The 114877-nt window shown below is 68.0% G+C and carries 116 protein-coding genes and 2 pseudogenes; 87 read left to right on the forward strand and 31 right to left on the reverse strand.

Annotation, left to right across the window (positions count from 1 at the left end; genetic code table 11):
- Positions 1–107 precede the first annotated feature (107 nt).
- The 8 genes from ACMXN5_RS48805 to ACMXN5_RS48840 all read left to right on the forward strand — a co-directional run bounded on the left by ACMXN5_RS48805 (position 108) and on the right by ACMXN5_RS48840 (position 10884).
- A complete protein-coding gene (locus ACMXN5_RS48805) occupies positions 108–860 on the forward strand; it encodes a replication-relaxation family protein (protein WP_439681727.1) in 753 nt (250 codons plus the stop codon).
- 85 nt (positions 861–945) lie between these two features.
- Positions 946–2244, forward strand: coding sequence for a ParB/RepB/Spo0J family partition protein (locus tag ACMXN5_RS48810; protein WP_439681457.1), 1299 nt, complete (start codon positions 946–948; stop codon positions 2242–2244).
- Positions 2241–3392 carry a DUF4417 domain-containing protein gene (locus ACMXN5_RS48815; protein ID WP_439681458.1) on the forward strand — a complete coding sequence of 384 codons (1152 nt, stop codon included), beginning with the start codon at positions 2241–2243 and terminating at the stop codon, positions 3390–3392. Before ACMXN5_RS48810 ends, ACMXN5_RS48815 begins: the two co-directional genes overlap by 4 nt.
- Before the next feature lie 118 nt (positions 3393–3510).
- Positions 3511–4983: an amidoligase family protein gene (locus tag ACMXN5_RS48820; RefSeq protein WP_439681459.1), complete on the forward strand. Its 1473-nt coding sequence runs from the start codon at positions 3511–3513 to the stop codon at positions 4981–4983.
- A 308-nt stretch (positions 4984–5291) separates the two neighbouring features.
- Positions 5292–6785: an amidoligase family protein gene (locus ACMXN5_RS48825; RefSeq protein ID WP_439681460.1), complete on the forward strand. Its 1494-nt coding sequence runs from the start codon at positions 5292–5294 to the stop codon at positions 6783–6785.
- Between the two features lie 217 nt (positions 6786–7002).
- Positions 7003–8631 (forward strand): amidoligase family protein, encoded by a 1629-nt coding sequence (locus ACMXN5_RS48830; RefSeq protein ID WP_439681461.1) that lies wholly within the window; start codon positions 7003–7005, stop codon positions 8629–8631.
- 88 nt (positions 8632–8719) lie between these two features.
- Complete coding sequence (locus ACMXN5_RS48835) at positions 8720–9268, forward strand: hypothetical protein (protein ID WP_439681462.1); 549 nt, start codon at positions 8720–8722, stop codon at positions 9266–9268.
- A gap of 167 nt (positions 9269–9435) precedes the next feature.
- Positions 9436–10884, forward strand: a complete 1449-nt coding sequence (locus ACMXN5_RS48840; RefSeq protein WP_439681463.1) for an amidoligase family protein — start codon at positions 9436–9438, stop codon at positions 10882–10884.
- A gap of 185 nt (positions 10885–11069) precedes the next feature.
- Here the strand turns inward: ACMXN5_RS48840 and ACMXN5_RS48845 are convergent, their stop codons facing one another.
- The 5 genes from ACMXN5_RS48845 to ACMXN5_RS48865 all read right to left on the reverse strand — a co-directional run bounded on the left by ACMXN5_RS48845 (position 11070) and on the right by ACMXN5_RS48865 (position 13822).
- Positions 11070–12005 carry a class II glutamine amidotransferase gene (locus ACMXN5_RS48845; RefSeq protein ID WP_439681464.1) on the reverse strand — a complete coding sequence of 312 codons (936 nt, stop codon included), beginning with the start codon at positions 12003–12005 and terminating at the stop codon, positions 11070–11072.
- Positions 12006–12314: a hypothetical protein gene (locus ACMXN5_RS48850; protein ID WP_439681465.1), complete on the reverse strand. Its 309-nt coding sequence runs from the start codon at positions 12312–12314 to the stop codon at positions 12006–12008.
- Entirely contained in the window at positions 12304–12735 is a 432-nt protein-coding gene (locus ACMXN5_RS48855) for a gamma-glutamylcyclotransferase family protein (RefSeq protein WP_439681466.1), read from the reverse strand. The genes ACMXN5_RS48850 and ACMXN5_RS48855 overlap by 11 nt, the downstream gene beginning before the upstream one ends.
- A gap of 98 nt (positions 12736–12833) precedes the next feature.
- A complete protein-coding gene (locus ACMXN5_RS48860; protein ID WP_439681467.1) occupies positions 12834–13283 on the reverse strand; it encodes a gamma-glutamylcyclotransferase family protein in 450 nt (149 codons plus the stop codon).
- Positions 13284–13363: 80 nt separating this feature from the next.
- Positions 13364–13822: a gamma-glutamylcyclotransferase family protein gene (locus ACMXN5_RS48865; protein ID WP_439681468.1), complete on the reverse strand. Its 459-nt coding sequence runs from the start codon at positions 13820–13822 to the stop codon at positions 13364–13366.
- 1235 nt (positions 13823–15057) lie between these two features.
- Here ACMXN5_RS48865 and ACMXN5_RS48870 point away from each other — a divergent pair.
- The 18 genes from ACMXN5_RS48870 to ACMXN5_RS48955 all read left to right on the forward strand — a co-directional run bounded on the left by ACMXN5_RS48870 (position 15058) and on the right by ACMXN5_RS48955 (position 35642).
- Complete coding sequence (locus ACMXN5_RS48870) at positions 15058–16365, forward strand: transcriptional regulator (RefSeq protein WP_439681469.1); 1308 nt, start codon at positions 15058–15060, stop codon at positions 16363–16365.
- Positions 16362–17114 carry a DciA family protein gene (locus ACMXN5_RS48875; protein ID WP_439681470.1) on the forward strand — a complete coding sequence of 251 codons (753 nt, stop codon included), beginning with the start codon at positions 16362–16364 and terminating at the stop codon, positions 17112–17114. Before ACMXN5_RS48870 ends, ACMXN5_RS48875 begins: the two co-directional genes overlap by 4 nt.
- A 1819-nt stretch (positions 17115–18933) precedes the next feature.
- Entirely contained in the window at positions 18934–19782 is an 849-nt protein-coding gene (locus ACMXN5_RS48880; RefSeq protein WP_439681471.1) for a hypothetical protein, read from the forward strand.
- Between the two features lie 105 nt (positions 19783–19887).
- Positions 19888–20172, forward strand: a complete 285-nt coding sequence (locus ACMXN5_RS48885) for a hypothetical protein (protein WP_439681472.1) — start codon at positions 19888–19890, stop codon at positions 20170–20172.
- Positions 20169–21353: a conjugal transfer protein gene (locus ACMXN5_RS48890; protein ID WP_439681473.1), complete on the forward strand. Its 1185-nt coding sequence runs from the start codon at positions 20169–20171 to the stop codon at positions 21351–21353. The genes ACMXN5_RS48885 and ACMXN5_RS48890 overlap by 4 nt, the downstream gene beginning before the upstream one ends.
- A gap of 16 nt (positions 21354–21369) precedes the next feature.
- Positions 21370–21705 carry a hypothetical protein gene (locus ACMXN5_RS48895; protein ID WP_439681474.1) on the forward strand — a complete coding sequence of 112 codons (336 nt, stop codon included), beginning with the start codon at positions 21370–21372 and terminating at the stop codon, positions 21703–21705.
- On the forward strand, positions 21702–22301 hold the full coding sequence (locus tag ACMXN5_RS48900) for a TcpE family conjugal transfer membrane protein (protein WP_439681475.1): 600 nt from the start codon (positions 21702–21704) through the stop codon (positions 22299–22301). Before ACMXN5_RS48895 ends, ACMXN5_RS48900 begins: the two co-directional genes overlap by 4 nt.
- Before the next feature lie 45 nt (positions 22302–22346).
- Positions 22347–24947, forward strand: coding sequence for an ATP-binding protein (locus ACMXN5_RS48905; RefSeq protein WP_439681476.1), 2601 nt, complete (start codon positions 22347–22349; stop codon positions 24945–24947).
- Between the two features lie 344 nt (positions 24948–25291).
- Positions 25292–27676 carry a hypothetical protein gene (locus tag ACMXN5_RS48910; protein WP_439681477.1) on the forward strand — a complete coding sequence of 795 codons (2385 nt, stop codon included), beginning with the start codon at positions 25292–25294 and terminating at the stop codon, positions 27674–27676.
- A 77-nt stretch (positions 27677–27753) separates the two neighbouring features.
- The gene (locus ACMXN5_RS48915) at positions 27754–28443 is read left to right on the forward strand and encodes a hypothetical protein (protein ID WP_439681478.1); all 690 of its coding nucleotides are present in this window, start codon (positions 27754–27756) and stop codon (positions 28441–28443) included.
- Positions 28444–28452: 9 nt separating this feature from the next.
- Positions 28453–29490 (forward strand): C40 family peptidase, encoded by a 1038-nt coding sequence (locus tag ACMXN5_RS48920; RefSeq protein ID WP_439681479.1) that lies wholly within the window; start codon positions 28453–28455, stop codon positions 29488–29490.
- Positions 29491–30584: 1094 nt separating this feature from the next.
- On the forward strand, positions 30585–31268 hold the full coding sequence (locus ACMXN5_RS48925; RefSeq protein ID WP_439681480.1) for a GGDEF domain-containing protein: 684 nt from the start codon (positions 30585–30587) through the stop codon (positions 31266–31268).
- Between the two features lie 44 nt (positions 31269–31312).
- Positions 31313–31582 carry a hypothetical protein gene (locus tag ACMXN5_RS48930; RefSeq protein WP_439681481.1) on the forward strand — a complete coding sequence of 90 codons (270 nt, stop codon included), beginning with the start codon at positions 31313–31315 and terminating at the stop codon, positions 31580–31582.
- Positions 31583–31732: 150 nt separating this feature from the next.
- Positions 31733–32353, forward strand: coding sequence for a hypothetical protein (locus ACMXN5_RS48935; protein WP_439681482.1), 621 nt, complete (start codon positions 31733–31735; stop codon positions 32351–32353).
- Between the two features lie 185 nt (positions 32354–32538).
- Complete coding sequence (locus ACMXN5_RS48940) at positions 32539–32931, forward strand: hypothetical protein (RefSeq protein ID WP_439681483.1); 393 nt, start codon at positions 32539–32541, stop codon at positions 32929–32931.
- Positions 32928–33725 (forward strand): GP88 family protein, encoded by a 798-nt coding sequence (locus tag ACMXN5_RS48945; RefSeq protein ID WP_439681484.1) that lies wholly within the window; start codon positions 32928–32930, stop codon positions 33723–33725. Before ACMXN5_RS48940 ends, ACMXN5_RS48945 begins: the two co-directional genes overlap by 4 nt.
- 230 nt (positions 33726–33955) lie before the next feature.
- A complete protein-coding gene (locus ACMXN5_RS48950) occupies positions 33956–34783 on the forward strand; it encodes a helix-turn-helix transcriptional regulator (RefSeq protein ID WP_439681485.1) in 828 nt (275 codons plus the stop codon).
- A gap of 76 nt (positions 34784–34859) precedes the next feature.
- Entirely contained in the window at positions 34860–35642 is a 783-nt protein-coding gene (locus ACMXN5_RS48955) for a hypothetical protein (protein WP_439681486.1), read from the forward strand.
- A 50-nt stretch (positions 35643–35692) separates the two neighbouring features.
- Here ACMXN5_RS48955 and ACMXN5_RS48960 read toward each other — a convergent pair.
- Positions 35693–36060: pseudogene (locus tag ACMXN5_RS48960) on the reverse strand (transposase); the annotation flags it as partial.
- 825 nt (positions 36061–36885) lie between these two features.
- Here ACMXN5_RS48960 and ACMXN5_RS48965 point away from each other — a divergent pair.
- The 13 genes from ACMXN5_RS48965 (at position 36886) to ACMXN5_RS49025 (ending at position 48521) form a co-directional block, all read left to right on the forward strand.
- Positions 36886–38142, forward strand: a complete 1257-nt coding sequence (locus tag ACMXN5_RS48965; protein WP_439681487.1) for an Eco57I restriction-modification methylase domain-containing protein — start codon at positions 36886–36888, stop codon at positions 38140–38142.
- 143 nt (positions 38143–38285) lie between these two features.
- A complete protein-coding gene (locus ACMXN5_RS48970) occupies positions 38286–38594 on the forward strand; it encodes a DUF3263 domain-containing protein (protein WP_439681488.1) in 309 nt (102 codons plus the stop codon).
- A gap of 1044 nt (positions 38595–39638) precedes the next feature.
- Positions 39639–40871, forward strand: a complete 1233-nt coding sequence (locus ACMXN5_RS48975) for a DUF4007 family protein (protein ID WP_439681489.1) — start codon at positions 39639–39641, stop codon at positions 40869–40871.
- A 206-nt stretch (positions 40872–41077) separates the two neighbouring features.
- Positions 41078–41272, forward strand: a complete 195-nt coding sequence (locus ACMXN5_RS48980) for a hypothetical protein (RefSeq protein ID WP_439681490.1) — start codon at positions 41078–41080, stop codon at positions 41270–41272.
- Positions 41273–41349: 77 nt separating this feature from the next.
- On the forward strand, positions 41350–41838 hold the full coding sequence (locus ACMXN5_RS48985) for a hypothetical protein (RefSeq protein ID WP_439681491.1): 489 nt from the start codon (positions 41350–41352) through the stop codon (positions 41836–41838).
- Positions 41839–42216: 378 nt separating this feature from the next.
- Positions 42217–42783 carry a hypothetical protein gene (locus ACMXN5_RS48990; RefSeq protein ID WP_439681492.1) on the forward strand — a complete coding sequence of 189 codons (567 nt, stop codon included), beginning with the start codon at positions 42217–42219 and terminating at the stop codon, positions 42781–42783.
- An 86-nt stretch (positions 42784–42869) separates the two neighbouring features.
- Positions 42870–43418, forward strand: coding sequence for an HAD domain-containing protein (locus ACMXN5_RS48995; protein ID WP_439681493.1), 549 nt, complete (start codon positions 42870–42872; stop codon positions 43416–43418).
- Between the two features lie 273 nt (positions 43419–43691).
- The gene (locus ACMXN5_RS49000) at positions 43692–44843 is read left to right on the forward strand and encodes a hypothetical protein (RefSeq protein WP_439681494.1); all 1152 of its coding nucleotides are present in this window, start codon (positions 43692–43694) and stop codon (positions 44841–44843) included.
- Between the two features lie 251 nt (positions 44844–45094).
- Positions 45095–45661 carry a hypothetical protein gene (locus tag ACMXN5_RS49005; protein ID WP_439681495.1) on the forward strand — a complete coding sequence of 189 codons (567 nt, stop codon included), beginning with the start codon at positions 45095–45097 and terminating at the stop codon, positions 45659–45661.
- 348 nt (positions 45662–46009) lie between these two features.
- Entirely contained in the window at positions 46010–46384 is a 375-nt protein-coding gene (locus ACMXN5_RS49010; protein ID WP_439681496.1) for a hypothetical protein, read from the forward strand.
- A gap of 527 nt (positions 46385–46911) precedes the next feature.
- Positions 46912–47403, forward strand: a complete 492-nt coding sequence (locus ACMXN5_RS49015; RefSeq protein WP_439681497.1) for a hypothetical protein — start codon at positions 46912–46914, stop codon at positions 47401–47403.
- Positions 47404–47860: 457 nt separating this feature from the next.
- Positions 47861–48184, forward strand: a complete 324-nt coding sequence (locus tag ACMXN5_RS49020; RefSeq protein ID WP_439681498.1) for a hypothetical protein — start codon at positions 47861–47863, stop codon at positions 48182–48184.
- Positions 48174–48521, forward strand: a complete 348-nt coding sequence (locus tag ACMXN5_RS49025; RefSeq protein ID WP_439681499.1) for a hypothetical protein — start codon at positions 48174–48176, stop codon at positions 48519–48521. Before ACMXN5_RS49020 ends, ACMXN5_RS49025 begins: the two co-directional genes overlap by 11 nt.
- A 143-nt stretch (positions 48522–48664) precedes the next feature.
- Here ACMXN5_RS49025 and ACMXN5_RS49030 read toward each other — a convergent pair whose 3' ends face one another.
- Both ACMXN5_RS49030 and ACMXN5_RS49035 read right to left on the reverse strand, forming a co-directional pair.
- Complete coding sequence (locus tag ACMXN5_RS49030) at positions 48665–49573, reverse strand: hypothetical protein (protein ID WP_439681501.1); 909 nt, start codon at positions 49571–49573, stop codon at positions 48665–48667.
- Complete coding sequence (locus tag ACMXN5_RS49035) at positions 49567–50127, reverse strand: hypothetical protein (RefSeq protein WP_439681502.1); 561 nt, start codon at positions 50125–50127, stop codon at positions 49567–49569. Before ACMXN5_RS49035 ends, ACMXN5_RS49030 begins: the two co-directional genes overlap by 7 nt.
- Positions 50128–50466: 339 nt before the next feature.
- Between ACMXN5_RS49035 and ACMXN5_RS49040 the strand changes: the two genes are divergently transcribed.
- From ACMXN5_RS49040 to ACMXN5_RS49085, 10 genes are all read left to right on the forward strand, one after another.
- Complete coding sequence (locus ACMXN5_RS49040; RefSeq protein WP_439681503.1) at positions 50467–51039, forward strand: SAF domain-containing protein; 573 nt, start codon at positions 50467–50469, stop codon at positions 51037–51039.
- Entirely contained in the window at positions 51036–51881 is an 846-nt protein-coding gene (locus ACMXN5_RS49045) for a hypothetical protein (protein WP_439681504.1), read from the forward strand. The genes ACMXN5_RS49040 and ACMXN5_RS49045 overlap by 4 nt, the downstream gene beginning before the upstream one ends.
- Positions 51882–52032: 151 nt before the next feature.
- Complete coding sequence (locus ACMXN5_RS49050; RefSeq protein WP_439681505.1) at positions 52033–53400, forward strand: CpaF family protein; 1368 nt, start codon at positions 52033–52035, stop codon at positions 53398–53400.
- Between the two features lie 2 nt (positions 53401–53402).
- The gene (locus ACMXN5_RS49055; protein ID WP_439681506.1) at positions 53403–54311 is read left to right on the forward strand and encodes a type II secretion system F family protein; all 909 of its coding nucleotides are present in this window, start codon (positions 53403–53405) and stop codon (positions 54309–54311) included.
- Positions 54312–54328: 17 nt separating this feature from the next.
- Positions 54329–55198, forward strand: coding sequence for a type II secretion system F family protein (locus tag ACMXN5_RS49060; RefSeq protein ID WP_439681507.1), 870 nt, complete (start codon positions 54329–54331; stop codon positions 55196–55198).
- A gap of 38 nt (positions 55199–55236) precedes the next feature.
- Entirely contained in the window at positions 55237–55485 is a 249-nt protein-coding gene (locus tag ACMXN5_RS49065) for a hypothetical protein (RefSeq protein WP_439681508.1), read from the forward strand.
- A gap of 20 nt (positions 55486–55505) precedes the next feature.
- Positions 55506–55892, forward strand: a complete 387-nt coding sequence (locus tag ACMXN5_RS49070) for a TadE family protein (RefSeq protein ID WP_439681509.1) — start codon at positions 55506–55508, stop codon at positions 55890–55892.
- A gap of 27 nt (positions 55893–55919) precedes the next feature.
- Positions 55920–56402 carry a TadE/TadG family type IV pilus assembly protein gene (locus ACMXN5_RS49075; protein WP_439681510.1) on the forward strand — a complete coding sequence of 161 codons (483 nt, stop codon included), beginning with the start codon at positions 55920–55922 and terminating at the stop codon, positions 56400–56402.
- Positions 56399–56845: a TadE/TadG family type IV pilus assembly protein gene (locus tag ACMXN5_RS49080; protein ID WP_439681511.1), complete on the forward strand. Its 447-nt coding sequence runs from the start codon at positions 56399–56401 to the stop codon at positions 56843–56845. Before ACMXN5_RS49075 ends, ACMXN5_RS49080 begins: the two co-directional genes overlap by 4 nt.
- Positions 56846–56901: 56 nt before the next feature.
- Entirely contained in the window at positions 56902–60375 is a 3474-nt protein-coding gene (locus tag ACMXN5_RS49085) for a BTAD domain-containing putative transcriptional regulator (RefSeq protein ID WP_439681512.1), read from the forward strand.
- Between the two features lie 281 nt (positions 60376–60656).
- Here ACMXN5_RS49085 and ACMXN5_RS49090 read toward each other — a convergent pair whose 3' ends face one another.
- From ACMXN5_RS49090 to ACMXN5_RS49100, 3 genes are all read right to left on the reverse strand, one after another.
- Positions 60657–60800, reverse strand: a complete 144-nt coding sequence (locus tag ACMXN5_RS49090; RefSeq protein WP_439681513.1) for a hypothetical protein — start codon at positions 60798–60800, stop codon at positions 60657–60659.
- 239 nt (positions 60801–61039) lie between these two features.
- A complete protein-coding gene (locus ACMXN5_RS49095) occupies positions 61040–61285 on the reverse strand; it encodes a hypothetical protein (protein WP_439681515.1) in 246 nt (81 codons plus the stop codon).
- A gap of 248 nt (positions 61286–61533) precedes the next feature.
- Positions 61534–62907, reverse strand: coding sequence for a DUF2637 domain-containing protein (locus tag ACMXN5_RS49100; protein WP_439681516.1), 1374 nt, complete (start codon positions 62905–62907; stop codon positions 61534–61536).
- A 526-nt stretch (positions 62908–63433) separates the two neighbouring features.
- On the opposite strand from ACMXN5_RS49100, the gene ACMXN5_RS49105 reads away from it, so the two are divergent.
- The 30 genes from ACMXN5_RS49105 to ACMXN5_RS49250 all read left to right on the forward strand — a co-directional run bounded on the left by ACMXN5_RS49105 (position 63434) and on the right by ACMXN5_RS49250 (position 89709).
- Positions 63434–63889, forward strand: coding sequence for a prepilin peptidase (locus ACMXN5_RS49105; RefSeq protein WP_439681517.1), 456 nt, complete (start codon positions 63434–63436; stop codon positions 63887–63889).
- 162 nt (positions 63890–64051) lie between these two features.
- Positions 64052–64597 carry a hypothetical protein gene (locus ACMXN5_RS49110; RefSeq protein WP_439681518.1) on the forward strand — a complete coding sequence of 182 codons (546 nt, stop codon included), beginning with the start codon at positions 64052–64054 and terminating at the stop codon, positions 64595–64597.
- A gap of 275 nt (positions 64598–64872) precedes the next feature.
- The gene (locus ACMXN5_RS49115) at positions 64873–65469 is read left to right on the forward strand and encodes a DUF262 domain-containing protein (RefSeq protein WP_439681519.1); all 597 of its coding nucleotides are present in this window, start codon (positions 64873–64875) and stop codon (positions 65467–65469) included.
- Entirely contained in the window at positions 65466–66323 is an 858-nt protein-coding gene (locus ACMXN5_RS49120; RefSeq protein WP_439681520.1) for a GNAT family N-acetyltransferase, read from the forward strand. The genes ACMXN5_RS49115 and ACMXN5_RS49120 overlap by 4 nt, the downstream gene beginning before the upstream one ends.
- Positions 66324–66469: 146 nt before the next feature.
- Positions 66470–66817, forward strand: coding sequence for a hypothetical protein (locus ACMXN5_RS49125; protein ID WP_439681521.1), 348 nt, complete (start codon positions 66470–66472; stop codon positions 66815–66817).
- 454 nt (positions 66818–67271) lie between these two features.
- Positions 67272–67505, forward strand: a complete 234-nt coding sequence (locus ACMXN5_RS49130) for a hypothetical protein (RefSeq protein WP_439681522.1) — start codon at positions 67272–67274, stop codon at positions 67503–67505.
- A gap of 246 nt (positions 67506–67751) precedes the next feature.
- Positions 67752–68282, forward strand: coding sequence for an HU family DNA-binding protein (locus tag ACMXN5_RS49135; RefSeq protein ID WP_439681523.1), 531 nt, complete (start codon positions 67752–67754; stop codon positions 68280–68282).
- Between the two features lie 406 nt (positions 68283–68688).
- Positions 68689–69294 (forward strand): hypothetical protein, encoded by a 606-nt coding sequence (locus ACMXN5_RS49140; protein ID WP_439681524.1) that lies wholly within the window; start codon positions 68689–68691, stop codon positions 69292–69294.
- Between the two features lie 90 nt (positions 69295–69384).
- Entirely contained in the window at positions 69385–69807 is a 423-nt protein-coding gene (locus ACMXN5_RS49145) for a hypothetical protein (protein ID WP_439681525.1), read from the forward strand.
- A gap of 255 nt (positions 69808–70062) precedes the next feature.
- A complete protein-coding gene (locus ACMXN5_RS49150) occupies positions 70063–70404 on the forward strand; it encodes a hypothetical protein (RefSeq protein WP_439681526.1) in 342 nt (113 codons plus the stop codon).
- 182 nt (positions 70405–70586) lie between these two features.
- The gene (locus ACMXN5_RS49155; RefSeq protein WP_439681527.1) at positions 70587–71066 is read left to right on the forward strand and encodes a hypothetical protein; all 480 of its coding nucleotides are present in this window, start codon (positions 70587–70589) and stop codon (positions 71064–71066) included.
- Between the two features lie 381 nt (positions 71067–71447).
- Complete coding sequence (locus tag ACMXN5_RS49160) at positions 71448–72029, forward strand: hypothetical protein (protein ID WP_439681528.1); 582 nt, start codon at positions 71448–71450, stop codon at positions 72027–72029.
- A 313-nt stretch (positions 72030–72342) separates the two neighbouring features.
- The gene (locus tag ACMXN5_RS49165) at positions 72343–74397 is read left to right on the forward strand and encodes an N-6 DNA methylase (RefSeq protein ID WP_439681529.1); all 2055 of its coding nucleotides are present in this window, start codon (positions 72343–72345) and stop codon (positions 74395–74397) included.
- A gap of 259 nt (positions 74398–74656) precedes the next feature.
- Positions 74657–74887, forward strand: coding sequence for a hypothetical protein (locus ACMXN5_RS49170; protein ID WP_439681530.1), 231 nt, complete (start codon positions 74657–74659; stop codon positions 74885–74887).
- A gap of 380 nt (positions 74888–75267) precedes the next feature.
- Positions 75268–75606, forward strand: a complete 339-nt coding sequence (locus ACMXN5_RS49175) for a hypothetical protein (protein WP_439681531.1) — start codon at positions 75268–75270, stop codon at positions 75604–75606.
- A gap of 71 nt (positions 75607–75677) precedes the next feature.
- On the forward strand, positions 75678–76106 hold the full coding sequence (locus ACMXN5_RS49180) for a hypothetical protein (protein ID WP_439681532.1): 429 nt from the start codon (positions 75678–75680) through the stop codon (positions 76104–76106).
- Between the two features lie 283 nt (positions 76107–76389).
- Entirely contained in the window at positions 76390–76743 is a 354-nt protein-coding gene (locus ACMXN5_RS49185; protein ID WP_439681533.1) for a hypothetical protein, read from the forward strand.
- Between the two features lie 100 nt (positions 76744–76843).
- On the forward strand, positions 76844–77053 hold the full coding sequence (locus ACMXN5_RS49190; RefSeq protein WP_439681534.1) for a hypothetical protein: 210 nt from the start codon (positions 76844–76846) through the stop codon (positions 77051–77053).
- 158 nt (positions 77054–77211) lie between these two features.
- Entirely contained in the window at positions 77212–77598 is a 387-nt protein-coding gene (locus ACMXN5_RS49195) for a hypothetical protein (protein WP_439681535.1), read from the forward strand.
- 99 nt (positions 77599–77697) lie between these two features.
- Positions 77698–78255, forward strand: coding sequence for a hypothetical protein (locus ACMXN5_RS49200; protein ID WP_439681536.1), 558 nt, complete (start codon positions 77698–77700; stop codon positions 78253–78255).
- 464 nt (positions 78256–78719) lie between these two features.
- The gene (locus tag ACMXN5_RS49205) at positions 78720–79349 is read left to right on the forward strand and encodes a vWA domain-containing protein (RefSeq protein ID WP_439681537.1); all 630 of its coding nucleotides are present in this window, start codon (positions 78720–78722) and stop codon (positions 79347–79349) included.
- 862 nt (positions 79350–80211) lie between these two features.
- Positions 80212–80970 carry a DUF7221 family queuine tRNA-ribosyltransferase-like protein gene (locus ACMXN5_RS49210; RefSeq protein WP_439681538.1) on the forward strand — a complete coding sequence of 253 codons (759 nt, stop codon included), beginning with the start codon at positions 80212–80214 and terminating at the stop codon, positions 80968–80970.
- A 116-nt stretch (positions 80971–81086) separates the two neighbouring features.
- On the forward strand, positions 81087–81482 hold the full coding sequence (locus ACMXN5_RS49215) for a hypothetical protein (RefSeq protein ID WP_439681539.1): 396 nt from the start codon (positions 81087–81089) through the stop codon (positions 81480–81482).
- A 247-nt stretch (positions 81483–81729) separates the two neighbouring features.
- Positions 81730–82056: a hypothetical protein gene (locus tag ACMXN5_RS49220; protein WP_439681540.1), complete on the forward strand. Its 327-nt coding sequence runs from the start codon at positions 81730–81732 to the stop codon at positions 82054–82056.
- A gap of 77 nt (positions 82057–82133) precedes the next feature.
- A complete protein-coding gene (locus ACMXN5_RS49225; RefSeq protein ID WP_439681541.1) occupies positions 82134–82604 on the forward strand; it encodes a hypothetical protein in 471 nt (156 codons plus the stop codon).
- A 139-nt stretch (positions 82605–82743) separates the two neighbouring features.
- The gene (locus ACMXN5_RS49230) at positions 82744–83292 is read left to right on the forward strand and encodes a hypothetical protein (protein ID WP_439681542.1); all 549 of its coding nucleotides are present in this window, start codon (positions 82744–82746) and stop codon (positions 83290–83292) included.
- Positions 83293–83649: 357 nt separating this feature from the next.
- Positions 83650–84177, forward strand: a complete 528-nt coding sequence (locus ACMXN5_RS49235; protein WP_439681543.1) for a hypothetical protein — start codon at positions 83650–83652, stop codon at positions 84175–84177.
- Between the two features lie 569 nt (positions 84178–84746).
- Positions 84747–85004 carry a hypothetical protein gene (locus tag ACMXN5_RS49240; protein WP_439681544.1) on the forward strand — a complete coding sequence of 86 codons (258 nt, stop codon included), beginning with the start codon at positions 84747–84749 and terminating at the stop codon, positions 85002–85004.
- A gap of 563 nt (positions 85005–85567) precedes the next feature.
- On the forward strand, positions 85568–87391 hold the full coding sequence (locus ACMXN5_RS49245; protein ID WP_439681728.1) for an RNB domain-containing ribonuclease: 1824 nt from the start codon (positions 85568–85570) through the stop codon (positions 87389–87391).
- Positions 87392–87834: 443 nt separating this feature from the next.
- On the forward strand, positions 87835–89709 hold the full coding sequence (locus tag ACMXN5_RS49250) for a hypothetical protein (RefSeq protein ID WP_439681545.1): 1875 nt from the start codon (positions 87835–87837) through the stop codon (positions 89707–89709).
- Between the two features lie 110 nt (positions 89710–89819).
- Here ACMXN5_RS49250 and ACMXN5_RS49255 read toward each other — a convergent pair whose 3' ends face one another.
- The 14 genes and pseudogenes from ACMXN5_RS49255 to folP all read right to left on the reverse strand — a co-directional run bounded on the left by ACMXN5_RS49255 (position 89820) and on the right by folP (position 102485).
- Positions 89820–90641, reverse strand: coding sequence for a hypothetical protein (locus ACMXN5_RS49255; RefSeq protein ID WP_439681730.1), 822 nt, complete (start codon positions 90639–90641; stop codon positions 89820–89822).
- 249 nt (positions 90642–90890) lie between these two features.
- A pseudogene (locus ACMXN5_RS49260) lies at positions 90891–91268 on the reverse strand (AAA family ATPase); the annotation flags it as partial.
- 82 nt (positions 91269–91350) lie between these two features.
- The gene (locus ACMXN5_RS49265; RefSeq protein WP_439681546.1) at positions 91351–92457 is read right to left on the reverse strand and encodes a zinc finger domain-containing protein; all 1107 of its coding nucleotides are present in this window, start codon (positions 92455–92457) and stop codon (positions 91351–91353) included.
- A gap of 147 nt (positions 92458–92604) precedes the next feature.
- Complete coding sequence (gene folE, locus ACMXN5_RS49270) at positions 92605–93210, reverse strand: GTP cyclohydrolase I (protein WP_439681547.1); 606 nt, start codon at positions 93208–93210, stop codon at positions 92605–92607.
- The gene (locus ACMXN5_RS49275) at positions 93207–94292 is read right to left on the reverse strand and encodes a hypothetical protein (protein WP_439681548.1); all 1086 of its coding nucleotides are present in this window, start codon (positions 94290–94292) and stop codon (positions 93207–93209) included. Before ACMXN5_RS49275 ends, folE begins: the two co-directional genes overlap by 4 nt.
- Positions 94293–94384: 92 nt before the next feature.
- On the reverse strand, positions 94385–94960 hold the full coding sequence (locus ACMXN5_RS49280; protein ID WP_439681549.1) for a thioredoxin family protein: 576 nt from the start codon (positions 94958–94960) through the stop codon (positions 94385–94387).
- The gene (locus ACMXN5_RS49285) at positions 94957–95823 is read right to left on the reverse strand and encodes a class II fructose-bisphosphate aldolase (protein WP_439681550.1); all 867 of its coding nucleotides are present in this window, start codon (positions 95821–95823) and stop codon (positions 94957–94959) included. The genes ACMXN5_RS49280 and ACMXN5_RS49285 overlap by 4 nt, the downstream gene beginning before the upstream one ends.
- A complete protein-coding gene (locus tag ACMXN5_RS49290; RefSeq protein ID WP_439681551.1) occupies positions 95820–97001 on the reverse strand; it encodes a hypothetical protein in 1182 nt (393 codons plus the stop codon). Before ACMXN5_RS49290 ends, ACMXN5_RS49285 begins: the two co-directional genes overlap by 4 nt.
- Positions 96998–98155 carry a hypothetical protein gene (locus ACMXN5_RS49295; RefSeq protein ID WP_439681552.1) on the reverse strand — a complete coding sequence of 386 codons (1158 nt, stop codon included), beginning with the start codon at positions 98153–98155 and terminating at the stop codon, positions 96998–97000. Before ACMXN5_RS49295 ends, ACMXN5_RS49290 begins: the two co-directional genes overlap by 4 nt.
- A complete protein-coding gene (gene hisG, locus ACMXN5_RS49300; RefSeq protein WP_439681553.1) occupies positions 98155–98826 on the reverse strand; it encodes an ATP phosphoribosyltransferase in 672 nt (223 codons plus the stop codon). The genes ACMXN5_RS49295 and hisG overlap by 1 nt, the downstream gene beginning before the upstream one ends.
- Positions 98823–99917 (reverse strand): MazG nucleotide pyrophosphohydrolase domain-containing protein, encoded by a 1095-nt coding sequence (locus ACMXN5_RS49305; protein WP_439681554.1) that lies wholly within the window; start codon positions 99915–99917, stop codon positions 98823–98825. The genes hisG and ACMXN5_RS49305 overlap by 4 nt, the downstream gene beginning before the upstream one ends.
- Positions 99914–100630: a hypothetical protein gene (locus ACMXN5_RS49310; RefSeq protein WP_439681555.1), complete on the reverse strand. Its 717-nt coding sequence runs from the start codon at positions 100628–100630 to the stop codon at positions 99914–99916. The genes ACMXN5_RS49305 and ACMXN5_RS49310 overlap by 4 nt, the downstream gene beginning before the upstream one ends.
- Positions 100627–101595 (reverse strand): NAD-dependent epimerase/dehydratase family protein, encoded by a 969-nt coding sequence (locus ACMXN5_RS49315; protein ID WP_439681556.1) that lies wholly within the window; start codon positions 101593–101595, stop codon positions 100627–100629. Before ACMXN5_RS49315 ends, ACMXN5_RS49310 begins: the two co-directional genes overlap by 4 nt.
- Positions 101592–102485 (reverse strand): dihydropteroate synthase, encoded by an 894-nt coding sequence (gene folP, locus ACMXN5_RS49320; RefSeq protein ID WP_439681557.1) that lies wholly within the window; start codon positions 102483–102485, stop codon positions 101592–101594. The genes ACMXN5_RS49315 and folP overlap by 4 nt, the downstream gene beginning before the upstream one ends.
- A 272-nt stretch (positions 102486–102757) precedes the next feature.
- Between folP and ACMXN5_RS49325 the strand changes: the two genes are divergently transcribed.
- Together ACMXN5_RS49325 and purN are read left to right on the forward strand one after the other, a co-directional pair.
- Positions 102758–104152, forward strand: coding sequence for a hypothetical protein (locus ACMXN5_RS49325; RefSeq protein ID WP_439681558.1), 1395 nt, complete (start codon positions 102758–102760; stop codon positions 104150–104152).
- Between the two features lie 67 nt (positions 104153–104219).
- Entirely contained in the window at positions 104220–104819 is a 600-nt protein-coding gene (gene purN / locus ACMXN5_RS49330; RefSeq protein WP_439681559.1) for a phosphoribosylglycinamide formyltransferase, read from the forward strand.
- A gap of 155 nt (positions 104820–104974) precedes the next feature.
- Here purN and ACMXN5_RS49335 read toward each other — a convergent pair whose 3' ends face one another.
- From ACMXN5_RS49335 to ACMXN5_RS49345, 3 genes are all read right to left on the reverse strand, one after another.
- Complete coding sequence (locus ACMXN5_RS49335) at positions 104975–105847, reverse strand: hypothetical protein (protein ID WP_439681560.1); 873 nt, start codon at positions 105845–105847, stop codon at positions 104975–104977.
- Between the two features lie 273 nt (positions 105848–106120).
- A complete protein-coding gene (locus ACMXN5_RS49340) occupies positions 106121–107221 on the reverse strand; it encodes a hypothetical protein (RefSeq protein ID WP_439681561.1) in 1101 nt (366 codons plus the stop codon).
- A 155-nt stretch (positions 107222–107376) separates the two neighbouring features.
- Positions 107377–108204, reverse strand: a complete 828-nt coding sequence (locus ACMXN5_RS49345; protein ID WP_439681562.1) for a hypothetical protein — start codon at positions 108202–108204, stop codon at positions 107377–107379.
- A gap of 725 nt (positions 108205–108929) precedes the next feature.
- On the opposite strand from ACMXN5_RS49345, the gene ACMXN5_RS49350 reads away from it, so the two are divergent.
- The 6 genes from ACMXN5_RS49350 to ACMXN5_RS49375 all read left to right on the forward strand — a co-directional run bounded on the left by ACMXN5_RS49350 (position 108930) and on the right by ACMXN5_RS49375 (position 112471).
- Entirely contained in the window at positions 108930–109598 is a 669-nt protein-coding gene (locus ACMXN5_RS49350) for a 2'-5' RNA ligase family protein (RefSeq protein WP_439681563.1), read from the forward strand.
- Between the two features lie 35 nt (positions 109599–109633).
- On the forward strand, positions 109634–110050 hold the full coding sequence (locus ACMXN5_RS49355; RefSeq protein ID WP_439681564.1) for a 2'-5' RNA ligase family protein: 417 nt from the start codon (positions 109634–109636) through the stop codon (positions 110048–110050).
- 277 nt (positions 110051–110327) lie between these two features.
- Positions 110328–110927 carry an HNH endonuclease gene (locus tag ACMXN5_RS49360; RefSeq protein ID WP_439681565.1) on the forward strand — a complete coding sequence of 200 codons (600 nt, stop codon included), beginning with the start codon at positions 110328–110330 and terminating at the stop codon, positions 110925–110927.
- 76 nt (positions 110928–111003) lie between these two features.
- On the forward strand, positions 111004–111357 hold the full coding sequence (locus tag ACMXN5_RS49365) for a hypothetical protein (RefSeq protein ID WP_439681566.1): 354 nt from the start codon (positions 111004–111006) through the stop codon (positions 111355–111357).
- The gene (locus ACMXN5_RS49370; RefSeq protein ID WP_439681567.1) at positions 111357–111824 is read left to right on the forward strand and encodes a hypothetical protein; all 468 of its coding nucleotides are present in this window, start codon (positions 111357–111359) and stop codon (positions 111822–111824) included. Before ACMXN5_RS49365 ends, ACMXN5_RS49370 begins: the two co-directional genes overlap by 1 nt.
- 38 nt (positions 111825–111862) lie before the next feature.
- On the forward strand, positions 111863–112471 hold the full coding sequence (locus ACMXN5_RS49375; protein WP_439681568.1) for a 2'-5' RNA ligase family protein: 609 nt from the start codon (positions 111863–111865) through the stop codon (positions 112469–112471).
- 71 nt (positions 112472–112542) lie between these two features.
- Here ACMXN5_RS49375 and ACMXN5_RS49380 read toward each other — a convergent pair whose 3' ends face one another.
- From ACMXN5_RS49380 to ACMXN5_RS49390, 3 genes are all read right to left on the reverse strand, one after another.
- A complete protein-coding gene (locus tag ACMXN5_RS49380; protein ID WP_439681569.1) occupies positions 112543–113439 on the reverse strand; it encodes an endonuclease/exonuclease/phosphatase family protein in 897 nt (298 codons plus the stop codon).
- An 86-nt stretch (positions 113440–113525) separates the two neighbouring features.
- Positions 113526–113723: a DUF397 domain-containing protein gene (locus tag ACMXN5_RS49385; RefSeq protein WP_439681570.1), complete on the reverse strand. Its 198-nt coding sequence runs from the start codon at positions 113721–113723 to the stop codon at positions 113526–113528.
- Positions 113723–114604 (reverse strand): helix-turn-helix domain-containing protein, encoded by an 882-nt coding sequence (locus ACMXN5_RS49390; protein ID WP_439681571.1) that lies wholly within the window; start codon positions 114602–114604, stop codon positions 113723–113725. Before ACMXN5_RS49390 ends, ACMXN5_RS49385 begins: the two co-directional genes overlap by 1 nt.
- Between the last annotated feature and the right edge of the window lie 273 nt (positions 114605–114877).

Consider the following 114877-nt stretch of genomic DNA (forward strand, 5'->3'; position numbering starts at 1 on the left):
GGCGCAGAAGTGGTTGAGGAGGGTCGCGAATTGGTGACGCGGCCGTATCGGGTCTCCCGGAGTCTGTGGCCAGCACTCGGCAGGCCCACACGCTGGCGGTGAACGAGATGGGTATCGCCTTTGTCGAACACGCGCGCGCGCTGGGGCATGAGTGTGGTCCTTTGGATTGGACCCCGGAAGTGGCTCATCGTATTCGGGACGGCCAGCGGCGATTCGAGGATGATCACGTGATCTCGGATGCTGTCGTCAATTACGTTCATGTCCATCGTGGTCTGCGAACGATGGTGAACGTGTTCGTGGAGCTGGACCGCGCCACTATGACAGCCACACGGTTGGCTGCGAAGCTGGCTGCGTATGGGCGGCTGTACGAGTACGTGCCGCAACATCCGAATCGGGCGAGGCGTTCCGCCGCGGCGTCGCGGCCTGCATGGCGGTACACGTATCCGGTGTTTCCGCGGTTGTTGGTCGTGCTCGACGCGGAGGAGGACCCGTCCAGCCGTCGCACGGTCGCGGCACGGCTGGCGGCGCGGACTGAGGATCTCTATGCCCTGACGCGCGAGGATCCGCGGCTCGCTCGTCTGTCCGCGACGCTCAACGTTGGGGTGACCACGTTGGCAGAGTTGCGTGAGCGCGGGCCTTTCGCGCCGATCTTCACCCCGCTGTTGCGCGGCTCGCCGGATGATCGACCTGCGGCCACCGATGTCTTCCTCAGGGCGGACCGTCGTGCAGCGGTCCGTGCGCCCGGGTCGGCGTCGCATGCCCAGGGTCAGGAGTCGGGTGGGCCCGGTTCCGGGGGTCGTGCCGCAGGCGCGTCCAGGCCGCGGCGGTCACTGCGCCCCGATTCCCCGGGGGGTTCGTGATGGCTGGGCGCGACTGTGCTCTTCGGCGTGGCCGATCGCTGTTCGAAGCCTGGCTCACCACTCATTGCTCGAAAGGGGTGGCATCGTGACGAATGCTGTACTTGAGCACGGGGCGCAGCCGCCGGTTGTCGGTGTTGTCGAACTGAACGAGGCTCTCCAGCGTTCGGAGCGGCTGCGGCAACGCAGGTTCGAGATGCTGCCGATGCGCGGTTCGGTGTACACGGATATTCAGGGGCGCGGTCCGGGGCAGAGCACCAGCGCGGAGGGGCTGGCGGATCTGATTTCCTCGATCTCGACGGTCGGTGTGCTGCAGGCTGTCTTGGTCGAGGAGATCGATGGTCCGGGGGATGTGCCGGAACGACGTCTGGTAGTCGGCGAGCGGCGATATCGCGCCTGCCGGTGGGGGGCAGTCAACCAACCGGACAACCCGCGTTTCGAGATGCTGCCCGCGGTGATCTGCCCGGGGCCCATCAGTGCGGAAGAGCGGCGAACATGGCAGCTCGTGGAGAACCTCGCGCGCGAGGATCTTCAGCCCGGAGAGTTGGCTGCGGCCTTGCTGTTGGAGCGCAGCGCGATCCTGCACTCTCAGTTGGTGGCGGCGCGCATCGAGGTTGTCGCGGACGTCCTGCGCCTTGAGGATCCGGCTGCTCGATTCCAGGCGTTGGAGAAGCTCCGGGGATCCGACGCGGACCTGGCCGCCCCGTGGACGTTGGTCCTGCGCCGCTTGGGGTTGCAAATCAGTTCCCGGCGTGCGCGCGAGCTGGTGGCGGCGTTTCGAACGTTGCCTCGAGAGATTTCCAGCGAGATGGATGAGCACCAAGTCTCGTTGGCGGCCCGGACGAACCTTGCGCGTCTGACTCGAGGTCGCCGCGAGGCGGCAAGTGAGTTGTGGCAGGCCGTGCAGCGGCTGGGACGGCCCGACCTGCTGTCTGCGGTCACCCGGGCCAAGGGCCAAGATCCGGCGTTGACGCCGGACGAGGCAGTGGATGTCGCGCTGTCGGTCCGCCAGGACGCGAACGCCGAGCGAGCGGCCAAGTTGACGCGCGATCGCACCGCGTTCGGTGAGATCGAGAACTCCGGTTCCGGGGTGGGGTCGGAGGTAGAGGAGGAGGGCGACCTTGAGCGTGTCGTTGTCGCGCCCGACGCCGCCGCGGCCTTGGTGTCCAACGCACGTGAGGGTATCGACGTTTCGCCGATCGAGGAGAGCACGCCCGTGGACCCGGACGTGGCCGAAGCCGCGCTCGCCGGCGTTCGTGCGCTCAACGGGCAGCTCGCCGAGGGTCGGGTCCTGCATCGCTTCGATTCGGGCTCGCTGCGCATGTTGCTCGCCGAACTCACAGGCCATCTGGATGCAGCCGCTAGTTCCACAGGAGGAACTCGATGAACGTCTCCCTGCCGATGCCGCGCCTAGGGCCGCCGTCGCCTGTTCCGGCTGCCGGATGCGACTGTTCGGTGTGTCCGTTCTTCATCGATAACCCGGCGGCCGTCGAACCGGTGTGTTCGGGGAGCACGTCCACCTGTGAGTACTGCACCTGCGCGCGAGGAGAAGATCCGCGGAAGGGTCATCTCTCCGCCGACGCGTGCAGTCGCTGCCCGATCCGGTGCGGGTCGCGGCCCGACATCGGCGCGTGGATGGACGACATCGGTGGCACGGTTCGTTTCACCGATTTGAAGGTGCCCGGCACACTGCCTACGTTGCCGCGGTACATCCCGCAGGTCGATGGTCACGACGTGGCCGGGATGGACGCTCAGCTGCAGTGGCCGGCCTACGCAATCGGCCTGCGTCGCGTCGTCAGCCCCAGCACGCACAAGGTCTACCCGCGGTTTCACGGGAAGACTGCACGCCAAGCGCTGGGACTGCGACCGGAGCAGAAGGCCATCCTCGTCGGGTACGCGGAGGACCCGCTCGTCGAGGGCTTTTGGACGCGCCGCAAGGCGGATCGCCTGGGCGAGACACTGGCTGCGCAGGAGTGGGACCTGGTCCTTACGCCGAACACCAGCATGTACTTCAACCAACCGCGCGCCGAGCACCTGATCAACATGCGCCGCAATCTGATGTTCGCTGCGGAGTTGGCCGCAGCGGGCGTCACGGCGGCCCCCTGCGTCTACTGGTTGCGCCTGGAGGATCTGGACCGCTACATCGACTGGATCTATGCCGCTACGGTGGCGCCACCCGCGCTCGCGGTGAACCTGCAGACGTTTCGCACGGACGACGACTGGCAGGAGATGGCGCTCCCTGGCTTGGCCTACCTGGCGGCAACGTTGCCCGAAGATGTGCCGATGGTCTTGACGGGGTCGAGTCGAGCGGACCGAATTGTGACGCTGCAGGCGCTGTTCCCGGGTCGCCTGTACCTGGTCAGTCAAAACGCGCTCCAATATGCGCGCCACGGCGCGGTCATGACGGAGAACGGTCGCGTCGACACCCAGGCCCGGACCGAAGACCTCTTCACCGCCAACGTCCGCTACTACGCGCGGCTGGCCGAGGGCTCGGCCGCACCCACCGACGTCGGCGGTCACTGTGGGCTCGGGTAGCCGCATCGCCCATCAGACCCACAGTGTCCACACCACTCTGGAGGACCCGTCCGCCGGTGGTGTTCCTCTGGATCCGGACGCAGCACGGAATGCCGCTGTCCTACGCATTCGGGAGATCATGGATGAGTCGGCGCACCGGGGCATGAGCCCCGAGGAGGCGGCCGAATATTTCCGACTGAACGAGTGGTTGGGACGCGACCTGCAATCTGGGGGGGATTCTGCCGCGGGACTTGAGAATGGTCCCGGGCTGGAAGGGGCTCCGCGAACAGCCCGTGCCGTGCAGGAGGAGCTGTTCGCGCGAATACTCCTTACCGGGACACGGGTGCGCGACGGCGAGGCGGCCGACAGCGACGTCGAAACACTTCAGCGACTCCGTGACGAGCTGAGCGCGAGTTTCGGCACGGAGCATCCGGCCGAAGACCCGAACGTCCAACGCGCCGCTGTGCGGGATGTACTTGACGAAACTCTCGCCGAACACAACACGGCGCGAACGCTCCAGATCCAGGCAAGTGATCGATGGCCCGGCGCCACAGCTAACCCCAGCTACGAAAACGACCCCCGCCTGTTCGAGCAGGCCTTCCAAGCAGCCCGGGAACGGGCCGAGTCTGGCGAGCCCATGGTTCCCTACATGTTGGAAAACGCGACTGGCGGTCTTGGTGCACGTAACGGTGGTCGCGGGTTCGGTTTGGAGCTCGAGTTCGACGTCAAACGCGGCAGGCATACGGGAGGCTATGAAGCCTGCAGGGCCATCGCCCGAGATCTCTACGAGGCTGGCTTGTCGAGCGACGAATACGTGCACGAGTATCACGCGTCGGCGGAAGAAGGTTACAGCGATACTCCGAATGGCTGGCGTCTGGAAGAGGACTGCACGGTGGATGGTGAGCTCGTCTCGCCAATCCTCTACGACGAGCCCAGCACCTGGCGCAACCTGGCAACGGTCTGCGAAATCATCAGGTCGCACGGCGGAACCGCGAGCGTCAGAACGGGCGGCCACGTTCACGTCGGAATGCACGACTACGACCACGACACCGAGAACCACCACCGGCTGATGTCCATGTATTCCGCCTACGAGGATGTGCTGTTCAGGCTCGCGCAGAACCCTGCGGCGTTCGGGCGCATGCATCGAGGAATCGATTGGTGCAGGCCAAACTACGTACCTGACATCGCATACAACGATTTTTGGGACATGCACCAGGGTGCGTCACACGGGAACGCCGTCAATCTCAGCGGCGCGACCGGGTGGTCCGGTGACCATGCGGAATTCCGCTTGTGGGACGGATCGTTGGAGCCCGGTGTCATCCAGACTCAAATCAACCTTTCACTCGGCCTCACGGCGGCCTCCGTACGCGACTCCGGCAGTGCAGGTCTGATTGCTGGCGGCGACCGCATGGCTCTCGGTGAACGTCGACGTCACCTGCTCGGCCGGGGTCTGTCCGAACAGCGGCTGACCGGATCCGCATGGAACGAGAACACGCGAATGTTTCGGCGGCTCATGGACGACGTGTTTCCCGGGTTGCAATACAAAGACCAAGCCACGGCACTGTTCGCCGCTACGAGCTGGCAGGACACGAGATGGAGCGATGATGAATAGGCGAGAGGGTTGGCCATACGCGGCCGGGATCGCGGATTGCAGAATACGACGCATCGCGATGTTCGTCGCTGCATGCACCGGCAACGGCGGTGAGGGGGAGCCATGGCGGGTTTCCGCCCGCAGTCTCTCAGTGGAGCCGATACCTGCGCCGCACGGCGAGCGCGGTTTCGGGCCGCACTCGCCGGCTTCAGATCCGCCACTCGAGCAGCAAGCACCAAGACAGGGCGCCCGGAGGGCCGGCAAGCCCATCGACGAGTTTCGTCTCGATCGCGCCTCCTGCCCTGGATACGTCTACCTCGGGAGTGACCGTGGGATCCGGTAGCCGTATCGCTCATCAGACTCATGGCATCCAAATCAGCCACGACGTTTCGTCGGACCTCGGTGACGATCACCACGAACCGATCACGGATGTCCTGATCACGCCGCCGACTGTCCTGAACTCCCTCGCAGGGAACAGTGAGGCTGTTCCGGGGACGGACGCGGACCAGGGGAGCCGGTCGAGCGTGCCCGGCGGAGTGCAGGAGGAACTCCTCGGGCGTGTGCTTCGCGCCGGACAGCGCGTGCATGCCGGCGAGGCCACAGACGACGAAGTCGCAACGTTCCATCGACTGCGGGAGGAACTGAGCACGAGCTTCGGCGACGAACACCGTGCCGAAGACCCGACCGTCCAACGCGTCGCCGCGCAGGCAGTGCTCGACGAGACGCTCGCCGAACACAACTCCGCACAAACGCTGCAGGTCCAAGCTCGTGACCGCTGGCCCGGCACCGCCAACCCCAGCTACGAGGAGGATTTCGACGCGTTCCAGCGGGCATTCCGTGCAGCGCGAGATCGGGCCACCCGCGGTGAAGAGATGATTCCGTACCTGTTGGAGGACGCTACGGGCGGGCTCGGAGCTCGTGAGGGCGGCCGCGGATTCGGCCTGGAGCTCGAATTCGATGCAGGGCCCTTCAGCACCCTGGGATCTTCCGGCGTCCGCCAGGCAATCGCCCGGGACCTGTACGCAGCAGGGTTGACAAGGGACAACCGAGTGTACGGCTACCACGCTTCGCAGGACCGCGGATACACCGACGCGCGAAACGGTTGGCGTCTGGAGACGGACTGCACCGTCGACGGCGAATTGGTCTCCCCGATCCTGTACGACGAACCGGAGACTTGGCGAAGCCTCGCGACAGTGTGCGAGATCATCAAGTCTCATGGAGGTGTCGCAAGCATGCGCACCGGTGGGCACATTCATGTGGGCATGCACGACTATGACCACGACACCGCGAACCATCACCGGCTCATGTCGACTTTCGCGGCCCATGAGGACCTGCTCTACCGCTTGGCACAGAATCCTGACTCACCGGATAGTCGCCATCGAGGACGGCAGTGGTGCCTTCCCAACAGAGTGCCTTCCGACGGGTACGGTATCGGCAACGATTTGTGGCCCGTGCGCACTTCAGCTCGTCATGGGCACGCGATCAACCTCAGCTCCGCGCAGGGGACGGAAAGCGATCACGCCGAGTTTCGCCTCTGGGATGGCTCACTGAATCCGGGCGTGATCCAGGCTCAGGTCAATCTCTCTCTGGGTATAACCGCGGCCGCCGTACGCGGCGCGCAAGCTGCGTCTGGGGAGCGGTGGCCGTTGGGAAGCAACCGGCGGATTCTGGAGGACAACAACTTGCTGGGGCGGCGGCTGCGCGGCGAGTGGTGGCGGGACACCACACTCAACTTCAGGCAGCTCGTTGACGGCGTGTTCGACCGCGCACAGCACAAGGAGCAGGCTACGGCGTTGTTCGCGGCGACGCGTTGGCAGCGGTGATGCGCCGATGGAGGGTGAGCGTGTCGTTCGCTGCTGACCCTGCCGCCCGGATGGATGACCAAGCGACTCGCCGCTTCAGTTCGCTCCACCCGGGGCGCTCGTCCGTAGTCCTGGCCCATCCACCAGGCGGGCTTGGTCGAGGCCGATTTCCCCGTGACTTCGCTGCTGGCGTCGTCGCAAGGGGCGCCCTATCCGTCACCACCACACAGGAGGTCCGATGGGATCGGGCACACGCATCGCCCACCAGCACCACGCGGTAGCGCCGAGCAACCCTGGAGAGGCTGACGCTTCGGCAGAGAGCAATACGCCAGCCTCCGAACTGCCGGAACGCGGGTGGATTCGCCTCGGTTTCCCCGAGGCCAACAACGCGGGCTTCTACTACCGGGTCGTGGAGGATGACCATGCGTCCATAACGCTTCCCCGACCCTTGCGTTTCGTGGCGGACACCGTTACCGACGAGCAGGACGCGCTCTGCGAAATCAGGGCTGAAGTACCGGATGAAACCCTTGACTGGGTCAGCGTGGGGGGCGAGGTACGAATCTCAAGCGGACCCCACGGAGCGCTGCTCGTGGACGCCGGAGGCCTTCGCTGCGAGGAGGGGTCGGGTCACGACGAAGAACCTCTGGTCAACGGCCGGTGCCGCCACGAGACCGCAGTCGAAAGCGCGCTTCAAGACCAGCTGGACGCCATGATGCCGACCACCGCCCAACGGCTGGCGAGCCAGACTGTCCTGGACGAGGTCACGGTCGAGCACGCCGCGTCGGTCGCTACCCAGGAACGAGCGCGCGTCGAACACGCCGGTCGACTGGCCGTCGCTGTTTCGTACACCAACGATTTCGACGCCTTCCAAACGGCATACGACCAGGCGAGGCAACGACAGGCCACCGGGTTGACGCCGGTGCCGTTTCTCACGGAGAACGCGACAGGGGGCCTCGGGGCGCGGGAAGGAGGCCGGGCGTTCGGCGTGGAGATCGAATTCGACTTCCCCACCGCCATGAGTGGAACCGCGCAGGCTGAGGCGAGGTTGGCCATCGCCCGGGATCTTCACACGGCGGGGATTGCGGCCGACGCTCGCCTTTACGGGTGGCACGCGTCGGCGAGGAGCGGCTACACGGATGCCGCGAACGCGTGGCGGTTGGAGTCCGACGCCACAGTCGCCGGAGAGATCGTCTCTCCGATTCTGTACGACGAGCCTCAGACCTGGGCCAACCTTGCGGCCGTCTGCGCAATCGTACGGTCGCACGGGGCCGTGGCCAGTGCCCGGACCGGGGGCCATGTACACGTCGCGGTCCCTGACTTCGACCACACCGTCGGCAACCACAACCGACTGATCGAGACCGTCGGAGCCTATGAGGACGTCATCTACCGCTTGGCCCAGAATCCGGCTAGTAGCAGACATCGCGGGCTCGAATGGTGCCACCCCAACCGGATTCCAAGTTCGCCGTATACATCGGTCGGGTCAGTGCGCGAAAACAACAACAGTCACCACGTCGGACTGAACTTCCAATCCGTCACCGGCCGCGGCAGCGACCACGCCGAGTTCCGCATGTGGGACGGATCTCTGGACCCCGGCGTCATCCAGGCCCAGGTCAACCTCTCCCTCGGCCTCGCCAACACCGCCCTGCGCGAAGCCGGAACCTCGGCACCTCTCGTGCGCGCACCCGTCGGTAGCCAGCGCGCCGCGCTGGCGCGGGAAGGACTTCTGGGCCGACGTCTCAGCGGCGACCGTTGGCGGGAGTCGACTGCGTCCTTTCGCAGCCTGGCCGATCGCATCTTTTCCCGCGGGGAGAACAGGGCGCAGGCAGCGGCCTTGTTCGCCGCGACGCGATGGCACGCAGGGCGCTAGAGACGTTGGCAGCGCCTCGTCGTGCCCCAGGGACCATCCGGTGTCCGTCGCAGTGTGACAGCAATAACCCATCCATCAAGGAGTACTCGTGACAGCCATCCGTGTTCGTAATGTCTCGTCCGCCGTTGAGCCGGCCGCACCGCCTGTGAAGGACGACGGGACGCCGTATCGGTTCGAGTTGATTCACGACGGAGGACGTGAACGCGCCTACGCCGACACCGTGTCCGACCTGCTCGATGTGATCATCCCGAACTACTCGACTCTCACCAGCCCAAAGGAGCGGGCCGCAGCCCGTATCCGCCTGGCCCTTCGGCTGCAGGTCCACCTCCAGGCCGGCCTAGCCGCGGTCCCCGAACTCGACCAGTGCACCGAGCAGCAGCGTTCAATCCTGCTGGCGAGTCGCGAGACGCCCCCCACCGTCACACATTGGGACGCACCCGTGCCGCTCGTCCTCGTCACGTCCTTCTACCGGCCCGCAGGCCGTCTTCCCCGGCCTCAAGGCCCCGACCGGGGACTGATCTGGATCGACCCGGGCGACGACTGGAATCTCCTCCTGTCCTTGCACTCCGCCGGCGTCATCGTTCTCAGTGCCCGGGCCGGCGCCTTCCCCACGCCGAACGCCACCGAGGAGAGTTGATGGGATCGGGAACACGCATAACGCACCAGCACCACGTGGTCGCGCCGACGAACTCGGGCGCGTCGCCGGAGGTGACGCCCCATCCGCCGGGCTTCGCAACCAGCGGACGCCCGGTAACCCGCGTGGAACTCCCGGAGCCCGGTGGTACAAACTTCCACAACACTCGCTTGGCCTCGGATGTGGATGTCACGATGGGCCAACCGCTGGATGCCGTTCGCGCAATGGTCACCGACGAACAGGACGTTGTCTGTGCCGTCCGCGGACACGTCATGGGGTCGGGCATCCTGGATGGGGGCGTTGACGGGGAAGTCCGTGTTTCGCGGGGATCCGACGGACTGCTGGTCGTGGCGACCGACGACCTGCGTTGCTTGCACGAACTTCCTCACGATGAGTCGTATATCGCTGGCCGTTGCGCACACGAGGTCGCCGTCGGGCGGGCACTTCAGGATCGACTGAACGCCATGGAGCCGACTGCGGCAGACCGGCTCGCGGCGCAGACGGTCCTCGACGAAGTCGCCGTCCAGCACGCGGCATCGGAAGCGGCGCAGGAGCAGGCGCGCACCGCTCACGCCGGCCAGGTACACGCTGTTTCCTACAGTGAGGACTTCGAAGCGTTCCAGGCCGTTTATCGGCAGGCGAGGGAGCGGCAACGCGCCGGGGAGCCGCCGGTGCCGTTTATCACGGCCGACGCCACGGGAGGTCTTGGGGCGCGAGAGGGAGGTCGGGCGTTCGGCGTGGAGATCGAATTCGACTTCCCGACGGAGATGAGCGCGGCCGATCGAGCCGCCGCGACCACCGCAATGGCCTCGGACTTGCACAATGCCGGGATCGCGAGCGACCCCCACCTGCACGGCTATCACGCGTCCCGGCGCAACGGCTACACCGAGGCCGCAAACGCGTGGCGGATGGAGTACGACAGTACGGTCGCCGGCGAGATCGTCTCCCCGATCCTGTACGACGACATGGCGACGTGGACGAACCTTCGGGACGTCTGTGCGATCGTGCGGCGTCACGGGGGTCTGGCGAATGCGCGCACGGGCGGTCACGTGCACGTCGGAGTCGCCGATTTCGACCACACCGTCGAGGTGCACAACCGTCTGATCGAGACTGTCAATGCGTACGAGGACGTCATCTATCGGTTGGCACAGAACCCCGCGAGCGCTCGACATCGAGGTTTGGAATGGTGCTATCCCAATAGGATTCCGACTTCGCCGTATACCTCCGTCGGTGCCGTGCGCGAGTACAACCGTAGTCACCACTATGCGTTGAACTTCGAGTCCGTCACCGGCCGCGGCAGCGACCACGCGGAGTTCCGCATGTGGGACGGATCTCTGGACCCCGGTGTCATCCAGGCCCAGGTCAACCTCTCCCTCGGCCTCGCCAACACCGCCCTGCGCGAAGCCGGGGTGTCGTCGAGACAGATGGCGCAGGCTGTCGGATCCCACCGCGGGGCTTTGGTTCGACAAGGGCTTTGGGGTCGGCGTCTAACCGGCGAACCGTGGCGCCAGGCGACTGCGTCGTTCCGGGGCCTGGTCGATCGTGTCTTCACACGCGAGGAGAACCGGGCGCAGGCGGTGGCGTTGTTCGCCGCCACGCGATGGCAAGAGCGTTTGTAATGCGGGGCGAGGCTTCGCTGGGCACACGGGGTTTCCCACAGCCGTGAACACTGACTTTCGTTGCGTCGGCGTGGAGATGCCGGATGCGATGGACCTCCGCTGACGGCATGGGGCTTGCCTCTCTCCCGAGCGGGAGAGAGGCAAGCGCGGTCCTAAGTGATCGTCTGGTGTAGACGAGGTGGGTTTCATGCCCACAAGGGCACGCGGGCGCGATAAGCGGGAGTCCGTTCCGGCTTGGTGCGGTGGCCGCAAACCTTCTGGTCGGCCTTGCGGTCCGCGCTGCTGAATCCCCGGTAGGCGACCAAGGATGCGAGTCGATCGTCTTTGGCCCGGGCCGTCGCCGGAAACGTGTAGTGCCCGGCCCTGCGCGGGCGGCCCGAGGCGAAGTCCACCAGGAGCAAGGTGCCCTCCGGCATCAGCCAGATGCGATCGCGGGCGATGTGTACTCCGCACGCGTCGGCCGCGTCGCGGAACCATCCCGGATTGGAGGCCCAGTAGAGGTTCCCGTCGTCGTCCACTGCGATGGCCAAAGGGCTCACGGCGGTTCGGGCGAGGAACATCAACTGTGGCCAACGCCGGTCGGTCCAGGCGAGGGCCGCGCGGCCGAGGGTGGCCTGCAGCACGTCCAGGGTCGGGTGGATCACTCCGGCCGCCTGGTCGAGTGCCTGATAGAGGACCTCGGTGTCGGTCTGTCCGGTGGGGGTGGGCAGTTCGTAGGTGGTCCGCAGTCCGAGGGTTTCCACGTCCCCGTTGTGGGTGCCGATCAGTTGGCCGACCTGGAGAGGGCTGGCGTTCGCCAGGCGGGTGACATCTCCCTGGGTCGCCCATCGGGTGTGTCCGAGCGCCGCCGGGGCCGCATCGAGGTGAGGCAGAAGGCTGGGGTTCCAGACGTCGCCGAACGGAAGGGCGTCCTTGACGATTCGCCATCCACCGGACTTGACATTGCGGCGGGAGACGTTGGGACGACCGGTGAGTCGCTTGCTGGGGGTGGTGGTGGCCATTGCCAATCCGGCGGCGTCGATTCCGCGCTCTTCGGCGAGGTGGCCCAGGGCCACACACATGGCCGAGGCCTGCGACGTGTCGCAGGCCTCGTTACGAATGACTCCGAACAATCCGCACATCTACGTTCCTTTGGTGCTCCTCGGTGTCTTGTTCGACTTCGAGGGGTTTTTGTCCTGCCCGGAGAGGACACGCATGACGGCGGCGTGCTCTTCCTCGGTCAGCAGTTGGTGCTTGAGCATCAGGGCGGCGAGGTGTTCACGAGGCAGGGCCGCCGCCTCGCGAATCATCGTGTCGGCGATCGACCCCATGCTCACGTGCATTTCGGACGCGGTGTCCTTCAGGTTCGTCATCGCGTCGTCCGAGACCGCGATTTTGCGTGGTTCCAGGGGGTGCACGTTGTTGCGGTTGATGACGGGGTTACGCGGCACGGTGCATCACCCAGTCCCCGCCGGGAACCTCGGTCATGGTCGGACGCCACTGCAAGGCTCCGGGGCCGGCGAGGTAGGCGTATGCCTGCACGTTCTCTCCTTCGTCGATGGTTCGGACAGTGACGATCACCCTGGTGTAGTGGTCGTCTTTCTCGCCGGCGTAATCCTCCAAGGCATCGAGCCATGCGAGAACTTCCGGCCATGCTTCGGGGTCGACGTCCAGGACGTCACCGACGACGTGGTGCCTGCCGTCGGGGTCGGGGATCGTGTAGGGCAGTCCGGCTTCCAGGAGAAGGTGGTCGTCGAGAACGGCCGAGCGCGCCCGGATGGTGCTTCCCCGAAGGGAGTTGCCGTAGTTGTCCTGCTTGGGACGGAGCGTCCCGTACACAAACACGGGGAGTTGAGCCGAGGCGGGTGTCATGAATTCACCTCCTGTTTTCCGTCTGATGTCGATCGCAAGGACCGGACTACTATAGACCTATTATAAGGGGTCGTTATTACTTGAGTCAAGGACCTTCGTCAGACCGCCCCATAGGAGCGATGCCGCACGGCCGAGTTGGCCACCCAGTCCCCGCCCGGCACTACCGGCGCGTCGTCGTCCCATCCGAAGAATTTCCCCGCGATGTACACATAGGCGCTCATGACGTCGCCGTCCGAGGTACGAACCTCACAGGTCTTGCGAACGTAGAGATCCGCGTCGGTCCCCCGGTACCCCTCCAGGCGATCGAGGCTGCGCAGAACCTTCGTCCACACGTCGGGGTCGACCTCCATGAGGTCCCCGACGACCATGTGATCGCCCTCGACGCTCGGGACGGCAAACGGCACTCCCCCATCCAGGAGCTTGTAGCCGGCCAGGGTCGCCGCACGCTCGCGGGCGGTGTTGCCGGCGAGGATGCGGCGATAGTTGCCCTGTCCGGTGCGGAGCGTTCCGTACACGAACACGGGGAGCTGAACGGTCGTCGGCTTCATGTCTTCACCTCCTGCAACCCACCAAGAGGTCGCTATATAGACCTATTGTAAGGGGTCGTTATGATCCCTGTCAACAGCGCTTACCAGGCGTCTTCTTCGTACGCACTGCCCCGCATCGCGGAGTTCGCCAGCCAGTCCCCGCCGCGAACGACCAGCCCCCTGTTCACACAGCTGACATCCAGGCGGGAGACGTATACATACGCCTCCACGATGTACCCGTCTGCGGTGCGAACCGTACAGGTCTCGCGGACGTAGTAGTCGTTGGGCGCTCCCCGGTATCCCGCCGTGCGGTCGAGTGTCGACAGAATCGGCAGCCACTTGTCGGGGTCGATCTCCACGAGATCGCCGACGACCCGGTGCTCACCATCGGTGCACGGAACGGCGTACGGCTCATTCGCCGAGTCGAGAAGCTTGTGGCCGGCCAGAGTCGCAGAGCACTCACTGACGATGCTTCCCGCGAGAAGGGCGTCGTACGTGGCCTGTCCGATGCGAGCCGCCCCGTATACGAAAACGGGCAACTGAGCCGTGGTCCGCTCCATGTCGTTCGCCCCCTGCTAGTTCTTCAATGGGTCGCTGTATATACCCATTGTAAGGGGTCGTTAGAAGGTTCGTCAAGCAGCTTTCGGCCGAGGGTGCCGAATCCAAACAGCCGCTTCGCCACTCGGGGCTTCCTCGCTGCGGCCGCAGCTTCACTTGCGCCAGAATCACGTGCGAACGGCGCGGCCTTCTCCCGGCTCGCAGTGGTGGAACACGGTCGGGAACATTCAGGGCCCGCAGTCGAGATCGGCGAGATCGGCACACGCCCCCTTCCTCGTCCCGATCGCAACGGGAGCGCTGGGTGGGGCCGGCCTGCGGCTGCGCATAAAGTCGTACATATGAATCGATCTTTATGAAGCAGCGTGAGAGTTCCAGACCACGGACCCCCGAATCGGAGCCTCGTGCGCCCTCAGCAGCCGCGCGTCCCTCGACCGCAACGCGCACACCCTGAGGTCCTGCGTGATCGCCCCCGCACGGGAACCTGCTTAGTGGGACCTGCCATCTCCGGACCGGCCTCGAGCCGCTGCTGGGTCGACGAACTCGCCCGCCGCCGAGACCTGTCCGCTGACCGACCGCACTGCCGTCCACTCAACCGCGATGCCACGTCAACACCGCTGCGTGCGACGCATCCAGCCGACGCGCCACCTCCACCTGCGACACCCCCCAGCGAACCAAGCCGCCGCAAGTGCCCGACTCACCACTCGTGGAACTCGGATCGCGACACTCGTCGGCGTCACCACCGGATCCGATTCGGGCGCCCTCGTCGCCGACGGCCGGACCCACAGGGCGTCGGGCACGGGCAGGCACTGTGACTCCGGCCCGGGACGGAATAATCGCTGCCGCCACTGGCGGCGCCTATCGGTGCAATCCGGAACGGACTGGCACGCCCGTCCCTGATCGAATGAAGTTTCCGCGCCCTCGCTGTCACACGGATGCGATCGATCACACCTCTATGGGCTGACGCCTCGCTACGCGGGGCGCCACGACCGGCACACACGAATGCGGTCCCACCGGAGCAACCGGTGGGACCGCAGACCCAACGCAACGACCCATGGCAGCCACCTCACGTCGTTGTGCCAGGAGAACCATGCCCAGCGTAGCCCCGAGTTGTGACACGAAGGTCCCAAGTCCCCGTTCCGTCGCCACCCACATGGACGCGAGCCACCGGCCCTCGCCGCAAGCCGACTCTCTCAGCCTTCCGCAACCGCGAACAACAGAGGTGGAACCCGGCTCCGCCATGCTTCCGAAAGGCGTCCGTGTTCCTGCGGCGCAGCAATGGATCTCGAACACAGAGGGTCGCATCGCCACTGATCCGTTCAGTTGGCTACAGGCCGTGCACTGGGTGGCCGGAGCGGGCCTGTATACGCCGCGGCGCTCACATGGACCGGCATTCGGGACGACGACCCTCCTCATCGCGCAGTTGCTCGCCGACGTCACTCCGTGTCGACCCGGTGTCGACTACCTGATGCGACGCACGGGCCTGTCGGAACGCACGGTGCAGTACCACCTAGAGATGCTGCGCGAAGCTGGCCTGCTCGCGTACCTCATGAAGGGGACGCGCGTGCGCGGACGACGTGCACTGGCATCCGAGTTCGTTCGTGTCATCCCGGTCTGCTTCGACGAGGCACTGGGGTTGCGCATCCGCGGCACCGGACCCGAGCGCCGGGTCGTGGGTATTGCGGGGTTCGGACGCGCGCGAATCGCCGCCCTCGGGAAAAAGGCCGCGCGCAAGGTGCGCCGACCCCGTTCGAAGACCCTTCGGCGCAGCGCCCGCACGAGCAGTCGTTGCACCCCAATGGGGGGTGGCACCTCAGGTTCTCCTCGTACGGAATCTATTGGGTTTCCCTCCGAGAGAAAGCTCGCAGGCGGGACCGGAAGTTCGTCGCGCACCAAGAAGGTGATCACGCCTCGGGTGTTGAACGCGGTGGGTCGGCGGCACCAGTTGGCGCGCGAACTCGTGGCGCAGGTGCCGTGGCTGAGCCGGGCCTCGGCGCCGCGGGTGGCGTGGGTCGTCCGCCACGTGGCGGACGCAGGCTGGACCGCGACCGAAGTGATCGCCGTCGCCGAGTTCGAAGCCCCGACCAGGTCCGTGCGGCGCCCGTCGGGATTCCTCGCTCACCGACTTCAAGGCGCGCACCTGCTGCACCCGACTCCCGAGGGGCGAGCTGCTCTCGTCGCCCGCTGGCGCGACTCACGCCAAGCCGAGCGAACGCGGCACTCCGAATGGGGAGGCGTGTGGCGGGCCCCGGTCAACGGCACGGTCGCCGCGATGGTCGACGAGGCTCTTCGCGCGCTGGGCAACCAAGACGATCCGGAGGAAATGCCCCTCCTCGATGGCATCTGCGATCTCACCGCTGACGAGATCAGCAATCTTCGGACAACAGCGCACAGCGAGTACCTGGCCGGACGCACGACCCTGATCGAGGCCGCCCTCTCGAGCCTGGGCAAGGACGACGCCATCCGCCTGTACGGACCCGCACTTGTCGGTCGTGCCCTGTGCCTGGCGAACAGCCGCCCTCGACTCCGCCCGGTGGTGAACGCATGAATACTCTCGAACCTACCGGAATCGACCTTGCCCGGGCTGCGCTCAAGGCGGCACGAAAGGCAGCGGGCCAACGGGCCGAAGACCCGCCCGCCTACGCTGGCGGTCCGCGCAGGGCCGCCCGGCGATCCGCAGTTGACGGTCGCGATCCGATCGACCTGCACACGGCACTCGAGGACCTGATGTCCGCTCGGGCCTGGGAAATTGCCGCAGAGGCAGCCAACGTCCGCGCACTGTGGCCAGCGATCGAACCCGATCTCGCCGTCCACGTCTCCGCCGTCGGCTTCGACCCCGAGACAGGGCAACTGGACCTGCTCCCGGACTCGTCCGCCTACGAGACCCATCTCCGATTGACGGCACCCACCCTCGTGCGACGACTCAACGAAGCTCTCCGAGTCGATGGGCTCGACGCTCGGGCGTCTGATCGCGAGACCGGTGCCGAGGTCATTCGTACGATTCGCGTACTCGCCCACGCCGGGGTCACGAGCAAGCGGAGGCCCACCTCGGAAGCGCTCGACACCCCGCATGCCAAAGCGAGCCCTCCGCGAGAACCGTCGATCCCCGCCGAGCGCAGGGCCACGGACACATCGACAACCGAGGGTTTTGGTGGGCGCACTCGACCCGATTCACCCGCCACAGACACGTTGCCGATCCTCGAGCCCATCGGCACCGGCGACTCGCCCGTCCCTAGCAGCTACACTCGCGCCGTTCGCCGAGCCCGCGCCGAGAAGGCGATGCGCAAGGTGGGTTAGGGACCCGCGTGCGGCAAGCGTCGAGCCCGTGGCCCGGGCCCGGCGGCCCCAGCCGTGCTCACGAGGTGGGTGCCACGCCGGTCTCGCCCTGCCCCGTGTCGTCCCAACACCCGCCATGACCGACACGAATGACCATCCCGGCCGCCGCAGCCGACATCTTTTCTCGGCGACGGCACGGTGCCGTCATCTCCAGGCGTCCGGCGACAGTCACGCCCAGCCGGACATGCGACACGACGCGGCCGCCGTGCCGGGCGACAGGACACCCGCTGCCCGACACAAGGCAAGGCCGCCCGACACCATCGCCGACGTGACCCGACACCGCTTCTCCGGAGGATGTGCGAGCACCACGGTGTTCCGGCACGTGTCCAGCCCCGATGGCGGGTTGCGGCCCGCAGCAGGTGCGACCCGGGCCGCCCGGCGTCCGCGCCGCCGCCAGTACCAAATTGGGCTGCCGCTTCCCGAATGACGCGTCCCGCTGAAGCAGCCAGCCAGCTTCACAACGCCACCACCCGTCACGTCTGCGTCGTGCCACGAACCCGCCATCTGTTCGGATGGCGGCTGGCCCTGTGGCAATCCGCCAACCCGAAAGATGGCGGGTCCGTCGGACCCGCCGGCCCGCAGTGCCAGACATGACGGCCGCTGATTCGGAGGGCCCACACCGTGCGTTGCGACACGGAGGCTACCGATGCCTGTCCGACCTCGACGGCGCCGTGCGCACCGCACGCCACGATCAGACGGGTGCCACGCCGGGACCTCCACAGTGCGCGGTGCGATGCGATGTCCACGCGATGCGGTGCGCACGCGATGCGGTGCGGTGCGCACGCGGTGCGGTGCGCACGCGGTGCGGTGCGCACGCGGTGCGGTGCGCAATCGCACAACGAAATCGTGTCCACCGGATAGGCAGGTACAAATCAAGTGCGCTCGAAACCGTGGGGACCGGCGCTGCCGGATGCGCTGCGCGGCCGAGGCCGCACCTCCCAAATGCAGATCGTCACGCACACCGAATCGGGCGGTCGATCCGCAGTCGAAGGCGCCCTCGTGCCGCCCCTTGTCCACGTCAACCGGCCTCAGTGCACCCCTTGTCCAGGCCGGGGCTGTGGCTGGCACACCCCTTGTCCAGTCACTTGCCCAGCCCCTTGTCCAGGCCCGGCCACCCCTTGTCCAGCCTCTTGTCCAGCCTCTTGTTCAGCCCTTGTCCAAGCCCGGCCTGGCTAGCTCACCCTTGTCCAGCCTCTCGTCCAGGCGGCAGCCATTCCCAAAGCGGCAGTTGTCTGCGGCCGCGCACCGCCGAAGTGGTCCCCATCCGCGCACCGCAGCCTCACGCCCAGCGGGTGCGCATGTGCGTGTCCGCCCACGCATTCCCGACGTGCGCTCTTCGCGAGAGTCCCCGGTGCCCAACGGGGCCTTCCGCCGTGAACTCGGTCAGGTGCGCGCATCGGCTGCTGCGGGAATCGAGTGCCGAAGCCCGCGCGCATTCCATCCGCCGAGGCCTCAGGTGCGCGCACGTCTTGGCGCGCCTGCAGGCGGACGTCGGGCTGATCCGTGCCACGTGCATCCACCCCTTGTCCACGCACAGCAGGTGCCCTTGTCCGGTGCGCGCACCCCTTGTCCGCGCACCCCTTGTCCGGTGCGCGCACTGCGATGAATCCCCTGGACCGACACCTTCGGCGAGGGCAAACAGACGGCGGACAAGGGGGGTCAGAGCAACGTCGGTGTCACGTTCCCCGATGCGAAAAGGACGGACACGGCCGTGGTCAAGCTCCTCTCCTCCCCCGCTGGACCCTCCGAACCCCGTTACGGCACGAACACGTTGCAGAGCATGAACCGCGACTGGGAGACCCTCGACAGCGACTTGCGGGCTGCCGACCGCGTCGCGGCATGGGGTGAGCAGCACCCCGAGTTCCGCGGCGTCCGGAGTCCGCAAGGCGTGGTGGATCGGTTCTCGGAACTGCACAGTCTCGGGGACTGGCACACACACGACCTGTCCCTCGCCGTGTTGCTCCGTCGAGTGGCCGGATCGGGCTACGACGGTGAACTCGCCTGGCGAGTCGCCGTTCGGGTCTTGATGCCCAAGGCGATACGGATGGCCCAGTCCCAACTGCGCCCGGGACGGGCATGGGACGACGTCTTCTCGACCGTCCTGAGCGCACTCTTCGAAGTCGTGCGGACCTACCCCCTGCAGCGTCGGCCCCGCAGAATCTTCGTGAACCTGGCCATGGACACGCTCGCACTTGCGCAGCGCACACTGGCTGCGGACTTCGACAATCGCAGCGAATTGCGTCGTCTCGCCGCGAGTGTTGCCCCAGTGTCCGGGTTTCGTGACCGCGCGCTGGTGCGCGCCGACACCTCGTCGGCCCCCCACACACAGCTGGCGTTGGCGGAGTTGCTCGCCCGGGCAGCGGAGCTCGAGCTCGTCGGCGCCGACGAGGGCGAGCTGATCGAGGGCAGCGCACGGACGGAACTCTTGTCGCTGATGACCTGGGCCATCGAGGTGGGGGCGTTGACGGTCTCCGATGCCCGGCGCATCAGCGCCTACTACCTGGCTTGCCCGGACACGCGAACGACCCGTGCCATGGGCGCGGACGGCGCGCGCCTGCGGCAACGGGCCAGTCGAGCCGTACGACCTCTGCGCCGAGTCGACTTGGACGCCTACCGCGACGCTGCCTGAGGTTCGTGGCGCTCCGGATGTCACACGGCGGCCCGGATCGACACCTCTAGAGGTGATCCGTACGCACCACCCACGTCCATGTGGCCTTCACCCGGGAGTACATACGTGTCCAAGCCCTCTGTTCCTGCCGTTCAGCCCTCAGGCGGGCTCCTCGACGACGACGAGTCCCGCGTCGCCGCGGCGCGTCGACAGGTCACCCGACTGGCCGCCGCCTTGGTCCTGGAGCCACTCGACCGGGACTTGCACGAGGCGCTGCGCGCGTTCCTGGACAACGACTCCGAACCCGCCCTTCAGTCCTGGGACGCTCTCTTGAGCCGCACCCCCGAGGAACTGCGCGCACGCATCCACGCTCTCCTCACCGCACGAGGCGACCGTCGGAGCGCGTCGTGAAGTTGCGGCGTCGCGATCGGGAGAAGACGAAGTCCTCCCGGCAAGGCGACGTCCTGGTCGAAACGGACGAAGACGCAACGCCGTACGAGGCCAGCAGCGCCGGATGGCGCACGAACACGACGACGCTCTCGGGCGTGGCCCGCCTGGCGCGGCTCGGCGCGTGGGCTCTGGTCGCGTCGGGCCCGTTGCTCGGAATCGCCGCGCTCTCGGGCTCTTCCGGTCAGGCCCACCCCGCCCCCAGGGCGGCGGCTGCGCCGCCTGCGGCATCCGACACGGGCCCCTCCGGCTTCGCCCTGCTCTATGTGGCCGCCTACGTGGAAGCCGGCAACGGCACCGAGGCCAGCCTCGCCCCGTACTACGCCGGCTCGGTTGTTCTGGGCCACAACGCCAGCGCGCGAACGGCCACGCGCACGGTCATCGTCTCGAGTCGAGAAGTGCAGCCGGGCTACTGGTCGGTCACGGTGGCCGTACGAATCGGGTTGCGGAACAAGGCCGGCGAGGTCGTCGACGCGGGCGTGCAGTTCTATCGGGTCGGGGTTCAGGCCGTTGGACCGGCTGCCGCCGGGGGCACCGCTGCCCCGGGCGATGCGCAAGTGGGATACGCAGCCACCTCGCTGCCGGCACAAGTGGCCGCGCCTGCCGCGTTCAAGCCCAGCGGATTGGGCTACGTCACCTCGCGAGGCAGCGGTGCCTCCGATCCCGCCACCGGCACCGCCCGCTCTTTCTTGCAGGCATACCTGGCCGGACGTGGGGAGCTCGATCGCTACACCTCGCCCGGCGTAAGGCTGCGGCCGATCAGCCCCAGTCCCTACACCGATGTCGAGGTCACAAGTGTCGACGACGACTCCACCGGTGTGGCGGACCAAAAGGTCCCGGCCGACGGGGCGTTGCGGCGGCTCTTGGTTCGCGTCGACGCCCTGGACGCCTTCGGCGCGCGGTACCCGCTGACGTACGCCCTGGAGCTGCGGTCTCGCGGCGGCCGTTGGGAGGTGGCTCTCCTCGACGACGCCCCCATCCTGCGACCGGACGCCAAGCCCGCTCCCGCACCCGTCCCCACAGCCCCGGCGTCGGCCGCGCCCTCCCTGGGCGCGTCGGCTTCCTCGCCCCCTGCTCCGCGCGAATCTGCGGCGCCTCCGACCAGCGGCACCGGCGGTTCCCCGTCGGCGCCTCAGAGTTCCTAGTGCAAGGGAATCCACGATGAACACTGTCAACGACCCCAACACCATCGTCCTGGCCGGCGACGTACTGACCTGGGCGACCCAGAAGACCAGTGCGATCGACGTCCTCGTCAAGATGGTGGCCGGCGTCATGGTCGTCATCGCCGTCCTCAGCGCGTACTGGCGTACCAAGAGTTGGGTCGCCACCTTGGTGGCCTTCGTCCTGGGAGCGTTGGTGCTCTGGGGGATCATGAACATGCCGAGCCTGCGCGACAAGGTGGGCTCGGAGATCGACGAGAAGCAGTCCGCGGGCGTGTCGATAAGTGTGATGCACGTCCGGGTGCAGGGGCCTGCCGATCTCGGGACGCTGCTGTGACCGCCTCCGAGGAGGAGCTCGTGGGGCGGTCCTACACACGCGCGCGCAAACACCCGCTCGTCATCGGCAAGCTTCCGGGGGCCGGGCGGCTCCCGGGCGGTCCCTACACGATCACCCAGATCGTGACCATGGTCGTGGTCTTCGTCGTGCTCGTGATCACCCGGCAACTATGGGCCCGCTTCGGCCTGTTGAACGTTCTGGTCATGGTCGTTGTCCCGTGGGGCCTGGCATGGGTGCTGCGTTATGCCCGCCTGGACGGAAGGGATCCGGCACGGGCTCTGCGGAGCCTGATGACCTACGCGTCGACTCCCGCCGACGGTCGACTGGCGGGCCGACCTCAGCGAAGGGCGCGACAACAAGTACTCGGCGCCGCGTGCTCTGTTCGGATACGCCAGGACGAGCGGCCTGCCGGTGATCCGAGCCGGGAGCCGGCCGGCGCCACCTCCGGTCGGGGTACACACGCCTCTTCCCGCCCGGCACGACCGACCACTGCCTCGCCGCCGCGTCGGGACGCCGACGTGGGCGACGCGAGCGTGCAGGTACCTGCGGCACGCACAGGGCTGCAAGGCCTGCTCGCCTCGCTCGACGAGCGCTGACCCCCGCCGCGTATACCCGTTCCGTCGCTTTCCAGAGGACTTTCCATGCGTCTGCCCATCCGGCACATCAGCGGCCACCTGATCTGGACCACCAACGCCGCGGTATGGGGCGTGTGGAAGGTCGACACGGAGAACTACACCCACGCATCACGCGCCACCAAGAGGGAACGCCTCGACGCGTTGGAGGCTCTCTTCAAGGCTTTGCGCGGCGAGGTGCTCCTGCTGTCCTTGTGCCCCCAGGTCGACGCCGCGTCTGTCGTCACCCGCATGACGGCCGGCGTCGACCTGGATAAATCCCCCGAGTACATCGACCTGTCCTTGAAAGTCCTGGACCAGCTCGAGGATCTCGAGCTCACCGGTCGCGTGGACTTCCTGGCAGTGCCACTGGCGCATACCGACGTCAAGGAGACCGCCCGCGCCGTCGCTTCCGCGGCGCAGACGGGTGTGATGGCTGCCCTGGGCCTGCCGATCACGCCGGTGAGTGCCAAGGAAGAGGACAGTCGGATCAAGCAGGCCGCCCGGGTATCCGCCTCGTGGCCCTCGGGGATCAGGCTCCGCCCGGCCACCGAGGCGGAGATCCTGTGGATCTACGGACACAGCGCCCGCCGGGGCGTCGAGGAACCCCTGTTGCCCGAGGAGGGCTCTCCGAGGTCCCTGCTCGGACGCGGCCACACGATCGCCGCCCACACCCAGGTCGTCCTCGACGAGGGCGGCCGCAGAGACCGCACGTCGCGGTCTCCCACGAACCCGTTCCGTCACCGCTATCTCAAGGCCGTCACCGAGCATGGCGAGGGCTATCAGGCGTTCTCCGTGCTCAGCGAAATGCCCGAGGCCTTCCTCTTCCCGGGGAGCGAGTACTTGGCGGCGCTCGACGATTTCGGCTTCCCGATCGACTGGGCCGCGCGCCTGCACATCGAGACGGGGGCCAAGGCCGAGCCCAAATCCCGCCGTCAGCAGCGCGAACTCGCCCACCAGTACCAGGAGTACGACGGTGAGACTGCGGGGGCACCCGCATCGCTGGGCAAGGCCAGTCAGGCGCTGGACGAGTACCGCGATCGACTGACCGCGTCGCAGACCGAGGTCGAGATCCGCGCGTCGGTGATCACGTGTGTGTGGGGCGCGGATCCCGACGAGGCGAACGAGAAGGCGGCCAGCCTGGCCAACCATTTCGGCGGAAACGAGTACACCCTGGTCCGACCGGTCGGCGACCAGGTCGCGCTCTTCCACGCCATGCTGCCGGGCATCAAGACCCCGAGGCCGGTCCTGGACTACACCCAGTACATGCTCGCCCGCGATTTCGCGATGGCCATGCCGTTCTGCGGCTCGTCCCTCGGCGACGACACCGGTTCCCTGTTCGGCCTGCAACTGTCCGGTGGCGGAGTCCGGCCCGTCCTGGTCGACTTCAGCCACGGCCCGCGTGTCAACGCGTCCGCCTCGGCCGCTTTCGTCGGAGAGCTGGGAAGCGGCAAGTCCGTCGCGATGAAGACCGCGATGCACTCGATCCTGTCCACCGGCCATCGCGAGGGCACCGCGAACTCCCGCGGCCGCGCCCTGGTGATCGACCGCACCCCCCAGCAGGAGTGGAGCCGATTCACCGCCGCCTGTCCCGGCACCACCCAGATCATCCAGCTCGACGAGAACGCCGGCATCTCCCTCGACCCCTTGCGGGTCTTCCGCGGACCTCGAGCAGCGCGCTACACCGAGTCGTTCTTGACGCCGCTGTTGGACATCGGCTCGATGAGCATCGAGGGCGTCACCCTGGCCGAGGCCATCGAGGCCACCCGACGCGGCCCCGACCCCAGCATGAGCGCCCTGGTCGAGACCTTGAACACCCGGGCCAAGACTCCCGACCCGGAGGAGCCCAACGACAGCGCGGTGCGGGCCGCCGCGTCCGAATTGGTGCGCACGATGCGAGCCCTGGCCAAGAAGGACCTGGGGAGGGTGATCTTCGACCGCGCCCTGCCCGTCGTCCAGGTCAGCGACGCCGACTCCATCGTGTTCGCGGTCGACCGAATCGGGTTGCCCACCAAAGAAGAACTCTCCGAGCATCGGCTGCCCAGCCTCGAGGTGGAAAAGAGGTTCGGGTGGCGGCTGATGTACCTGATCACCGCGCTGTGCCGGGAGATCGCGTTCTCCAATCCGCAGGAGTTTTGCGGAGTATTTCTCGACGAATGCTGGTGGCTCACCAGTTCCGCCGAAGGCTCCAACCTCCTGCTGGAGCTCATCGCGGACGGACGCAAGCATTTCGCCGGTGCCTTCGCGGGTTCGCACGACCCCTACGACATCGGACCCCGGTCCGAGATCGGCGACAAGATCCGCTCCCTGCTGTCGCACGTCTTCGTCTTCCGCCACCGCGGCAAGGCTCTCGCCGGGCGGTGCCTGGAGTTCCTCGACCTGGACCCCGAGGACCCCGGCATGCTCAAGCTCCTGACCGAGAACCTCTCGCCGATCAACGTCTCGGACACCGAACGTCTCCTGCGCTCCGGCGAGTGCCTGTACCGCGACCTGCGCAAGCGCATTGCCGGGATGAAGGTCCTGATTCCGGCGGACGAGGCAGCCGCCGACGCCATCCACACCACTCCCGGTGGCACGGACGCCGATGACGCGCCCACCGCCATCCCTCCCCTCGAAAAGAGCACGACGTGAAGGGGCCCTACCGGACGGATAAGGCTTCGTCCTCGAAGCGACGACGGTTTCGTCTCCTCCTGATCGTGGTGCCCGTCGCCGTCTTCCTGGCACTCTTCACGGCCATCGCCTTCGCCGACCCGAGCCAACCCCCGCCCTCACCGGCCCAGCCCACGCCCGGCGCACCAGAGCCACAAGGCACTCCCGGGCCCGGCAACGCTCCGACGGGCAAACCCGAGTGCGACCTGCTTACCGACCAGGCGAAAGACATCTGCAACCGCGGTACGTCCCCCGGGCCGGCCGACACCTCCGTGCCACGCCCACCCGACGGATCCACGCCCACCGCAGTGCCCACACCGCCCCAGATGCCCACCGCCAGCGCGCCGCCGGGAAGCCCAAGTGGAAAGCCGCCGATCGACCTCACGCGGCCGCCCGAGGACGGATCAGACGGCCTTCTCCAGCCCTTCAACGTGAAGGACGAGTACGGCGTCCCGATCTCCGCCTACACCGTCAAGGCGGACACGGGAGGCTGGAAGGACATCGATCTGAAGATCTGGAACATCGTGGCGCAGGTGTTCTTCTCGATCGCCAAGTGGTCCATAGGCTTCGCCTGCTGGCTCATCGACTGGGCCCTCGGCTTCGGCCTCGCGAAGATCATGGTGGTGCCCGCCGAGCAGATCGCCAACACCGTTCGAGAAGTCCTGTTCCACCGTCTCGGCCTCCCGGCCACCTTCATGACGATCGCCGGCGTCTACGCGGGCTATCTGATCATGTTCAAGGAACGCAGCCGCGGCTACGCGGAGGCGGGCATGTCCCTGGTCGTCGCCGCACTCGCCGTGACGGTCTTCGCCTCCCCCGCCCAGGTCCTGATGGGGAACCCACCCAAGAGGGAGGGGAGTACCGAGAAGGTACTGCCGGACCCCACCGTCGACGGACGCCCAACGTCGACACTGCTGATGTCGGACGACGGTGTGCTGGGCAAGGCCCGAGACCTGTCTCTCCAACTCGCGGACCTGATGCTGTCCAACGACCCGAGCCACAGCGAAGCAAGGCCCGAAGCGGTGAGCAAGCGGATCACCGACCCCATCGTGCGGGCCTTCATCGTCCAACCGAATCAACTGATGCTCTACGGGAGGGTGTTCGAGGGAGAGTGCGCCGAGGCCTTCGGCAAGGCGAAGCTCGTCTTCTACAACTACGAGCACACGGGGCTCTCGTTTTGGGAGGGCATGCTCAGCGGAAATCCGAGCGAGGACCGGACCTACTACGAACAACTGGTCGCCGCTACGGACAAATTCCGCAAGATCTGCGGCACCAAGGGCGACCCCAAGGCCAAGCGGGCCTCCGCCGACCTGGCGTTCAGCGCCCTGTTCGTAGCCGTGGCCGCGGTGATCGTGGCCATCCTGATGGTCCTTGTCACGGGTGGGTTCCTGAGCGCCCAGGGGTGGATCGCGTTCGAGTCCATCCGCGGCCACTGGGCGCTGTGCGCGGGGATCCTGCCCGGCGGCGGCCGCGGTGTGCTCTGGCGCTGGGTCTCCGCAATCGTCAAGGCCATCCTGTCGGTCTTCTTCGCGATCATCTTCCTCGCGATCTTCATCCTCATCGTCCTCGCCCTCCTCAAGGCCGAGACCGGTCCCGTCCTCGCCAAGAAGTTCATGGCCGTCGACATCGCGGCCATCGCGGCCCTGGCCGGCCACAAGAAGATCAAGGAGAACGCGCAGCGCGTCGCCACGAACCTGAACCGCAAGTTGGCCAACGCCCGGGTCGGGGGCTCTCGCAGCTCCGTTTTCAACAACTACAGATACGGCGAGACGGCCCCCGGCCTCAAGCAACTCTGGGGCGAGGCCCGCGACGAGGCAGGCAAGGTGTCCCGGCCCCTCGGCAGGGCGGGCCGCACCGCGCGGCAGCTGTGGGTGGGCAGTCCGCAGGGCGGCAGCAAGGGCGGGCGTATGCGCTCCGCGGCGAAGCGCGTCGCGGGCGCCGCGGCGGTCGTCGGCACCGGCGGTGCCGCTGCAGCGGCCAGAGTCGCCGCCCAAGGCGCCGCACGGCAGACGCTCAAGAACCGCCTTTCGAACCGTATGTCCCGGACCAGAGGCGGCCGCGTCACTATGGCAACCGGCAAGGCGGTCGGCGTCGCGGGCAAATACGGGTGGAAGGCCTCCAAGTTCGCCGGCCTAGCCCTGGGGGCGCCCCTGGGTATGCCCAACGGGGTCGCGGCGACCAGGCGAGGAGCCAGGGCGGCGACCGCACGGGCCCAGCAGGTGAAATCCACGCTGATCGCGGCCGGGGGCCGCGCCAGCCAGACGTGGGACGGGGCCAAGACGTTCGGCTCCGAATGGGCGCACAACGTCGGCGTCGCCGGTCGGTTCGCCGCCCGGCAGGCAGTCAACGTCGGGCGGGGAGCGATTGCGGTCGGGAATGGCGCCAACATCCAAGCCCGCTTGGCACAGCCGCTTACTCCGCCATCGCCCGGACCCACCACCGCGGCCGTCGCGCGTCTCGCGCAGGCCCAACCACCTGCCGCAGCGCCCCCCGGCTCACCCCCGGCTCCAGGAGGATCGCCTCCCACGCCCCCGCCGAGTTCACCTCCCCCGCCCCCGGCAGTGAGTCCGGCGAGCCCCGCCAATATTCACGGCGCGCAGCCTCCACGCGGACCACAGGCTCCCGGCACCGGGGCGACTCGCAGGGTTCGGCGCGCGACACGTCCCCAAGGTCCTCCCAACTCTCCCGGGACCAGGCCGCCGGGACCCTGACACGCCGCGGTCGCGAGCGGGCGTCCGGAACCCGCTCGCGACTGCGTACCTGCAAAGGCCACACGGAAGGTCATCTCGTGCCACGCACCAGAACCCACCGCTCACGTTTGTCCGGCACCGCCGCGTTGTTCACCGGCGCCGCCATGCTCGGCGCCGTCGGGGCGTGGGCCCTCTACGAATCCCAGCCGACCCACAACGTGCCGGAACCGGTAGTCCTCGAAAGGACCGCGTCTGCGACTCCACCGTCGAGCGACTCCGCGCCGACCAGCGTGACACCCGGCGCGCTCACGAGCGTGACGGTCGATTCCACCCGGCCACCTGCGCCTGGACGCGACGACGAACAACTCACGTCGGGACCACGGTTCCTCCCCGACGAGGTCACTGCGGTCGCCGAGCGATTCGTCGTCGCCTGGGTCGCCGCGGACACCCGACCCGGAGGAGACGCACCCGGGGATTCTGGACGCCGCGCAGCCGCGTTCGCGGCGCCCGCACTGGCCGCCGACCTGCGCCAAGCGGGCGATGCCGCGTCCAGGCAGTGGCAGCGGTGGGCCGAGAAGCGGGCCCGTATCAGCGCCCAGGTCTTCCGTGTCACCATCCCCGACGGCGCACCCGACACAACCGACGACACCGCGTTCGCGAGGGTGCTCTACCGGATGACCGTCGCCCCGCAGGCCGGCCCTTCGGTCACGACCGAGGAACAGGTCGCCCTCGAACTGCGGCGCGACACGAGCGGCGTGTGGCATGTGGCCGCGCTGCCCAACGGCTAGGCGCAGCCGATGATGAAGAAGATCATGGCCACGCTCGGCTGTCTGGGGACCCTCCTGGTCGGGATCCTCCTGGCCGCCATCATCGCCCTCCTGTCCGCCATCGGAAACGACAACACGAGCGGGCCCATGGAGAAGGCGGGCTTCGGCGGAGGCATCTCCAACGACTCCGGTGTCCCCGCCTGGCTTCGTCCCCTGATCACCGACGCGGTCACGCGATTCGGTTGCCCCGAGGTCACACCCTCGCTGATCGCCGCCCAGATCGAGGCGGAAAGCAGCTTCGACCCCCAATCCATCTCGCACGACCCCGAAACCGGTGCGGAGATTGCCTACGGCCTCACCCAGTTCATCCCCGAGACCTGGGCAACGCAGGCCGTCGATGGAGACGGCGACGGCGACAAGGACATCTGGGACCCCAAGGACAACGTCCCCTCGCAGGTGGCCTACGACTGCTCCCTGGCTGGCCAGGTAGCAAAGGTGGCCGGCGACGCGACCGACAACATGCTCGCCGCGTACAACGCCGGCCCCGGAGCGGTCATCAAACACGGTGGCGTCCCGCCGTACCAACAGACACGCGACTACGTCAAGAAGATCCGTGAGCTCACCACCAAATGGACCGCCCAAGGAGAACAGGGCGCGATGCCCATACCCCCCGGCTCCGAGGGCGCGGACCGAGCGATCGCCACCGCCAAGACGGCGCTGAACACGCCCTACCAGTACGGAGGCGACTGCCGGCCGCCCTTCGACCACGCGTCGAACGGCGGCTGCGACTGCTCCAGCCTGATGAAATACGCATGGGCCAGCGCAGGCGTCAATCTCCCGAGAGTGACGTACGACCAAGTCCACTCGGGCACCCCGGTGGCGTCCATCGACCAACTCGTTCCCGGCGACCTGCTGTTCTCCGTCGGCAGTGCGGCACGACCGGAACACGTCGGCATGTACATCGGCAACGGTGAAGTGATCGAGGCTCCACGCACCGGTCTCGACGTGCGGATCAAGCCCATCTCGTGGTGGGCAAACCAGGTTGTTGCAATGCGACATATCGCATGAACGGGCATGTTGTAGGTTCTCATGCCATTTTGCGCTTTCTCACCGGCTTTGCGCCGTCGTTGCGCGCGGCGCAAGGGAGGCGAGAAAGCCGCAGGTCGCGCCGCGCTGCTCTGATCGGTCCGCACGTCAGTACCGCGACCGCTGAGGAATGCGCAATGTCCGTGAGACACATCGCGCGCAACTTCCGTGAGACGGACCGCGTTTCCGCTGGTCGACGGGCCGCCGGACGCAAGATGCGAAGGGAACCTACACATGCTGTAGGTTCCCACCTCATTTTGCGCTTTCCCATTGATCTTGCGCTCGTTCTGCGCGTGCGCAAGATCAACGGGAAGCCCGCAGGTCGTACAACGACCGCCTCGCCCGATCCGCGCGCCAGCGCTGCCGTCGCCGAGGGAAGCGCAAGATCGGTGGAACGCAGCGCGCGCAACTTCGATGAGACGGGACGCGTTTCCGCTGGTCGTTATCCAAGTGATTCGTCATCAACTTGTCGGCAGCCCGTGGAACTTGCAGGTCACGCGTCGCGGTGGTCTGTCGGACGGCCTCCGAGGACCTGTGAACCAAGGAAACGACAGATCATCGGCGCGAACGCGCCGACAAGACACCCGGACAGTCCTCTGAATCCCGCCCCAGGGCCCGGGCCGCCTTGATCGACAAATCAGAGAGGAACCTACAGCACGTAGTCCCACTGGAAGCGGTCGCCGATGCTGCGGGCGGGGGCAAATCTGTGGGGTCCTGCGGTCGGGCCTTCCTTCAGGCACTCGACTCCGACTCCGCAGGGCCCGCCCCGGAGCTTCAATGGACGAATCCCCCGGGCTCCTCCGGGCAGTCGCTCGACGACGTCCGATCATTCGATGTCCGACGCGGCCGGGCATACCCCGCCGTCGCAGCCTCCGCGCGGGGCTGGCAGGCATCCCGCCGCATCCTGGGTCCGATGGGGGTTCGCGCAGGCAGTTCGATTAGTCATTGTATAAAGATGTCTTTTCATGTACGCTTAGCTATGTCGAGGTCGGAGCGTCGACCACGAGCCCGCCACAGCGGCCATGCAACCAGCGCACGCCTGCTCGGCCCCATGCCCGAATCAGGAGGGACGAGACTTGTACCCCAACCTCTTGGCTGCCGTGGCCATCGTCTCCACCACTGGATCAGCGGCGTACGTGCAAGTACTGCGCCATCGGCTCAGGCGAACCCGTGCGGAACTCGACCGAGTGCGCGTCGAGGCACGCACATGTCCGCTCACCGGTCTGTTCACCCGCGCGGCTTGGACCCGTGCGGCCGACGTCCCCTCGACCCGCACGCTGCTTCTCATCGACCTCGATGGTTTCAAATCCGTCAACGACGCGTTTGGCCACGCCGCCGGGGACGCGGTCCTGGAGGAGATCGCCAGGCGTCTCACCGCGTGGATCGGATCGGCCGGCACCGCCGGACGTCTCGGAGGCGATGAATTCGTCGTCGCCGCCTCGCGCGACGTCTCCCACGAACTCGACATGCTCAACGCTGCATTGACCGCGCCCATCCCTTGGAAGAACGGTGTACTGCGCGTAGGTGCCTCCATAGGAGTCGCCCATAGGAAGGCCGGCCAACCCTTCTCCGCCACATTGCACGAGGCGGACGCCGCTATGTACAGCGCCAAGCACCCGGTCTATCGGGGCTCATCCCGGACATCGACCGGCCCCGTCGCGCCACCTCGCGAGCGCCCCGCCCGGGGTCGCCGACGCGACAGCACGGCGGGTCCGTGCCAGCTTTCCCCGGAACCCGTCCAGTCCCGCGACACGCGCTGAGCCCATGGGCGCTCGGCCGCAAGCGACCTTCAAAGGAGTTCGATATGTCTCTCGTTCGTGTGTTGTGTGTCTTTACCTGGCGATCGAGCGACCTCAAGCCCGGACTCGTCGTACACGCCACGGGAATCACGGATTCCTATGCCGTGGGCGCAGCGGAGCGGGCCGCGCGCCGGTTCGCCGACGAACAGTGCGCTTGCTGCCAGCACGACTTGTCGTTGACCGCCTCGTTCCGCATCCCGAACGATTTCCCCGCCCAGACGGCCGGCGAATCCGAATGCCCCGTCCTGACCGCACACGGTTCCCTGAACCCCTGAACCCCTGAACGCCGCACCGAGCGCGATCGCCCCGCATCGATGGCCAGACGACAGGCCCCTCGACCGCCCGGTGCCGGGTGGGCACTTCCCCGGCACCGGGCACTCCACGCGAGCCTCGGAACGACGGGGCCACAACCTCGAAGGACTCCGGTGACCTCGACTGAATCGCTGACCCCATCGGTTCCCGAGCGGCTCTGCTCCCTCATGTACCAAGTCCGTAGCCTGGACGGTTTCAGTGCCGTCCCCTATCCGGACAGGCCCGAGGTCCCGATGCGGGGCGTCGAGATCTCCCATCGGGACCGGCTGTGGGGGTGGCGCGCCCTCATGGAGGAGTACGGCTCGGGAGTGCGTCTCTCCGTCGCCGCGCCCTTCCGAGCGGCCGCATCTCTGACGTTGCCCGATTGGGCTGCGGACCCGGTGGTCATGGCATTCGCGCTGCGAGGCGTGGCGGTGGGCATGCCGTACTCGCCTACCTTCGCTACGCCGGACCTCCCTCCGAAGCAGGCCCGCCCCGGACTGATCGCACGTCACGTCAATGTCGGCTATCCGACCAAGCGTCACCCGACCCGGCGTAAGCCCGCACTCGCGTGGATCGAGGCCGACGATCGCGGCGTGTGGGTTCATGCACCCGCTGGCGGAGACGGTGCCGCGGCACCGCCAGCGCTGATTCGCGCCCTGGGCGCCGAGTGGACGCACGAGCGGATCGCGATCGTCGTGCGTGAATTGCTCATGGGGCGGGCTCGGGCCGACCTGGCGCCCGTCCGCGCCTGAACAACGCGGTCGTTGCCGGAGTGTCCCCCCGTCCCACTCGACGATGCCGTCGCTCGGCAGCAGGCCGCTCGCGGCCCTAATGCGGGCACCTCCGTGGTCGTCGGCGACCGAACAAGCACGGCGCTGCCTCCACCGTGCCGCCTCATCACGAGGTTGCCGGTTCCGTACTACCGAAAGAGTCTGTGATGAAATCCGGAACATTCGGCCCCTTCGGCCGAGTCGTCCGTGTCCCTCTGGATCCCAAGTTGACCGGCGAGCGTGCGGTCAACTTCGCTCACGGCCTGGCCGACTTCCTGCTTACGTTCGTTCCGATGCGCATCGCGCAGGGCTTCACCGATGCGGAGTTCGCGGCCCAGCGGACGCGCGTCACCGACCTGATCACCAGCCAGGGCGACGTTCTTCAGTACGGGGGAACGGGTCAAAAGGAAGCTCGTGCCGCCCTGATCACTGCGTTTGCCCTTGGCGCTCATGCGGAGGGCGGAATCACGGCGCTGGGCATCCATGCCTGTATCCGTCCCCACGACGGCTGTCCTGACCCCTGGGGGCAGGAGCCGCGCGGCGAACGAGGGCGCCTGTGAGCGCGTCTCGGTTGCCACGTGTGCCGTCTCGGTGGTTGCTCACGCAGGGAAACGCGGAGCTTCGCCGGGAAGGCACGTTCAAATGGTCTCTTCCGGCGTGGGCCGGTCGACTGGATGACGGTCGCGTCTACAATACCTGTCCCACGGCAGGCATCTGCGCCAAGCTTTGCTACGCGCGTACGGGCACGTACAGGTTTTCTGGGGTTCTCGCCGCTCACGAGCGGAACCTCAAAATGATCCTTGATACGCCCGAGTTGTGGGAAGCGCGAATGTCCGACGAGTTGCAGCACGACCGTTACCAGGGAAAGTGGGTGCGAATTCACGACTCGGGTGACTTTTTCTCGGATTCCTATCTTCGCGCTTGGCTTCGCCTGGCCCGGGGTGCTCCGACTGTGACGTTCTATTGCTACACGAAGGAGATCAGCAGGTTTCGCCGCCTGGTTGAGGAAAATCCGGAACGGCTGAAAGATCCCCGGAAACCGCCCTCGAATTTTCTGTGGTGTTACAGTTTCGGCGGCCGTGAAGACCACCTCATCGATCCGCAGATCGAGCGGCACGCCGACGTCTTCCCGGACGTGGCCGCTCTTGAGGCCGCCGGGTATGCGGACCAGACGACCTCCGATCGTCTGGCGGTCCTGGGTCCCGAGCACGTAGGGATCCCGGCGAACAACATCCCGCACTTGCTCAAGCGTCAGGGTCGGGCGACGTTTGGCACTCTCCAACAGGCCGCGGACGCCCGACTCGCGGCCAAACGTGAACGCGCAGCAGTCCGCGCTTCAGGACATACGCAGTGAGGGGAGCGCAAAGCCTTCCCGTTGATGGGCCCGGTTGCCGCGAGCGACCGGGCCCATCGCGTTGCACCCGCCAGACCATGCATAAGTCTGAGATTTCAGGTACGTTACGTGGCACCTGCAGCTTGCTCAACGAGGGGTCGGCACTCGCCCCAACCATTCGGTCACATGTTCGTGGTACCGCGGATCCCACGGCCGAGGCCACGAGCCGACCGCACTCGTCTCAGGGAGAAATGATGATCACCGCGGGTTCGTCCGGCCAGATGACGATCGCCCAATTGGCCGAGAGATTTCAGGTCAGCCAGCACACCGTGCGGAAGTGGACGGCGGAGGAAGAGTTTCCCTCTCCCGTGCGCGGTCGCACATCAGTCAAGCGCTTCGAGGTCGACGAAGTCGACGCCTGGGTGATGAGGCATCGCGCGGCCCATTGGATCAAATTCAAGGGCGGATCGGCATTCAAGAAGGGGAAGTCGTCGCTCAACCCCCCCGAGGGCGACGACGACGACCTGCTTCCGCTCCGTCGAATCGGCGTCATCGAGGGAAGGCTCCTGGGCCGCGACCCGATCAAGGTGGAAACCCTGCGCTCTTACATGTCGAAGGGGATTCTCTCCAAGCCGGATCGCGTGCCCGGGGACGGTCTCGTCCCCCAGGTGGAAGAGGCCATGTGGACCCGGAGGTCTGTGAACCAATACCTCCAAAGGCCACGACAGCGTGTCCGCCGTCCCAAAAGCGCGCCGCAACCTTCGCAGGATACGAAAGCACGCGAACGGCCGTTGCTCGATCTGGTGTTGCCCGAGGGTGATCCGACAACTTTGCTCACGTTGAAGGACATCGGCGAGCTCGACTTCCAGGTGCGGCGTTACGGCAAGGGACCGCTCAAGGAGTCCTCCCTGGTCAACTACCTCTCGCAAGGATTGCTAGCCAAGGCGGACCGAACGCCCGGCGACGGCGGGATTCCGTCCGTCACCGAGGACTCGTGGTACCTCAGCACCGTGGACAGGTTCGTCCGTCGCCCTGGACGGGTCGGCAAGAACGCCCGTTGGCGCACAAACCCGAACTAGCGATGTCCGACCGAACTGCGCGAGGCGACGCCCTTCTGCACCTGCGCCGCTCGGCCTACGAGACGAAGGAACGACTATGAGCAGCAGCGCCGGCACCCAACGCATCGATCAGGCAGGCATCGCCGAGCGGTACGGCGAGCGCGCACAGACGGTGGAGGCATGGACGCGTCTTCTCAACTTTCCCGCCGCGGTTGGCCCCGGCGAGTGGGATCCGGTGAAGGTCGACGCGTGGGTGCGCGGCAACCGTCCCCAGTCGTGGCCCGGTAAGCCGCAAGGCGAGACCATCGTCGCTCGCCGTGCCAACCCGCCGGCCGACGATCGCGTCCAGGCCCTCGGACAAGAGACTCCCCCATCGGAGCCCGCGCCCCGCCCGGGCGTGCGGCCCAGCATCGAACAGGGCGAAACGCTCGGTCTCAAAGATCTGGCCCTGAGATACACCGTGCACGAGTCGGCTGCCAAAGCTTGGTCAGAACGGCCGGGATTCCCTGCCAAAGTCACTGGGCGGCGCTGGGATGCGAACGAGGTCGACGTTTGGGTGAAGAAGCATCGGCCCCACCGGACCGAGAACCGCCGGTACCAGGCGCCGAAGCCGAGAGTCGTGAACGAGCCGCCTGCGGGCGATCCGGACGACCTGTTGGACCTGAGTGAGTTCGGGGAGATCCTCGGCAACGTCCAAGGGGAGGAGCCCGTTCCCAGGACGACGATGGCCTCCTACATGTACCGAGGTCAAATCCCGGGGCCGGACCGTGTTCCCGGGGATCGCAAGCGACCCGTGGTGCCCGAGTTGATGTGGACCCGGAAAACGATCAACGACTATGTTCTGAAGAGAGAGTTCCCCTGGCAGCAGAGCCAAACTTGAGCTGTTCCTCTTCCACGTAGCGGGGCCGCCCCCGGCATGACGCTGTTGGTTCATTCAGTTCCTGCTTCGCCCCGTCGACTTGTTCGGCGGGGCGAAGCGCTGCGAAGTGGCTGGTTCGGGTGTCGGCCCGTGGTGTTTCGGTGAGGTGGGCGTCGATGCGGGCGAGGTTGATGGCAGCGCCGGGCAGTTTTGGTACTGAAGGCCTGCCTTCGCCAGGCCCCGGTAGCGGAATCTGCGCAGTCCGCAGCGTTGGACCCTTCGGAGATGCTGCCTTCGCGTAGCGGTCCTTCCAGGTATCGGTTTGCTGCTCGGCGCGGCTGTGCCGGATGACCTCGTGTTCCTCCCGGTGCCGCAGCATGATCTCCCGAGGGCGCCCGGTAGCCGAGCCCGCACAGTCGCGCAGGTGACGGCAAGGGCGCCGACAGCGGTGTCACACTGCTCAAGCCACCGAGTTGGACGCGGACGCGGAGCCGTTCTCGATGGGCGGCGCGCAGGATCGAGGTGAACCTCATCTCGTCTCCGCTGGTGGTGGCCGCCGCCCGGCTCTCGGTGAAGGTGGGCACGTCGAGAAAATCGCACAGCAGGGCCCCAGGACGAACCGCAGGACGTGGTTGACGATGGATTTTCCGGCGCGGGTGCGGCACTGGCTTTCCGATAGGGCTACGCGCTTGAGCCGGTTGTGGCGTTGACCGCGTCGGCGAGCCGGACGCAGGGCATCCGTGCATGTGCGCAACCGTCGCAGAACCCTCTCGCACGGGCGCAGGGGTGTACGACCAACGATCCTGGCGATTCGGGCGCAGATTCGCGGTAACCCGCCGCGTCCCATCTGATCGTTCGTGCCGACGTCGAGAGAGGCAAGTCGCCGAAGTTCCTACGCGAGGGGCAGGCGGCCGCGGCGGTGCGCACGCTCCCGGATGCAGTGAGCAGCGCCCGCGACCAGGACGTCGACGCGTCGGTCGTACTGCCCGCACTCGCCACTGCGGCGCGACAGACCGGTCAGATTTTATAAAGTACGATACTTGAGTACGATTAGTCGGCGTCGCGGCTCGGTGGCTGCACGACAGTCGTGGTCACTGCCGCCGGTTGCGCGGACCCTGCTGTTCCGGAAGGCACACCACGCGTCCCTCATGCATGCCGCGCGTCGCCATGGAGAACGGATGCCCGTTCCTTGCACTGACTCCGGAGACCTTCGATGCACTCCCCCACACTCCCTCACCGTCTATACAGGCGCCTCGTCATCCATATGCAGCGCGAAGTCGGCAGCGCGGCCGTGTCCTGGGCCCACGGAATGGCCTGGGCCATGCATGCCGTCGAGTACGGATTGGTCGACACGCCATCGCCCAGGTGCCCAGACGACACGCGACGAGTGCTGGAGTCGCTCGCGCTGGCTCATCCCGCCCTTGAGATGCTTGCCGACGGGCAGGTGGTCGACGTCTGGGACACCTTCCCGAGTCAGTCCACCTGGCTCGCAGCCACAGATTTCTGGCGCAGCCACCCCGCGGTCGACGGCCCACACCGAGTGGACGGATTCGAACTCGGGAACGCCTACCAGGCGCTGTCGGATGAGGCTCGCAAGGGCCGGGCGCTGTGCCAGACCCCGCCTTGGATCGCGCAGTTGCTCCTGGATCTTGCCCTGCAGCCTGCGACTCGTGACGTGGGCCCCGCCGAGGTCCGGATGATCGACCCCTCCTGCGGAACCGGGCACATCCTGGTCACCGCGTTCCATTCAGCTCGGGTATATCGGCCTCCGGGTCGCGGCCCAAGTGGGTGGCCGTCCACGGAGGGGGCCCTTGAGCGCGCGCTGCGGACGGTTCACGGGGTGGACTTGGATCCCTATGCCGTGGCTCTGTCCCGGTACCGGCTGCTCGCCACCACTGCGGCGATCTTGAGGGGACGGATCGACGCAGTTCCCACAGCGTGGCCGATCCAGGTGGTTGCCGGCGACTCGCTGCTGGGCGCAGGCATCCCGCTGCTGGAGCGTGGGCAGTACCACGCCGTAGTGGGCAACCCGCCGTACATCATCGCGTCCGACCCGAAGGTACGAGCGCGGATCCGCGCGGCCTACCCACGGGTCGCGCACGGAAAATTCTCGCTGGCCCTGCCGTTCTGCCAGTTGATGTTCGAACTCGCCGTACCTGGCGGCCGCATCGCACAGCTCACTGCGAACTCGTTCATGAAACGGGAGTTCGGACGTCGGTTCGTCGAGGAATACCTTCCCGACTTCGACATGCGCATGGTCATCGATACCAGCGGGGCCTACATCCCCGGACACGGAACGCCGACCGTGATCCTCCTCCACCGCAATCGACCGCCCCAGGACGACCGGGTCTTCACGGTTCTCGGAGTCCGCGGCGAGCCCAACATTCCCGAGGACCCTTCGCGGGGGCGGGTGTGGACAGCCATCGAGGAGGCCGTTCGCTCGCGGATTGCGCTGGACGAATTCCATGAAGGCCTGCGCGCTCACGTTCGGGCCAGCAACGAGAATCATGATGTTGTATAAAGATCTCTTTCACGGTACGATCGTCAGGTTCGAGTCGCTCCGTACGCCCGTAACCCGCTCCCAGCAGGCGCGCATCCGGCCAGGCGACGGTCCAGGAAGCGCTCGATCCTTCGACACTCCGGACTACCCTTGTGGAGGTCACGATGCCCATTCCGTCCGATCCGACGTCGACGCCGAGCACCCCCTCACGACTCTCGGCGGACGCGGTGCTGGAGTTCGAGCTGACCCACTGGAGCCGCCACCCGCCGGTCTCGCCCACTGTGAAGGATGCCGAGATCTGGAAAGAGTTCGAAGTTCTTCCCGTCCGTTACTACCAAAAGCTGAACATGTTGCTGGATGATCCGGCCCCCCTCCCTCGCTACATCCCCATGACCAACTCCCTTCGCAGGCTGCGCGACACCCGCCGGGAAGCACGGCAGCAGCCCCGTCCGGCGGGCTCCGAACGCGGCTGAGGACAAGGCCCTCGACATCACGGGTCGTCGAGAGCAACGGCTCCGACCGATCGCCCCAGCACGCGCCCTCTGTTCAAATCGGCCGCCTCCTCGCGGCATCACAAGGCGCCGTTGCAGGTCTCGGCGTGGCCGTGCTCGGTTGCCGACGTCGTGCTGCGGGAACTGATGGCCTGGGCTACGGCCTCGCACCGACCCGCGTGGCCTCTCCGCCGGGCTGCCCCCTCCGGCCCCGCTGTGCGGCGCTCTTGGACGACCGAGACGCCACGGATTGACACCCGCGCATCGAAGAACCCAGAGATCTCCGAAGGAAAGGAACACCATGAAGGTGGGACGAGGCTTTGTGCAACAGCACTTGGACGCCGGGGTTCACCCGGCAACCGGCCGGCCTCTGCTGCGCCAGGAAGAAGGGGAAGGACCGCCTCCGACGTGCGGGAGCTGTCTGTTCTTGGTCGCCCGAGCTCTCAAGGACGGGAGCATTCGCCTGAAGTGCGGATTCAAGCGAACCCGTCGACGCGGCTTGGATCTGCGCCCGAACTATCCCGCCTGCGACGTCTTCGAACCCGGTGTCGCCTGCCGAGCGGAAGGCGGGATTCGGAACAGCTGGCGGTCCTTGGACAGCACCCCCGAGAGTGCCATCGCGCTCGGCTGGTTCACCGCGTCCACACCCGAGGGGAATCGGGTCCCCGTTCCCCCGCGCCCAGGAGTTGCCGACTTCGACGAGGCGTACGCCCCCGATGTCGAGCGCCTTCGAGCACAGTCGTGGTGGGACTCGAAGAACAAGTGCTGGACGGGACGACGGCGGATCGCGTGATTCGTACCGCGCACGCACGTAGCCCGGAGAGCGCCATGCTCGGGCTGCGTCCGCACCCTGCGGCCCGCCCGACGCCCGCGTCCGCGTTCCATAGAACGCACTAACGGCATGACATAAAGCTTACTTTTCACGTACCAACATTATTTGTCGGGGAGGCCCCGACAATTGGGCCCTCCCCAACCCGATCCCCGACGGGCATCGACCCGGGCCCACCCGCCACCTCGAGTCGAGACATGCATGTGCGGCCCCATTCGGGGCCATGCCTCGGGGCGAGGCTGCGTCACCGGCGGCGGATTCAACCCCGACGATGGGGTGCCGGTGCGGCCGCGACCAGGACGATCATTCGTGGCGCGGGCCCTCAGACGGGCGGCCCGCACGCACCGACGACCGCAGCCAAGCGAAATCCCTCCAGACCTTCACGAACCAGGAACGAAAGGCCTTTCACTGTGGTCGATGACTCGTCCCCCTTCGCGCACTGCCTGCGCGCATTCGGACGTCAGGGCAGTTACGTTCCCCGATACGGTTGGCTCTTGAAGGTCCACGAAACCCTCCTGGCCGATCCCCTCGCGTTCACGCGCGAAGACGCCCCGACCACGCTCGGCGTCGGCTCCAGCATGGTCCGGTCCATGAAGTTTTGGGCCCATGCATTCGGTCTGATCGAAGCATCCTCCAAACGCAAAGGCTCATACAGACCTACTTCGCGAGGTCGCTGGCTGTTGGATGTCGACGGCGCCGATCCCTATCTGGAGGATTTCGGCAGCCTGTGGCTCCTGCACTGGTGGTTGCTCACCGCACACCCGTGCCACGTGCCGAGCTGGCTCTACCTGTTCGGACACACGCCAACTACCCGAGTGGACTGGGAGCATTTCAGACGTTCAGTCCTGCGTGCGGCGACATCACGGCAAGCGGAAGCCCTGGACAGCGAGAAGCGCAAGTGGACGGCTCCGGGCGCCCAGGCGCTCGACAGGGATGTGTGGGCCATCGGAAACATGTACGTGAGCAGGGAGGACCCCGATTCCACCGGCCGCCGCGGATCCGGCCTGGAGGACATGTTGTCGAGTCAGTTCCGTACGCTCGGGCTTCTCGAACGCAACGGGAACGCGTCCGTGATGGTGAATCGCCTCGCAGGGCGTGCCGCGCCGGACGAAATTCTCGCCTACACCTGCCTCGATCACGCACGCCGCACCGGAAGCGAGGGCATGATCGCGTTGCCTCGTCTGGCCACGGATCGTCAGGGCCCCGGCCGGCTTCTGCTCGTCGACTCCAAACACCTGCACGAGGGCCTGCGACGTGTCGCGTACGCCAGGCCCGAGCTCGGGCTGACCGTCCTGGAATCCGTGGGACAGCCCTGCCTTGCATACCCCGACGGTGCCAGCGTGGCGGCAAAACGGATCCTGGACCGCCTGTACCCTCATGCTCGCCTCCGGCCCGTCATCGACACCGGGCGGATGGAGTGTGAGGTGTAGGCGCCGCAGCACAGCCCAGCAGATGGATTCGGTCGCCTCTGCTGTGCATCGCCCTACCTGGGCGAGGTTCGCACTCGGGCGTAACCACCACGAACGCGCGTCACAGCCTGGACCGGCGAGTCGGGTCGGGCACATCAAATTAACCCCCCTTTTAGGGAGGGTTTTTGATAGACTTGGACTTGCCGACGACAGGGGGAGAGACCGTCATGGGATCCAAGAAGGACATCAACAAGCTGCTCCGGGCCTTGAAGAAGCAAGACTTCAGGATCGAGCGGGCCTCCAATCACCACAAGGTGTACAAGGGCAAACAGCTCGTGGTGGTGCTGGCCGCGACGCCTTCCGATCACCGGGGCATACTGAATGCCCTTGCGATCCTCAAAAAGGCAGGCTTCGAACCGTGACATCCGCAGATCTCCCCGGACGCAAGGCACGCCCGGGGAGATCGCTCCCGCCTCAGCCACAGGAAGGAACACCCGCCATGCCCGAGTGGGCAGCACGCGTCGAAATCGAAGGCAGTCCTGCGGAATCCGCAGTTCTGGTGGTCAGCACCCGCCTTGCCGACAACTCCCCGGCGGTCGGGACTACCGACGCAGGCACCCTCGTCGCCCGGATCGCGCTCGAGGCCGCCGATCTGCGCAACGCCGTGGACGCAGCCCTGCAGCTCGTCACCGACGCGGCTCGGGCCGCGGGCCTCGGCGAGACCGTCGTCGCCGTCGAGGTCACGTCGTGGCAGGATTTCGAACGCGTCGAGGCACTGCGACCCCGCGTCCCCGAACTCTGGGGTGGCATCGAGGTGGCCGAGTGCCTGAAGGTGAGTCCCCGGCGTGTTCGTGAACTCGCGAGCGATCACCCGGACTTCCCCAAGAAGGTGGCGCATCCGCGCTGCGGAGCCCTCTACCTGGCTGCGGAAGTGCGCACTTTCGAGAAGGGATGGGATCGCAAGCCCGGCCGACCTCGCACCCGGTAGTCCCGCCCCCTCTCGGCGTATCGCCCCGGCCCTGCATCCTTGGGCCGGGGCGATTCACGTCACGCCCCGGAAAGGGCGACCGGACGGACCGAGCACTTCCGACGAGCAAGCCAGGGCGTGCCTCGGACACCGACCGCGTTCGATCCGGATGCAAGAACCCCGAGGAAGTCCGGGCGACGGCGCAGTAACGGAGGCCGCGCTCCGGTCACGCCAAAGGGCGTTCCCAGAAGGTGACGTATGTCCACGGGGACGAAGCAGCGAGCTTGTTGTATAAGGATTATTTTCGATGTAGCATAGAGTCGGAATGCACCGCAGGAAATCTCCGACATCCGCGAATGCCAAACCCGTTGCAGCGACGGCTACTTCCCGAGGTCCACCATGCTCGCCAACGACCCTTTCCTTCCCGCACTCCCGGACGAAGATCGTGAGCGGCACGAGATACGGCTTGCCTACGAGGCGATGGCAGGTGCCGAAGGACCCTTCTTCGTCACGTGGAGATCTCACGGAACTGCCGGGATCCTCGTCACGTTCGACGATCATCTGCGATGCCCGGCGTCCGGCCCGCGGCGCCAGGCTCACGACGCGACCCTGAAGGCTTGGGCGGAGCGACTGGAGCGTGCGGGTTTCACGAGCGTCTCGACCACAACGTGCGGCGCCGTGGGAATCGCCCCGCCCGAGTTCGAAGCGGTGTCCGTCACGGTCCGCCGTGAGAGCGGATTCGACTCGGATCGGATCGTGACGTTCGCCGGATACGCCGGTGCCTGTCGGTACCGACTCCTGAGCCTGCCGACCGTGGCGTTCTACGAAGCAAGCAGCCACTCGGGCCGAGCCGTTCACGTTCCGAGGAACGTGACCCGCGAAGCGGACGTCGTTCACGCGATCACGGACCACTACGGGTTCCCGGCCCCGCGACACATCGTCTTCGAGCGTCCAGACCCCACGTGACAACCTGCGCTGCGGACCGCGGGGACGAGCGCGTGGATCAAGTGGCTGCGCGACCGTCCAGGGATCGCGTGACGATTGGGAGAACCATGTCCAGCATTGCCTTTGACCCGTCCAAGCCGGACCTCATGCTCGACGTGGACGGCGTCCTGAACCCGTTCGTCGGCGAGACGTGTCCACCGGGGTACGTCGAGCATCTCCTGTGCCCCCGCAACTGGGCGGGGAGTCCCCTGACGGTGCGCCTGAACCCTGGGCACCGCGCGCTGCTGCTCGAACTCGCCAATGTCTTCAACCTGGTCTGGGCCACCTCATGGGAGGACGAGGCGAACCGTCTCATCGCGCCGCTTCTCGGCCTGCCGAGCCTGCGCGTCATCAAGTGGCACTGGGGTTTCAGTCAGCCACGGGTCAAGACGTTGAAGATCGCCCGGTGGGCCCAGGAAAACGGTGAGCGACCCTTCGCATGGGTGGACGACCAGATCGTCACGGCCGTGGACGAGCCCGACCTCGTGGCGGCCTATCCGTGGCCCGTGATCCTTCGTGCGATCGATCCCAGTGTCGGGCTGACCGACATAGACGCGCGAGATCTCTCGGCGGAGGCCGACCGGCTGGTCTTCAGCGGGCGCTGGCCCCGGTCGTGACGCGACGTAAGCCCGTCACCGTCACCACGCGCGCTCCGTAAGCGCCTCCCGGGTCGTCGTCGAAGAACGGCCCCATCGAGGATCACGACGCCCTGTCGGGTGACGACTCGCTGTCGGCCACCAGGAGAGCGCTCTCGGGTCCGCGACTCAGCGCGAAGCCTGCCGGGAGCAACCGCCACGCCCCCGGCGGTGGAACGGGCCCGTTGACGCTCCCCCGGGCGGCCTCGGAGTGCAGGCCGACGGAATACCTGCGGCTGGGCCTGGAGGTCCTCCTTGCAAAATCAGCGACATGCCCGCGGCTTTCGGACGCATGAGATCAACGAGATTTTCGTCAAGAACCTCGTCGACCAGGAGGGAGCCTTGCGTCGCGACCACCTCTGGGTGGCCCCGCAGCTCGACCAAATGTCCGCAGGTCTGCCGGTGAGGCCGTACGTTCCGCCGGCGGGCCTCGCCCTCGGGGACGCGGCCGACCTGGTCGACGTGGCCAGCCACGTCGGGATCTGGCGGATGTGGGCCCGACGCGGCCGGGTCACGTACGACCTCAACGAGCACATGGCGGGGGAGTTGTACCGGTCCCGAACCGACGCGCTGCCAGGGGACGTTCTGTCCCGGCTCCCTCACATCAACCCACTCGTCGTCCTGCCGGATCCCTGGCCGGCCTCGTACAAGGGCGTGGACGGGCTGGTGCGCGGCTTCTTCGTCTTCGGCTTCAATCAGGCTCCCGAACAGCAGACGTACACCGACGACGACATCGAGGGTCTCGGGCTGCTCTTCGTCGTTGACCTCCTGGACGACCAGACCGCAGAGGTGGGCTCCCAGGCCTACGTCCGAATGAACATTCCAACCGGACTCAAGCAGTTCACCGTCTCGCAGGCCGTGAACTACGCCGGCGCTCGCGCGGAAGCGCACTGGTCCCGCGCGCGGGACAAGCCGGCTGTGTATGCGATGTTCGAGGAAATACTGCGGCCCGCACTATCCATTTTGATCTATTTGTGCTGCGACAACAGAGACCTCGCCGACCCGCCCGTCGTCAAACCTGCCAAGAAAAAGCGCAGGCGGGTCCAGCGGAATCGCGATCCGTTCGTCGTCGAGGTCGGCTGGCGCATGGGCCCCGCCCTTCACGCCGCGCGCCGGGCGGCCGGGCGGGTGAGGCAGGGCGACGGCTTCCCCTCCGGCGTCAGACAGGCCCCACACCAGCGGTGCGGCCATTTCCGCCGGTTCCGAATCGGAAAGGGGCGTAAGGGAGAGAGGATCCGGTTCGTCATGCCGTACTGGGTTCGTCTCGACCTCCTCGCCGAAAACGAAGACCCCATTACCACCGTCGTCAGTGTCGACCCCCAACGCCACGACCCGTTGCGCAGGCGCGGCTTGGCATCCGCGCCCGTCGCGCCGGAACAGGATCATCGGTCCCAACTCCCGAGGTGAAAGAGCAATCGCAGGCGACGCTCCGACCCGAGACCCGGACGTCGCGGCCTTGCACAACTCTTCATCGGTTCACGGACGACCTGCGGCAGCCGGAACGAGAGCGCTATCCACGGAACCCCCCGCGCGTCAGCCGCGCACCGACCCATGCTAGAGCTATTGTATAAAGCTCAATATATACGTACGATGAGCATCGGAGCCAGAATCGCCCGATCGACGACCAATCCCGGCGTAACCCCTGGAAGGACTCCTCCATGACCTCGGTCGATGACACGTTGCGCAAGCTGATTGCCTCGTTTCCATGCCTCTTCGCGACCCGCATGGATGCTCTCCACCATGCCTTGGTCCGTACTGGGACCGGCTTCGAGTGGAGGCATGGGAAGGTTGTGAGCAGGCATCAGGACAACAGGACGTGTGTATCTCTTCATCGCGACGATTGGCAGACGACGCAGCGCATGAAGCACCTCGGGCTCGACACGCCCGATATCCCGGAGAACTGTCCGGCGGAGGAACTACGGGCCCGGGCGGGGGAACTGGCCCGGAGCGGGGGAGAGTTGTCTCCCGAGATCATCGCGAGCGAGAATCCCAACCCATCGGCGCTCTTCCTGAACGCGCCGATCGACGCTGCACCGGAATGGCTGTACGCGGCCCAAGAGGTCGCCGATGCCGTCCGACCACTCTGGACTTCCGCTCCGTGTTGGACGGGGAAGTGGGAACGCGCCCTGACTCAGGAGCAGTTGGCGTTCGTGGGAGCCCAGCACTCCGCCGGGCTCGAACGCTTCAGAACCGTGTTCGGTGCGCAGCCCTCCCGAGACCGGTGACCGCGACACTCCTAGACGAAGGTGTTCGGCCCGCACAATGTCGTGCCGTGCGCTGCCCACTCGAAGGACCCACGCGAGGGTCCCGGCCATCAAGTACGCGACGCGTGCGCAATGAGACGTCCCGGTGGCCAGCGGCGTCCTCATCAGGGAGATCCTCACCCCCGCAGTTCGCAGGCACTGCCAGGGCAAATTTCCGACGTCCGCGTTCGGGCCACTTCGTGGATGCGGGCCGGGTCGGCACCGCCCGCGCCAGCGCGCGTCGTGCCGCAGCGGCCACGGGCCACCCCGTCCACCACTCGCCATCCGACCGGTCGACGACTCCTGGCCGAGGCCCGAGAGGCAACCGCAATGACCACCAGGCCCCTGATCAAGACCACCCTGCCACGCGCCACCGCGCCGGATCGGTCCATCACGGTATACGTCCTGACGGGGTTCACCGTGACGGCGGACGGGCTCACGATCACCACCACAGAGCTCACGCCCAGGAAGGAGACGGAACTCCCCTTGTACACACCGCTGATCGCCACCGAGTGCATCACGACCGCGCGCGGGAGCTACCTCAACGTCGCGCTCTATCAGGCAGGTCGCACCCACCTCGGCGGTCTCCGGCTCATGCGCCTCGCCCTCGCTGAATGCCACAATCGGATCGAGACCGGTGTTTGGTCCTTCCTCGACCTCGCAGCCGCCTGCCTGGTCGGCAACGCACCGGTCCCACGCGCCTGACACCCTGCCCCGGGTGCGAGACCGGGGTCCGACCGCCCCGCGCGACCACGCGCGCCGACCACGCGTTGCTTGAAGTCGCGTCTTGCCTTCAGTCCCGCTCGCAGGAGGGCAGCAACCAGGGCGCCTCCTGATCTGCATGTCAACGGGTGCGCCGCCCCATGGGCATCGTCGTCCGGGTGATCCAAGTGCCTGCGATGCGCTCCCGCGCTGACGGCCAAGATCAGGACGTCACCCTTCTGGCGCCGGAGCCGTTGCACACAGGGATCTGCCGGACGTCGGCGCGGACCATCTCGGGCGTAAAGCGCCCGTCGCTTCGATCCGCTGCAACGTGCGTCGAGACTGCCGCACACGACACGTGGGTCTAGCCAACCACTCGTGACGGCAAGCACTACAACGCTGCGATCGTCGCACTACGCACGGGTGACGAGACGCCGCAGTCGAGTTCCCGACGCGCTGCCCAGCGTGTGCTGGCGACGTCGAAGCGTCGTAGGAATGCCGGCGATGCATGCGGTCAGGACTGCAACCTCATGCCCTGCGTTCTCCGCGCTATCAGCCGTGACCAGCTCGACATCGACGGTGTCCACGAGATGCTCGCCGCCTCCCTCGTCGGCGCTTCGATGGACACCGCAGCCCCATTCACCCTTACCCGTGACTGGTTGATCGCCGCGACGTGCGCCGGAAAGAGCGCCCACCAGCTGCTCGTGATGATCGCCGCCGCGAAGCAACTGCCGCTCCACCGGGTCTTCGCGGCCTGGACGTCGCGGAACCGGTCGGGCGATGTCGCGTCGGATCGCGCGGCGGGGACGATGCAGGCCATTCAGGAGGGCGACGCAGATGCCCTCCAGCAGAGATTTGCCGCGCGCGTAGCGAACGTCTCCGACGAATCCCCGGGCCGGAACCATGGCCCGGCCCGGGGCTCTTGCGTCCGGGACGCCCTGCACCGATGTACATGTTCGGCCGACGACGGGTGGCTGCGCAGCGACTGGGCGAGCCAACACCCGAAGGGCATCTCCGCGTAGACGTTTCCACCAACTCACCGTGGAGATTGGCGTCCCCGGTGCCTCTCGGTTGTTGGCCGAGCGCGGACCTGCGCTGGTGGCTGGCTCGAACTCGATTCTCCGGTGCTCCCGCTTGAGGCGATTGTTCGCCGGAGCCCCGCTGGCGCCTCTGGCAACATGAGCGCAGGCGAGCCCGCCCCCGTGGGACGGCCGAGTAGTGCTGGCGGAGCCTCGACGGCCCGGTGGTTGAAACCGCCGCGGCAACCCACCTCTCCGCCACGCGGTCACCCCGAGACCGGCGAACCCTCAGTGGATCCCGGGGGCCTGGTCCGGTGCGTCTGCGCCGCCACGGCGGCCACGAGGACACGTCGCCGTTTGGTCGGCCCGTAAATCTTGAGGGCTAACTGTCACACGGGCGCAGGAAACGACACCTCTATGGGATGACAGCTCGATCCCCCGGCGAAGGAGTCCTCCCGACATGACGACCCGCTCTCATCGAACGACCGCGGCACTGGGCGCGGTGGCGCTCGCGGCCACGTGTGTCGCGGGCATCGCGTTCGAGGACGCACGGCGATTGCCCAGTGTCATCGCGAGGATCCCGGTCGCCATGGGCCAGGAGCTGACCGACGATTGCGGTTTCGTGCTCATCGGTTTCCGGCGCCACCCGCACACTAGCCGCCTTGAGGACGACCGATGGTGCGCCGGGCCAGGGGCGTTTGCCGCCTCGACTCGTTTCGGCCTCGGCGCGATCGGTCACCCTACCGGTCTGCATGAGCGGGGAGTCGCTCTCGATGGACACTGAACCCAGGAATCGGGGCGGCGGGATATCCAACCGCAAGACGCTCGTCCGGGAAAGGCTCGGGCTCGTCGTTCGCTCGGGGGCGCGCGGACTTCTCTGGGCCGTGCTGATGATCAGTCTGTTTGGGACCGCGTGGACGATTCCGATTCCGTATCCCTGGAGGGGACTCGCCACTATTCCCTGCCTGATCGGGGCATCGTGGGCGGGCTTCGCAAGTCTCTTCCGGTTGTTCGTCGCCTTTGCTGCGGCGGCGGACGCCGTGCGGTGCGCGCTGCGTCCGGGAACCAGCCTCTCCGGCGCGTGCCCCGGGGTCGGCGGTCACCCCGAGGAGCACGCGTGACGGAGGTCTCGGCTCAAGGGCCCGTGACGGCTGATTCGAGCCGGGCTGTCGCAGGGCTCGTCCTGCCGTTCTGCAAGGCACTCGCTCGCCCCCGGGCAACGCCTGTGACGGACGGGCCCAAGGTCAGGGGCGATGTTCGGTGGTCACTGGTTGAGGACTTGCAGTTCTCCGACGCGGATGTCGCCGACGGTGGCGCTTCGTGTGAGATCGAATGTTCCGTTTCGACCGGTCGTCGACGTCCAGGACGCGGTCCAGTAGGTGGTGGCCGAGACCGAGTAGGAGCCACTCGAGGTGTTGGTGCTTACGCGCTGGTATGCGTACCCGCAGTCCGGCGAGGGGCTCGCGCCAGCAGCCTGTGTGTAGGGGGTTCCCGGTTGCTGGCATTCGCGGGATCCGCCGTCGCCCATGTTCCAGACGATCTTTTCGACGCGGGCCGTGAGCGTAACCGACAACCCGCCGTCGGACTCGACTTGGGTGGCAGGTCCCCAGGTCTTGGGGCCCTTATCGGTCCAGAGCCAGATCGGAACGGAGACGAGCGTTTCCCGGCCGGGGCCGGGAGTCAGATGGAGCACGGGGGGCAGCAGTTCGAGCTTGGCGAGGGCTCGGCGCGCGAGTTCCTCCGCGGACGGGCCGGGCGCGCCGGGTCGCCACACAAGAGTGACTCCATCCCCCCTCCCGGGACACCACTCGCCGACGACGGAGCCCTCGCCAGGGGCGTGCCCCGCCCATGCCGGGTCTCCGGCCGGGGGCGGCGGGTTCACCGCGCTGTAGTAGCAGGACGTTGCCTGGTCGAACTCACCCTTCTCCGACGTGCAGGGGAGGAGGACGCCTTCGAACGAGCAGACAGGGTCTCCGCTGCTACCACGGTCTCCCCCGTTGTTGCCTTTGCTGCCGCCCGATCCGTTGTCGGGGTCGACGACGACGTCGTCTACGCAGACGATGTTCCCTTGACAGTCACGCCTGCCGGCGGAGGCGGGCGACGTCCACACGAGGCTGACGACGACTGCGGCGAGGGTGGCCGCGGCGAACCCTGTTTTGCCCCTGCTCAGCATGAGCGGTCCCGGTCCTCGACGAGGTCGGACATGAGCCACTGCCCGTCTTGTTGTACGAGTGTCACGGTTTGGGGATACCGCGGCGTGGGGCTGGTGGCCTTGGTTTCGCCGGTCTTGGTGTCGATGGCCTTTGCTTTGGACGCGTCGATGCAATCGGTGACCGTGGCAACGGGAGGGGTGGCGCTGAGGTCGACGGCGCTGATCTTCGGGTCGTGCGTGACTTCTCCCTCGAGGCGCACTCCTTGTTGCTCGTATTTCAATCCGACCGAGGTCCAGAGGCCTTTGGCGCGGCCGGTCAGGGTGGTGGTGACGTTCTCGTCGCCGATACGGCCGTTCCGTTGGACCTGTTCGAACAGTCCCTGTCCCCGCGTGTATACGACCAAGGCGTCGGCGCGCGCCTTCTCCTCCGGTGACGTGGTCGTCGCAGGCGGCGGCGCCGGAGCGGTGGGCGGTGCGGTAGTCGGCGCGGACGTCTTCTTGTCGGAGGAGTCGTCAGAGCAGGCGGCGAGGGAGGCCGCAACCACCAGGGTGATTAGTCCATTTCTGATGCGCATATGCTTTTTCTCCCTTTATTGTCGCCAAGATCGCGAGGCGTGCTGCGTAATTTTTCTATTATTTGCCCCTTTCGTTGGCTTTGACAACGATTCAATACCCGATGAATGCGGCCTGCTGGCTTGAACTGTACGATGCGAAATCCAACCAGAGCGTAATCGAGCCGATATAGCCTCTACCACAAAAAGGGGCAAGGGGGCAGGGATTTGAAGTTGGGAACGAAGAACTCACCAGGATCCCGCGAGGGCGTGGAAGCCAAAACGGTCCTTTCCGGGAACTCCGAGGCGTTGAGCCCGCCGAAAGGGCTCGGGACGCGGCGGCGGCGTCCTGCGCTGATCGTGGTGTCGGTTCTCCTGGTCGTCGTATGTGCGTTGGGCGGCGCGGCCGTCATCGCCCGCGGCGACGAGTCCAAGGCGGTGTTGGCGCTGAACAAGTCCGTCGCCCAAGGCGAGATCGTCGACGCGGACGACCTGCGCGAGGTGCAGTGGAAGCCGACCGACAGCATCAGCACGGTGTCGGCTGCGGATCGGTCCAAGATCGTGGGCAAGCACGCCTCCACCGATTTGCGGGCCAACACCCTGCTCACCCTCGACCAGGTTACCGAGACCGTCGCTCTCCAACCGGGACAGGTCACCGTCGGCGTCGCGCTCACCCCGGAGCAGATGCCGCTTCGAGCCCTCGTTCCCGGTCAACGCATCCAACTGGTCTCCACCCCTGCGAAAGGTGGTGACATTCCCTTGGGTGCACCGCCCCAGATCGAGGCGACGGTGGTGCAGGTGGGTACGCGGGACGAGCGGTCCGGGCGGTCCGTGGTCGAGGTCGCCGTGTCCCCGGTGGACGGACCCGTCCTCGCGGCCCGAGCCTTCACCGAACGCATCAACGTGGTAGCCCGTCAGATGGGACCCAACCGATGACCGTGGTCGCCGTCCTGGGCAACAAGGGGGCGCCGGGCGCAACGACGACGGCTCTGGCGCTGACCCTGGCCTGGCCACTGCAACCAGGCCATCGCGTCGTGATGGTCGAGGCCGACCCGTCCGGAGGCTCGTTCCTCGCCGGGGCACTCGGCGGCCGTATCGCCGCCGAGTGGGGCCTGCACCAACTGGGACTCGCCCACCGGCAGGGGAAGTTGGGGGACTTCTTCTTCCGGCAGCTCATGGACCTGTCCGACAACGAGCGGTTGGTGCTGCCTGGTCTGGCGTCCCCCGACCAGGCACCTTCCCTGACTCACACCTGGGACCCCCTGGCCTCGTTGCTCGCCTCCCTCGAACACGCGGCGATACCTCACGACGTCGTCGTCGATTTGGGACGGGACGGGGCACTCGGGGGATCGGGTGTGCTCGCCCGGCGCGCAGACGTGGTCCTGTGTGTGGTGCGTTCGACGCTGCGGTCGCTCAACGACGCCAAGCCGCGAATCGCGGCGTTGCGCCGGGTGCTGGACGAGCGAGGCACCGGCGGCGACGCGGTGGGGCTGGTGGTGATCACCGAGGGGGGTCAGTACTCCCCCCGCGAGATCTCCCGAGAGTTGTCCGCACCGGTCGTCGCCGTCATGCCGCACGACCCGGAACGGGCTCGGGTCCTCAGCGACGGCGTCGGCGAGGCGAACAAGAGGTTCATGGGCTCACGGTGGATGGCGGCGGCCAGGACCGGCGCGGACGCGACGCTGGAACTGGCCGCCACGCGCCGCCGACGGCTGTCCGCACCCCGCAGGACGGAAACACCCTTGTCGACACAGGAGGGGATCGCAGGTGGTGTTTGAGAGCGTTCGACCGATCCATCCCGTGCCCGCTCCGGAGGATCACGGTTCCAATCCGTGGATGCAGGCGCCCCGCGCCACAGTAACCCCGTTGCCCGTGTCCGGTCGCCGGCTCCTTGACGCCACGGCTGCGGCACCCACTGCTGCCGGCGTCATGCCCCAGGTCACCCTGGACCTGGCCGCAGTTCGGGCTCTGCGCAAGAAGGCCGCAGACAGGTTGATGGAGCGCGATCGCGAGCAACCGGGACTCGCCGAGGCGGATCGGGAACAGCGCGGTCGCGCGGTCGTGGCCGAGATCGTCGCCGAGTGGGCCGACGTCACCGCACGTGAGCGCGGTGTGGCGACCAGCGAACTAGAGGATCAAGCACACGTGGCGGCCGTGTGGAACTGGATCTTTCGCGCCGGGCCGCTGGAACCGTACCTGGCTGACCCCGATGTCGAGAACATCCTCATCAACGGCTACGAGAACGTGTGGGTGGACTATGCGTCCAAACCGCGCGCGAAGGTCGCACCGCTGACCGGCAGCGACGAGGAACTCCGTGAACTGTTGCGCGACTTGGCGCGGCGCCATGGCACGGGTGAGCGGACCCTGTCGACGGCCAGCCCGACCCTGGCCTTGCGGCTGCCGGACGGTTCGCGTCTGCAGGCGGTCGCCGAGGTGACGCCGCAGACGTACGTGACGATCCGTCGGCATCGCGTACGCGACGTGCGCTTGGACGACCTCGTGCAACTGGGCACGCTGGATCCGGTGCTCTCGGAGTTTCTGGGCGCGCTGGTGCGGGCGAAGAAGAACATCATCATTTGCGGCACCCAGGGCGTGGGCAAGACCTCGCTGCTGCGGGCGCTGTCGCACGAGATTCCCTCCGACGAGCGCGTGGGCACGTTCGAGACGGAACTCGAATTGTTCCTCCACGAGTTGGGGCATCTCGAGCAGGTCGTGCCGTACGAGGCTCGCGAAGGCAACGGTGAGAGGAGCGCCGACGGGCGCAGCGCCGGCGAGATCACCATCGGTGACCTGATTCCGTCAGCGTTGCGGATGACGCTGTCGCGGATGATCGTCGGGGAGGTTCGCTCGAGTGAGATCGTTCCGATGCTGCGGGTGATGACCAACGGCGAGGGCGGCTCGATGTGCACGTTGCACGTGCGGGAGCCGCGGATGATCTGGGACCGCATCGCCGAGTTGTGCATGGAGTACGGCAGTTCGATGACGGTGGATCTGTCGTACCGTCTCGCGGCCAACGCGATCAACTATGTCATCTTCGTACGGCTGGTCGACGAGACGCGGCATGGCGGGAGGCGTCACCGGTTCGTAACGCAGGTCTTGGAGATGGCGGGCCTGGGTGAACACGGGCGGCCGACGGTGAACACAGTGTTCGGGCCGACGAAGGAGGACCCGCGGGCCCAACCGCGAACGCTGCCGAGCGACATCGAGGACCTGGAGTCGTTCGGGTTCGACACGCAGTCGTTCAATCGCGGGGCCCAGTGGGGACCGTTGGAATTGCTGCGCAGGGTGGTGAGTTAGGGATGGCCGCATCGGATGTGGTGGTGGCGGGCGCCTGCGCGGGTGGCATCGCGCTGGGGTTGATCGGTGTCGTGGTCGGCATTCGTGGCCGGGTTCCGGCGCATCGACCTGGGCGCGTTCGTCGGGTGCGGCCCCCGGTCGGCGAGGGTGTGCGGCGTGCGCGGCGGGTGCGGCGGACGGTCGCCGGTGCCGTGGGCGTTCTTGGGTGGTGGCTCAGCGGCTGGTTCCTGGCGCTGCCCTTGGTGGTGCTCGTGGTTTTGGGGTGGCCGTGGTTGATGGCTCCCACCCGCAGCGACGTCCGGGGTATCGACCGGTTGGACGCGCTGGCCGAGTGGACACGGCGGATCGCGGACCTGGTCGAGTTGGGTGCCGGGTTGGAGAACGCGATGATCACGAGCCGTGCCACGTGCCCGGCCGCGATCGACGCGGAGGTCGGTGATCTCGTGGCCCGTTTGCAGGCGCGTTGGCAACCGGACGACGCGTTGAGAAAGTTCGCCGACGAGTTCGGTGATGCGACTGCTGACAAGATCGCGGCGGCGCTGATCCTGCGTGCCCGCGACCGCGGTCCCGGGCTGGCGACGGCGTTGAAGGACTTCGCCCAGACGGTGCGCGAGGAGGTGCGTCAGCGCCGCGGGATCGAGGCGGACCGGGCGTCGGCGCGCGCCGCAGTGCGTTGGATCACCTACATCATTCTGGCGATGGTCGCGCTGATGGGGTTGAACAGGGACTACAGCGCTCCGTATGGCACCGTGTTGGGCGAGATCGTCCTTGCGGTGCTGTCGGCGGGGTTCATCGGCGTCCTGCTGTGGATGCGGACCATCACGTCGTACAAGTCGACGCCCAGGTTCCTGGAGCCGGACAAGCGCAGTGCGGTCAAGTCGTCGAAGCCGGACGTGGAGGTGCCGGCGTGATATCGACGTGGATTCTGTTGCCCGGGGCCGGGGTCGGTTTTGGGTTGGCAATGCTCGCGCGCGAGGTGTGGCCGGCCCCACCCGATCTGCACACCGCGTTGAAACGGTTGCAGGCGCGCGAGCGGGCCACGTCCATTCCCACCGAACGCCCCGGGCGCACGAGCGTGGACGAGCGGATCGTAGGGGCGGTCCGGGAGATCCGCGCGGTCAGGATTCCGGAGCGCGACCTCGCCTTGACCGGCCAGACGCCCACGGAGTACCTGCGCACGAAGATCACCATGGCCTTCCTGGGGTTCTTCATGCCGTTGATCGCCACCGCCGGTGCCGCGGTCCTGGGTATCTCGCTGCCGTTCTCGTTGCCGTTGCTGGCGAGCGTTCTGCTCGCGGTCGCGCTGTGGTTGGCCCCCAATCATGAGCTGCGGCAACGCGCGGCGAACGCCCGGGTCGAGTTTCGGCACGCGGCCGCCGCCTACCTGGACCTGGTCGCCCTCGAACGCGCCGGGGATGCGGGTCCTTCAGAGGCCCTCGAGAGGGCCGCGGAGGTCGGTAACGGCTGGGCGTTCGACCGCATCCAGGACACGTTGGAGCGGGCCCGCAACCGCGGCGTCGCACCGTGGGCCGGTTTGAAGGATCTCTCCGAGGACCTGGGCCTGCCCGAGCTCGCGGATGTCGCCGACATTATCGAACTCGCGGGCACCGAGGGCGCCGCCGTGTACGGAACGTTGCGCGCGCGTGCGGGGTCACTGCGCTCCGAACTTCTGGAGACGCAGAAGGACAAGGCCAATACGGACAGCGAAAGGTTGGTCGTGCCCGGCACGATTCTCGTGCTGCTCATGGTCTTGTTCCTCGCGGCGCCGGCGATGTTCCGGATCGTCACTACGAATTGACGCAGGCCCGTCCTCACCTCAACCGAAAGGCAATAAGCATGTCGAAGAAGAAGGCGCTGCGCCGGGTGGCGGCCACCGCCCCGGAGCTGGCGTTGGCACGATCGCTAACGGGCACGATACGGAAGCGTTATCGCGAGGCTCGGTCACGTGACGGCGACGACGCGGGACTGACGAGCCTGGAATACGCGTTGCTGGCGGCCGCGATCCTGGTCGTGGTCGTGCTTTTGGCCGCGGCGGTGACAGCGCTGTTGAACAAGAAGATCGACATCATCAAGGGCATCACCTGAGCCGGTCCCGGCCGAGTCCGGTGCGCGGCGACCGCGGCTCGGTCTCACTGGAGTTGGCGATCCTCATTCCGCTGGTCTTGGTTTTGACATTGACGATCGTTCAAGGCGCGTTGTGGTGGTACGCCCGGGAAGCGGCACTCGCCGCAGCCCGCGAGGGTGTGGAAAACGGTCGGCTCTACCAGGGCGGAGGCCCCGGATCCGGAGCGGACCGCGCGGCCGAGACCGCCCGCAATCTCGGCGGGGACCTGCTGCGCGACGTCCACGTCGACACCACGGGCACCACGCCAGAACGGATTCGGGTCCAAGTCAGCGGTTGGAGCCTGTCGATCCTGCCCGGTGTGCGCGGAGTCCAGATCACGCAACACGCGGAGGCACCCGTGGAACGGGTCACCCAACCGGGCGACTGACACGACATCTGGGGAGGAGGGTTGCGCATGACCGGCGTACGCTCGCTGTTGCGCGAGGATCGCGGGGCGGTGGCACTGGAGACGGCGATCCTCGTACCCGTTCTCGCCATCGTGATCGGCCTGTTGGTCGCCGCGGGGCGGATCACTGTGGCGGGCAGTTCCGTCGACGCCGCCGCGAAGGCGGCCGCCCGGGAGGCGTCGATCGCACGCAACCCGTACGACGCGGTCTCCCGTGCAGAGGCGGCCGCTAGGCGCACCCTGTCCCAGCACGGCATGTCCTGCGCGGCCGTCTCGGTGCGCGTGGACACCACCGCGTTCGCTCCACCCACCGGCCCCGCCCGCGTGCGGGCGACGGTCCGCTGCACGGTGAACCTGTCCGACGCTGCGGTGCCGGGCATGCCAGGCACCAAGACCATGGAGTCGACTGTCGTTTCCCCCGTCGACCGTTACCGAGACCGGAGCCTGGGGCCCGCGTCGGAATCGACGCCGACCACGGGAGAACAACTGTGAGCACACCCACTCGTGGTGCGCGAGCCCTGCGAATCCTCCGCGACGACCGCGGCGCCGTCAGCCTTTTCGTCGCCGGCATCGCCGTCTCGCTGTTCATGCTGGTCGGCCTGGTCGTCGATGGCGGCGGCCAACTACGGGCCGCGCAACGCGCGGACACTCTCGCCGCGGAGGCCGCCCGCAGTGCCGGGCAGTCGATCGACATCGCCCGGGTCGTCGCGGACGGCAGCACCGTCGTGTCCCCGCAGGCGGCCCAGGCCGCCGTCTCCGACTACCTGGCCGCAGCCGGCGCCACCGGAAGCGCCCGGGTCTCCCCGGACGGCCGCACCATCACCGTCTCGGTCACCGTCCCGTACAAGCCCGTGTTCAGCGGCGTGATCGGCGTCTCGACCACGGTATCGGGGACCGCCACCGCCACCCTCGTACGCCCAGGAGGCCACCCGTGAGAGCCGTTCGCGCCCTGGGGCGCACCACCCGGGCGCTCTTGTGCGTCCTCGCGCTCTTGGGGCTCGTCGCCGGCGCCCCGATCGCGCTGTATCTGATCGGCCACGCGCTGGGCGGATACCTGCCGGGCCGCGAGGAGATCGGCTTGGGGCTGTTGCTGCGGCCCGACGACGGAGGCGGCGTCGCTTTCGCCGTGCTTCTGGCGGTCGGCTGGGCCTGTTGGCTGATGTTCATCGTGTCGCTGGCATTGGAGATTCCCCCCGCGATGCGGGGCCGCACCCGCCGGCACCGCGTTCGCGGCCTGGGCTGGAGCCAGCACCTGGCGGCGGTGCTCCTGGGCGGTCTGGTGATCTCGGCCTCCGCGGGGGCCGCGATCGCCGCCCCGGGATCGGCGTCCGCGGTCAGCGTCTCTGCCCCGCAGACCGCCGGTGCCGAACCGACCGCGGCGCCCGTCACGGCGCGAACGGCACCCTCGGGCCCCACCCACCTCGTCGCGGCCGGGGAGACCCTGTGGTCGGTGGCCGAGGAGCGCCTGGGCGACGGCACGCGATGGCAGGAAGTCGTGGACGTGAACCAGGGCCGCAGGATGGCCGACGGGTCGATCCTGAGCGCGGAGTCGTCATTGCGCGCCGGGTGGACCCTCGCGTTGCCTGCGGACGCTCTCCCGAAGGCACCCGCGGCGCCAGCGGCGCAGCGTGCGGCGGCGCATGAGGTGGTCGTCGAACGCGGCGACACGTTGTCGGAGATCGCGGAAGAAACGTTGGGGGACGGCGATCGCTATCCGGAGATTTTCGTGTCGAACAAGGGCAGGCCGCAGCCGGACGGGGGCTCGCTGACCGACCCGGACCTCATCCAACCGGGGTGGGTTCTGACGGTTCCCGGCGACACGGCCGCGCCAGCGGTCGAAACGACGACCGAGCCGGAGGAGAGGATCGCTCCGGAGACCGGGCCGCCGAAGCCGGTCGAGCCGACGGCACCGCAGGCTCCGCCGCCCACCGCACCGGCCGACCGGGGCTCCACCGCGGAGGCTCCCTCCCTGCCGGCGCCCGGGTCCGAGGCCACGGTCCCTCCCCCCGGACAACAACCCCCGATCGCAACACCTGCGGTGAGCGCCGAGAACGAGGACGGCGGGATCTCGACGGCCGCCGTGATCGCGGCCACCAGCCTGACCGCCGCCGCGATCCTCGCCGCGCTGGGGGCTCGACGCGCACACCAGCAACGTCGGCGGCGGCCCAGACGTCGAATCCCCATGCCCGCCAAGGCGAGCGGGATCGACGAGTTCGAACATCGCCTGCGTGTGTCGTCCGATGTCGGCGGCCTCGAGTTGGTCGACCGCTCCCTGCGTACCCTGGCCGCGAACTGCGCCAGGCTGGACCTGGCTCTGCCTGACATCGCGGCAGTACGGGTCGATCACCGCGGCGTGGAGCTCCACTTGGAAGCGCCTGTTCCGCCGCTGAAGCCCTTCGTTGCCGTAGAGGGTCACCCCGACCGTTGGTGGTGCCCCGCTCGTGGCGCCGATCTGCTCGACGAAACGCAGGCCCGTGACGTTGTCGCCCCGTACCCGGCGTTGGTCAGCATCGGGCAGACCGAGAGCGAGGAACCGGTACTCATCGACCTCGAGAGAATCGGCCTCCTGAGGCTGACCGGCGACGCGGACGACGTGCGAGCGGTCATGCTCGCCCTGGCCGTCGAATTGGGATCGTCACGCATCGCCGATGATCTCTCCGTCGTGCTCCACGGTGCCGGTGAGGGCCTGGCCGGTGTGATGGGGGCCAGGGTCGAGCACTCCGCGACGGTCGAGGAGGCGGTCGAGGATCTCGTGGCGCACGACGCGTTCCAGAGCGCCGCGTTGGGCGACCACAGCCTGAGGACCGCTCGTCTACGGGAGGACGGCGGCGACGCCTGGGTCCCGAAGGTCTTGATCACTCCTGTCGTCCCGGGTGCCACCGACAGGGAGTCCCTGCGGGCGATACTCAACTCGCGACCGCGGGGCGCGGTCGCCCTGGTCGGCACCGCCGGAGATCTCACATGGTCCGGGGAATGGACCATATCCGCCACGCCCGGCGCGGTGGTGACACTGCCCGGACTCGACCTCTCGGTCGTGGTGCAGCGTCTGGGCGATCGGGCGTACGAGCAGTTGTTGGGGCTGCTGGCGACCGCGGAGCGCTCGGACGACGTGCCCGCTCCCGAGTGGACGCACGCTCCCGACGGTCGCCCTGCGCCCAACGGACCCGCGCCTGCGTCGAGCAGGAACCCGGACGTCGAGGTCGAGCCCGTGCGTCGGGGGGTGGTGCCGGTGTCCGTCACCGCTGCAGACGGCGGCGTGACCGCGATGCCCAACCTGAGTGCCCTGTCTCCTGCCGTCGTCGGCCCCTCGGAACCGGGCACCGGCTCGCCGCGTGACCAGGAACGCAGGGAAGGCCCTCGGCAGGACGAGAACGGCATCGACTTCGACGAGGTTCTCGGGGAGGTCCTGGACGAAGCCTCGACGCCCGGAACGGACTTCGCCACGAACGAGGCGACCGGCGACACCCGGACCGGCGTGCCGCAGCACGACCCCTCCCCTGTGGAGCCGCCCTACGGGGAACCTGCTTACGTAGACGCGGAAGACGACGTGGAACCACCGTTCGGAGAGCCCGTCAACGTCCATACGGACGAGGCGGACCCGACGGCTGGTGTCGCGGGCCCTGCGCGGGTGGGGCAGACGCCCCCTCGATCGTCGGTCTCTCGCGTTCTCATTGCGCTGGACACACCTCCCGACCCGCCGGCCGGGCCGCAGATTCGCGTCCTCGGGTCGGTGGACGTGATCGGCACGCTCGGCAAGGTGGAATCGAACCGACGCAACAGCCTCACCGAGATCGCTGCGTGGCTCGCTCTGTATCCGGGGAAGACCCGCTACGAGCTGGACGAGGCCATCTGGCCGAGCCACCGCGTGAGTTCGAACACGCGCAACACGAGCATCAGCAAACTGCGCACCTGGCTCGGCCGTGACCCCCTCCTGCCCAAGGAAGACCCGCAGGCCGTGTATCTCCCCACGATCACGGATGGCACCTATGCGTACAACGACCAGGTCGGAAGTGACTGGGATGAGTTCCGCGCGCTCTATCGCGACGGCATGCACAGTACGGGCACGAAGGCCGATGTCGCGCTGGCTCGGGCCCTGGGCCTGGTGCGGGGCCGACCCTTCGCCGATATCGACCCTTCGAGGTACATCTGGGCGGAACGTGACACCCAGGAGATGATCTCTGCCATCGTCGACGTTGCGCATGAACTCGCCATGCGTCGGTTGGCGGTCCGGGACTACCGTGCGGCCGTGGCGGCCGTCACCCGCGGCCTCACCTGCGACCCGCACTCCGAGCTCCTGTACCGGCTGCTGTTCACCCTCTACAGCGAAACAGGCGACCAGGCGGGCCTCGAACGCACGGCCCATCAACTGACGCGGATCTCGATGGAAACCGGCTGCGATTCGGCACCCGAGACCGTCGCTTTGATCAACGCCGTGATGCGGTCCAACCGGATCGCGTCCGCATGACTCACGCGCCCCGAACCCAAGGTGTCCTCTGATCGCTCCTCCCGACCCACCGTCGTCGTCGACACGGCCGGGCACCGCAAAGGAGTCCTCACGTGAGCGTCGCGGGCACCGAATGCCCCGAGTGCGGGCGCACGTTCGCCAGCCTGCAGCCGCACTTGCGGCACCGACACCCGTTGCCGGCGCGGCGGCCGACCCGCTGCGCGGCGTCGTGCAGACGGCGATCGGATGGTCCGGACGGGTTGTGCCGACCGTGCCGCGACGAACGCCTCGCCACCTTGAGGTCACACGGCGCGGAGCACCCGCACGCCCTGACCATTCGCCATCTCATGGCCAGATGGCGTGCCCAGGCCGGAGACATCGACGGCGCTGTCGTCCAACTTGCCCGGCTCACCGGCGATCGAGCGCGAGTACTGGGTCCGACGCATGTCGATACCGTTGCGACGCGCGAGGCGCTCGCCTACTGGCGACGGCGGGCGGATGACCCCACGTAGGCGAACGGCGACGGATTCGTCCGCTTGCGACGTTTCCACATGGCATCAGTTTCGCGCACGCGGGACCTGTGAAGTGCTCGACCCTCGCCTTCCGGTGCGGCTCCGGATTGCCGTTCGCGCCCGCGTGGTGCCTGAGATCGTCCCGCAGGGATGTCTCGGCGGCGCGGACGTGGTCAACCGAGGTCGGAAAGGTTCACGTGCCGCGAGGCGTGGACGCGCTGGACGACGTGTATGTCGGTGACGCCTTCGAGTTCGACAATCCGCCCATGCTGGTCACGGAGGGTGGCGAGGTCCGCGCAGTCCGGGCTGCACATGACGTCGCCGGTGGCGGTGTCCGGGAGCCGGTAGGTGATGAACCAGTCGGTTTCGACGCCGATGACGTGGTCGGCGCGCGTCCTGGACGTGAATGTGATGGGCATGGTGACAGTCCTTTGGGGGTGTCGAATCTCGCGAACTGCCAGGCTGGATTCGGCGTCCGTCGAGCTGTCGGAAGGAGGGGACCGAGAGTCGGGCTTCCATCCGAGGAACGGCGTTGCCCCGCATGCTGCTTGGCCGAACCAGAAACAACGGTACCGCACTATATAGAATTATGAAACACCGACATTCGGTCATGAACCCGCTTCGGCTGCGTCATCCGCCTCTCCAAGCACGCCGCAGGTCCACGACTTCAGGCCTCCTTGGTCGGGTCCGGGACGAGCGTGAACGAACTCTCGCCCCACACATTGGCGAAGTCACCGCCATGCCCTGCATCGTTCGGCCCGGCGTGCGGGTGTACCTCCCCGACCACGATCGGACCGTGCAATACCTCCAGCCTCGCGTATTGGGTACGTCCTGAGCCCTCACGGGCATACCCTGCCATCCTCGCCAGGTCGGCCCTGGTCAACGCTTTTCCCTCCCTTTGGTGCTCCAGGTACACGAGTTCGGCCAAAGCGGCCTTCCGGCCCCGCCTCGGCCGCCTGCCGTCGACATCGTCCTCCGCCTCCTCTGGAACGGCGTTCAGCTCGTGTCCTCGATCCGATTCTGCTGGTGGAGCAGCTTTGTCGTCCCGCTGCGCGTGCACGTCGGGAGTCCAATCGCTCGCATCGACCGCTGCCTTCAACGAGGTCGCGAGCGAGGACTGCGGCTGTTCCCGATCGGTGGCCCTCGCCGAAGGACCTGCGGCGCGCCCGGCACCGGCGTCGGGACTGCCCTGCAGGCCGTCGTGATCGGCAGTGGAGGATGCGGACTCTGATGCAGCGACCTTCACGCGCCATGGCGCCGGCATCGACGCCGGGGGTTCAGCGGGGCAGGAGGTGAGGGGTCGAGACTGCGAGGATCGGCTGGGCCGAGACAATCCGAGTGGATCGACCACCGCCAGGCCTAGCCGGGCCCGGCGCAACGGACGCAGTTCCTCGCCGGTGGCTTGGGAACGCCAGCGTCGTCCGTAGCGTGCGCGCAGGTCTTGCCGATAGAGCATCTTCGTTTGATAACGCTCCAGGGCAATCGCCAAGGAACGTATTTCCCACAGTTTCATGTCGCGCCATATCACGCAGGTCGACACCGGGGCGAGCAGCCAGCGCGAGAACCTGATCGAGTCCATGTGACGGTCGAGTTCGCCCGCCGTCGACTTGGCGACCGCGTGGCGGGCGGCTTCGGTGACACTGATGAACAGGATCGGGATCACCGCGTGCATGGCCGCGGCCAGGTGGTCCGGCCACGCCGCGGCACCGTTGAACGCCACCGTTGCGGCGGTCAGCAGCCATGCGATGCAGCGAAGGAGCGGGTACCTGAGTCCGACCCAGGTGAGCGCGAGGTCCAGGGCGAGGAGGACGACGATGCCGACGTCGATTCCGGCCGGGAAGACGGCGGAGAACCAGCCGAATCCCTTTTCCTCGGCGAGCTTGCGAACAGAGCCGTATGAGCCGACGAAACCCGTGCCGGCGATAAGGACCGACCCCAGCGCGACGATTCCGAACAGCCACTTGCGCCCGTTCGTCCATTGGCGGGCCGTGCTGGCTTCGTTGTCGACGGCCGGTGCTTCGCCGGTGGTGCTGGTCGGCACGTCATACTCCTTCGTCTCGGCGCGCAGGTGTGCCCTGTCGTCTCATAGAGGTGTGGTCTCGGGCATCCGTGTGACAGCAATCGGCCTGTGACTTCGGTTCCGACGCACCGTCGGCGTTGGGTTACGCGGCCGGGTATCGAGTCCTCGCACGCTGTCCGTTCCGCCCGGCGGTCGTGAGGAACCCGGCGATGTCTAGGATGCTGCGATCGGATGTCCTCGCTCGGTTTCGTCAACCGTTTCGCCCCTTGGAGACCCTGTGACCGTCGAGAGTGTCTGCCTGGCGTTCGTGGGCGGGTGGCTGCTCGGCGCGGCTTCTCGTCCCGTCGCGTTCTCCCTTGCAGTGCCACGGGGCAGGCCGCGGCGCAGGGTTTGTCCTACGTGCGAAGCCGTCCTGGTGGGCGTGTATCCCGCACCCGTTCCGGGTCCCTCGGGTCGGTGCCGCGCCTGCCGACAGGCGTTGTTCCCGCCTCCTTTGGTCCCCGAACTGGCGACGGCGGGGGCGTTCGCCGCTATCGCCGCGTCGGGGGTGGGGGGATGGACTGCGGCGGCGCTGTACTGGCTGGTGTGGTGTGGTGTGGCCGTGGCGTTGGTCGACCTTGCGGTCCATCGCATACCTGACCTGCTGAGCCTGCCGGCGTTCGCCGGGACGGTGGTGCTGCTCGGCGGTGCCGCCTGCTCGGGTGAGTCCGGGAGCCCGCTACGCGCGGCTGCGGCCGCAGTTGCCCTTATGGGTTTGTTCGGCATCGCTGTGCTGGGCCGGATGGGACTGGGGGACGTCAAGTTGGCGCCCACGGTGGGCGCGGTGATGGGTTGGTACGGCTGGCCCGTGGTCGTCCTGGGGACATTGGCCGCGTTCGTATTGGCGATCGCCTTCGCCCTCGTGTCGATGGTGAGGGGAAGGTGGGCTCCAAAGGCCGGGCTCCCCTTGGGTCCGTTCATGATCTGCGGAGCTTTGGGCGCCTGTCTCCTCAAGGTCTGGTGATCTCTCGGCGGCGCGAGCCGGATCCGGAGACGGCGGCGACAGTCGGCGGCACCTGTCCGCCAGCAACCTGCGGACCGAGCGCTCGGACGTTGTATAAAGATGCAAAACACTGTAGGCTTACGGGCAGTTGAAGAACCCCCCGTAGTCCGCTGGGAGAGTGCTATGACCGAATTCCCCGCCCTCGCAGCCTCCCCCGGAGATCCCGCCCGGGGCGCACGACCGATCTTCCCGGTCCCCTTCACCGTCAAATTCGCGCTGGTTCTCACGGAGCCCGCAGCCTCTTGCCCAGAAATCTCATGCGTTCTGGTGGGCGCGGACAGCGCTTGGGGGGAGTACATCCTCACCGGAGACATCGAACGTGCTCGCAGCTGGGGCAGGGACTCGCTGTGGCGGACGTACTGGAGGGAAGCCGGGATCGATGAGGGGTGCGGCGTCGATCGCGAGGGATTCTGGTACCGCGCGGGAGAGGTTCACTCGATGGCCTATCACTGCGCGTCCGAATGGCGACTCCTGGAGGGGGAAGGTCTTTGGCTGGCCGACATCGCCGCCGATACCCAGGGGGCCTGGGCAGGTGCTCTTGTCTCGTCGCGCGCGGAACGGCCGACCGTGGCGGAGTGCTTCATGAAGGAACTTCTGGAAGAGAAGCGCGTACGTGGGGAAGTCACCTTGAGCTCCGGCTTCCAGGTGCTCTCGACAGTGTGGTCGTAGCCGCCCAACGGCGCCGACCTCGGCGGCCCCCGGCGGACTGCTCGCTCAGCCACCGTCACTCGCCCGGTGACTCGCGCCGGGCCGAGTCGACGACTTGATTCGTTGCCCTACCGGGCGTTTCGCTCGGGCGAGGGCGTTCGGCGGCAGCCACCGTTCGACGCATCTGGATGAGGTCTCCCGCCCGGGAGTTGGCTCGACGGGCACATGACACCCAAGACCTTCCGCGCACCTTCGACGCTGTAGCCCACGAGAACACATCGCAAGAAAGGAGTTGTATGACCCGGCAAACCTCTTCCCCTCTCGCGCATCTCAGCCTGGCCGCCAGCGCCCGACAGGCCAGTGAAATGGCCAGCAGCTTCCGCCATTCCTTCGGCCTCGACCTCGACCCGCCCTATCAGCGCGGCCGTGTCTGGACGACCGACCAGAAGATCGCCCTGATCCGCTCCTGGCTCACCGGTACCCCGACAGGGGTCGTCATTCTCAACGACCGCACCACCTTCGACTGGAAGGAGGCCAACGGCAACGACCCCACCGAGAACGGTGGAGCGATGTACGCCTGTATCGACGGTCAGCAGCGCATCAGCACCGCTTACGAATGGTTCGACGGCGAGCTCGCCGTTCCCGCCTCGTGGTTCGACTCCCGGGACGTAACCACAACCGCAGCGACGGACGACGGCCCCTACGTCCGATACACGGGCCTGAGCGCACCCCGCCAGCGCCAGTTCAAGAACCGGGCACACCTCCAGGTGGCCGTGGCCGCCGTCCCGACAGTCGAGGAGGAGGCAGCCATCTATCTCCTGGTGAACGGCGGTGGCACGCCGCAGAACGACACCGACATGGAGAACGCTGCGCGGGTGGCGGGTCGCCGGTGAGCGACACCGGATCAGGAAACAGCCACTCCAAGAACCTGCGGGCGAGCCCGCAGGTCCGTTTACGAAAGGCACCGGTGATGAAGACGACACGACTCGGGTTGAGGACACCGGCCCTTCCGCCGGCCGAGGCCGGTCTCGCCGCCCCGGCGCAGTCCACGGACGAGTGGGCAGGGCCTGACCGTGGTCGCGTCCGGTTCATTCGCGCCGACGAGGCCGATGCGGCCGACGACCTGTTGGGGGCCGCAGGAGTGACGCTGGACCCATGGCACCGCAAGGCCCTGGTGACGGGAACGCTGTGCAGCACGGTGATGACCGGCCTCGACCGCCGCGATGGCGTGCTGCCCCTCCACGCCGCCGCGGCTGGCGCAGGTCACCGGCCATGGGAGGAACGGCTTCCCGCCCTGTCGGTGGTGTTGGTCGCCGAGGACTCGTCGGGACAGGTAGTCGGGACCGTGGTCGGGATGCCGTCGCCGACATTGCTCGCGATGTCGCTGCAGGCGGGAGAGTCTCGCCAGGCCCAAATCCGGCTGACCTCCGGCATCGCCAAACTTCATGGCCTCGCGGTGTGCGAACCTGCTCGCGGAACGGGCTGGGGCACCGCACTGCTGCGCGCTGTCCGGCACGTCTACGTGACGCTCGGCTTTCGGCTCGTGTACGGCCAGTTCGAAACCGCACGTGCACTCGGCCCGTTCTACGCCGCACGCGGTTTCGAGGTCCTGGCGCCCGGCGCGACCCTGCGCGTGGATGCCGCCGGGGCCAAAGTCCTGCGTCCCGGTCGGGGCGAGCAGTTCATCGCCCAACCGCTTTCTCGAAGAGGCGTAGCGACTGGGGCGGTTCTGACACCTCATTTGTAAAGATGCATCTTTCTGTATCGTCTCGCCCTGCGTCGCTGGGCAGCGATCCGCCGCGACGCCCGCATGCGGCCGCGGACGAGGGGCAGTTCAAGGGCCGGGCTCGTCGAGTCGGGGAGGGCCGGCCCCCGCCCGTTCGAAAGGAAATCATGACGAATCCGCTCGCGGTAATCGACGCGTTGGTCATCCAGGTGGTGCGACAGTTCCTGTACGCCGTGGGTTGTCCGCGCGGATACGCCACGGTGGACGCCTACCTCGAGGCCATGTGCGTCGATCCGGAATGGCGCAGGCGTTGGGCCTCGGCCCTGGGTCGTCGAGCCGCGGTCGAGTACAGGCGGCGAACCGGGCGTGAACCCGTCGATGCCTGGGAACTGCACGGCCACGGCGTCCGCAGGGTCAAGGCGTATCCGTTGCACCTGCTGTGTTTCGTCCACCACGAGTGGTTGGCCTACGCCGAGCGCACGGGCATTGACGGCGAGCCTGTGGAATGGGCTTGAGCACCCCCCGAACGAGGGGCTCCGCGACGACCCCGCGCGCAGGCCCCAGGTCCGTCCGCACGTGCCCATCGCTTCCTTTCAGGGCCGCCGGTTCGAACAACCGCCGACTCGGCAACCAGGAGGACTCGTGAATGACATCGACGACAGGGCCCGATTCGGCGCGGTGCTCGCCGCTCTCCCAATCCCCGGACCGCCGTACGGATCCCGCAGTCGACTCCGGCCCCCCCAGGCACGATCACAGCGGCAGCGGGGCGCGCCGGTGTCGTTCGATCGACACATCGCGTGCGCGCCGAATGGATGCGGAGCGCGCGTGGGGGACGCCTGTGATCCGATGTGCGTCAGCGATGTCCGCGCGGTCGTCGGGGAGGCCCACGGGGCGCTCCTCCACGCCTTGGACGCCGTGCGGCTGCCGTGGACCGTCATCGAGAGGGAAGACGGCGGATACGGAATCGAAGTGCCTCTCACTTCCGATCGCGTCGCGTGGGTCACCGATCTCAACGGCTGTCTGCCCGACAACGCGGAGGAGGTCGCCGAGTGGGCCGTCCGCATCTGCACGACGGACGGGGACCACGTACGGACCGTTCCGGCTCCCGGGGCCGATGACCCCCGCCCGACGCCGCGTCTCCTCGCGCTGGCCCGCGCCGTGCGACTGGTCATGTACGAGGAGCAGGGCCGAACGCCGGTGTGAGACAGGAAGGTTGCTCTCCTGGTCCGGCGTCCCGTCGACGGAGCGACGCGGCGGGCGCGAGCCTCCGACGAACGGCGGTCGCCCCCGGGGGAGATGCCTCGACAGAGCGCGAACCACCAAGGGAGATTGTATAATTCTCGATATTACTGTAAGATTCGAGTATTGCAGCCGCCGAACGCAGCCGCCTGAGGCGTCGCGTCGCCGCCCCGGCTGTGACCGACACGGCGACCCGACGAAGGGGACATCATGAACAAAGCAGAGCTTGTGAAAGCGGTGGCCGACAAGATCGGCGAGGCCGACGCCGCCCTGGCCGTCGACGCGGTGCTCGACACCATCGTCCGCGCCGTCGTCGCCGGCGAACCAGTCTCGGTCACCGGCTTCGGAACCTTCGAGAAGGTCGCCCGGGCCGCGCGCTACGCCCGCAACCCGCAGACGGGAGAAAGGGTTCGCGTCAAGAAGACCGCCGTACCCCGTTTCCGTCCGGGCCAGGGATTCAAGGACCTGACCAGCCGACGCAGGAAGCTCCCGCGCAGCGGGCCCGCCTTCAAGAAGGCGGCTCGGGGCACCCTCACCGGGACCGCCACCGGAACCGTCGCGCCGACGAAGAAGGTGGCTGCCAAAGCCCGCCCGAACGTGAAGACGGTGAGCACGAACATCAAGGTACCCGCAAAGAAGACCACGGCGACGGCGGCACCGGCGAAGAGGGCCGCCGCGAAGATCACCGGGCCCGCAATGACGACCGGCTCGCGGGCGCGTAGGGCACGAACCGACCACTGAAGGAGTCGAGACCCCGACGGTGGCGTGAAGGACACCACCGTTCCGTAGGACGTGCTCCGCACAACCACCCGTCCGGCACGACGTCTCGTCGTGCCGGCGGGACGGGCGGTCGCGGAGATGATCGGCTCTTGTAGCTCAGACGGAAGAGCGGCCGCAAAACGGAGCGGCGTCATGGCGAGACGGTTGCGGATGCACCGGGACCGGACCCTGGCAAGCCAAAAGCCCCAGGGGTGGGGAACCTCAACGAGGGGTCGACGACGGCCCCGAACCTCCGGCAGGGAAGCGCGTTTTCCAAGCTCGCCTACACGGCGCGGGTTCGAGTCCCGCCAAGAGCACCACCACCTCCGCCGGCCCCGAACGGAGGCCGGCGGAGAATCCCCACGAACCACCCGACCGAGGTGATCGCGTGCCCGATATCCACCGCACCGAACTGCGCCCCTTCTTGCCCGAGGACTTCGACGACGCATGCGAGGACTGTCCCGCGCCCGCAGGGGCGTACTGCTTTGACGACTGCCCATCCGGATACACCGCCGAGGATGCCCGCGAGGAAGCCTCGCGAGCCCCACACGATCCACGCCGTTCCGCTCGCCGCCTCCAGGAGTGTGCCGTGACGACCTACACACACAGCGAGATTGAAGCCGCGCTCACTGCCGGTATCGAAATGACCGCCGAGGTCGCCGAGCAGAACACCACCGACCACGTGTTCAGCCGGGTGCGTGCCGGCACACTGGCCCGCATCGCCCGCATCGCCTGGCCATCGGACGGTCCCCTGACCGGCGAGGCCGTCCCCAACGACGCCTACGGTTTCACCTTCGAACAGGTCAGCCGGGCCGTCAACGGTGCCGTGGACGCCGCAGCCGGGAACCACTGCCCCAATGACCGGGACAACCTCTTGGCCAACACTGTCCTCACCCTCGTGAAGGACCCCAACGCGTCTTTCGATGACATCGCAGGCTCTTGCTACTCAGAGGATCCGGACACGATCGCCGAATGGGTCCGGGACGCCATCTGATTCGGCCCCCGCCAATGCCCACCCCCACACCCGGGGCGCGATGCCCCCCGCCGAATGGCGTGCAGTCCCTGCTCTCGCCACGGAGGCCCTGTGCAGTTTGACCAGTTCACCGCCCTGCTTCTTGCACGAAACCAGCCGCGTACCCTCGACGCGGCGGACCTCACCGGTGCCGAGCGCACCCTGGCCTATGGCTACACGTTGGACGGATACACGTGGCACTGCTACCTCCGCGACGGTCAGATCCACGTGCTCGTCTACAACGAAATCACGGCAGCGCTCGTGAGCCATGAGGCGCGTCCCACGTGGAACGTGATCGATCTGGCTCCCGACAAGAGGGTCTATCCCGAAAGCGTCGACGCAGAGTTCGCCCGCGCGCTCCTGCATCGAGGGCAGGAACTTCCTTTCACCAGGTTCAACGAGGACCGCTACGCGAGGGTCGCCTCGATGACCTTCCACGGGGCAATCTACGACTCCGCGTCCGGCGCGGTCGTCCAAGTGGGCATCCAGCCCTGAACTCACCTCTACCCGGTCTCTTCGACGTCCGGATGCAGAGCTCATCGACCGCCATCGGCTCGGGGCGAGCCCGCGAATCCGACCCGTCCCGCAACAAAGACGCCGAGAGCGCCTAGGAGGCTCCGCGATGAGTGAGTCGGCCCGCAAACGACATCGCGGACCCGACGCGTTCCGGCGCCCCCGGCGCACCACGTTCGACCGGTGCGCCGGGCCCGAACCTGTCTCCACCGCCCGCCTTCCCGATCGGAGTTCCGCATGGCCGCAGAAGTGGTGGTCTTCATCGCCTCCAAGAACACCAGGAGCACCCACCGGCGGGTGCTGTGGCGCATGAGCGAAGCCGATGCGCGCAAAATCTGTTCCGACGCCCGCACGTCGGGGCCGAGCCACATGCTCTGCTGGACTGCCCAAGACATCGACGACCCCCAGATCAATCGCTACGTGCGCGACAGTGGCACGTACGCGCAGATTCTGGCCGAGCACCAGTGCACCGTCCTGTGCTCGCTCATCGCCCCGCCAAGCGCGGCGACCGCGCAAAGCGGCGGCGCGGCAGGCCGCCGCACGGCCGACAACGACGCCGCATCGTCGTCGTTTCACTGACCCGATCTTAGACACTCCGCAGCAAGGCGGCCCCGCTCCTGTTGCGCCGCCCAGAAACGACCTGCCTCCATTTCGTCACGCCGGCGGGCTGTCACGTGCGCGGTGAGGTACCGCGCACCGGGTCGGCGCCTCGACGAAAGCCTCGCTCGCCCCGATCATTCCCCGTTCCCAGGAGGAGCGCCGTGTCCGACCGCTCACCGTTGCAGTTGTTCGTCTACGCCGCTCACGAGGACGAGCACGACGTCATCATGCAGATCATGGACGAAGAGGACTTCGAACTGGAATGGACCGACGAGGAGGAGAGTCGGCCGGGCTTGGTTCTCGGCCGGCGCTACGGGATCGACGAGACCCCGCTCGGTCGCTGGGAAGACGTCGCGACAGCACTCAGGACGCGGGCCCCCAGCGCCGTCTTCAAGTTGTGGCAGGACCCGCACTACTCTGCCGACGGGCGTTTCGTCGCCCACGTCCCCGGTGTCGGCACCTATGAGACCGGGTGCGCGTCTGACGGCACTCCTTGTACCGATGTTCCGGACCTCGTCGAGCTTCTGACAGCCGCTCCCGCAGGGACCACCGTCCAGGAGTGGCTGGCCGGCCCCGGAGGACAGAGCCTGGGCGTCGCGGTGCTTGCCGCCCTGGATTCCTACGAGAATCTCCACCAGTAGGTCCGAAGCGATGTGTTCGTCGATGCGGCTCCTGCGTCGAAGCCATCGCGCACACCTAATCCGGGGAAAACGGGCCAACACCCACGGTGGGATTCGCTGACCACGTTCACCCGAGAATCGGCCTGGGAGCGGGACAAGCCCGAGCGGTGCAGGCGCCCCTTGGTGGAGCGGCTGGTCGGTGCCGGGACGACGCGGATGAAATGCGCCGTCACGGCCCAGTGGAGGCAGGGCCCGGACATCAAGCCGGACTTCCCCGCATGCGTCGAGTTCTGCGCCCCCACCGCCGCACAGCGGCAGTTCCCCGATCATCAGCCGGCGGTGCACGCGGCCTCACCACCGCGCCCCCAGCCCCTTCCTGTCCGTACGTCAAGAGGTGCCACCATGGCGAGCGTTGACCAAACTCTGACCGAGCTCATCCGGGCGTTCCCGTGTGCGTATCCCGACCGAACCCAGGCACTCCACCAGGTCCTGGTGGTACTCGGCAGCGGGTACGAGTGGCGGGGCGGCGAAGCCGTCCAGCGGTTCGACTCGGACGGCCGTGGCTGCCTGAGCGTGCACGGCCAGTTCAAGCTCTCCGCGAGCCTGGCGGAGCGCTTCCGGGAGTACGGGGAGGAGGTCTCGCAGGAGGACATCGACGGGACGTGCCCCGCCGAACATCTCCGCACGCGGGCCGCCGAACTGGCCCGCACTCCTGGGCCGCTGCGCCAGGACCCGTATCCGCCGAGCACTCTCGCGCCGTTGTTCAACGTTGCGGAGGACGCTGCCGCAGACTGGGTCGCGGCAGCCCGGGAGATCGCTGCGGTCGTCGTCCCGCTCTGGGTGAACCCGTCCGCCTACGAACTGACCATCAATTTCTCCCTCACCTGCGAGCAGCGGGCGTACGCCTACGGCGAGCAGACGAAAGCGTTTGCCCTTCTTGAGAGCCGCTTCGGTCCCGGCGTCGTCTACGGCGGTGGGTGCTGATGTCGTCCGAGCTCGGGCTTTCCCGCCGTAGTCCGTGCGTCGATTGCGGAGTGCAGGTCGGCCGGGAGCACTCGGCCGGCTCCGGCGGGATGCACTACCCGCGGACTGGCCTTTCGCATGCCCTCCGCCCTGGCCAGCACGGCCACAGCAGCGGGGGCGTGAGGACCGGCCTGCTGCCGAAAGAAGGAGCTGCGGTGGCCTTCGGCTGGTTCTGTCGAATGTCAGTTGGCGCGGCGCGGTCGGCCCTGCCCGACGTTCCTGCTCGACCGAGCGAACACCCCTTTCGGTGTCCGCAGCAAATTGGAGGAATCCGGTGAACGACGTCAAGCATGCCGAGTTGGCAGCCCGTGTCTGGTCTGTGGTCGATCTCCTGCGCGGCGACTACAAGCAGTCCGAGTACGGCAGGGTGGTCCTGCCTCTCCTGGTGCTGCGTCGCCTGGAATGCGTTCTGGAACCGACCAAGACCGCTGTCCTGGACGTGGCGGCCCGGTTCCAAGGCCGAGACGACGTGCCGGACGATCTGCTTCGGGCGGCTGCGGGGGCGGGCTTCTACAACACCAGCCCTCTCACCCTGAGCAGCATCGCGAGCGACGCCGAGTGCTGCGCAGCGCAACTGCTCACCTACTGCGGGGCTTTCTCGCCCGGGGCGCGCGAGGTGCTGTCACAGTACGGCTTCGCGCAGCAGGTGCGGCGCCTGGCCGCGGCGGGGCTACTGCACCACGTCGTCGGGCGCTTCGCGAACCTGGATCTTCGGTTGTTCGAGCGAGACGCGGACCACGCCGTGGTGCGGAGCGGAGACGGTCGGCCCCGGGAGATCGTGTCGAACCACCACATGGGCTACGTCTTCGAGGACCTGATCCGCCGGTTCGCGGAGCAGTCCCACGAGACGTCCGGGGAGCACTTCACGCCACCCGAGGTGGTTCGACTCATGGTGAACCTCCTCGTCGGGGTGGACGTGGACATTCGCCGCGCGCCGGGCTCGGTCCGTACGGTCCTGGACCCGGCGTGCGGAACCGGCGGCATGCTCAGCGCCGCGCGGGAGCAACTGCTCCGACTGGATCCGAACAGTCCGGTGGAGGTGTTCGGGCAGGAGCTGAACCCCGAGTCCTGGGCGGTCTGCCGCTCCGACATGATGATCAGGGGACAGATCCCGGAGAACATCGCCCTGGGCAACTCCTTCACTCAGGACGGCCACGCGGGTGCGGCATTCGACTACCTGCTGGCCAACCCGCCCTTCGGCGTCGAGTGGAGGAAGGCCAGAGAGGCCGTCGAGCGCGAGCATCGCGACCTCGGCTCACTCGGGCGGTTCGGGGCTGGCCTGCCGCGAATCAACGACGGCTCGCTTCTCTTCCTGCAGCACATGATCGCGAAGATGAAGCCGGTCGATGCCTCGGGCGGCGGCGGCAGCCGCATCGCGATCCTCTTCAGCGGCTCACCGCTCTTCTCGGGCGCGGCCGGGTCAGGGGAATCCCGAATCCGCCGATGGATCCTGGAGAACGACCTGCTGGAGGGCATCGTGGCCCTGCCCGATCAGCTCTTCTACAACACCGGGATCTCCACCTACCTGTGGGTTTTGACCAACTGCAAGTCCGAGAGGCGGCGAGGTAGCGTCGTGCTCCTCGACGGCCGCGGCCACTGGCGGAAGATGCGCAGGCCCCTGGGTGACAAACGCAAGGAACTCGGCGAGGACCACATCTCCGAGCTGACGCGCCTGTACGCCGAGGCGCCAGCCATCCCGTCCGCCCCCGTACAGGGCACTGTCACCGGGCCCGGGAAGGCAGGCAAGGTGAAGGTTTTTCGCAACGTGGACTTCGGCTACCAGCGCGTCACGGTCGAGCGACCGCTGCGGCTGCACTTCGAGGCTGGCGAGGCAGCACTCGCGAAACTGGCCAGGTCGAAGCAGGTTCAGCGGACGACCGACGCGGACGCGTTCGTCCGGGCGCTGCGCCCGCTGATCGGCGCGGTGTGGGCAACGGAGGCCAGCGCTTTGCGCTCGCTCAAGGCCACGGTATCCACGGCGGGCCTGCCGTGGCCTTCGAGCGCCGCCCTCACCAAGGCACTGCGCGAGGCGCTGGGTGTTCCCGATCCGAAAGGCGAAGTACAACGCTCCAAGGACGGCCCGCTGCCGGACCCGGCGCTGCGAGACTTCGAGAACGTCCCGCTCGGGGAGGACCCGGAGGAGTATCTGCGGCGCGAGGTGCTGCCACATGTGCCCGACGCCTGGATCGACCACGCCAGGACGAAGATCGGCTACGAGATCCCGTTCACCCGTCACTTCTACGTATACACGCCGCCACGGCCGCTGGCGGAGATCGACGCGGAGTTGATGGCCGTGCAGGCCACAATTCAGGCTCTGCTCGACGGATGAGGGCCGGGAATCCCGTGCGCTCTTCGATGCCGGCGTCCAACCGCCATCTCCTGATTACGCGAATTCATGTGCTCTCTGTGAAGGTTCGAGAGGTCCTTCCTGGCTCCTCTGCGCTCTGCGCCGCACCGAGGACGGTTGCGACGCCACAAGCGGCACAGGAATCACGTCGGTTGCCGACCACCGAATCATCCAGGATTGCTGAACGCCCGGGTTCGCCTCTTGCCGCCCCTGCGGCCTCACCAACGGCAGGAATAACATCATGACGTACCACGAAGAGCCTTCCGCGGAACCGGGCGTGAGCCGTGGCCCCGCCTGTCGCAATGCTGGGCACCGCGCACATTGGGTCGTCACCGTCCGCAACGCCAACTACAGCGCTTTCAACGGCGGGCGCCGCACCCCGTCTCCGTTTTCCGAGATCAGGTGCCTGGCCTGCCGTTCGCGCTGGCGCTCCAAGGGCAAGTTCGTCGCAAGGCTGCCCGACGCCCGCTGACCCGCCGTCCATCTGTGCGTTTCTTTCGCCACGACGTGCCGACCGCCCAAACTCGATCCCCCACGAACGGCAGAAGCCCGCACGGGGCCGCCTGGGAGCGGGGCGCACCTCGGCGAGTGGCCGCGCCCGCTCCTGCGCGCGACACGTCACCGCGAGGCGCCGCATCAGTGCCGATGGCCCGCGTCCGAGCATCGACTTCACGGCTGCGACGACCCTGGAGGGGCGACTCGCCGACAGCCCTTCGTCGATTCTGCTTTTATAAATATCAATTACTATGTAATATGGATGTGAAGTAGCGCCGCCTGACCCGAGATGGTGAGGGCGCATCCGGTCGCCCAAGCTGCGGCTGGCCATCCGCAACGAGGAGAGGGAAGGCAGCCATGCGCGCAGAAGTGAGCTTCGGTCTGGGCATCGGCGATGAAGGGGGCGAATACGAAGCGGGTTTCGCATGGAAGGTCGGCGAGCTGCCGCTGCCCCGCAAGGGCGAACGGATCGCCTTCGGCGAACTGATCACGCTCGTCGAATCGGTGACGTACTCATGCCTGGACGCGGGCTACATCGCCACCCGGGACCATGAGATCGACGACGTGGAGGTCTACTTGCGGGTCCGTCTCGGCATGGCGGGTCGCAAGGCCGGATACCGGCCAGCGGAGTTCTACACGATCTTGTCGCGGCTGCCCAGCGTCTCCGGTCTGCACGTGACCGGCGCCGACCGATAGCACACGCTCGTTTCCGGACGTATTCGCGAAACGCCCCCCGTCCGGGCCCTACGCCTCCCCCAAGGAGAACGATGATCCCCAGCGTTCCCGCTGTCCTCCCCGACAACCCCGAGACGTCGTGGCGAGGAGTTGTCCACGACCTGATCACGGCCCACGCTTCCATGGTGGCCCGACAACAGGCCGAGATCGCGCCCTTCAAGGGTCCGGATGGCGCTCTGTTGGGAGAGGACTATGACGACCACGACGAGGCCGCCGACCGGCACGTCGAAGAGCAGGCCCAGATGCTCGGCATAGTCATCGCCGTCTTGGCCCGCGAGTTCGGGCGGCCACACAAGGGCACCACTCAGGAAGCTGATGCGCTGGCAGGCATGAGCGCCGTTCTGGCCACCATGACCGATCCTGATCTGGAGGGCGGCGACATCGTGGAAGCCATCAAGGAACGCCTCCAGGCGCTCGGGTTCGACCTGAACATGCCCGACGACTTCGATGAGGGCGCCTGAACCGTCGTCGCGTCCCGCACTTCGACGGAGGCGGCCCGTCAGCACGTGGCGCTTTCGGCGGCCACGCCTGTTCGTCCGGCCTCCGGCCGCGGCACGAACGGCGGGGCCTCCGCCCTGGAAGCGAGCACCCTACATGACCACGCCGTCCCGGCAACCGCCGCACGGCACGCCGATATTGGAGGCATCCGTGCCCGATTCCACTGACCGCTTCGCCGGCCGTTCCGCGTCCGGCCGATGGTGGCGCTGGAGCACCTTGTGTGCCCTGCCCAGTACCACCGTGGCTTTGAGCAGCACCTGGCTCTACCAGCCGCACACGTTCACCGACTCCCTGATGGCGATCGGCATGTCCGTCGCCGCGTTCTGGGTGTTCGTCGTGACCATGCCGCGCCGCCACCCCACCGAATGCCTTCTGCGCGAAGCCGTCCTCACCGTCGTCGACGCGGACCCGGACCCCGACGGCGGCACCCGCAGCGACACCTACGAACTGCGGGTCCACGACGTCAGCGTGCTGGTACGCCTCCGCGAGCAGTGGGCGGGACGGCCCTTGGTGCCGTACGTGCACATCGAGCACGAGGCCAACGGGCCACGCCTTCTGCTCGTCGAGGTCGACAACCAGGGCGAGAGCGAATACCGCTGACGTCCACCCTCCACCACGGCGCACGGGCCAACCTGTCACTGCCCGATGTTCGTCTCGGCCTTCAGCCCGTGTCCGCGTACCACCAGTCGAAGGAGAGCCCATGGAGCCCGAGTTCACTCCCGGGGACCGCATCAAGGTCATCGTGTGCGCCGACCACGCCCCGATCCCGACCGGAGCGACCGGCACCGTCACCCGCTGGAACCCCCACCCGCTCGTCCGACAGCTCGACGTCGCCTGGGACGCCCCGCATGCCCACCGTCGGCTGATGCTGGTCCTCACCGACGACGGTGATCGCGTCGCCCACATCTGACCCGCCGTCGGACCAGGACACCGCCCGGCAGCGATTTCGCGCCTCGTCGCTTCGCCCACCGCCTTCGTCACCCACCGGAGACCCTCATCGCCGTATCCCGCAGCACCGACGCTCCCGCCGACCTCCGCGCCGCGGTCGACTTCGAATCCGAGTACGTCGTGCAGGTTCGCAACGGCACAGTCTGGAGCCGGCCGCAGACCATCGAGCACCGCACGCTCCACGGGATCGACGTCTGGCACGCCGTCCTGCGCGCCCACCCGTCCACGCGCATCTCCGAACGCGGTGTCCTTACCATCAGCATCACCACCGCGGCGATGCGATTCATCCCGCTCGCGACGTACGAGGCGTATTTCTGCGCGGCAGAGGACTGCGAAGAGTCCATCGCCGATAGTGAGGATCGGAGTGGTCTGTGCGGCCACGGCGCGCAGGCCGCTGCATCCACCCGCGTGTCGGGCAACGCCGCCTCCGCCAGCGTCGACACGCCGGCCGATCCCCGAGCGCCCGCCGCCCGGCCGCTCGCCGCAGCCAGGCCACCGGACTGGTGATCGAGCGCCACAGAAGGCCCGGACTCGGGCCACCAGCGGCAGGAAAGCGCCGTCCGTGTAGGCGGATCCGCACGCACGCCACCCACCGCGAGGTTGTCGATGACCACACCCACCCACCCGCTGCCCGACCAGTGGACAATCAACCTGCGCCCCGCCTTGGGCCTGACGATCCTCACCCTCCTCGACGGTGGGGGCACCGAGCGGCTGACAGGCTTCCACCCGCTCGCTCCGCCCGGCACGACGGATCGCACCGTCTCCACGCTGGAGGAAATCGCCGACGAAGCACTGCGCGTCTGCGCCAGGAACCTCGTCGACGCCTTCCACGCCCGCACGGCGCAGGCCCAGACAAGCGCCGACGCCTTCGGCGCAGCGGTACCCGACCAGTCGGCCCTCTTCGATCGGCTGCGAGCCGACCTGGCCGGCGCCCTGGTGGACCTCGGCATCGACGACACGCTGACCGTCGTCCTCACACTGGCCGCCGAGGGCCCGGGGGCCGGGAGCCTGCTCTCCCTTATCGCTCGCTGGTCCGGGTCCCGGCCGCAGGACGGCTCGGCCGAGGGCATAACGCGGGACCTCGACGACGCGGGATGCCTGACCGTACTTCTCGACCAGACCAGGGCCGAGCAGTTCCTGATCTGGTACCGCGACCGGTCCTGAGTTCTGGGGCCGGTGATGCAGCGGCGCTTGTGGCGATCGTGCAGCACGGCTGATGGCGTGGCCGGATCGGACGACTTCCGGCCACGCCGGGCACCCGGCGAGGTTCACCGCGCGCCGACCGGGCCAGCGAATCCGCTGCTGCACCCGGCAAGGCATCAAAGACATCTGCTGCATAAGGATCGATATTCATGTAACATGGAGATTCAAGTCACTGATCGGGGTTCTCACCCGCCTGCCCTGTGCACCATCGCCGGAAGACCGCATCGGCGGCTTGTCGCGCAACTCCCCCGCGGGCGTCGCAAGCGGTGGGCCGGCGCGGACGAAAAGGGCAGCACCTCCGCCTACAGCCACGGCCGGAACGAACGCAATCGTGAACCATCTTGGTTCTCGTGCAATCGGCCCATGAGCGACGGTCGTCCCGACGACACATCGCCACCGAACCGACGGACACAAAGGAAGTACCCGTGAACTCTGCCTTGCGCCACATTCTCATCGTGCTCGACCGTTCCGGATCCATGCATAGCGTTCGGACGGATACGGAAGGGGGCCTCGCTGCCTTCCTTGCGGAACAGCAGGCCGCTCCGACTCGCGACATCGTCACGTTCGTCCGATTCAACGAGCAGGTCGAGACCGTCTTCCCGTGCGTACCCCTGGACGCCGTACCGGTCCTGACACTCCGGCCGGACGGCAGGACCGCCCTCCTCGACGCGGTCGGCATGACCATCACCGGCGAGATGGCTCGCGTGGAGACGCTGACTAAGGAGGAACGACCGGACGAAACCGTTGTAGTGATCCTGACCGACGGCGCCGAGAACGCGTCCCGCGAGTACGACCTGCCCACCGTCAACGATCTGATCACTCGCCAACAGGCCGATGCCGGTTGGCGGTTCGTCTTCCTCGGCGCCGATCAGGACGCCTTCGCGGCCGCCACCGGAATGGGTATCGGCGGCGACACCACGCTCAGCTACGACAGCCGGGTCTCGACGAACTCGATCAAGGCCGCCGGGACGATGATCTCTCGCGGAGGCGACACGGGATCGTACGTATTCACCGACGACGAGCGCGACACCGCCAACGGTGACACCGCGCACTAGGACCACCGGAACCGGACAACCGGGGGATCGGCCATCCCCGGGTGCGCGGCGGCCGGAGCATCACGCTCCCGGCCGCGCGCACCTCTGCCGGAGGCGACAAGGCCGATCCACGCCGATCGACCAATCGCACGGGTCAGCCGGGGACCCGAAGATTCATAAGGATGATTTTCCATGTAGAGTAGGATCGTGTGGGAGAGCCAGAGGACTCCTCCGGCGGCGCCAACAGTGACACGTAGGCACCGCATGCGGCATCACGATATCCGCGCACCTCCGCCAGCGGAGGAAACACGAGCTTCTCCCATGCCCACCCCCTCCCCCGGACGCGACATGCGGAATCCGGACCGCAGTCCGTCGGAACGCACTCACCGCAAAGCGCGATGCCCCGAACGGGCCTCCGTCCGGGGCATCGCGGCCCTCCCCAACGCCTCACATTCTTAGGGAAACCCGATGAGCGCTCTGACCCCCACCGGCGCCCGCATCCTCGACACCAACGAGAACGGTGTGGTCACAGGACACGCCGCAGCCCTGGACCGACTCCGAGCCGGTGGTCTCATCGAACGACGAGCGCCAGATGGCCACCAGGTCATGACGGATGCGGGCCACGAAGCCTTGGCGGCCTGGCGTACAACGAAGTCGCCGTCGCCGCCTGCCTCGTGAAGCCCGCCTCCGCATTGTGGGGCTCGATGCCCGCGAGGCGGGAGCACATGCCGCCGCGGGAACGTGGCGACCGCGTCACCCCGCTTCGTGTCCGGATCGCCTGGCGCATGGCTCGATCGACCCCGCCGGTCAGACACACCGACAACCGACCACCTCTTCGAGAGGACGAATCCTCCTCGTGACCTCAACCGGCATCCGATTCTTTATGGGAGTCCACCAGCCGGCATGGCTGACTCGCATCTCGGAGCCGCTCTTCGTCTCCCATCGGCGTCTGGAAAATCGCAGAAGCCTGCCCCGGGCCGTCGGCCCCTGGGCGCTCGACAGCGGCGCGTTCTCCGAACTCGGCAAGCACGGGGAATGGCGAACCAGCGCAACGCGGTACGCGGCTGCGGTCGATCGATACGCGGACGAGATCGGCAAGCTGCAATGGTGCTCGCCCATGGACTGGATGTGCGAACCGGAGACGACAAACAGAACCGGCAAGTCCGTCCAGGAGCACTTGCGCCGGACCGTCGACTCCGTCCTCGAACTGCGCAGCCTCGTGGGCAAAGCCCGGGTCATCCCTGTCCTCCAGGGATGGCTGCCCCACCAGTACGTCCGCTGCGCCGAGATGTACGCAGACGCCGGCATCGACCTGTTCGCCGAGCCACTGGTGGGAGTCGGCAGCATGTGCCAACGCCAGAATCACGTCTGGGCTTCCCTGATCCTCGAGAACCTCGCTCGCCTGGGGGGACCAGGCGCGCCACCGATGGATCTGCACGCCTTCGGTTTCAAGACCCAGGGTCTACTGCTGAGTTCGTCCTGGATCGCCTCGGCGGACTCGATGGCCTGGAGCACCGCGGGCCGTCACGAGCGCGGTTGCTCCCCCACGCACAGGAGCGAGTCCAACTGCATCCTCTACGCGACCCGTTGGCGGAACAGGCTCGCCGAGCGCCTGGAGGACGCGGGGGTGCAGACGGTCTGAACCTGGCGTCCCGAGCCCCATGGACGTGCCACCCGTCGGGCGGCGCAACGGATCCGCCGCCGTCGACAACACGACATCCGCAGCCTGTCGAGCATCCGTGTTTGGAGGAAGTACTCGTGATTGCCGAACTCTTCGAACCCCTCGATATCGAATGCCTCGTCAAGAGCGCCGTAGAACTGTGGGAGGGGGCTGAAATGACTGATCTCTCCGAGCGGCAGCAGGACATGCTCGACCGTGCCCGCACCGCCATGCTTGCCGAGCACACCGGCCGACCGCTCCCAGGGGCTCTCATCACCTCGCTCGTCAGCACCGACCGTCCCTCGCAGGCCGACGACACGTGCCTGCGCTGCGGCGGTGTCGGTTTCCTTGCCCGCGCCACCGAATGGTTCGGCACCCCCGCACTGTGCACGGACTGCCACGAGACGCTGGACACCCAGCAAGCCCGGGACGGGCATCAGTGCCTTGACGGCTGCCCGCAGCCTGTCAACCACACGGGCCTCTGCTTCGCATGAACGCCCATGCGGCGTCCTCTCGGGGCGACCAAACGTCCGCCGATACGGCAACACTGTAACCAGTCTGTCGTCACGGAAATCCCGGTCTGCGCCTTGGTCGAAGCCGTCCGGCTCGGGCGGACGGCCCGACTCGATCGTATGACCGGCCCCGAGCCGGCCCGAGGACACGGACGCCGACGGGCAACCTCCGTCCTCCGAGCGACCAACCGAAACGACATCGGCCTGTCAGGCCACCAGAGGACTCTTCATGGTCGACATCGAAGCCGACACCCCGCCGACTCCACTCGAGTCCCAGGGAACCGCCCGACTCCTCGCCCTCGCCCGAACTCTCGATGTCAAGCCCGTCGACTTGGACGAGGCCGTGCACGACGCCGCCGCCCGCTATGGCAGCGACGGGTGCAACGCTACCGGTGTTACCGACAACCGGGCGGCAGACGCCCTGTACGACGAAGCGGGGAACTCTGCGGCGGACATCAACAATGACGGCCTCGGCAGGCAGGTGCCCTACCTCGTCTCGCAGCACGGCGCGGTCGAGGCCGAACGCATCATTCGCGAGGCCGCGTGTGGGGCCTGACGGTCAGACAGCCCGCCGCCGCAGCAGTTCCATCCCCACGAAGGCCATCAGCGATCCCCGACCCACCAGGAGTTGCCATGAGCGAGCCGACCAACGTGATCAGGGTGTCCCTCTTGTCCGCCCGGGGTATCGCGGCCGACGTCGCGATGCTGGTGGACGGCGAGCGTGTGAACGGCATCACCTTCCATGCGAGCGCCTTGGACGACACGCTGATCGTGAGGGTCGGTGCTCCCCGGGGCGACGTGCGTTCGTTCGCGCTCTCGGTCCGCGAGCTCCGCTGCGCACCGCAGGAGGGCGACAACTTTGACGACACGGGCACCGACGCCCTCCACGTCGAGATGAGCAGGGCGATCCGCGAGTTGGACGAGACCAGCAGCGTGCGCATGCTCTGGGAGCGCCTCGACGAGAGCCTGACCGCTGGCGGCCCGGAGCGCCTTCCGACTCCCTGGCACGGTGGTCCGTTCAACAGGTGCCAGGGGCATGAGTCGCTGGACGGCGCTCACATGGGCGAAACCGTCTACTGCGACGGCAGTTGCTCCCCCGCCTGAGCGCCTTGAGGATCGGCAGCGGGCAGATCCGAGCCCCCTGCCAGCACACCGAACTCACGTCCGCCGCCCGCGCCGGAGTGCGGCACCTCGCCGTCGCCCCACCCGGAACCGAATCCGCCTTACCGGAAAGGACTTACCCGTGCCCCGCATCCAGCCCGACCCCGGGCGCGCCGCCGAGATGGCCGTCGAGTTGTTCGACACCGAGGACCGCGGCCACACCGGCACCCAGGCCCTGCACTTCGTCAACAACGGCGGCCGGAGCAAGCTGAAGCTTTTCCTCGGCTTCGACCTCTCCGGCCGTATCACCACCCCGCTCGCGCCCAGCATGCACCGCCGCATCCACGAGGACCTGATCGCGGTAGCCGACGAATACGCCCGCGCGCGGTTCGGACGCCGCGCCGACTGGCCCGTTCGCTTCACCGTCGAGCGCCCCGTCGTCCCCGCCGTGCCGGGCAGGCCCCAGCCCATGCCCTGCCCCGACACCGACTGCGGGAAGATCGCCACCCTTGCCTTCACCGGGCACGCCTACATCTGCCGGGCTTGCCAGTACGAACTCCTCGACCCGGCCCGCGCCTACCCCGATGTGGACCTGTCCGACGGCAAGGTGTTCCTCCCACTTGAGCACCGGGGAAACGCCCTGCACCTGGTCGTCTCCCCGGGCATGGGCCCCGTCACGCCCTCGAACTAACCCCGCCCTGGGACGCCGTCCCCAGCGGCCGGCCTGGTGGGGGACCTGCCCTCCGGCCGCCGGTCGTAATCACCATCGATTCGGGGTGTTGCCCCGCGTCGTCATGGTCGTACGAGCCCGGATGCGCGTGGCCTCAAACCTTGGTTGTCGGTCCTGCCCGTTAGGGTGGGTGGAGAAGTAGACGGCATGCCGCGAAACGCCGTTTCCGCTGCCGCCCCGCGCCCACGCCGCACCGGGGCGGCGCCGCCGGACAAGGACCGAAGTCGGGTCCCGCGCAGCACTACCAAACATCCCTACCTGATCGCGAGCCTTCACGCGACGTCCGGCGGGAGCGTGGGGCCCGCTGTGGAGACAACCGTGACCAAAGCCGGTAGTGACCACCTCAAGCACACCGCCCGGGAGATCGTCCGCGCCACCGGGAGCCGCTTCCCCGACGTCCTGGTCCAGGTGCGTCGCGAGCTTTCCGCGACACCGCAGCGGCAGCCCTCGAAGGAACTGGTTCCGCGCTGCCCGGGTCTGGCGCACCCCATCGACGGCGGACGCTGCGCGCGCCCGGCCGGCCACCACGGCTCGTGGTCCTGGTGCTCCTCCGACCCGCACCTCCCCTCACACATCTGGAAGGGCTACCACAGCGCCCGCGACGAAGCCGACCGGGCCCGCCACCAGCAGTGGCTGGACCGTCTCGGTCCCCGGGAGCGCACCGAGTACGAGGCCGAGCAGGAGGCCGAGTACTGGTCGCAATTGGCCGACGAGATGCGAGAGCCCTACGACCCGTACGAGGACGAGTACCGCTTCGCGGAGGACGGTGCTCCCGACGACGCTGCCGTCGTGTACAGCACGTACGCCGACGACGGCTGCGACGAGGATTACGAGGACTACCTGTGAACGACTGCTGGTCCATCGTGCAGCAACGTGCTGCCGACTATGTGGCCGCCCGGTGCTGGCGGCCGGGCTGCCTGTCATGGTGGCGCACGCCGAGCAATTTTCGCCCTTCCACACCCTCCACATCGCCCAATTCTGCCTGGCCCGTCGTCGTGTTCGAGGACTGCCCGGACCACCTGCGCTCGCCGGACGGCATCCCGGATCTCCACCGTCTGGTACCCGAGGACGCAGACGCGCTCGTCGTGTTGTCCGCCGGCCAGAACAGCGGGCCCGGTTCGGCGGCAGGCTCGACGAGGAGTTGCGCAACGTCGAGGAGCAGGTGGCCGCAACGGGCCCCGCCCGGCGGATCGTGCAGGGAGTCTTGGACCAGGTTCCGCCCGGGAGGGCGGGCCGGAGCGGATGCTCGACATCGTCCACGGGCTCCGAGACGACCCGCGTGCCATCGCCGCGGTGCACGCGCTCACCGCGGCGGCGTTGCGCGAGGTGACACTCCACCAGTGAGGATGCCCCGGCAACCCGAGCCGTCGCCCGACGGCACCTGACGACCTCTACCCGCCTGCGAGGAGAGCCCGGTGACCCGACCCGTTCGCCACGACATCGTCCTGTCCTTCGAAAGTCCGCAAACCGCCCTGCAATGGTTCGACGATGCCCGAGACGCCGGTGCTTTCCCCGCCGACTACGAACTGTTCGTCGCGGACCCGCTCGACACGAGCGCAGGGCGATACCTGATCCGCAGGCACGACGACCGTCCGCACGAATACAGCCTGCGCCACAGGATCCGCTGCAGCCGTCGCGGCGTCGCATGCCCGGGCGATCCGAACACACCGTAGGCGAGCGTGATCCCACGGGCGTGGATCGCCGCAAACGTTGCGACAATGCTTGTCGCCACCGGCGGTCCCGGACCCGCCCGCGCACTTGGGCGCCCCAGGAGAACGACGTACCCCCTCACCCACCACGGCGCGCCCGCCCCGGCTGGGGCGAACACCCATCGTGCGCTGGCCTCGCCGAGGCATTGTGCCCGCAAGATCGCCCCGAGTCCTGATTCGCCGAGCCCCGGGGGCAGCCGACCCGGCACCTCGATCCCAACCCGGTAACCGCCACGCGCCGTTGACCGAGTCCGTCGAACGTCGCCAAAGAGTTACCGGAATCTGACTGCGAATGCGGCAGCCGGGCCCGGTCGACGGCCACGAACGGAACCGTCCGCCGACCGAGCCCTCCCAACATTTGCATCCGCCCCACAGCCGGCCCCCGCCACGACAGGATGTCTTGGTCGACATCGCCGAATCGCCTGATCACCGCCACCCGGGCGAGCTTCGGCGCCGAGCCGGGAGACAACCACTAAACCAACATGGAGAACTACGATATGTCCCAACAACCAGAGCGTGTTCCCGTGATGATCGATTCGGCCACGACTATCGATCGCGACGACGCGATCGTGATCCGCCGCCTCGTCCCCGATTCCTGGTCGTTGACGGTTCACATCGCCGACGTCGCATCCGGGGTGCCCGTCGGCAGCCGCCAAGACGCCGAGGCGTTCTCTCGGGGAGAGACCCGATACGCGGGCACCGAGGCAATTCGGCCCATGCTGCCGAGGTCGGTCGAGCGTCGGCAGACCCTTGCGGCGGGGACGACCCGCTCAACCCTCAGCATCGGTCTGACGATCGATCGCACGGGCTCGGTGACCACCACGGACGTGCGACGCGCGGTACTCACCAACGCAACGACCGCCACACACCAAGAAGTCACCGCAGCCCTCCGAGACCGTGGCCACAAGCTGCACGCGCACATGCGTGACGCCTCCGAACTGGCCGAACTGCTGCTGGCGACAAGACGCGGCCAAGGCGCCCTCGCCCTGTACGACCTCACCCGGGGGTGGGCCACCAGCGACGACGGGCAACTCGTCGAGATTCCCCGCCAACAACGCACCATCGGCTACGTGATCGTCCAGGAGTGCATGATCGCCGCCAACGCGGCCCTGGCCGAATGGGCTTGCACGCACGAGGTGCCCGTCCTCTTTCGCAACCACACGGTCTCTGCCTTCTCGCCGAAACAGAGCGAAATCGCCGCCGACTTCGCGGCGGTCGTCGCCTCGGGGAACACCGAACAGTTCGAACTGCTGCGTCGGCGAACCGGGCTCGTGCAGAACGCCGCGGTGTACGCGCCCACGCTGCGCGGACACTGGGGCCTGGCACTGCCCGCCTACGTCCACGCCACCAGCCCGCTGCGCCGCTACGCCGACCTCGTCGTACAACGGGCAGTGTTCGCCCACTTGGACGGAGCCGCACACCCATACCCGATCACACAGCTCGCAACGATCGGGGAGCATCTGAACGCACTGCGACGCGCCGCAATGGACTCGAAGGCCGAGCACTTCAAGCAACGCACCCACGCGGCCGACCGGCGCGCCGCCACCACGGCGCGCGACATCGGCCATCTCGATCAGACGGCGTTCCACGCGCTCCTCAAACGCGTCGCCAAGGACGGCCTCGAGGCGCCGGAAGTCGTCACAGAGGCAACGCGGCGTGCTCCCGAGCGTCTGAGCGCGCTGGACTTGGCCCATATCCTCCTGATCGCCCGTGGCGCCGAATGGGGCCAGGCCCGCGAGGCGGCGCTGCGGCGCCTGAACACGCGACCCGAGGAAGCGGCGAGCATCGCCTCCATGTACATCCAGTGGAACGGACTGCCGGCCGTCCGGCTCCACGAACGTGCGGAAGGCCCGCCCCACCGGCGGTCCTTCACCGCGCACGCCGCGTTGAGCCAGCAGGACGGCACCGACCTGGCCCGGGGCAACGCCCGCACCGGACCCACGAAGAAGAACGCGCAACACCTCGCGTACGTGAGCCTGATCGCCGCGCTCGCCGGCATGGAGGACCCCACCGCGGATGCGTTTGTTCGCCAGGCCCCATCCCTGCCCAAGGCTCGGAAGAGTGTGTCGAACCTGACGGCGGTCAGCGAAGTGAACGAGCGATCACAACGCGGCGAACTCACCGATCTGGATTGGACCATCTCCTCCAGCGGTCCCGGGCACATGCTCACGTACCGCTGTCTCGTACACGCCCTGCATCAGGGCGAGCCGGTATCCGGTGACGGGGTGGGAGGGTCCAAGTCCACAGCAAAGACGGCGGCTGCCTCCTCACTGCTGCTTCACTTGGACGAACCGCCCGTCTCGTCTGATCCGGCGCCCCGCGCCTGCACATCGCACGACGCAGGCGTATGACGGCGATCGCGGAAACGTCGGGGGAGACCTGCCGACGCCCAAGCTGAGGAAGTGGCCGTGCGATGGCCCCGCTTCGACGGGACTTGCGGCACCGACGTGGCGGAGATCGTGCGGGAGCGAGCCCGGTTTCCTTGCTGGGCAAACAGCCGGCGCGGTGTCAGCGCCGGGTTCACCCCATCGCGCATGACATCCACACCGCTCGCCAATCACAGCCCGAACCGAAAACCGGCAGGGAACTCCGTCGAGTCGACGCATCCCGAGCTGCTCTACCGGCCGATCCCCAGGCGCCACCAGGAGCGCGTTCGCGCCACGCGCTGGCGCCACGTGGTTCGGTGCGCAACCGCGCACACCTCGTGCGTCTCTTCGGGCACGAGTGTCGTGCGATCCCCGGTCACGAGGAGCGACGACGACCTATCGTTGCCACCGAGAGAATCGGGGGCGACATGGTTCGAGACACCAGGTTGGTGCAGACTGCGGTCATCGGCAACGAGCACTCCGATGTTCCCGTCGTGCTTCCGCCCGAAGCGATCGAGCTCGACGTATTTCGCAGCGCGCACAAACGTGACACGTTCTGGTGCGGACTGCTTCTGGGTGGCTGCGGTGCCCAGCTCGCGTCCAAGATGTACGCCGATCGACAATGTCACTTCCAGCACTTCCCGCAGACCGGCGGCACCTTGCACACCTGCCGCCGGCCCGCGGTGGGCGAGTCCAGCGCGGACCACCTGTACGTGAAAGCGGCGATGTCCCGCTCCTTGCTCGATCATGGCCGGGGCGCACGGTTCGCCTTTCCACCGCCGATCGGCTCGTTGCTGGACGTCGACCTGGACGACGGCACCCGTGTGCGCATCCACATGGACGATTCCGTTCCGCCCGAATGGACGGGCGGGCGGACGGTCATACTCGGCCCCGGCCTGATCCTTGACCCCGGCAGGCTCTCGAACTGCCCGTACGTGTACCGGGTGCGCTGCGAAAGCGACGGTGCCAGCCGCAGAGTCTGGGTCGGAACACAGAGTTCGGCCCGACCGACCGAGTGGGTGCCCTTCAGCGAGTGCACCTGGACGGATGGCGGACTGGTCACACCGGCAGCGTCGCAGCTCCGAGATGAATACGGCGCGCGTTCGGTCAGCACCGTCGGCGCCTTCCCCGGGCCCTCACGGCATCACGAGGCGATGCCGGAGAGCGTTGCCACGTTCATCCGCGGTCTGGAGGCTGCCCGGCGCACGGGAACGGTCGAACACGTACGACGCCTGTGCGAGGGCAGCGGCCCCTTTCTCCAACGACTCACACCACCGGCCCGGGCCGCGGCTCAGGAGGCCCTCACGGACGCGCTCGCATGGCTGGCCACACACGAGGACTACCAACGCGCCCTGTTCGCCGAACTCGAGAAGGCGGTCTTCGAACAGCGCGCTTGGGATGTTCGCTCCCGGCTGCAACAGGCAATCTCGCTGACCCGGCGTGGGGCCGGCGCATCGGAGCAGCGCGTGCTCGCCGCCGCGCGTGCCTACCTGCGCGAGCAGGACCACCCGGAAGGCACCCGAACCCAGGACACACCTCGTGACGCACGTCGCCACAGAACGGTGCAGCCGCGCCCGAAGAAGGCGACGACGAACCGCGAGACGGCCCAGAACGGGCGCGCCGCACGCGCCGCACGAGCGCAACGCGTGCTGAATCAGCTCCGTGATGAGAAGAAGGCGACGAAGAACCGTGAGGCGAACACACGCGACGCGGCCGCCGCAGACGTACGGCGCCTGCTGAAGCAACTCCGTCAGGGCGAGGGCAAACTGTCCCGGCGTGAAGTGCGCGACCTGACGGAGAGGCTCGCCCAGGCCGCATCCGGCGCAGGCAAAGCCATCAGCGCCGGTGAACGCGAGACCGTGGCCAAGTGGACGCGGACCACGCGAGGGCCGGCGCGACCCGCGACCCGGCCGAACACAGGTGCCAAGCCGCGTTCGATCCGAAACCCCGATCGGTCCGACAGGCCGGAACTCGACCCGGTGACCACCGCAGTCAAGTTCATCCTGCAGAATGCCGCGATCACCGGAACAACCCTCACCTGGGCACAGATCCGCAAGCAACTCCCGCCCGGGCTGCCCGCTCCCGACCGCGGGAAGCAGACGGCCATGTTGATCCGCATCGACAGCGGTCGCACCCGCGAACCGTTGCTGTCCGCGCTGGTCACGGGTGCCGATCACGACATGCACCCGGCTTACCCCAAAGTTGCCGCTGCTCTGGGGCGACCGCCCGCGAAGGGGCACCTGGATGCCCTCGCTCAATGGGCAGTCGAGGTGTCTCGTTTCTCGCGCGCGCCCAGACGCTAGGTCGCCGAGGATGTGGCGACCGGTAGTGCAGGAGCAGCGGTCCATTCGTGTGCGAACGGTTCGGTGGGACCGGAACGGCGGCGCTCCTTGTCGACGGCTCGGCGGTTTTCTCAGCGTGTGCGCGCAACGAGGTCGGCGGCCACGTGGCGTGCCGGCACGAGGAGTGGGTCCGCAGTGTCGGGCTGGAGCAGGACGGACCGTGCGCAGACGAACAGCGACATTAATGTCCCCGAGCGCGATTCCAGGTCCGCGCGGCGTTCGTGATGGACTCGTTCGGCGAGGGAGTCGACCGCGAGGGAGCCGATCCACAGGGTCGCGGCGTCCAGGCCTCGCGGAGCCATCCCCCAGTCCTCCCAGTCCAGGATTCGGCATTGTCCGGGCCCGGTGATGTTGGCCCAGTTCAGGTCGGCATGGGCCGGCGTCCACTCGTCGATGCTCGTGTCCCCGATCTCGGGAAAGACCGTTCGAAGGGTTGCGGTGACCAGTTCGGGCGTGACGATGTCCGTGTCGGGGGTGGCCACGCGCGTGGTGTGCTGCACGGCGAGGGCGTTCAACGAGGAGTTCAACGTCCGCCACCACGCCTTGCCCAACCCGGGATCGCGGGTCAGCCTGCCGCCCGAGCGCAGCGGCGCCTCGGTGACGAGGTCGGTTTCGTCGGCGCGCCACATCGCCGCCCCGGTCTGGTCGACCCACGCGTGGCCCGCGTGCCACCGCGGTTTCGCGACACCGGTCAACGCCTGCGCGGTCTCGGTGCCGTTCCATCCCTGCGTGGTGATCCTGGCCGGGGGGCGGCGTTCGACGCGCACCCACGTGCCGCGGTCCGTGCGGGCGCCCAGCGAGCGGCGCTTGCGCACCACGCGGACGCGGTCGAGCCGGGTGTCGAAGACACGCTCGACGAGGTCGAGGACGGACTCGACCGGGCCGTCGCGCAGGTCGACGGAGGACTCAAGCTGGGACGTCGGAACCCGCGCGCCACTGCGCCATACAGGGTGGCCGGGCGCGGCGGGGGGTGTGTTTTCGCAGTCCAGGAGGGCGAGGACCCGGTTCCGTGCCTCGGCGGGCGTGGCAGCGGTGGTGTCGACGACGTCGGCTTCCGCGGCGAGCCAGGTCGCGTACGCCTGCTCGTAGGCGGTCAGACGACTGCGCCGGAAGGCGCGGACCCGCTCGCTGCGTTCCGCGTCCCCGGAATGTTCGATGCTCGCGTCGATACGCGCGCGGACCGTTGCGGCGTCCGCGTGGAGCAGGACGTGTTTCACGGGGATGCCACACGAGGCGAGGGCGTCGAAGATCTCGTGCGCGTAGCGGCGATCGAGGACGGACATGGGCGCGATGACCGGGCGGCCCTGATGGTGGCGGTGCAACTCGGTGCCGGTGGCCGCAGTCAGGGCCCGCCACGCCGCCAGGTCTTGGAAGTCTCCCGTGGCGCCGGGGAGGAGGGAGCGGAGCATGCCGCCGACTTCCTCCGGGTCGTAGAGTGCGCTGCCGGGCAACGCTTCCACCAGAAGGCGCGCCGTCGTGGTCTTGCCCCCTCCGAACGGTCCGTTGAGCCACACCAACACGTTGCCTCCTTGTCCCGTACGCCGGCGCTTTCAAGATTCCGGACGTCGCCGCGTTCTGCGAGCGACGGCGGAGGACGCGGGGTCACCCGTATGTGCCGCGTCCTTTGCGGGACGCGCCGCGGCCCCCTCGTGCTGCTCCTGCGGACCCGGTCACGCCGATCGCTTTCGGCAAGGCGGTTCCGGAGGCGACTCCGAGCTGGTCGCGGTACGCGTCGTCGCGGTCCTGTCGCGCCTGCCATGTGCCGCGCAGTCGGTCGATCGTCTTCTGGTTGGCGGCCGTCGCCTGTGGGGGCAGCGCTTGTCGTCGACGTCGTTCCTCTCCGCGACGCGCCTGTTCCTGGTTCAGGGCGCGTCTTTGTGCCTTTGTGGCGCCCGTTGCCTGGCTGGGAGGAGGGTTCTTCGTCGTCTTGGGCTTTCCCACCTGCGGGGCTGGAGGCAACGTCCGGGCGGTTGCCGCGCGTTCGGGGTGGAGGGCAGGTCTCCCGCGTGTGTCTGTGGTCGGGCACCGGCTGCCCGGAGCCGCTCCACAGCGGGGACATCCCACGTCGAGGGTGTCCGCGTAGTCGCTTCTTCCGGCCTGCTTCGCCTTCGCCTTCTCAGGTGGGCTTTCCCGCGGGCCAGGTGGGCCGGCGGTGGTTGCGGCGAGGTTGCGTCGGGGGATGTGGGGTGCCCCGTGACGAATGCCGTCGGGGGCCACGCACCTTTCGCCCTCCTTCGCGCGGCATGTAGGGCAGTCGACCGTCAGCGCGGGATGCGCGGCGTTTCGCTTCGGTGGCGGGGCCAGGGCCGAGAACGCAGAGATCGCCCGCATGCCGCGCTGTCGGAGTTCGGTCTCGTCACGCCTTCGCGCCGTTTCGGCCCATTTGTCCTGAGCGGGCCGGGGCCGAACGCGTTCGATCGCCACGGGTTCCGGGATCTTCCGCGACGTCCCGGTCCGGGCGGCCTGAGATGCTGCCACCGCCACTCGTGCCGCGTGGGGGCGTGTGGGCCGGCCGTCCTGGTTGCGGCACGCTTGTCCGCGGCCCGCCAGACACCTTGGGCAGGTGTGGGCCAGCACCTGCTCGCGCGTCGGTTGAGGAGCGGGACGTGGCTCCACGTGTGTTCCCGACTCGTGCCACGTCGAAGCTTTACGCATGGCACATATCCTGCCGCGCTCCTCGGTGGTGTTTCGGCGTTCCGACATGCGCATCACCCCTTCGGGGCTTTCCTGTTGTCGGCCCGCACGGGGCTGGCAGGTGGTCTGTCGCCGTCGACGTTCCCGACTTGCGGCGGAGGCCCTCGTTCTGTGTGCGCCGCCGCCCGGGTTGGCGGCGGCGCGTGGAGCCGTTGTCGGTCGTCAGCTTGTCGTGGTGCGGGCGAGGTGGAGCAGTCGGTCGGCGAGGGCGTCGGATTGGCGGAATCGGCCGGTGAGGCTGGTGCTGATGGTCCGGGCCTGGGGTTCGCGGACGCCTCGCATGCTCATGCACAGGTGCTCGCCCTCGATGACGACGCCCACGTGTTCGCTGCCGGTCGCCTTGGCGATGTCGGCTCTGATGCCGTCGCCGACGCGTTCCTGGAGCTGGAGGCGGTGGCAGTGGGCACCCGCTATGCGGGCGAACTTGGAGAGCCCCAGAACGCTGCCGCTGGGGAAGTACGCCGCGGTGATGTGCAGGCGCATGGGCAGGAGGTGGTGTTCGCACACACTCCAGCCGAAGATGCCTCCCACCAGGACCATCGTCTCGGTATTCGCGTCGGAGTCGAGGTCGCGGGCGAAAACCGTGTCGGTTTCGCCGGGGTCGTGGTCGAGGAATTCGGACCAGAAACCCGCGGCGCGTTCGGGGGTGCGGCGCAGGCCTTCGCGTTCGGGGTCCTCGCCCAGGGCGATCAGGAGTTCACGGTAGAGCGCGGCGATGCGCGTACGGTCGATCGCGGGCCGGTCGTGGGGGAGAACGGTGGTGGTCACGCTGAGCGCCTTTCGGTGGAAGGTGTTCGGTGTGTCGTTCGCGTTCGCGGTGGGGGCGTGTACGGGAGGCGGGTGAGGTTTTGCACGCAGTGGACGAGGGCGTTCGTGCAGTGGTCCAGGCACCGGGTGTCGAGGACGCGCTTGGCCGGGTGCGTGCCGGCTCCGACGAAACTGACGAAGAAGGCGGGGTGGTCGTGTGCGGCTGTGGGATTGGTGACCAGTCCCCAGTCGTCACCGCGGCTGTGGGGTAGTTGGCTGACGTGGACGTCGATGTCGGCGTCCTGCGCACCGGGGATGATGTCGTCGCGCAGGCGCGCGAAGAGCAGTGGGGGCACGGTGTGGCCGCGCCCGTCTCCGGAGTGCGGGACGACGATCGCCCCGGGACGCGGCGCGCTGTGATCGTCGCGCTCGTGGGCCTGGGGGAAGACCCCGTCCACGAAGATCAGCGTTGCGGTCGGTGCGAGCGAGTTCAGCACGCGCGGGAACGTCCGACTGAAGTAGCCGTCGGGGCAATGCTGTTCGCCGTCGCTCAGGACGACCGCGACCGGGATGCCGCGGTCGTGCAGCGTCGACGCGGCGTGCAGGGCGACGGCGGCGCCGACGCGGTCGTCGAGGGCCTTCGCGGTGAGGAGCGTGCCCGTCAGCGTGGTGGTGTGTCGATACACGGCGCGGTCGCCCAGGCGGATGTCGTCTATCGGGAGCGCGTTCACGCGGTGTGGATGGGCGATGGTGCCGGTGGCGGATCCCAGACGTGTGGGGTGCCCGTCGCGTACGCCCACGAACGTGAGGTCGAGGGTGTCGGGGCGGGGCGGCATCCGATGACAGGGGAAGAGTCCGATGGCGTGGTCGGATACGTCGGTGACGTTGAAGGACGCCTCGTCGAGGTGGGCGCTGAGCACGAATGCGGCGCGGGTGAGGTCGCCGATCACCAGGTTGCCCCCGAGCAGGGTCGGCGTGGGCAGCCGCAGCGCGGCGCACGTGTCGGTGACGGTCTCGGTCAGGATGATCGGTACGAATTGGTGGGGTACGTCGTGGTTCAGCAGGTGCATCAGGGTGTCGAGTGGGCTGTGCGCGGGGGGCACGGCTCGCTCCTCTCGGAGGTTGTGGCGGGTGTCCGCGAACGGCGGCCCGGACCGGCCGGGTGATCCGGGCGGAGTGCTCGATGCGTTCGTGTTCAGTCCTCCGGTGTGGCATCGGTCCGGCGCCATTTGATGCCGCAGCCGATCGAGGGCCGTTGCCGCAGTGGGGCGGCGTCGCCGCGGTGGAGGGCCTGCGCGGCGGCGCGCAGGTCGGCTCCGGTGACGGGTAGGTCGTTGCCGGGTCGGCTGTCGTCCATCTGTCCGCGGTAGTACAGGCCGCCTTGGGCGTCGTGGAGGTGGAAGTCGGGTGTGCAGACGGCGTCGAAGGCGCGGGCGACGGTCTGGTCGGTGTCGATGAGGTAGGGGAAGCGGAAGCCGTGTCGTGTGGCCTGGTCGCGCATGTGCGCGGCGTCGTCCTGGGGGTAGCGGGTGGTGTCGTTGCTGTTGATGCCGACGGTGGTGATGCCCAGGGGGGTCAGGTCGTCGGCGAGCGCGGCCAGGGCGTCGGCGACGTGTTGGACGTAGGGGCAGTGCACGCACAGGAACACCACGAGGGTTCCTCGGGAGCCGAGCAGGTCCGCGCTGTCGTGCAGGTGCCCGTCGGTGTCGGGGAGGCGGAAGTGCGGCATGGCGGTGCCGGGTCGCACGAGCGGGGACGTCCTGGTGGTCATGCTGACGCCTTTCGGGGTCGGGTGTGCTCGCTCAGGAGCCGGGTGAAGGTCTCGTGCAGGGCGGCGTCGGTGGCGCGGGTGAGGTGCCGGGGTTTGCGGGCGGCGTCGCCGTCGCCGTTGACGCAGGTACGAACGGTGTCGAGGTAGGCGGCGCGGACGGCGGTCTCCACGTTGATCTTGCGAATGCCGGCGTCCACGCCCGCACGCAGGCCTTGGGCGGTGACGCCGGAGGAGCCGTGCAGCACGATCGGCAGGGCGGTGGAGTGGGCGACGGCGGCGATGAGTTCGATGTCGAGGTCGCGCTCGCGGGTGCGCATGCCGTGCAGGGATCCGCATTCGAAGCCGACGATGTCCGGGGTGCAGGCGTCGACGAACTCCTCGACGTTGTGGACGGTGGGTGTGCGTGGGGTGGCGTGGCCGTGATGGTGGTCGTCGTCGATGTGTCCGAGGGTGCCCAGGACGAATTCGAGGCTGGCACGGCCGGCGAGGTCTTTGCGCAGGGAACGCGCGGCGGGCAGGTACGCCCCGGGGGCTGTGGCCCCTTCGTCGAGGTAGTTCGCCGACGTGAACCCCGCGTCGACCGCGGCGCGGATCTCGTCGGGGTCCTCGGCGTGGTCCAGGTGCAGGGCGTAGTCGGTGCCGTGGTGGCGGGCGAGGTCGGCGACGATGTCGACGGTGAGTGCGTGGCCCCAGGCGCGGGCGGCGGGGACGGTGAATGCCACGATCACCGGGCACTCGAGGTCGGCGGCGGCGCGCAGGGCCGGGGCGAGGGTGTCGAAGGATTCGGCGTTGAACGCGCACAGCGCGCGCCCGGGTTCCAGCGTGTCGAGAAGTTCGACGGCGGTGTGGGCTCGGGGGTTCACGAGGGACCCTTTCGTTGGGTGAACAGGTGGGTGCCGTTCTTGTTCGCGGTGGCGATCTGCATGCGTGCGTCCGGGAGGCGACGGGCAGCGAACTGCAGTCCCACGCCGCTGTGGTCGTCGATGAGTTCGAGGCGCGGGTGTCGTTCGGCGTCGGCGTGCACGGCGACGCGGAACAGCAGCGCGGGGCCGTTCGGGTCGACGTCGTGGTCGCGGCCGTGGGCGTGTCGGCGTTTCCCGGTGATCACCCACGCGTCGGCGTCCTCGCCGTCCACGGCGTCCAGGACGGCGAGGGCGTGCAGTTGGGAGACGGTGTCTTCCAGCGTCCGGCGGCGGTAGAGACGGTGGCCCGGGGTGTGTTCGAGCAGGTCGAAGCGCCACAGGCCGCGGGCGTGGGGGCTGGCCGCGAACAGGGACGGACAGTGGGCGGCGACCGGGTGGGGGTGGATGGCGGCGACGTCGCCCAGGCCCGGATGGAGTGCGCCGTCGTCGTCGAGGTGTGCCAGGGTGCTCCAGTGCCAGGGCCGGCGGATGTCGGTTCCGGGGCGGTAGGTGCCGTGGGCGGTGAGGATGTGCGTGGGACCGCCGGTGTCCAGGCGGCCGACGCCGAGGCCGTGCCAGTTCCCGCCGTGTTCGCCGACCGTGTGTGGTGTCCACGGGGTGCGTGGGTCGGGGCCGGGCTCGTACCAGGCGACGCGGGGACGGTCGGGAACGGTAACCAGGCCCACGGTGGCGTGCTCGTCCAGGACGGTCAGGATCGCGGATTCGTAGATGCCGCCGCGAGTGACCTCGTGTGTCGTCCACGGCTGTCCGGGAGCGGCCGGCGGGAGGTGGCGCAGGACGGGGTCGCGGTGCATGCCCACGGACACGAGGGTGTCCGTGCTCCCGGTGGGTCCCGGCAGCGGCCAGTCGTAGGTGGCGGCCTTGTACTGGGCGGGGCCGCCGCCCTCGCGTAGGTGGGCATGGGGGTCGGGGCGGTCGCCGCCACCCCAGGGGGGCAGCCACGCGTCGGCGACGCCGCGAAATCTGGTGGGGGTGGCGGACCCGTCGAGTTTCCACCAGTGTTCCCCGGCGACGAGATCGTCCTCGCCGTCCCCGTCCATGTCGGCGAAGCAGCATCCTTCGGCGGCGAACGCCGCGTCGAGAACGACGTGGTCCCAGTCGGCTCGGGTATCGATCACCGTGTCCCCCCTTCGGGCAGGTTCTCGTAGCGTGCGCGCGTCGCGGCGGACAGGGCGGGGTGGTCCGCGGCGACGTGCCGCCGTTCGCGTGTCACGCCAGCGGGGGTGGCGGTGAGGACCTCGACGGCGAGCGAACGAGAGCGCCGATCCCACCGCGCGCCGTCCGGGCGCCATGGCAAGGCGGGAAGGGCGGAGTCGTGGGAAGAGGAGAGCACCCCCACGGCGGCCACGGCGTCCGGTCCGGGCCCGAAGTCGCGCACCGTCAACGGTTCCAGCGCGTCCAACGCCGTCACGCCCCCGCAGGCCAGGTCCTCGCGTTCGGTTGCGGTGAAGAGCGCCTCGGCCGCCCGGGCGTCACGCAGACGGCGGGCTCGGATGTGCCTCTCGATGTAGGCGATCGTGCCACCGGGGGTCGCGCGGATGCGGTCCCTGGACACGAGCAGGCCCGTCCACGTCGTCCACAGCATGGACTGGATCTGCGCCTCGACCAGGCCCAGGCGGCCGAACTCCAGGTCGCATTCGAACGGCAGGGTGATCGTCGCGTCCCCCACCGCGACCACGCCCGCGCCCGCGAGCGTGGGCCGGAACCCGGAACGTGAACCCTGTGCCGGCAGTGTCGCCGAGGGGCACAGCCGCGACAGGACTTCGATGTTGTCCGCGCGGTTCAACAGGCCCGTGAGGCGGTCGCCGCGTCGTGCGTGTGCGGTGATCAGATCCTGCCACGTGGTGTGGTCCTCGAACGCTGTGCTCACGTCGGTGTCGTGGGAGCCGAGGACGAACACCGACTGGCTGTCGGACAGGGCGCCGTCGCACGTGCCCCGGCGTTCGCCGAGGGTCAACGCGCTGGCGGAACGCGGGCCGCCGCGGGCGGCGTTGAGGCTGCCGTCGATGGGATCGCAGTAGACCCACCCGTCCACGCGGGAATCGCCCTCGACGTCGACGGCGATCGCGCGGGCGCCGTCGCGCGGCCCCTCGCAGCCTGCGACTGCCCACCTCGAGGGACCTGCGGACAGGACGTGTTCGATCGCGAGCGTGGCCTCCTCGTCGATGGCCTCCTTCACCGCGATACCGCGCCCGCGCAGCGGATAGGCCGCGGCGACGGCCACGCACACCGCCTCCTGCGCCACCGCCCGCCGGCCCGCCTCGTCGTGCATCACACGCCACCGCCGGGCGGGGCCGGCGCGTGCGCGCACCGGGGGTCCACCGCCGCCTGGTGCACCGCCGCCAGAAGACGCCGCGCCGCCTCGGTGGACATGTCCGTGCGCGGGTGGGCGACCAATCGCACGTCACAGCGCAGGAGTTCGCGTATTTCCACGAGGTCGTTCACGCGGGCGGTGTCGCCGCTTTCCACACAGTCGACGGCCAGGTCGCTCATCCGTCCCGGGTAGGCCTCCACCGCCCCGCTCACGTGCCGCAGCCGCAGCTCCGCGCGTGTGCGCAGCAGGCGTGCGGTCGCGGCCGGGTACGGCGTCGCCACCGTCAGGACACGACCGGGTGCCCGCAACGCCTCGTCGAGCTCGCGGGCGCGATCCTTCGGGGCGAGGACGGCCAGGCGCACGTGGTACCAGCACAAGGTGGTGATCGGTCGGTGCGCGGTATCGTCCTCCGTGAGCCATTCGTCGGGGGCGACGGCGAAGTCGACGAGGCGGTCGCCCAGAGCGCCGGCGATGTCGGGGATTTTCAACACCACCACCTCGAGGTCCAGTCCCGGGTGCGAGTGCGCGTAGCGTCGCTCGTCGCCGGCGGACACGGGCATGCCGAGGCGGTCCATCAGGTCGAGGCTGTGCTTCCACAGGGGCCCTTTGGGCAGGGCGAGTCGGATCACGAGGCGCTCCGAAAGGGTGAGGCGGGTTCGTGGGGCCGCAGTGCGCCGTGGACGGCGAGGTGACGCAGGACCTCGCGGCGCAGCGCGAGGTCTGCGGCGTCGGCCAGGTCCAGGCCGCAGATATTCGCGAGGCACAGCACCCAGGACAGGAGTTGTCCCAGCTCCTCGCCGATGCGGGCGGGGCTCTCGCGCCGGCGGATCGCCTGGGCGAGTTCGCCGAGTTCCTCCAGCGTCCACGCCAGGGCGCGGTCGGGTTCCAGTCGTCCGTACACTCGGGCGGCCGTCGCCTGCATGGTGCGCAGGTGCGTCAGGTCCTCACGCGTGTAGGTCGCGGTGGTCGGGACGGTGAGCATCTCGTCGGGTTCCGGGGCGATGTGGCGTACGGAGAAGGCGATGAGGGCCGCCGCGACGTCGAGGATCCGGTTCTCGGCGGCCGATGCGGCGACGAAGTCGCGGTCCTGGTCGTGATGTTGGTGGGGCAGCGCCGCTCGAAGGTGGGCTGTGGCTGTCTTCGGCGGTACGTACCGCGGTTGTTGCCCGGTCGGATCGACGATGAGGATGCCGCGCAGGGGGTGTGTCACTTCGGGCCGGCTCTCGTCCTCGTCCAGCGTCCACGATCCGCGCGTGACGGCGCGGGGCGGGGTGTGGCGGGTGTCGATCAGTACGTGGGGTCCTTCGAGAAGGCAGGCATCGCCGGTTCCGCCCGGCGGGTGCGCGGGGTCGGCGCCCACGACGAGGAGGGCGCCGCCTTCGCCGTGGCGTTCAAGCACGTGGGCGCGCAGGTGGAGCAGGCCGCGACGTGCCGCGCTCACGCGGGCGGCGATCGCGACCGCGTCGACTCGGGCGTCCTCCCACGTCGGCGCGTGGATCACCAGGTGGAGCACGTCGGGGCTTTCCCGTCGGCACCGGGCACGTTCGGGGACGGTGTCCGGGCAGGGGCACGGGGAGATCACGCGCAGGCGCACGCGCACGCCCGGCGCGGCGTCCCACGCGCGTCGGCGCGGGATGCCGCCGGGCGGGGGGTGTGACGAGGTGACGTGCCATGCGATGTCGACGGTGGTCGTTTCGTCGACGCTCGTGGTCGCGGTCACAGCAATACCCCCACGGGGAGTTCGGCGGCCGATGTCCATGCCGCTCCTGCGGGACGGGAGTCGAGATCGCCCAGGAGCCGCAGGTGCTCGGCGTAGATGCGGCGGTGTTCGAGCAGGTGGGCGGTCGTCTCGGCGAGCGAGCGCGCGTGGACGCGAGCGATGTCCTCGTGCTCTGCCAGGCGGTGTGCGAGACGTCGTCCCCAGCAGTTGAGACGGAACTGCCGTTCGCTGCCGTACGTGCCGCGGAACTTCCAAGCGACGGGGAAGCAGTAGAGGAGTTCCGCCCGGGTGAGCTCGGTCAGGATCTCGCGCGCGTCGACGGCTGGGGGCAGGTCACGGCCGGACACGCGCAGGACCGGCCCGACGCCGGCTTCGCCGGCGAGGTAGATGTTGCCCGGGAACAGGTCGACGTCCCGGAACGCGCGGTCCCACGCGGCGAGCGCGAGGACGAGGTCCAGGGCCACGGCCAGACGCGGGCTGTGCAGCGCCGCGTGGGCGGCCACCTCGCCGGCCATCTCCTCGAGGACAGCCTCCGCGGGGCGTGCGGGCACGGTCTCCACCCGTACCGGGCAGGTCGGGTCGAGCCCGGCGCGCGGCCCCATGCCGTCGGGCTCGGCCCAGGCGACGTGCCCTGCGGTGAAGGAGCGGCACCGACCCCGGGGCAGAAACAGCCAGGGGGCGCGAAGGTCCGGGGCGATGTCCGACAGGTTCACGAACGCCTCCCCGAGGTTGCTTCTGCGCTCGCGCACGCCGCCATGCCGTCGACGAAGGACGTCGGGTGCCACCCGAGCGCGCACGCCGCGCGATCGTGGGGGATCGACCCGGTGCGCGTCTCCACCTCGAGGCGGCGCCCGTGTCCCGGGCGCCCCGCCAGGCGCCGCGCGGCCGATCGGGCTCGCAGCAGCGCCACCGACTCGCGGCGCGCACGTCCACGGCCGGCCAGGGCGTGGTGCGCCCGAGCCCAGTCCCACCACGTCAGGCCCTCGTCCGCGACCAGATTGAACACGCCCGGCACCGGTGTGCCGGTACACGCGCGCAGCACGGCAGCGACCACGTCGGCCTCGAACACCGGGAACACCCGCCCGCCCGGGCCCAACACCCGAATCGGGCCGCGCAGCGCCCGGTCACGGTAGCGCCCGGTCCAGTACGGCGACCGCGGCCCGTACACCATTCCCGGCCGCAGGATCGTCAACGCGGTGCCCCGGCCCGCCGGGCAGATCCCACGCAACACGCGCTCGGCGGCCGCCTTGGACTCCCCGTACACGTGGCCGCCCGGCCGATGGGGCTGCTCCTCGTCCAGGACGCGCCCGTCGAACAGGCCGTAGGCCTCGATGCTGCTGAGGAACACGAACCTCTCCGCACGCGCGTTCACTGCGGCACGCGCCAGGTCGGCGGTCGCGTCGACGTTGACCTCGAACGCCCGCTGCCGCGACACCGACCCCAGTTGCGCGGCGGCGTGGACCACCACCGCGCAACCGTCTACCAGGGGTTCCGCGCCGCGCGCGTCGGTGAGATCGCCCATGTGGACCTCGAGGCCGCGGGCCCGCAGCGCGTCGGCCTGCGCGGGGCGCCGCACCAGGCAACGCATTGCGCCGGACCCCACCCGCGCAGCGAGCGCGTCCACGACGAGGGACCCCACGTATCCGGCGGCACCGGTGACCAGGATCCGCGTGTTCACGTCTCCTCGCCGCCCCACTCGTGCGGGCAGCGGTCCGCGATGGCGTTCCACACGTCGAGCATCTGCGCGTACGGCCGCACCTCGTGCACCCGCAGGTATGTGCAGCCGCCGAAGACGACCGACCACAGCGATCCGGCGATGCTGCCGCCCAGGCGCTCGTCCGGGCCCACCGCGCTGACCGCCTCGACGAACTGCTTGCGTGAGCACGCGCTCATCTGGGCCACGCCGAACTCGTTGAACTCGTCCAACCTGCCGAGGAGTTCGTAGTCGTGTGCGGGGCGCTTTCCCGCGCCCAGCCCGACGTCGATGACGATGCGATCGCGGCGGACGCCCTGCCCGGCGAGGTCCTCAAGGCGCTCGGCGAAGAACGCCTTGATCTCCTCGACCACATCCGTGAAATGCGGCCGGTTGAGCTTGCGGCCGGCATGGCCGCCCGGGCCCTCCAGGTGCATCAAGAACACCTGTGCCTCGTGCCGGCGCACGACCTCGACCATCTCCGGGTCGTACAGCATGCTCGTGACGTCGTTGACGGCGCGTGCGCCGGCCTCCAGCGCGGCGTCGGCCACCGACGCCCGGAAGGTGTCGATGGTGACGACCACCTGCGGGAACTCCTTCACCAGCGCCTCGACCACGGGCAGGCTGCGCGCCAGTTCCACGTCGGCGTCGACGCGGCGGGCGGACGACCCTCCCGACAACCCGCCGACCTCGACGTAGTGGGCGCCCTCGCCGATGTGCCGGCGCGCGGCTGCGACGGCCGCTTCCACATCCGGCGCATACGAGGCGTTGAAGTAGCTGTCCGGGGAGGTGTTGACCACCCCGACGAGCTTGATGTCACCCGCGAACGCGATCGGCCAGTGCGCCGGCGGACGGCCGAACTGCTTCGGAACCACGCGGACCCCCTCGTGTCGACGACCGCATCGATGCGGCCTCTCGCATCGTGGCCCCCGAACGAGCGGCCGGACGCGGTCGGCGACGGTAGGAACGGTGGGAAAGAGCCCCCAGCGGTGGGCGGGAGTGGGAACGTGTTGCGAGCGAACCGCGAAAAGTGGGGCCCCACCACCCATGCCGGCGTGCGGCAGCCATCGCGGACATGTCACCCGGAACGACTACGTTCCCCACCCGAGCGGCCCAGCCGTCTCCACGACGAGGCAAGGAGCGCGTCATGGCCAAGGAACGCCCTCCCCGCCCCAATCACAGCCTCAGACACCTGATCGACCAGGCCGGATGGACTGCGGAGTCCCTCGCGGTGCGTGTCAACGCCGCCCTGACCGCGCACGCCGACCGGCGACCGATCCATCTCAAGACGCCCTACGGGTGGCTCGGCAACGGGGACGTCCCGCGCTCTCCCGTCGACCGGATCGTCGTCGAGCTCTTGGCCGAAGCACTCGGCCGACCCTTGTCCTACCGCGACGCCTGGCTCCGTGAACCCCGCGAACCCACCGCGGCCACTCCCGCCACAAGCGGACTCGACGTAGCGTGGACACCCGACGGCATGCCCCGGTTGCTCAAGGAGTGGTCCATGCTCGACCGCCGGGAATTCACCGCCGGATGGGGAGTCGCGCTCCTCCACGCGGCCGGCAACGCCCTGCAGACGCAGCCCGGCGGCCCCGGAACGGCCCCCGCCCCCGCGGACGACGAACTCCTCCGCCTCGTGGACGACATCGTCACCCGCTCACGCGCCCTCGACGACCACCACGGCTCCGCGGCCGCCACCTTCGTCGGCGACCAATTCGCCATCGTCGCCCGTCTCGCCGGCACCGTCGAGACACCCCCGCACATCCGTCGGCATCTCTACGCGGCCCTCGCACAACTCGCCCAGACCGCCGGGTTCATGGCACACGAGCAAGCCCGCGAAGGCGACGCCCAGTACTGGTACTTGAGCGGATTGCGCGCCGCCCACGCCGCCCACGAGCCGCACCTCGCCGCCAGCATCCTGGCCCTGATGAGCAACCAGGCCACCACCTGCGGCCGACACCGCCCCGCCCTGCAACTCGCTTCCGTCGCCCACGAACTCACCCGCGACGCCGTCCCACCCGTACGCGCCCTGATCACCGCACGCAGCTGCCTCGCCTACGCCGGGGCGGGCGACTACACCGGATTCCGCCGTGCCCACGACGAGAGCCTCGAAGCCACCGCCGACACCACCCGCGGCCGGCCCGCTCCGACGTGGATGTCGTACGTGGACGCCACCGAACTCGACGCCATCGGCGGCCGCGGCTACCTCCTCCTCGCCGACACCACCGTGCACCCCGCTCGGCCCCTGCTCAACCGAGCCCGCGAACTCCTGGCCGGACGCGTCACCGACGCGGTCGGGCACGAACGCTCCGCCGTACGCCACGCCACACTTCAAGCCCTCGCCTGCGCCACCGCCGGCGACCTCGACCACGCGACAGCCGCCGCCCGCGTGGCCCTGCGTCATGCCCCCGACATCACGTCCGTGCACTGCACTCGACTGCTCCAGCGTCTGGGGGCCACCCTCCACGACCATCGCACCGCAGCCCCTGTTCGCGAACTGCTCGACGAGAGGCCGGCGTTCACGACCCGATCCACGCCGTGACGACGCGACCCGCTCGAGAACCACGGACACGAACGCCCGGCCGCGTCCGGCGTGGAAAACTCCTCCCATGAACACGTTCCACGTCGCGGTCCTGGCCTCGCACACCGGTTCCAACCTCACCGCCCTGCACCGGGCCTCGACCGAACCCGACGCCGACTACGATGTCGCGCTCGTCATCAGCAACAACGGCGGCTCCGGAGCTCTCGCCTACGCCCGCGAGAACGCCATCCCCGCCCACCGGCTGTCCGGACGCACCCACCCCGACCCCGATGACCTCGACACCGCCATCCTCGAACTCCTGGACCAACACGAGATCGACTTGGTCGTCACGGCCGGTTACATGAAGAAGATCGGCCCCCGCACCCTCGCGGCCTACGAAGGCCGCATCATCAACATCCACCCCGCGCTCCTGCCCCGCCACGGCGGACCCGGCATGTACGGGGCAGCCGTCCACCAGGCCGTCCTGGACGCCGGGGACCGGGTCAGCGGCGCGTCGGTGCACCACGTCATCGCCGAGTACGACGCCGGTGACGTCATCGCCCGCATGGAGGTCCCCGTCGAAACCGACGACAACGTCGAGACCTTGGCCCGACGCGTCCTGACCGCAGAGCACACACTCCTCCCACAGGTCGTGCGCAACATGAGCACGGCCCGAACGCCAGGCTGACACCGGCGCCGACCCGGGGCGCCAGGAATGCGACTGTGGCACCGTCGAATCAGGTGCATCGACACGGCAACCGGGCCGGTCGGATCATGAGAAACCCGGTTAACGGACCCGAGTCGATACGACGTCGCGGCTGTCTGATCCCGGCCGTACTGGCGTCAGCGGCGCCCCTTGGGCTTCTTGCGTTTGGGCTGCGTCCTGGGGCTGCCGGTGCGCTCCGGCGGCGGGGTCCGGCGGACGGTGCCGGCCGCAGCCCGAAGAATCGTGTCGACGCGGTCGTGGAGGGCACGTGCCTGGTCCGCCGTGGTGGCGTCGGCCGGGGTTTCCAGGAGATGTTGCTTGGCGACCGCAACGATGTCGAGTTCCCACAGCGCGCGTTCCTCGGGGTGCGTGGGGAGGGGATAGTCCCGTCCGTAGAGCCGGAGCAGGAAATCGCGCGCCTCTCGGTCGCTGATCTCGGTGATCTGTTCGCGCGCCGGGACGCTCAGGGCCCTGGACTCGTTTTGCCGAATGTGCTTGATCAGGAGGAGCCGCAAGGTCTCCCGCGAGGGGAAGAGCTGCGGGCGTGTACCCAGCCACGCGGCGGTCGCCGCGTACGCCAGGAATCCCGCCTCGGATTCACCCGCTACGGCGTCCAGTTCGACGGCGTCGGTGTCTCCCGTCATCACCGCGAGCACGGCGACCGCGGTGTCGCGGTGCTCTTGTGGGGCCAGTCGCTCCAGGAGTTCGACCGCGCCGGACGCGGCGGCATCGTTGGAGATCGGGACGGCGTGCTCGTCCGCCAGGCGGAAGAAGTCGTTGGCGACCATCAGGGCCTGCTTGGCAGGGAACTGGAACCGCGGCATCGGGTAGCCGCCGCGGCCGGGGTCGTCGTCCCAGGTGCCGATTCGATCCACCACCGCCGACAGGGTCTGGGGTTCGGCGTCGACCAGGGCGAGGATCCCCCGGCGGGCGAGCCCGCTCATCCTGCCCATGCGCTCGGCCATCGCCGGTGGCATCGCGCTGAGAAACTCATCGAATCCGGCTGCCATGCTTGCTCGCTCCCCCGGGTCGTCGTCTCGTCGGACGCTACCAGCGCAACCCCGGACCGTGGACGTCTTCGCGCGGGCAGCAACCTTCGTAGTCGCCTACCGTGTCGCCGGGAAGCCGGTACTGCACGATGTCGGCGGCGGTCCCCGGCAGGGTCGACACGGGCGTCAACGACGACCGGACGGTGCCCGCCCCGGGACTGAACAACCGCTGTAGCACGAGGATTTGCGTAGTGCGGGGTACGCGCTCGCGCGGTCGGCGGCCGGTCCGCCGCGCTACCCGATGTGTCCGAGGGCCATCCGCTCCGCGTCCTCTTCGGTGAGCGCGAGGTGGTGCGTGGGTTCGTCCTTCAGGTGCGTCCTGATCTCCACCTCCCACAGCGCGGCGCGCGGATCGTACTGGAGCGAGTCGGTGTGCTGGTACCAGTGCATGAGCACCCGCCAGGTCCGGCGATCGGGCCGAGGACTGGCCTGGTGATCAAGTTCCAGGTGGTGATGGCCACTCCCCGAGGCGATGTGTTCGCGCAGTGCGTCGGGGACGACTTCCGGGTTCGAGGCGCGTCCAAGAATCTGGGCGAGGTCCTGCGCGCAGGAGAGCCCGGGCCGGCTCGCGAGGTCGAGCGAGGGCGACGGGCGATCCTTGAGCGAGCCGGGTGTCCGATCGGGCCATCGCAGGTCCGCGCCGGGGGCCAGGTCGTGTCGGGCGATGTACCGCATGCCGTCGATGTCGTCGAGATCGACGACGTAGCCTGCGGGGCCCGTGACGATCCGGGCATCGTCGTCGAAGGTCCAACTCGTCTGGCGCACATACCCGTTTTGGTCCGCCAGAGGGCCCGAGGTCACCCGCACGCGTTGGTGGGTATCAAGTGCGCGGCCGTTGGCAGCGAGCGTGTCCTCGATGACGCCGGCGGCCCAGTGGGTACAGATCTCCACGGCCGGGTCCGGCAGTCCTCGGCCGATGCCCCGGGTCATTCCGTCCCACCGCGGCTCGGGCGACGACTCGTCCGGCGTGCACGGGAGACCGTTCGGGGACGAGGACGGACCGTTGAAGGAGGACGACGGCGCCGTGGGGTCCCAGGTCCGGTTCAACCAGATCCACCGCAGGGTCACCGGATCGGTGGACCCGCCCGCATCGTTCACCGGAACGAGGTGGTGACCGGCGCGAGGCAGTTCGGCTTCCACAAGCGCGATCAGACACCGATCGTCCCGCAGATGCCACAACGCCGACTCCCAGCACACCTCATCCACCGGCAGCCCGTCACGCAGGTGCAGCGCGTACAAGGCCATAGCCAGGATGTCCCGGATGGCGACGTCGTCCCAACTGTCCTCGCGCAGCCCGCCGGGCCGTGTCCCGTGGGTCGCAGCACTGGCACGCAAAACGGCGTCACCCCACGCGCCGGGGGTCGCCCGTACCACCCCAACTTGCCCCATCAACGACTCCCGATGCTCGAAGGCGGCCCGAGGGCACGCCGTTACGTCGCGTCCGGCCACAACACCTCAAAGACGCGTGTCCCGGGGCGCAGTGGTATCCCCTACCGAAGGAAGCAGCGGCCCCACGGGTCGTAATCCTCGCTCATGTCGACACCGGCCACGGACAGATCACCCGCGATGCCACCCCCGAAGACCTCGACGTTGCGCACCGCGTTGCGCACCCGGACCGCGTCGAGGATCCGGGGAGTGCCCGTGTGACCCGCGGGGCATTCGAACGTGACGCTGCCACCGTCCACGCTCAGGACGCTTCCCGCCTGCCGCTTGCACACCGCGCATCCGACGATCAGCATCGCGCCACTGCCGGGGCGGACGGTGACGACCCGCACCACTCCCGCGACCGCGACACGCAGCGGGCCTGTCGGCTCCGGCGCCGTCGGGGATTCCACGACCGACACCCGGTCCAGGACTCGAGACAGCCGCTCCACCGCACCCCGCAGGGCCGACGGGCCGGGCTCCATGTCGCTCATCGGTTCCGCGGGCTCCCACTGGTTCACCAATTGCGCGCGCAGGCGCGAAATCGCATCGTCCGCGGCGGTGTGGCCGGCGTCGCGCAGAACCGCGTGGATGCGGTCTCTCAGCTCAGCGGGCTCGCCGCGGTAACCGGTCCGGCCGTTCAACGCGCCGCGCACGGCGTCGAGTTGCACCGTGCCGGCCGCAACGCCGCCTTCGTGGGCAAGCGTGTACAGGGTCAGCGCCAGTGTGCCCAGGTCGGAGTCCGCCGTGCTCGGCTGTGACGACCAGGTCGAGGCGAGCAGCCGAGCCGCGCGGTCCACAGCGGCAGACCACGACTCGCAGACACCCGTGGGCAGCAGAAGCCCCATGGCGTCGGGCAGGCTGCGCCCGGTCGCGCCGCCACGTCGTGTCTTCATCCCCACACTCCCAAGGCATCGGCGAGAGTCTTCCGCGTCACATGATGTGCCATGCGGTGCTCGGTGAACCAGGCAATCCTCGGGAGCTGGCCGAGCACGCGGGCCGCCCGGATCGAGCGACTCAAGGAGGAGAACGCCGAACTGAGGAAACGGGTCGAGCTTTCCGAGTTCAAGACCCTGGCGGTATCCCGACTGCTCGCCCAGCACGCCGAGATCGAACTCCTGCGTCGGCAGGTGGCGGCACCGTGCGCAAACTGCCGGCCTGCTCCAACGCCAAGGCACGGTACGGCTCATGCAGCTGCCGACGCACCCAACCACCGCCATGCTCGTCGCCTTCTCGATCTTGGCGGACGGGGCGAGTCGCCGGTCAGGACCGGCCCGGCGTTCGGATCACGCGGCGAGCACTTCCGTGTCCGTTGCGGCAACCGCGGATTGCGCATTGATCCAACTCCGCCCGGCAAAGCACGAAACCCGGCAACAAGACCGCTGCCGGGACAGGCGCCAACTCTAGGGCACCACGAGGATCGTGTGCCGCAGAAGCACCACAAGAAGCCTCAGTCCGACGGAACTTGGCCAGTCGCAGCCATTGCACACACCGGGCACGATCACCTTCTGATCGTGCCCGGACCTCCACCCGTACGAAGACGATCGATCCGGCCTCCGGGCGCTGCGAACTTCCGAGTCCGACCAACGCACTCAGGGCCGAGCCAGTACGTTGGCTCGACATGAAACCGTTCAGCTTCCGGCAGGGGCAGGACTTGTGGGAAGCGGGGAACACGCCGTCCCTTCTGCACGCCTACATCACTGTTGATCTTGGAAGCCATCCCGAACTCGCCGAGCTCATCAGCGGCGTTCGTGCCGCGACCAAGGACGATCCGCTCGCTCACGTCGGCGACCAGTGGTTTCACATCACGCTCTACCAAATGAGCTCAAAGCCCACCTCCGCAGTCCCCGCAGAGGAACGGCAGGCACTCGTTGCCGAGTTGACCAAGCAGATGCGGTCCACCATGCCCTTCACCGTCACGGTCGGCAGCCCACTCCCGTACGGCTCGGGGCTGATTTTTGACCTTGGCCCGGACGAGCCTCATAACGCTCTCCGCGCCGCCACCACCCGCGCCTTCGAGGCCATTTGGGGCGTCGACGCCACCTCCTACGACACGGCCGTCCTCCACCTCACCGAGTCGTACGCCACCGCCGAGGTCACCCTGGAGCACTTCCACCAGATCCACCGACGCGTCCGACGCGTCCGCCCCAGCCACGCTCCCCTCCACATCGACTCCATCGAACTGGTCGACGTCTCCGCCAGCGCGTCCGAGAAGACCATCACGTGGGAGTCCGTCGCCCCGCCGATTCCGCTCGGCGCCGGCACGCCGACTTCGCCAGGACGACTGTGAGGCTGGACACAACGACGACGTCGCGAGGCACTCGAATGCGACACCGAGCATCCGCTGTGGGTACGACACGCACCGCTCGATCGTCGCTCCCGAAAGCGACACGACCTGCGGGGGACACGTCCCGTGCCGCGACTTACAGCGGAGTGCTCGCCGACGTTCACCCGGATGAACCCCTCAACGACCTCCATCGGACCGTCCGAGCCGCCATTCAGGCCGTACGCGGACCCCACGCGACGGGCTACCCCAGCAAGGTGCCCCATCTCACCATTGGGTACGCGGCCAGCGAGTGCGACTCCGATCAAGTCCAGAGGAAGCTGCGCAACGAAGTACGGCCGGGCCACGCGCCGATGCACGTCGAAGCGGTGCACCTCGTCGACGTCAACGCCGACGCCCAAGCCAAGACGATCAGGTGGGACGACGTGGCGAGGATCCCCCTCGGCACGATGCTCTGATCTTACGAAGAGAAGAGACGTAGCCGTGGCATTGGGGGACGGTATGGATGAAGGTTGGCTTCCTGTCTGGCTGGAGCACGTGCAAGCACGTCGCGTGGCGCCCGGGATGGAGCGCGTTCGGGGCGTCCTTGGACAGTTCGGGCCTGGTCGCAGGATGCTGCCGGGTGATTCGGTCGGAGTGGGAAAGACAATCGAAGCGGGCCTGATTGCCGCAGAGATGGTTCGTGGGGCACGCAGCCCACGCATGAGCCAAGTCGTGGACAGACCCGGGCACGGGGTGAAACAGCTGCTCGACTCGGCGGGTTACGCCACGACGCCCAATGAGACGATCCTGCGTGCGGAGCCGTTCGCACGCAGGAGAATGCGCGTGAAGACGGTCTCCAGGCGGGCACGGTACGTCGAACTGCGACAGCGGGCCGAAGCACGGGAAGAGAACGGCCACGACCAGGACCGGGCATCCACCACCGGAGAGCACCGGGTGCGCGACGGCGGCGCACGCGAGGCAGTCCTGCTACGCAGCGAGGGCCGGTGCGAGAATCCCGACTGCCTGCTCCCCGCCCTGCCCTACCGGACCAAGGCAGGACAGCCCCTTCTGGAGATCGACCACATCGACAACCACGCTGCGGGCGGCCGTGACCACCCGAGCGCCATGATCGCGCTGTGCCCCAACTGCCACGCCAACAAGACGCGCGGCGCCGATGGCGCCGCCCTGCGCGAACGTCTGAGGGTCGTGGCAAAGGCGCTGGACGCCGCCCTCGCACCTGAAGAGCACGAGGGGGAGGGGCAGCCGTCGCCGACTGGTGATGCCCACCCGGCGATCCTGGCGATGGACACACCTGAGGGCTCCGCGGCACAGCCGAATGCGACACCGGGATGACTCGGCGAACACGGCACACGCTGCTCGCACGTCCGCACCTGTGGGGGACACGCCTTGTGCCGCGACTTACAGTGGCGTGATCGCCGACCTCAGCCCGGACGGTCCCTCGACCGCTCTCCACCAGGCGGTCCGCGAGACCATCCGCACCGTCTGCGGGGCCGACGCCGCGCGTTATCCATGGTCCACCCAACACCTGACCATCGCCTACGCCAACGGTGAGGCCGACTCCGATCAGGCCCAACGACTGCCGCCTCGCGTACTGCCCGGGCACGCCCCGATGCAAAGCTGCGCGATTCGTCTCGTCGACGTCGCCGCCGACGCCGAGGCCGAGGCCGAGGCCGAGGCCATCACCTGGCAGAACGTGGCAGCGATCCCCCTGGGGCCGGCCGCCACGCCCGCCCCTCTACCGGAAACGGAGACCGTGACCTGATGGCCCAACCGACCGACCTGCACCCGGACATCGAGCACATGCTCGAACTGCTCGCCATGATCCCGGGCCCCGACGACATCGACTTCTGGAACGACGTCAACGCCGGCCGCTACACCAGCGGGCCCGAGGGCGGGCTCCTCGACAGCGGATACTTCACCGGCAAGGTTCGCACCTTCCTGCACCGGTATCTCGCCACCGGGGATCCCGTCGATGCGGCTGCCCTGGCGAAGTACCTCTTGGTGTTCTTCGACTACGACGCGGACTCCTTGCGCGGCGCGGTGGACTTCGCGGTCGGCGACGCCCCGCGGCTCGTGCTGGGGCCGCGGTGGATCGCCGACATGACCGACACGGCCTGGCGCGTGTACGTGCACAACGGAGGCCGCCACATCGTCAAACTCCCGTGGCGGGAGGTCCTTGCCGACAAGTGGCCCGAGACCCGGGATCGGACTCCGACCACGCAGGACTGACGATTCCCCCACCCGTAGGGCCGACACGGAAGGTAGCGATGGAGACGTTCTTCACCAAGCAGAAGATCTGGCCCGGCGGCCCCTGTCCCCACTTCCTGATTCTCTTCGACCGGCATCCCGAATTCGGGGAGTACGTCCGAGCCCACCACGAGTTGCTCGCCGAGTACGGCGACAAGCTCGGTGTCATCCCCGAGCGGTGGCTCCACTCCACCATCCAGGGCATTCACCACCGCGTGACGGACGAACAGATGGAGCAACTGAGGAACGCGACGCGGGAGGAGGTGCGCGGAATGCGGCCCTTCACCGTGCAACTCGGCCCCACCTGGCCCGGCATCACGGCGGTGACCGTCGCGATGTACCCCGAGACCGGCATGGCCGAGCTCAACAAACGCGTCCGGGCTGCGACAAACGCTGTTCCCGGCATCTCCCTTCGTCCCGAGGAGGTGAAATTCTGGGCACATTCGACGATTTGCTACGCCCGGCAGGACTTCGACGACCGACGGCTCAATCGAGCGTTGCGGGCCCTTCGGCCCGAGCGGGTCGACATCACCATCGACCGGGTCCACCTCGTGAATCAACGCCAGGATCCCGCAGCCGGCACCTATACCTGGACGGTGGTCGAGGAGTTCCCCTTCGCCGCAACCTGAGGAATCGGTCGGGGGCACGGCGTTCAACCGCCGACCAGTGGTGGGGCTTCCGGAAGTCTCGCATCACGCCTCTACTCGGGTTCGACTTCGACGACGACCGGCAGGTGGTCGGAGCCGGCGAGCGTGTCCGGGGTGCGGATGGTGCGGTGGGAGCGCAGCCCGGGTATGAGGTGCCTGGTGATGCGGATCGTGTCGACTCGCCGCTCGCCCCATTTGTCCGGGTCACCCTTCCCGTCGGGCCAGTGCCCGCTGGAGGGTTCCCACGGTGTGTCGAGGAGGGCGGCGGTGTCGAAGAGCCCGCTGCGGCGCAGGACCTCGCTCGCGCGGCGGTCGGCCACGGGCGTCTCGCTGGGATCCTCGCGCCACTCGATCTGGTACTCCAGGTCGATGTGGTCCTGATGGGTGTACGGGTCGGTGTCGTAGTAGGTGCCGTCGGGGCGCCGGTCGGCGCTGATCGCGTTCCAGTCCGCGCCGATGGCCCCGGGGGTGCCGGCGCGGAAGGCGGAACTCACGCGCCTGGCCTCGTTGTAGCGCCAGTCGGGTCGGAAGGGGTCGCCGTGGAAGCTGGCCAGCTTGATGTTCTTGCCGCCGACGTCGAGGACGACGGTGGCCATGCTGTGCCAAAAATCCGGGGCCCCGTTGTAGGCCCTCCAACCACCGGGAACGGGTTGGATGTCGGGATGCCACAGCATCGCGGTGTGGTAGGTGTGCTGGCTGGAGGCCAGGGCGGGGCCGGCCGGGGCGCCGGTCTTGGGGTCGGGCGCGGTGGTGCAGGTCAGGCCGGTGTCGTCGGCCAGTTTCAGCAGGACCTTCGCGCCGTCCTCGGGCTCGTCGCCGATGATCTCCTGGACGGCGAGCGCGTGGACGTCCATCCCGCGGATCGCGTTCACCAGGTGGCCGTACCGGACGTGGTCCGCGCGGCCGAGTATGCCGCCCAGGTTGAAGAGGTTGTAGGTGCCGAAGCGCATCGACGGGTCTCCTTTCGACGGGCGGAACGGTGCGACTGCGCCCCTCCCGCAGCTCGTCGCGAAGATCTCGAGCGTCGCTCGGTGCTTCAGTTGTCCTTGAGGCGGGCTTCGAACTCGGCCCATGCCTCGGCGGCGTACGTGAGTTCGGCGCGGGCGCGGGTCTTGGAGTCGCGCACGTCGATTCCGCGTCGGGTGGGGGCGACCTCGACGCAGGCGCCGCCGCCGTTGGTGTGGGTGCTGGTGCGCCAGGCGCGCGGGTCGGTGACGGGGTGGTTGTCGTGCATCAGGCGAGGTCTTTCATTCGTGTGGCGATGAGGTTCTTGGATTTCTCCTGGTCGAGGGCGGCGACCATGAGGTGGTCGAACCAGCGACCGTAGGCGCGGATCTCGTCGGGGTCCTCGAGGAACCAGGCGCTGGTGAGGTGTTCGAGGTAGACGACCGGGGGGTCGGCTTCGGGGTCGGGGAACTCGAGGATCGTGAACGGTGTGTCCAGGGCGGGGTGTTCGCCGACGGCGAGGGGGAGGATCTGGACGACGCTGTTGGGTGATTCCGCGGCGTCGATCAGGCGCGCGAGTTGGGCGCGGAAGACGTCGGCGCCGCCGACCGGGCGCAGGAGCGCGACCTCGTCGATGACCACCCATCGTTCGAGTGGTGTGGAGCGTTTGGTCATCTCGTCCTGGCGTTGCATGCGCAGGTCGACGAGACGGTCGATGTCGTCGGCGGCGAGGTCGACGTGGTGCGCGCGGATGAGGGCCGCGGCGTAGTCGCGGGTCTGGTGGAATCCGGGGATGAGTTGTCCCTGGTAGGCGCGTACGGCGCCGGCACTGTTCTCCAGGTCGACGTAGTTGTCGAGGAAGCGGGGCAGTACGTCTCGGTAGCGGTACCACCAGCCGATCTCGCGGCGGTTGCGGGCGAGGGTGACGAGTTCGCGGCGCAGGTCCTCGTCGGTGACGCCGTACACGTCGAGGAGGTCGCGGACGTCGCCGTGGTGGACTCCGACCTTGCGGTTCTCGATCCGGCTGATCTTGGTGTGGGACCAGGCGCCGCCGACGGCGGCGAGTCGTTCCGCGGCCTGTTCGCCGGTGAGGCCCGCGGCGATGCGCAGGCGTCGGAGTTCACGGGCCAGGCGGCGTCCGCGCACGGTGGTGGAACGGCGTGCTGCCATCGAGGTATCCCTTCCTCCCGCCGGTCAGTGTGACGGCCGCCGCGAGGCGTCCGCAAGCACACCGCGGATTCGCCCGTAACCGATCGGCGATGACCGAGTTTGACGTATGCGCAGAAGGGGGTTGCGGATGCGCAATGTGCGCATCCACCCTGGGCGAACCGGTTCGGGTGCCCCACGGGTACGACCCGGACCGCCGCCCCGCGGCTCGGTGGCGGGCGCAACCGTCGCCCGTTCCGAGGTAGTGAAGCCAGTCGAAAACGCGAGGAAGTCGTC

Origin of the sequence: Embleya australiensis (assembly GCF_051903075.1) — a bacterium.
Taxonomy (GTDB): Bacteria; Actinomycetota; Actinomycetes; order Streptomycetales; family Streptomycetaceae; genus Embleya.

Excerpts from the sequence above, each read along its gene's own strand:
- ACMXN5_RS48805 (WP_439681727.1), top strand. The coding sequence starts at position 108 with ATGGGTATCGCCTTTGTCGAACACGCGCGCGCGCTGGGGCATGAGTGT.
- ACMXN5_RS48815 (WP_439681458.1), top strand. The coding sequence starts at position 2,241 with ATGAACGTCTCCCTGCCGATGCCGCGCCTAGGGCCGCCGTCGCCTGTT.
- ACMXN5_RS48820 (WP_439681459.1), top strand. The coding sequence starts at position 3,511 with ATGGATGAGTCGGCGCACCGGGGCATGAGCCCCGAGGAGGCGGCCGAA.
- ACMXN5_RS48830 (WP_439681461.1), top strand. The coding sequence starts at position 7,003 with ATGGGATCGGGCACACGCATCGCCCACCAGCACCACGCGGTAGCGCCG.
- ACMXN5_RS48845 (WP_439681464.1), bottom strand. The coding sequence starts at position 12,005 with ATGTGCGGATTGTTCGGAGTCATTCGTAACGAGGCCTGCGACACGTCG.
- ACMXN5_RS48855 (WP_439681466.1), bottom strand. The coding sequence starts at position 12,735 with ATGACACCCGCCTCGGCTCAACTCCCCGTGTTTGTGTACGGGACGCTC.
- ACMXN5_RS48860 (WP_439681467.1), bottom strand. The coding sequence starts at position 13,283 with ATGAAGCCGACGACCGTTCAGCTCCCCGTGTTCGTGTACGGAACGCTC.
- ACMXN5_RS48865 (WP_439681468.1), bottom strand. The coding sequence starts at position 13,822 with ATGGAGCGGACCACGGCTCAGTTGCCCGTTTTCGTATACGGGGCGGCT.
- ACMXN5_RS48870 (WP_439681469.1), top strand. The coding sequence starts at position 15,058 with ATGCTTCCGAAAGGCGTCCGTGTTCCTGCGGCGCAGCAATGGATCTCG.
- ACMXN5_RS48875 (WP_439681470.1), top strand. The coding sequence starts at position 16,362 with ATGAATACTCTCGAACCTACCGGAATCGACCTTGCCCGGGCTGCGCTC.
- ACMXN5_RS48880 (WP_439681471.1), top strand. The coding sequence starts at position 18,934 with ATGAACCGCGACTGGGAGACCCTCGACAGCGACTTGCGGGCTGCCGAC.
- ACMXN5_RS48895 (WP_439681474.1), top strand. The coding sequence starts at position 21,370 with ATGAACACTGTCAACGACCCCAACACCATCGTCCTGGCCGGCGACGTA.
- ACMXN5_RS48905 (WP_439681476.1), top strand. The coding sequence starts at position 22,347 with ATGCGTCTGCCCATCCGGCACATCAGCGGCCACCTGATCTGGACCACC.
- ACMXN5_RS48910 (WP_439681477.1), top strand. The coding sequence starts at position 25,292 with ATGCCCACCGCCAGCGCGCCGCCGGGAAGCCCAAGTGGAAAGCCGCCG.
- ACMXN5_RS48920 (WP_439681479.1), top strand. The coding sequence starts at position 28,453 with ATGATGAAGAAGATCATGGCCACGCTCGGCTGTCTGGGGACCCTCCTG.
- ACMXN5_RS48930 (WP_439681481.1), top strand. The coding sequence starts at position 31,313 with ATGTCTCTCGTTCGTGTGTTGTGTGTCTTTACCTGGCGATCGAGCGAC.
- ACMXN5_RS48940 (WP_439681483.1), top strand. The coding sequence starts at position 32,539 with ATGAAATCCGGAACATTCGGCCCCTTCGGCCGAGTCGTCCGTGTCCCT.
- ACMXN5_RS48950 (WP_439681485.1), top strand. The coding sequence starts at position 33,956 with ATGATGATCACCGCGGGTTCGTCCGGCCAGATGACGATCGCCCAATTG.
- ACMXN5_RS48955 (WP_439681486.1), top strand. The coding sequence starts at position 34,860 with ATGAGCAGCAGCGCCGGCACCCAACGCATCGATCAGGCAGGCATCGCC.
- ACMXN5_RS48965 (WP_439681487.1), top strand. The coding sequence starts at position 36,886 with ATGCAGCGCGAAGTCGGCAGCGCGGCCGTGTCCTGGGCCCACGGAATG.
- ACMXN5_RS48970 (WP_439681488.1), top strand. The coding sequence starts at position 38,286 with ATGCCCATTCCGTCCGATCCGACGTCGACGCCGAGCACCCCCTCACGA.
- ACMXN5_RS48975 (WP_439681489.1), top strand. The coding sequence starts at position 39,639 with ATGCATGTGCGGCCCCATTCGGGGCCATGCCTCGGGGCGAGGCTGCGT.
- ACMXN5_RS48980 (WP_439681490.1), top strand. The coding sequence starts at position 41,078 with ATGGGATCCAAGAAGGACATCAACAAGCTGCTCCGGGCCTTGAAGAAG.
- ACMXN5_RS48985 (WP_439681491.1), top strand. The coding sequence starts at position 41,350 with ATGCCCGAGTGGGCAGCACGCGTCGAAATCGAAGGCAGTCCTGCGGAA.
- ACMXN5_RS48990 (WP_439681492.1), top strand. The coding sequence starts at position 42,217 with ATGCTCGCCAACGACCCTTTCCTTCCCGCACTCCCGGACGAAGATCGT.
- ACMXN5_RS48995 (WP_439681493.1), top strand. The coding sequence starts at position 42,870 with ATGTCCAGCATTGCCTTTGACCCGTCCAAGCCGGACCTCATGCTCGAC.
- ACMXN5_RS49005 (WP_439681495.1), top strand. The coding sequence starts at position 45,095 with ATGACCTCGGTCGATGACACGTTGCGCAAGCTGATTGCCTCGTTTCCA.
- ACMXN5_RS49010 (WP_439681496.1), top strand. The coding sequence starts at position 46,010 with ATGACCACCAGGCCCCTGATCAAGACCACCCTGCCACGCGCCACCGCG.
- ACMXN5_RS49015 (WP_439681497.1), top strand. The coding sequence starts at position 46,912 with ATGCCCTGCGTTCTCCGCGCTATCAGCCGTGACCAGCTCGACATCGAC.
- ACMXN5_RS49020 (WP_439681498.1), top strand. The coding sequence starts at position 47,861 with ATGACGACCCGCTCTCATCGAACGACCGCGGCACTGGGCGCGGTGGCG.
- ACMXN5_RS49025 (WP_439681499.1), top strand. The coding sequence starts at position 48,174 with ATGGACACTGAACCCAGGAATCGGGGCGGCGGGATATCCAACCGCAAG.
- ACMXN5_RS49030 (WP_439681501.1), bottom strand. The coding sequence starts at position 49,573 with ATGCTGAGCAGGGGCAAAACAGGGTTCGCCGCGGCCACCCTCGCCGCA.
- ACMXN5_RS49035 (WP_439681502.1), bottom strand. The coding sequence starts at position 50,127 with ATGCGCATCAGAAATGGACTAATCACCCTGGTGGTTGCGGCCTCCCTC.
- ACMXN5_RS49045 (WP_439681504.1), top strand. The coding sequence starts at position 51,036 with ATGACCGTGGTCGCCGTCCTGGGCAACAAGGGGGCGCCGGGCGCAACG.
- ACMXN5_RS49050 (WP_439681505.1), top strand. The coding sequence starts at position 52,033 with ATGCCCCAGGTCACCCTGGACCTGGCCGCAGTTCGGGCTCTGCGCAAG.
- ACMXN5_RS49055 (WP_439681506.1), top strand. The coding sequence starts at position 53,403 with ATGGCCGCATCGGATGTGGTGGTGGCGGGCGCCTGCGCGGGTGGCATC.
- ACMXN5_RS49065 (WP_439681508.1), top strand. The coding sequence starts at position 55,237 with ATGTCGAAGAAGAAGGCGCTGCGCCGGGTGGCGGCCACCGCCCCGGAG.
- ACMXN5_RS49075 (WP_439681510.1), top strand. The coding sequence starts at position 55,920 with ATGACCGGCGTACGCTCGCTGTTGCGCGAGGATCGCGGGGCGGTGGCA.
- ACMXN5_RS49090 (WP_439681513.1), bottom strand. The coding sequence starts at position 60,800 with ATGCGTCGGACCCAGTACTCGCGCTCGATCGCCGGTGAGCCGGGCAAG.
- ACMXN5_RS49095 (WP_439681515.1), bottom strand. The coding sequence starts at position 61,285 with ATGCCCATCACATTCACGTCCAGGACGCGCGCCGACCACGTCATCGGC.
- ACMXN5_RS49110 (WP_439681518.1), top strand. The coding sequence starts at position 64,052 with ATGACCGAATTCCCCGCCCTCGCAGCCTCCCCCGGAGATCCCGCCCGG.
- ACMXN5_RS49115 (WP_439681519.1), top strand. The coding sequence starts at position 64,873 with ATGACCCGGCAAACCTCTTCCCCTCTCGCGCATCTCAGCCTGGCCGCC.
- ACMXN5_RS49125 (WP_439681521.1), top strand. The coding sequence starts at position 66,470 with ATGACGAATCCGCTCGCGGTAATCGACGCGTTGGTCATCCAGGTGGTG.
- ACMXN5_RS49135 (WP_439681523.1), top strand. The coding sequence starts at position 67,752 with ATGAACAAAGCAGAGCTTGTGAAAGCGGTGGCCGACAAGATCGGCGAG.
- ACMXN5_RS49150 (WP_439681526.1), top strand. The coding sequence starts at position 70,063 with ATGGCCGCAGAAGTGGTGGTCTTCATCGCCTCCAAGAACACCAGGAGC.
- ACMXN5_RS49160 (WP_439681528.1), top strand. The coding sequence starts at position 71,448 with ATGGCGAGCGTTGACCAAACTCTGACCGAGCTCATCCGGGCGTTCCCG.
- ACMXN5_RS49170 (WP_439681530.1), top strand. The coding sequence starts at position 74,657 with ATGACGTACCACGAAGAGCCTTCCGCGGAACCGGGCGTGAGCCGTGGC.
- ACMXN5_RS49175 (WP_439681531.1), top strand. The coding sequence starts at position 75,268 with ATGCGCGCAGAAGTGAGCTTCGGTCTGGGCATCGGCGATGAAGGGGGC.
- ACMXN5_RS49180 (WP_439681532.1), top strand. The coding sequence starts at position 75,678 with ATGATCCCCAGCGTTCCCGCTGTCCTCCCCGACAACCCCGAGACGTCG.
- ACMXN5_RS49190 (WP_439681534.1), top strand. The coding sequence starts at position 76,844 with ATGGAGCCCGAGTTCACTCCCGGGGACCGCATCAAGGTCATCGTGTGC.
- ACMXN5_RS49200 (WP_439681536.1), top strand. The coding sequence starts at position 77,698 with ATGACCACACCCACCCACCCGCTGCCCGACCAGTGGACAATCAACCTG.
- ACMXN5_RS49210 (WP_439681538.1), top strand. The coding sequence starts at position 80,212 with ATGGGAGTCCACCAGCCGGCATGGCTGACTCGCATCTCGGAGCCGCTC.
- ACMXN5_RS49220 (WP_439681540.1), top strand. The coding sequence starts at position 81,730 with ATGGTCGACATCGAAGCCGACACCCCGCCGACTCCACTCGAGTCCCAG.
- ACMXN5_RS49225 (WP_439681541.1), top strand. The coding sequence starts at position 82,134 with ATGAGCGAGCCGACCAACGTGATCAGGGTGTCCCTCTTGTCCGCCCGG.
- ACMXN5_RS49245 (WP_439681728.1), top strand. The coding sequence starts at position 85,568 with ATGATCGATTCGGCCACGACTATCGATCGCGACGACGCGATCGTGATC.
- ACMXN5_RS49250 (WP_439681545.1), top strand. The coding sequence starts at position 87,835 with ATGGTTCGAGACACCAGGTTGGTGCAGACTGCGGTCATCGGCAACGAG.
- ACMXN5_RS49265 (WP_439681546.1), bottom strand. The coding sequence starts at position 92,457 with ATGCGCATGTCGGAACGCCGAAACACCACCGAGGAGCGCGGCAGGATA.
- ACMXN5_RS49280 (WP_439681549.1), bottom strand. The coding sequence starts at position 94,960 with ATGACCACCAGGACGTCCCCGCTCGTGCGACCCGGCACCGCCATGCCG.
- ACMXN5_RS49295 (WP_439681552.1), bottom strand. The coding sequence starts at position 98,155 with ATGCACGACGAGGCGGGCCGGCGGGCGGTGGCGCAGGAGGCGGTGTGC.
- ACMXN5_RS49325 (WP_439681558.1), top strand. The coding sequence starts at position 102,758 with ATGGCCAAGGAACGCCCTCCCCGCCCCAATCACAGCCTCAGACACCTG.
- purN (WP_439681559.1), top strand. The coding sequence starts at position 104,220 with ATGAACACGTTCCACGTCGCGGTCCTGGCCTCGCACACCGGTTCCAAC.
- ACMXN5_RS49335 (WP_439681560.1), bottom strand. The coding sequence starts at position 105,847 with ATGGCAGCCGGATTCGATGAGTTTCTCAGCGCGATGCCACCGGCGATG.
- ACMXN5_RS49345 (WP_439681562.1), bottom strand. The coding sequence starts at position 108,204 with ATGAAGACACGACGTGGCGGCGCGACCGGGCGCAGCCTGCCCGACGCC.
- ACMXN5_RS49350 (WP_439681563.1), top strand. The coding sequence starts at position 108,930 with ATGAAACCGTTCAGCTTCCGGCAGGGGCAGGACTTGTGGGAAGCGGGG.
- ACMXN5_RS49355 (WP_439681564.1), top strand. The coding sequence starts at position 109,634 with ATGCGACACCGAGCATCCGCTGTGGGTACGACACGCACCGCTCGATCG.
- ACMXN5_RS49370 (WP_439681567.1), top strand. The coding sequence starts at position 111,357 with ATGGCCCAACCGACCGACCTGCACCCGGACATCGAGCACATGCTCGAA.
- ACMXN5_RS49375 (WP_439681568.1), top strand. The coding sequence starts at position 111,863 with ATGGAGACGTTCTTCACCAAGCAGAAGATCTGGCCCGGCGGCCCCTGT.
- ACMXN5_RS49380 (WP_439681569.1), bottom strand. The coding sequence starts at position 113,439 with ATGCGCTTCGGCACCTACAACCTCTTCAACCTGGGCGGCATACTCGGC.
- ACMXN5_RS49385 (WP_439681570.1), bottom strand. The coding sequence starts at position 113,723 with ATGCACGACAACCACCCCGTCACCGACCCGCGCGCCTGGCGCACCAGC.
- ACMXN5_RS49390 (WP_439681571.1), bottom strand. The coding sequence starts at position 114,604 with ATGGCAGCACGCCGTTCCACCACCGTGCGCGGACGCCGCCTGGCCCGT.